This window comes from Parviterribacter multiflagellatus (assembly GCF_056863265.1).
In genome coordinates, this window is the sequence record NZ_JBXPIZ010000001.1 from 168,638 (window position 1) to 283,980 (window position 115,343).

97 protein-coding genes (2 of these 97 running past the window's edge) are annotated in these 115,343 nt (G+C 73.8%); 64 read left to right on the top strand and 33 right to left on the bottom strand.

The window, feature by feature from the left end; translation table 11 throughout:
* The 5 genes from AC1UE5_RS00805 to AC1UE5_RS00825 all read left to right on the top strand — a co-directional run.
* On the top strand, positions 1-169 hold the 3' portion of the coding sequence (locus tag AC1UE5_RS00805; RefSeq protein ID WP_482920155.1) for an ABC-F family ATP-binding cassette domain-containing protein. 1,856 nt of this gene lie to the left of the window's left edge; only the last 169 of its 2,025 coding nucleotides appear in the window; its start codon lies off the left edge, out of view; the stop codon is at positions 167-169.
* Positions 169-861 carry a GDSL-type esterase/lipase family protein gene (locus AC1UE5_RS00810; protein WP_482920156.1) on the top strand — a complete coding sequence of 231 codons (693 nt, stop codon included), beginning with the start codon at positions 169-171 and terminating at the stop codon, positions 859-861. The genes AC1UE5_RS00805 and AC1UE5_RS00810 overlap by 1 nt, the downstream gene beginning before the upstream one ends.
* 56 nt (positions 862-917) lie before the next feature.
* Complete coding sequence (locus AC1UE5_RS00815) at positions 918-1,598, top strand: hypothetical protein (protein ID WP_482920157.1); 681 nt, start codon at positions 918-920, stop codon at positions 1,596-1,598.
* Positions 1,599-1,641: 43 nt separating this feature from the next.
* Positions 1,642-2,556 carry an SDR family oxidoreductase gene (locus AC1UE5_RS00820; protein ID WP_482920158.1) on the top strand — a complete coding sequence of 305 codons (915 nt, stop codon included), beginning with the start codon at positions 1,642-1,644 and terminating at the stop codon, positions 2,554-2,556.
* Positions 2,557-2,639: 83 nt separating this feature from the next.
* Positions 2,640-4,163 (top strand): hypothetical protein, encoded by a 1,524-nt coding sequence (locus AC1UE5_RS00825; protein WP_482920159.1) that lies wholly within the window; start codon positions 2,640-2,642, stop codon positions 4,161-4,163.
* Here the strand turns inward: AC1UE5_RS00825 and AC1UE5_RS00830 are convergent.
* Positions 4,160-5,395 (bottom strand): 4-alpha-glucanotransferase, encoded by a 1,236-nt coding sequence (locus AC1UE5_RS00830; protein WP_482920160.1) that lies wholly within the window; start codon positions 5,393-5,395, stop codon positions 4,160-4,162. The genes AC1UE5_RS00825 and AC1UE5_RS00830 overlap by 4 nt on opposite strands.
* A gap of 106 nt (positions 5,396-5,501) precedes the next feature.
* Here AC1UE5_RS00830 and AC1UE5_RS00835 point away from each other — a divergent pair, with 106 nt between their 5' ends.
* From AC1UE5_RS00835 to glgB, 4 genes are read left to right on the top strand one after another with little or no spacing between them, the layout of a single operon-like run.
* Positions 5,502-7,385: an alpha-1,4-glucan--maltose-1-phosphate maltosyltransferase gene (locus AC1UE5_RS00835; protein WP_482920161.1), complete on the top strand. Its 1,884-nt coding sequence runs from the start codon at positions 5,502-5,504 to the stop codon at positions 7,383-7,385.
* Entirely contained in the window at positions 7,382-9,088 is a 1,707-nt protein-coding gene (treS, locus tag AC1UE5_RS00840) for a maltose alpha-D-glucosyltransferase (protein ID WP_482920162.1), read from the top strand. Before AC1UE5_RS00835 ends, treS begins: the two co-directional genes overlap by 4 nt.
* Positions 9,088-10,491 (top strand): maltokinase N-terminal cap-like domain-containing protein, encoded by a 1,404-nt coding sequence (locus AC1UE5_RS00845; RefSeq protein ID WP_482920163.1) that lies wholly within the window; start codon positions 9,088-9,090, stop codon positions 10,489-10,491. The genes treS and AC1UE5_RS00845 overlap by 1 nt, the downstream gene beginning before the upstream one ends.
* Positions 10,488-12,659, top strand: a complete 2,172-nt coding sequence (glgB, locus tag AC1UE5_RS00850; RefSeq protein WP_482920164.1) for a 1,4-alpha-glucan branching protein GlgB — start codon at positions 10,488-10,490, stop codon at positions 12,657-12,659. The genes AC1UE5_RS00845 and glgB overlap by 4 nt, the downstream gene beginning before the upstream one ends.
* A 137-nt stretch (positions 12,660-12,796) precedes the next feature.
* On the opposite strand, the gene AC1UE5_RS00855 is transcribed toward glgB, so the two are convergent.
* Both AC1UE5_RS00855 and AC1UE5_RS00860 read right to left on the bottom strand, forming a co-directional pair.
* On the bottom strand, positions 12,797-13,627 hold the full coding sequence (locus AC1UE5_RS00855) for a hypothetical protein (RefSeq protein WP_482920165.1): 831 nt from the start codon (positions 13,625-13,627) through the stop codon (positions 12,797-12,799).
* Positions 13,624-14,340, bottom strand: coding sequence for an HNH endonuclease (locus AC1UE5_RS00860; protein ID WP_482920166.1), 717 nt, complete (start codon positions 14,338-14,340; stop codon positions 13,624-13,626). The genes AC1UE5_RS00855 and AC1UE5_RS00860 overlap by 4 nt, the downstream gene beginning before the upstream one ends.
* 126 nt (positions 14,341-14,466) lie before the next feature.
* Here AC1UE5_RS00860 and AC1UE5_RS00865 point away from each other — a divergent pair, with 126 nt between their 5' ends.
* The 8 genes from AC1UE5_RS00865 to AC1UE5_RS00900 all read left to right on the top strand — a co-directional run bounded on the left by AC1UE5_RS00865 (position 14,467) and on the right by AC1UE5_RS00900 (position 25,733).
* On the top strand, positions 14,467-14,814 hold the full coding sequence (locus tag AC1UE5_RS00865) for a helix-turn-helix domain-containing protein (RefSeq protein ID WP_482920167.1): 348 nt from the start codon (positions 14,467-14,469) through the stop codon (positions 14,812-14,814).
* The gene (locus AC1UE5_RS00870; protein ID WP_482920168.1) at positions 14,811-15,392 is read left to right on the top strand and encodes a PIN domain-containing protein; all 582 of its coding nucleotides are present in this window, start codon (positions 14,811-14,813) and stop codon (positions 15,390-15,392) included. The genes AC1UE5_RS00865 and AC1UE5_RS00870 overlap by 4 nt, the downstream gene beginning before the upstream one ends.
* Positions 15,393-15,439: 47 nt before the next feature.
* A complete protein-coding gene (gene treZ / locus AC1UE5_RS00875; RefSeq protein ID WP_482920169.1) occupies positions 15,440-17,161 on the top strand; it encodes a malto-oligosyltrehalose trehalohydrolase in 1,722 nt (573 codons plus the stop codon).
* A complete protein-coding gene (glgX, locus tag AC1UE5_RS00880) occupies positions 17,158-19,299 on the top strand; it encodes a glycogen debranching protein GlgX (RefSeq protein ID WP_482920170.1) in 2,142 nt (713 codons plus the stop codon). Before treZ ends, glgX begins: the two co-directional genes overlap by 4 nt.
* Complete coding sequence (locus AC1UE5_RS00885) at positions 19,296-21,305, top strand: malto-oligosyltrehalose synthase (protein WP_482920171.1); 2,010 nt, start codon at positions 19,296-19,298, stop codon at positions 21,303-21,305. The genes glgX and AC1UE5_RS00885 overlap by 4 nt, the downstream gene beginning before the upstream one ends.
* A gap of 14 nt (positions 21,306-21,319) precedes the next feature.
* Complete coding sequence (locus AC1UE5_RS00890; RefSeq protein ID WP_482920172.1) at positions 21,320-22,525, top strand: glycosyltransferase family 4 protein; 1,206 nt, start codon at positions 21,320-21,322, stop codon at positions 22,523-22,525.
* A gap of 108 nt (positions 22,526-22,633) precedes the next feature.
* Positions 22,634-24,157, top strand: a complete 1,524-nt coding sequence (locus AC1UE5_RS00895) for a S8 family peptidase (protein WP_482920173.1) — start codon at positions 22,634-22,636, stop codon at positions 24,155-24,157.
* A gap of 79 nt (positions 24,158-24,236) precedes the next feature.
* Positions 24,237-25,733 carry an alpha/beta hydrolase gene (locus AC1UE5_RS00900; RefSeq protein ID WP_482920174.1) on the top strand — a complete coding sequence of 499 codons (1,497 nt, stop codon included), beginning with the start codon at positions 24,237-24,239 and terminating at the stop codon, positions 25,731-25,733.
* Between the two features lie 165 nt (positions 25,734-25,898).
* Here the strand turns inward: AC1UE5_RS00900 and AC1UE5_RS00905 are convergent, their stop codons facing one another.
* Entirely contained in the window at positions 25,899-28,139 is a 2,241-nt protein-coding gene (locus AC1UE5_RS00905; RefSeq protein ID WP_482920175.1) for a glycoside hydrolase family 31 protein, read from the bottom strand.
* Positions 28,140-28,253: 114 nt separating this feature from the next.
* Here AC1UE5_RS00905 and AC1UE5_RS00910 point away from each other — a divergent pair, with 114 nt between their 5' ends.
* The 5 genes from AC1UE5_RS00910 to AC1UE5_RS00930 all read left to right on the top strand — a co-directional run bounded on the left by AC1UE5_RS00910 (position 28,254) and on the right by AC1UE5_RS00930 (position 34,236).
* Positions 28,254-30,596, top strand: a complete 2,343-nt coding sequence (locus AC1UE5_RS00910) for a glycosyltransferase (RefSeq protein WP_482920176.1) — start codon at positions 28,254-28,256, stop codon at positions 30,594-30,596.
* Positions 30,586-31,728 (top strand): glycosyltransferase, encoded by a 1,143-nt coding sequence (locus tag AC1UE5_RS00915; RefSeq protein ID WP_482920177.1) that lies wholly within the window; start codon positions 30,586-30,588, stop codon positions 31,726-31,728. The genes AC1UE5_RS00910 and AC1UE5_RS00915 overlap by 11 nt, the downstream gene beginning before the upstream one ends.
* Positions 31,725-32,972: an MGH1-like glycoside hydrolase domain-containing protein gene (locus AC1UE5_RS00920; RefSeq protein ID WP_482920178.1), complete on the top strand. Its 1,248-nt coding sequence runs from the start codon at positions 31,725-31,727 to the stop codon at positions 32,970-32,972. Before AC1UE5_RS00915 ends, AC1UE5_RS00920 begins: the two co-directional genes overlap by 4 nt.
* A gap of 82 nt (positions 32,973-33,054) precedes the next feature.
* On the top strand, positions 33,055-33,477 hold the full coding sequence (locus AC1UE5_RS00925) for a cupredoxin domain-containing protein (protein ID WP_482920179.1): 423 nt from the start codon (positions 33,055-33,057) through the stop codon (positions 33,475-33,477).
* Between the two features lie 18 nt (positions 33,478-33,495).
* On the top strand, positions 33,496-34,236 hold the full coding sequence (locus AC1UE5_RS00930) for an anti-sigma factor (RefSeq protein ID WP_482920180.1): 741 nt from the start codon (positions 33,496-33,498) through the stop codon (positions 34,234-34,236).
* On the opposite strand, the gene AC1UE5_RS00935 is transcribed toward AC1UE5_RS00930, so the two are convergent.
* Positions 34,233-34,709 carry an RNA polymerase sigma factor gene (locus AC1UE5_RS00935; RefSeq protein WP_482920181.1) on the bottom strand — a complete coding sequence of 159 codons (477 nt, stop codon included), beginning with the start codon at positions 34,707-34,709 and terminating at the stop codon, positions 34,233-34,235. The genes AC1UE5_RS00930 and AC1UE5_RS00935 overlap by 4 nt on opposite strands.
* 75 nt (positions 34,710-34,784) lie before the next feature.
* Here AC1UE5_RS00935 and AC1UE5_RS00940 point away from each other — a divergent pair, with 75 nt between their 5' ends.
* A complete protein-coding gene (locus AC1UE5_RS00940) occupies positions 34,785-36,356 on the top strand; it encodes an acetate--CoA ligase (RefSeq protein WP_482920182.1) in 1,572 nt (523 codons plus the stop codon).
* Here AC1UE5_RS00940 and AC1UE5_RS00945 read toward each other — a convergent pair.
* From AC1UE5_RS00945 to AC1UE5_RS00955, 3 genes are all read right to left on the bottom strand, one after another.
* Entirely contained in the window at positions 36,289-38,823 is a 2,535-nt protein-coding gene (locus tag AC1UE5_RS00945) for a lytic murein transglycosylase (RefSeq protein ID WP_482920183.1), read from the bottom strand. The two genes, AC1UE5_RS00940 and AC1UE5_RS00945, sit on opposite strands and share 68 nt — an antisense overlap.
* A 76-nt stretch (positions 38,824-38,899) precedes the next feature.
* Positions 38,900-39,481 (bottom strand): HD domain-containing protein, encoded by a 582-nt coding sequence (locus AC1UE5_RS00950; protein WP_482920184.1) that lies wholly within the window; start codon positions 39,479-39,481, stop codon positions 38,900-38,902.
* Positions 39,482-39,536: 55 nt separating this feature from the next.
* Complete coding sequence (locus AC1UE5_RS00955; RefSeq protein WP_482920185.1) at positions 39,537-40,595, bottom strand: metal ABC transporter substrate-binding protein; 1,059 nt, start codon at positions 40,593-40,595, stop codon at positions 39,537-39,539.
* 76 nt (positions 40,596-40,671) lie between these two features.
* Here AC1UE5_RS00955 and AC1UE5_RS00960 point away from each other — a divergent pair, with 76 nt between their 5' ends.
* Positions 40,672-40,842 (top strand): hypothetical protein, encoded by a 171-nt coding sequence (locus AC1UE5_RS00960; RefSeq protein ID WP_482920186.1) that lies wholly within the window; start codon positions 40,672-40,674, stop codon positions 40,840-40,842.
* A gap of 383 nt (positions 40,843-41,225) precedes the next feature.
* Here the strand turns inward: AC1UE5_RS00960 and AC1UE5_RS00965 are convergent, their stop codons facing one another.
* Entirely contained in the window at positions 41,226-44,657 is a 3,432-nt protein-coding gene (locus AC1UE5_RS00965) for an OmpL47-type beta-barrel domain-containing protein (RefSeq protein ID WP_482920187.1), read from the bottom strand.
* 367 nt (positions 44,658-45,024) lie between these two features.
* Here AC1UE5_RS00965 and AC1UE5_RS00970 point away from each other — a divergent pair, with 367 nt between their 5' ends.
* Positions 45,025-46,815 (top strand): potassium/proton antiporter, encoded by a 1,791-nt coding sequence (locus AC1UE5_RS00970; RefSeq protein WP_482920188.1) that lies wholly within the window; start codon positions 45,025-45,027, stop codon positions 46,813-46,815.
* A gap of 219 nt (positions 46,816-47,034) precedes the next feature.
* Here AC1UE5_RS00970 and AC1UE5_RS00975 read toward each other — a convergent pair whose 3' ends face one another.
* From AC1UE5_RS00975 to AC1UE5_RS01010, 8 genes are all read right to left on the bottom strand, one after another.
* Positions 47,035-49,518, bottom strand: coding sequence for a lytic murein transglycosylase (locus tag AC1UE5_RS00975; protein WP_482920189.1), 2,484 nt, complete (start codon positions 49,516-49,518; stop codon positions 47,035-47,037).
* Positions 49,518-49,859, bottom strand: a complete 342-nt coding sequence (locus AC1UE5_RS00980) for a hypothetical protein (protein ID WP_482920190.1) — start codon at positions 49,857-49,859, stop codon at positions 49,518-49,520. Before AC1UE5_RS00980 ends, AC1UE5_RS00975 begins: the two co-directional genes overlap by 1 nt.
* 47 nt (positions 49,860-49,906) lie before the next feature.
* A complete protein-coding gene (locus AC1UE5_RS00985) occupies positions 49,907-50,806 on the bottom strand; it encodes a hypothetical protein (protein WP_482920191.1) in 900 nt (299 codons plus the stop codon).
* A gap of 11 nt (positions 50,807-50,817) precedes the next feature.
* Positions 50,818-51,540: a hypothetical protein gene (locus AC1UE5_RS00990; RefSeq protein ID WP_482920192.1), complete on the bottom strand. Its 723-nt coding sequence runs from the start codon at positions 51,538-51,540 to the stop codon at positions 50,818-50,820.
* A complete protein-coding gene (locus AC1UE5_RS00995) occupies positions 51,540-52,283 on the bottom strand; it encodes a phosphate ABC transporter ATP-binding protein (protein WP_482920678.1) in 744 nt (247 codons plus the stop codon). Before AC1UE5_RS00995 ends, AC1UE5_RS00990 begins: the two co-directional genes overlap by 1 nt.
* Before the next feature lie 167 nt (positions 52,284-52,450).
* The gene (locus tag AC1UE5_RS01000; RefSeq protein WP_482920193.1) at positions 52,451-53,395 is read right to left on the bottom strand and encodes a PstA family ABC transporter permease; all 945 of its coding nucleotides are present in this window, start codon (positions 53,393-53,395) and stop codon (positions 52,451-52,453) included.
* Positions 53,392-54,420 carry a PstC family ABC transporter permease gene (locus AC1UE5_RS01005; RefSeq protein ID WP_482920194.1) on the bottom strand — a complete coding sequence of 343 codons (1,029 nt, stop codon included), beginning with the start codon at positions 54,418-54,420 and terminating at the stop codon, positions 53,392-53,394. Before AC1UE5_RS01005 ends, AC1UE5_RS01000 begins: the two co-directional genes overlap by 4 nt.
* 4 nt (positions 54,421-54,424) lie before the next feature.
* A complete protein-coding gene (locus tag AC1UE5_RS01010; RefSeq protein ID WP_482920195.1) occupies positions 54,425-55,246 on the bottom strand; it encodes a phosphate ABC transporter substrate-binding protein in 822 nt (273 codons plus the stop codon).
* 213 nt (positions 55,247-55,459) lie between these two features.
* On the opposite strand from AC1UE5_RS01010, the gene AC1UE5_RS01015 reads away from it, so the two are divergent.
* The 8 genes from AC1UE5_RS01015 (at position 55,460) to AC1UE5_RS01050 (ending at position 71,156) form a co-directional block, all read left to right on the top strand.
* Positions 55,460-57,415: a PKD domain-containing protein gene (locus AC1UE5_RS01015; protein ID WP_482920196.1), complete on the top strand. Its 1,956-nt coding sequence runs from the start codon at positions 55,460-55,462 to the stop codon at positions 57,413-57,415.
* Entirely contained in the window at positions 57,412-59,544 is a 2,133-nt protein-coding gene (locus AC1UE5_RS01020) for a TolB-like translocation protein (protein WP_482920197.1), read from the top strand. The genes AC1UE5_RS01015 and AC1UE5_RS01020 overlap by 4 nt, the downstream gene beginning before the upstream one ends.
* A 158-nt stretch (positions 59,545-59,702) precedes the next feature.
* The gene (locus AC1UE5_RS01025) at positions 59,703-61,787 is read left to right on the top strand and encodes a substrate-binding domain-containing protein (RefSeq protein WP_482920198.1); all 2,085 of its coding nucleotides are present in this window, start codon (positions 59,703-59,705) and stop codon (positions 61,785-61,787) included.
* Between the two features lie 138 nt (positions 61,788-61,925).
* Positions 61,926-63,887 carry an ATP-dependent zinc metalloprotease FtsH gene (ftsH, locus tag AC1UE5_RS01030; protein ID WP_482920199.1) on the top strand — a complete coding sequence of 654 codons (1,962 nt, stop codon included), beginning with the start codon at positions 61,926-61,928 and terminating at the stop codon, positions 63,885-63,887.
* Positions 63,859-65,589 carry a hypothetical protein gene (locus AC1UE5_RS01035; RefSeq protein ID WP_482920200.1) on the top strand — a complete coding sequence of 577 codons (1,731 nt, stop codon included), beginning with the start codon at positions 63,859-63,861 and terminating at the stop codon, positions 65,587-65,589. The genes ftsH and AC1UE5_RS01035 overlap by 29 nt, the downstream gene beginning before the upstream one ends.
* A complete protein-coding gene (locus AC1UE5_RS01040; RefSeq protein ID WP_482920201.1) occupies positions 65,586-70,010 on the top strand; it encodes a hypothetical protein in 4,425 nt (1,474 codons plus the stop codon). The genes AC1UE5_RS01035 and AC1UE5_RS01040 overlap by 4 nt, the downstream gene beginning before the upstream one ends.
* Positions 70,007-70,786 carry a hypothetical protein gene (locus AC1UE5_RS01045; protein WP_482920202.1) on the top strand — a complete coding sequence of 260 codons (780 nt, stop codon included), beginning with the start codon at positions 70,007-70,009 and terminating at the stop codon, positions 70,784-70,786. The genes AC1UE5_RS01040 and AC1UE5_RS01045 overlap by 4 nt, the downstream gene beginning before the upstream one ends.
* A 7-nt stretch (positions 70,787-70,793) precedes the next feature.
* Entirely contained in the window at positions 70,794-71,156 is a 363-nt protein-coding gene (locus tag AC1UE5_RS01050) for a winged helix-turn-helix domain-containing protein (protein ID WP_482920203.1), read from the top strand.
* On the opposite strand, the gene AC1UE5_RS01055 is transcribed toward AC1UE5_RS01050, so the two are convergent.
* Positions 71,140-71,754 (bottom strand): DUF47 domain-containing protein, encoded by a 615-nt coding sequence (locus AC1UE5_RS01055; protein WP_482920204.1) that lies wholly within the window; start codon positions 71,752-71,754, stop codon positions 71,140-71,142. The genes AC1UE5_RS01050 and AC1UE5_RS01055 overlap by 17 nt on opposite strands.
* 124 nt (positions 71,755-71,878) lie before the next feature.
* Between AC1UE5_RS01055 and AC1UE5_RS01060 the strand changes: the two genes are divergently transcribed.
* The 9 genes from AC1UE5_RS01060 to AC1UE5_RS01100 all read left to right on the top strand — a co-directional run bounded on the left by AC1UE5_RS01060 (position 71,879) and on the right by AC1UE5_RS01100 (position 81,352).
* Positions 71,879-72,238: a winged helix-turn-helix domain-containing protein gene (locus AC1UE5_RS01060; RefSeq protein ID WP_482920205.1), complete on the top strand. Its 360-nt coding sequence runs from the start codon at positions 71,879-71,881 to the stop codon at positions 72,236-72,238.
* A 25-nt stretch (positions 72,239-72,263) separates the two neighbouring features.
* A complete protein-coding gene (locus tag AC1UE5_RS01065) occupies positions 72,264-73,286 on the top strand; it encodes a PstS family phosphate ABC transporter substrate-binding protein (protein ID WP_482920206.1) in 1,023 nt (340 codons plus the stop codon).
* A gap of 13 nt (positions 73,287-73,299) precedes the next feature.
* Positions 73,300-74,259, top strand: a complete 960-nt coding sequence (pstC, locus tag AC1UE5_RS01070) for a phosphate ABC transporter permease subunit PstC (protein WP_482920207.1) — start codon at positions 73,300-73,302, stop codon at positions 74,257-74,259.
* On the top strand, positions 74,256-75,176 hold the full coding sequence (gene pstA, locus AC1UE5_RS01075; protein WP_482920208.1) for a phosphate ABC transporter permease PstA: 921 nt from the start codon (positions 74,256-74,258) through the stop codon (positions 75,174-75,176). Before pstC ends, pstA begins: the two co-directional genes overlap by 4 nt.
* Positions 75,177-75,313: 137 nt before the next feature.
* Positions 75,314-76,093 (top strand): phosphate ABC transporter ATP-binding protein PstB, encoded by a 780-nt coding sequence (pstB, locus tag AC1UE5_RS01080; RefSeq protein ID WP_482920679.1) that lies wholly within the window; start codon positions 75,314-75,316, stop codon positions 76,091-76,093.
* Between the two features lie 2 nt (positions 76,094-76,095).
* Positions 76,096-76,818 (top strand): phosphate signaling complex protein PhoU, encoded by a 723-nt coding sequence (gene phoU, locus AC1UE5_RS01085; protein WP_482920209.1) that lies wholly within the window; start codon positions 76,096-76,098, stop codon positions 76,816-76,818.
* Positions 76,819-76,927: 109 nt separating this feature from the next.
* Positions 76,928-77,722 (top strand): response regulator transcription factor, encoded by a 795-nt coding sequence (locus AC1UE5_RS01090; protein ID WP_482920210.1) that lies wholly within the window; start codon positions 76,928-76,930, stop codon positions 77,720-77,722.
* 136 nt (positions 77,723-77,858) lie between these two features.
* A complete protein-coding gene (locus tag AC1UE5_RS01095) occupies positions 77,859-80,021 on the top strand; it encodes a putative bifunctional diguanylate cyclase/phosphodiesterase (RefSeq protein ID WP_482920211.1) in 2,163 nt (720 codons plus the stop codon).
* A complete protein-coding gene (locus AC1UE5_RS01100) occupies positions 80,009-81,352 on the top strand; it encodes an ammonium transporter (protein ID WP_482920212.1) in 1,344 nt (447 codons plus the stop codon). Before AC1UE5_RS01095 ends, AC1UE5_RS01100 begins: the two co-directional genes overlap by 13 nt.
* On the opposite strand, the gene AC1UE5_RS01105 is transcribed toward AC1UE5_RS01100, so the two are convergent.
* On the bottom strand, positions 81,311-83,947 hold the full coding sequence (locus AC1UE5_RS01105; protein ID WP_482920213.1) for a phosphoenolpyruvate carboxylase: 2,637 nt from the start codon (positions 83,945-83,947) through the stop codon (positions 81,311-81,313). The two genes, AC1UE5_RS01100 and AC1UE5_RS01105, sit on opposite strands and share 42 nt — an antisense overlap.
* A 24-nt stretch (positions 83,948-83,971) precedes the next feature.
* Positions 83,972-84,826, bottom strand: coding sequence for a DMT family transporter (locus AC1UE5_RS01110; protein WP_482920214.1), 855 nt, complete (start codon positions 84,824-84,826; stop codon positions 83,972-83,974).
* Positions 84,827-84,874: 48 nt separating this feature from the next.
* On the opposite strand from AC1UE5_RS01110, the gene pdxR reads away from it, so the two are divergent.
* The 11 genes from pdxR to tatA all read left to right on the top strand — a co-directional run bounded on the left by pdxR (position 84,875) and on the right by tatA (position 93,400).
* Positions 84,875-86,383 (top strand): MocR-like pyridoxine biosynthesis transcription factor PdxR, encoded by a 1,509-nt coding sequence (pdxR, locus tag AC1UE5_RS01115; RefSeq protein ID WP_482920215.1) that lies wholly within the window; start codon positions 84,875-84,877, stop codon positions 86,381-86,383.
* The gene (locus tag AC1UE5_RS01120; protein WP_482920216.1) at positions 86,380-86,742 is read left to right on the top strand and encodes a hypothetical protein; all 363 of its coding nucleotides are present in this window, start codon (positions 86,380-86,382) and stop codon (positions 86,740-86,742) included. Before pdxR ends, AC1UE5_RS01120 begins: the two co-directional genes overlap by 4 nt.
* Before the next feature lie 68 nt (positions 86,743-86,810).
* Positions 86,811-87,170 (top strand): hypothetical protein, encoded by a 360-nt coding sequence (locus AC1UE5_RS01125; RefSeq protein ID WP_482920217.1) that lies wholly within the window; start codon positions 86,811-86,813, stop codon positions 87,168-87,170.
* 71 nt (positions 87,171-87,241) lie between these two features.
* Entirely contained in the window at positions 87,242-87,529 is a 288-nt protein-coding gene (locus AC1UE5_RS01130) for a hypothetical protein (RefSeq protein ID WP_482920218.1), read from the top strand.
* Positions 87,526-88,134 (top strand): hypothetical protein, encoded by a 609-nt coding sequence (locus AC1UE5_RS01135; protein ID WP_482920219.1) that lies wholly within the window; start codon positions 87,526-87,528, stop codon positions 88,132-88,134. The genes AC1UE5_RS01130 and AC1UE5_RS01135 overlap by 4 nt, the downstream gene beginning before the upstream one ends.
* Positions 88,131-89,552, top strand: a complete 1,422-nt coding sequence (locus AC1UE5_RS01140) for a transglycosylase SLT domain-containing protein (protein WP_482920220.1) — start codon at positions 88,131-88,133, stop codon at positions 89,550-89,552. The genes AC1UE5_RS01135 and AC1UE5_RS01140 overlap by 4 nt, the downstream gene beginning before the upstream one ends.
* Before the next feature lie 25 nt (positions 89,553-89,577).
* On the top strand, positions 89,578-90,147 hold the full coding sequence (locus AC1UE5_RS01145) for a Uma2 family endonuclease (protein ID WP_482920221.1): 570 nt from the start codon (positions 89,578-89,580) through the stop codon (positions 90,145-90,147).
* A 173-nt stretch (positions 90,148-90,320) separates the two neighbouring features.
* Positions 90,321-92,345 (top strand): bifunctional metallophosphatase/5'-nucleotidase, encoded by a 2,025-nt coding sequence (locus tag AC1UE5_RS01150; RefSeq protein WP_482920222.1) that lies wholly within the window; start codon positions 90,321-90,323, stop codon positions 92,343-92,345.
* 125 nt (positions 92,346-92,470) lie between these two features.
* Complete coding sequence (locus AC1UE5_RS01155; RefSeq protein ID WP_482920223.1) at positions 92,471-92,782, top strand: hypothetical protein; 312 nt, start codon at positions 92,471-92,473, stop codon at positions 92,780-92,782.
* A gap of 68 nt (positions 92,783-92,850) precedes the next feature.
* On the top strand, positions 92,851-93,108 hold the full coding sequence (locus AC1UE5_RS01160; RefSeq protein WP_482920224.1) for a hypothetical protein: 258 nt from the start codon (positions 92,851-92,853) through the stop codon (positions 93,106-93,108).
* 106 nt (positions 93,109-93,214) lie between these two features.
* Positions 93,215-93,400 (top strand): twin-arginine translocase TatA/TatE family subunit, encoded by a 186-nt coding sequence (gene tatA / locus AC1UE5_RS01165; RefSeq protein ID WP_482920225.1) that lies wholly within the window; start codon positions 93,215-93,217, stop codon positions 93,398-93,400.
* A 7-nt stretch (positions 93,401-93,407) separates the two neighbouring features.
* Here the strand turns inward: tatA and AC1UE5_RS01170 are convergent, their stop codons facing one another.
* Positions 93,408-93,830 (bottom strand): organic hydroperoxide resistance protein, encoded by a 423-nt coding sequence (locus AC1UE5_RS01170; RefSeq protein WP_482920226.1) that lies wholly within the window; start codon positions 93,828-93,830, stop codon positions 93,408-93,410.
* Positions 93,827-94,816: a glycerate kinase family protein gene (locus AC1UE5_RS01175; protein WP_482920227.1), complete on the bottom strand. Its 990-nt coding sequence runs from the start codon at positions 94,814-94,816 to the stop codon at positions 93,827-93,829. Before AC1UE5_RS01175 ends, AC1UE5_RS01170 begins: the two co-directional genes overlap by 4 nt.
* Positions 94,817-94,911: 95 nt before the next feature.
* Here AC1UE5_RS01175 and AC1UE5_RS01180 point away from each other — a divergent pair, with 95 nt between their 5' ends.
* Positions 94,912-95,361 carry a hypothetical protein gene (locus tag AC1UE5_RS01180; protein ID WP_482920228.1) on the top strand — a complete coding sequence of 150 codons (450 nt, stop codon included), beginning with the start codon at positions 94,912-94,914 and terminating at the stop codon, positions 95,359-95,361.
* On the opposite strand, the gene AC1UE5_RS01185 is transcribed toward AC1UE5_RS01180, so the two are convergent.
* Both AC1UE5_RS01185 and uraD read right to left on the bottom strand, forming a co-directional pair.
* Entirely contained in the window at positions 95,339-96,070 is a 732-nt protein-coding gene (locus AC1UE5_RS01185) for a factor-independent urate hydroxylase (RefSeq protein WP_482920680.1), read from the bottom strand. The two genes, AC1UE5_RS01180 and AC1UE5_RS01185, sit on opposite strands and share 23 nt — an antisense overlap.
* An 83-nt stretch (positions 96,071-96,153) precedes the next feature.
* Positions 96,154-96,666 carry a 2-oxo-4-hydroxy-4-carboxy-5-ureidoimidazoline decarboxylase gene (gene uraD, locus AC1UE5_RS01190; protein ID WP_482920229.1) on the bottom strand — a complete coding sequence of 171 codons (513 nt, stop codon included), beginning with the start codon at positions 96,664-96,666 and terminating at the stop codon, positions 96,154-96,156.
* 51 nt (positions 96,667-96,717) lie between these two features.
* Here uraD and AC1UE5_RS01195 point away from each other — a divergent pair, with 51 nt between their 5' ends.
* The 5 genes from AC1UE5_RS01195 to allE all read left to right on the top strand — a co-directional run bounded on the left by AC1UE5_RS01195 (position 96,718) and on the right by allE (position 102,446).
* Positions 96,718-97,533, top strand: a complete 816-nt coding sequence (locus AC1UE5_RS01195; protein ID WP_482920230.1) for an FAD binding domain-containing protein — start codon at positions 96,718-96,720, stop codon at positions 97,531-97,533.
* Positions 97,530-97,982 (top strand): (2Fe-2S)-binding protein, encoded by a 453-nt coding sequence (locus AC1UE5_RS01200; protein ID WP_482920231.1) that lies wholly within the window; start codon positions 97,530-97,532, stop codon positions 97,980-97,982. The genes AC1UE5_RS01195 and AC1UE5_RS01200 overlap by 4 nt, the downstream gene beginning before the upstream one ends.
* Entirely contained in the window at positions 97,979-99,346 is a 1,368-nt protein-coding gene (locus AC1UE5_RS01205; RefSeq protein WP_482920232.1) for an 8-oxoguanine deaminase, read from the top strand. The genes AC1UE5_RS01200 and AC1UE5_RS01205 overlap by 4 nt, the downstream gene beginning before the upstream one ends.
* Positions 99,347-99,426: 80 nt before the next feature.
* Positions 99,427-101,706, top strand: a complete 2,280-nt coding sequence (locus tag AC1UE5_RS01210; RefSeq protein ID WP_482920681.1) for a molybdopterin cofactor-binding domain-containing protein — start codon at positions 99,427-99,429, stop codon at positions 101,704-101,706.
* Entirely contained in the window at positions 101,703-102,446 is a 744-nt protein-coding gene (gene allE, locus AC1UE5_RS01215) for a (S)-ureidoglycine aminohydrolase (RefSeq protein WP_482920233.1), read from the top strand. The genes AC1UE5_RS01210 and allE overlap by 4 nt, the downstream gene beginning before the upstream one ends.
* A gap of 9 nt (positions 102,447-102,455) precedes the next feature.
* Here the strand turns inward: allE and AC1UE5_RS01220 are convergent, their stop codons facing one another.
* Positions 102,456-103,088 carry an MGMT family protein gene (locus tag AC1UE5_RS01220; RefSeq protein WP_482920234.1) on the bottom strand — a complete coding sequence of 211 codons (633 nt, stop codon included), beginning with the start codon at positions 103,086-103,088 and terminating at the stop codon, positions 102,456-102,458.
* A 27-nt stretch (positions 103,089-103,115) separates the two neighbouring features.
* Here AC1UE5_RS01220 and AC1UE5_RS01225 point away from each other — a divergent pair, with 27 nt between their 5' ends.
* Entirely contained in the window at positions 103,116-103,628 is a 513-nt protein-coding gene (locus AC1UE5_RS01225) for a hypothetical protein (protein WP_482920235.1), read from the top strand.
* Between the two features lie 3 nt (positions 103,629-103,631).
* On the opposite strand, the gene AC1UE5_RS01230 is transcribed toward AC1UE5_RS01225, so the two are convergent.
* The 4 genes from AC1UE5_RS01230 to uraH are packed head-to-tail and all read right to left on the bottom strand — an operon-like array spanning position 103,632 to position 107,825.
* A complete protein-coding gene (locus AC1UE5_RS01230) occupies positions 103,632-104,861 on the bottom strand; it encodes a M20 family metallo-hydrolase (RefSeq protein WP_482920236.1) in 1,230 nt (409 codons plus the stop codon).
* Complete coding sequence (gene allB / locus AC1UE5_RS01235) at positions 104,858-106,228, bottom strand: allantoinase AllB (RefSeq protein ID WP_482920237.1); 1,371 nt, start codon at positions 106,226-106,228, stop codon at positions 104,858-104,860. The genes AC1UE5_RS01230 and allB overlap by 4 nt, the downstream gene beginning before the upstream one ends.
* The gene (locus tag AC1UE5_RS01240) at positions 106,225-107,463 is read right to left on the bottom strand and encodes an allantoate amidohydrolase (protein WP_482920238.1); all 1,239 of its coding nucleotides are present in this window, start codon (positions 107,461-107,463) and stop codon (positions 106,225-106,227) included. The genes allB and AC1UE5_RS01240 overlap by 4 nt, the downstream gene beginning before the upstream one ends.
* 5 nt (positions 107,464-107,468) lie before the next feature.
* On the bottom strand, positions 107,469-107,825 hold the full coding sequence (uraH, locus tag AC1UE5_RS01245) for a hydroxyisourate hydrolase (RefSeq protein ID WP_482920239.1): 357 nt from the start codon (positions 107,823-107,825) through the stop codon (positions 107,469-107,471).
* A gap of 62 nt (positions 107,826-107,887) precedes the next feature.
* Here uraH and AC1UE5_RS01250 point away from each other — a divergent pair, with 62 nt between their 5' ends.
* The gene (locus AC1UE5_RS01250; RefSeq protein ID WP_482920240.1) at positions 107,888-108,469 is read left to right on the top strand and encodes a helix-turn-helix domain-containing protein; all 582 of its coding nucleotides are present in this window, start codon (positions 107,888-107,890) and stop codon (positions 108,467-108,469) included.
* Positions 108,466-109,650 (top strand): benzoate/H(+) symporter BenE family transporter, encoded by a 1,185-nt coding sequence (locus tag AC1UE5_RS01255; protein WP_482920241.1) that lies wholly within the window; start codon positions 108,466-108,468, stop codon positions 109,648-109,650. Before AC1UE5_RS01250 ends, AC1UE5_RS01255 begins: the two co-directional genes overlap by 4 nt.
* Positions 109,651-109,660: 10 nt before the next feature.
* On the opposite strand, the gene AC1UE5_RS01260 is transcribed toward AC1UE5_RS01255, so the two are convergent.
* The 4 genes from AC1UE5_RS01260 to AC1UE5_RS01275 all read right to left on the bottom strand — a co-directional run bounded on the left by AC1UE5_RS01260 (position 109,661) and on the right by AC1UE5_RS01275 (position 113,318).
* Complete coding sequence (locus tag AC1UE5_RS01260; RefSeq protein ID WP_482920242.1) at positions 109,661-110,065, bottom strand: GNAT family N-acetyltransferase; 405 nt, start codon at positions 110,063-110,065, stop codon at positions 109,661-109,663.
* A gap of 123 nt (positions 110,066-110,188) precedes the next feature.
* Positions 110,189-111,826 (bottom strand): glycerol-3-phosphate dehydrogenase/oxidase, encoded by a 1,638-nt coding sequence (locus AC1UE5_RS01265; RefSeq protein WP_482920243.1) that lies wholly within the window; start codon positions 111,824-111,826, stop codon positions 110,189-110,191.
* Positions 111,823-112,656, bottom strand: a complete 834-nt coding sequence (locus AC1UE5_RS01270; protein ID WP_482920244.1) for a phosphotransferase family protein — start codon at positions 112,654-112,656, stop codon at positions 111,823-111,825. The genes AC1UE5_RS01265 and AC1UE5_RS01270 overlap by 4 nt, the downstream gene beginning before the upstream one ends.
* Positions 112,653-113,318 carry a class II aldolase/adducin family protein gene (locus AC1UE5_RS01275; protein ID WP_482920245.1) on the bottom strand — a complete coding sequence of 222 codons (666 nt, stop codon included), beginning with the start codon at positions 113,316-113,318 and terminating at the stop codon, positions 112,653-112,655. The genes AC1UE5_RS01270 and AC1UE5_RS01275 overlap by 4 nt, the downstream gene beginning before the upstream one ends.
* A gap of 50 nt (positions 113,319-113,368) precedes the next feature.
* On the opposite strand from AC1UE5_RS01275, the gene AC1UE5_RS01280 reads away from it, so the two are divergent.
* Both AC1UE5_RS01280 and AC1UE5_RS01285 read left to right on the top strand, forming a co-directional pair.
* Positions 113,369-113,959, top strand: coding sequence for a TetR family transcriptional regulator (locus AC1UE5_RS01280; protein ID WP_482920246.1), 591 nt, complete (start codon positions 113,369-113,371; stop codon positions 113,957-113,959).
* A gap of 95 nt (positions 113,960-114,054) precedes the next feature.
* Positions 114,055-115,343, top strand: the beginning of a protein-coding gene (locus AC1UE5_RS01285; RefSeq protein ID WP_482920247.1) for an NACHT domain-containing protein. It continues 2,302 nt past the right edge of the window; 1,289 of the gene's 3,591 nt are visible here — the first part of the coding sequence; the start codon lies at positions 114,055-114,057; its stop codon lies beyond the right edge, outside the window.

Here is a 115,343-nt window from a genome sequence, read left to right on the forward strand (position 1 = left end):
GCAGGCCGAGGAGGCGCTGGCGAAGGTGGAGGAGGAGCTCGCCGACCCCGCGTGCTGGGCGACGCCGTACGAGACGGCGAAGTCCGAGGCCCGCCACACCGCGGCCAAGCGGGCCGTGGAGGAGGCCATGGCGGCGTGGGAGGAGCACGCCGCGAAGGTCCAGGCCTGATGGCGGCCGCCGCGGGCGCGCCCGCAGACGGCGCGGCGCGGCGCGGGTTGGTCGCCCTCGGCGACTCGATCACCTACGGCCACGGCGGCATGCAGTCCGGCCTCGGGACGCAGTCCTGGGCGATGTGGCTGGCGGAGGCGATGGGGCTCCCGTTCACGCGGCTGGCGGCCAACGGCGCGACGGCCGCGGACGTCGTGCGGGAGCAGCTCCCGCGCCTCGACGGCCCGTACGACGTCGGCTGCCTCTACGTCGGCGTCAACGACGTGCGCGGCGACGCGTGGGACCCGCAGGCGTTCGCGCACGACCTGGCCACGGCGGCCGCGACCCTCGACGTCGCCTGCGACCGGGTGCTGCTCGTCGCGCTCCCGCTCGACCTCGGCCTCCCGCCCGCCGGCGTGAAGGTGCTGCAGGCCAACAGCGCGATCGAGCACGAGGGCGCGCGCCACCGCGCGCCCGTCGTCGACCTGCGCGACTTCGCCGGCGCCCGCTGGGTCTGGGCCGACCGCGTCCACGCGACCGCGCTCGGGCAGGTCGAGATCGCCGACCGCGCCGCCCGCGCGCTCGGCGCCCCGCTCCCGTCGCAGACCGTCGTCGACGTCCCGCGCCCGGACCTGACGTACGCCTGGCACTACGGCCGCCGCGCGCTGCGCGAGCACGCCCGCGCACGGCTCGTCGCCCGCCGCGCCCGCTGAGATCCTCGTCCATGGGGCTCCGGAAAGCGGAGCAACGCCGTCTACCGTCGGCTGCCGTGCTTCGCCCGATCGTCGTCCTCACCGCCCTCGCCGCCGCGCTCCTCGCCGCCGCCGCCCCCGCCCACGCCACTCCGCCGCGCTCGGCTGAGGCGTTCGCTCGCGTGCTCGAGGAGGCCGACGCTCGCGTCACCAAGGCGTCGCGGGGGCTCGCGGCGCGCGTCAAGGTCAGCTTGGACCCGTGCGTCGAGACGCTCGCCAAGGGCGCCAAGGCGCTGCAGGACGAGGAGCAGGCCATCGACGTCATGGCGCTCTTCCTGCACGCCGCGTTCGAGGAGGCGGTGTTCAAGCCCATGCTGCCCGAGTACGCGCGGATCTCGCAGGAGCTCGACCGGATCCCGACGAACGACCCGGTCCTGCGGACCGGCCGGGCGGTGTGGCGCAAGTGGTACGACGCCCTGCTGCGCATCCAGCGCGTGCCGGACGCCTGCGCGCGGCTGGAGCAGTGGCGCCTCGCCGCCTTCGCACCCGCGGCGCGGCCGGACATCCCCAAGCTCGACGCGCTGGACCTCGTCCTGGAGGACACCGCCGGTGACGACGCGAAGGCAGCCCGCGGCGCCCGGCGTCTCCGCGCGCTCGGGATCAGCGCCCGCCGCGCGCGGCGCTTCGACGGCGAGCACATCTTCCTCGCGCTGGAGCGGGAGCTCGACAAGGTCGAGTTCGACGACCCCACGCGGTAACCGGGCAGAAAACGACCGGGTACGCACGTAGCGTCGCCCGCCGATGACGAACGACAGACCACTGGAGGGGCGCGTCGCCCTGGTCGCCGGCGCCACGCGGGGCGCCAGCCGCGGGATCGCGATCGAGCTCGGCGCCGCGGGCGCCACCGTCTACTGCACCGGCCGCACCACGCGCGAGGGCCGCTCGGAGTACGACCGGCCGGAGACGGTCGAGGAGACCGTCGAGCTGGTGAACCGCGCGGGCGGGACCGGCGTCGGCGTGCGCGCCGATCACCTCGACTCCGCGCAGGTCGCGGAGGTCGTCAAGCGGATCGACGGGGAGCACGGGCGGCTCGACGTGCTCGTCAACGGGCTCGGCGGCGAGGCGCTGGCGGACATCGAGTCGCCGCTGCACGAGGTCGACCTCGAGAAGGCGCAGCGCTTCCTGCGGATCGCGATCGACGCGCACCTGATCACCGCGCACCACGCGATCCCGCTGCTCACCCGCGAGCCGGGCGGGCTGCTCGTCGAGCTGACCGACGGCACCGCGGAGTACAACGCGACGAAGAAGCGCGGCTCGATCCCGTTCGACCTCGCGAAGACGGCGCTGACGCGGATGGCGTGGGCCGAGGCCGAGGAGCTGCGCGAGCACGGGGCCACCGCGGTCGCGCTCACGCCCGGCTGGCTGCGCAGCGAGATGATGCTCGAGATCTTCGGCGTCACCGAGGACAACTGGCAGGAGGCCCAGCAGCCGCACTTCGCGGTCATCTCCGAGTCGCCGCGCTACGTCGGACGCGCGGTCGTGGCGCTCGCGGCCGACCCCGAGCGCGGGCGCTGGAACGGCCAGTCGCTGTCGAGCGGCCAGCTCGCGCAGGTCTACGGCTTCACCGACCTCGACGGCTCGCAGCCTGACGCGTGGCGGTACCTCGTCGAGGTGCAGGACCCCGGCAAGCCGGCGGACGCGACCGGCTACCGCTGACGTCCCGGCGAACCTCCCGCGTCTTGCGGTCGGGGTTCGTTGTGTGGTGGGCTCGGGCTCCACCCATCTGAGAGGGGCCGCCCATGCGGGGCGCACGCATCATCGTCACCAATCGCTCGCGGCTGATGGCGAAGTACCGCAGCTCGTACTCCGAGGTCGACGACGCGATCAACGAGCTGGTGACGAAGAGCTCCCCGGCCGTGCCGACCGTCCTCATCCACCTCGACACCACCGAGGTGGTGCAGTGGGGCGGCACGCCGGTGAGCACGTGGAACAGCGAGTCGCAGGTCAAGGCCGCGATCGACGCGGTCTGGAACGGCATCCTCGCCGTCTGGTCGCCGCCGACGATGATGTTCCTGATGATCCTCGGCGGGCCCGACGTGGTGCCGCACCAGTCGCTCAACAACCCCGTCCACGACGATGACCGCAACGTGCCCAGCGATCTCCCGTACGCGTGCGCCGCGCCCTTCAGCGCCGATCCGGGCCAGTTCGTCGCGCCGAACCGCATGGTCGGCCGCCTCCCGGACGTGCCGGGCGACAAGGACGGGAACCGGTTCGCGACGCTGATCGACGCGGTCGCGGACTTCACGGCCGGGACGGCGGACGACTACGCGACGTACTTCGCGCTGGCCGCGCAGGCGTGGCGCGCGGAGGCGACGTGGACGGCCCAGATGGCGTTCGGCGACTCGTCGGCGGTCCACCTGTCCCCGCCCGAGGGGCCACGCTGGGCGCCGCCGACGTTCGCGCCGCTGTGCCACCTGTACCTGCTCCACGGGCCGCCGAACGGCACGACGTGGAAGGGGGAGGACTTCAACGGCAAGCAGCCGGACGCGATCACGACGTCGGCGATCGACGGCCACGTCGACGCCGGGACGATCGTCGCGTCCCAAGCGTGCTTCTCGGGGCAGCTCTGGGCGTCGGGCGACCTCAAGAAGATGAGCTTCGCGAACACGTACCTGCTGTCGGGGGCGGCGATGTACGCGGGCGCGACCAACAACAGCTACGGCCCGCAGGACAACAGCCCGCCGCTGATCCCGCACTACTGCGACGCGCTGGGCTCGGCCATGCTGTTCTGGATCCGCCAGGGCTACCCGCTCGGGCAGGCGTTCGCGTGGTCGCGCTTCTGGTTCCTGCACACCGATCACGTCGACCTGGATCCGATCGCCCTCAAGAGCCTGGCGCAGTACGTGATGTTCGGCGACCCGGCGCTGATCGCGGTCGGGACGCCGATCACCGACGCCGAGCTGGCCGCCGCTCACCGCCGGATGCAGCTCACCGCCGCGTTCGCGGATCGGATCGCGACCACGCCGGAGGAGATCCCCGACGCGGTCCGCCTGCCCGCGGTCGACACGGCGCTGCGCGACGAGGCCCGGCGGCGCGGGCTGCCCGAGCCGTACCGCGTCGTCAGCTACCGCTCGGTGTGGCGGGGCGACGACGACCTCCGGCCCGTCGCCGGCGACCTCCCGCGCTTCCACCTGCTGCACGTCGACCGGTTCCCGGACGCCCCCGACCGCACGCCGGTCGTGCTGGTCGCGCGGGAGGAGCGCGGGGAGATCGTGTCGGTGCGAGCGGTGCAGCAGCGCGGAGGACGGCGCGAGCAGCGCTAGCCCGCCCGGCGTCCCGCGGCCTCGGTCGCGCGTCGCAGCCGCGCGGCGAGGCCGTCGGTCAGCGCGCCGGGCTCCATCTGCCACTCCCACGCGCCCTGGCCCTCGGAGCCGGGGAGGTTCATGCGGCCCTCGGAGCCGAGCCCTAGGACGTCCTGCATCTGCAGCATGGCCAGCGACGCGCGCGACGCGAAGCAGAGGCGGATGAGCGACCACCACGGCTCGTCCTCGCGCACGCCGTGCGCGTCGACGTCCGCGTCGACCGCCGCGCGCTCGGCGTCGCCCAGCCCGTCGTACCAGCCGCGGATCGTGTCGTGGTCGTGCGTGCCGGTGTACGCGACGCTGCGCTCCACGTGCCGCTCGACCTTGTGCGGCGACGACGGGTCGTCGGGGTCGTAGCCGAACTGCAGCACGACCATCCCCGGCAGCCCGAGCGCGTCGCGCAGCCTGGTCACCGGCGGCGTGATGACCCCGAGGTCCTCGGCGATGAAGGGCAGCGCGCCCCCGAGCTGCCGCGCGGCCGCGTCGAACGGCGCCCGCCCCGGCCCGCGTCGCCACGTCCCGCCGCGGGCGTCCTCGTCGCCCTCCGGCACCGCCCAGTACGCGACGAAGCCGCGGAAGTGGTCGATGCGCGCCAGGTCGACCTGCGCGAACACGCGGCGGAACCGCTCGACCCACCAGCGGTAGCCGCGCCGCTGCAGCGCCGGCCAGTCGTAGAGCGGGTTCCCCCACAGCTGGCCGGCCGCCGTGAACTTGTCAGGCGGCGCGCCCGAGACGATCCCCGACACGAACAGCTCGGGGTGCGCGACGTGGTCGGCGCTGCCCGGCGCGACGTAGATCGGGATGTCGCCGATGAGCTTGACGCCCTTCGACGCGGCGTACTCGCGCAGCGCCCGCCACTCGCGGTCGAACCGCACCTGGTCCGCGATCGCGCCCTCGCCGGCGTAAGCCGCCCAGTCGTCGATCCAGAACGCCTCGCGCTCGCGGAACGCGCGCTCCTCGGACGGCTCCACCCGCGCGTCCGGGTCCGCGAGAAGTTCACGCGATGCGGCGAAGGCCGAGTGAGCCTTGTAGGGCGACCGGTGCTCGTCCGGCGGGCCCAGCGGCAGCGTCTGCCACCAGGTCTGGCCGGCCGCGGCTAGCCAGTCGACGAACGCGTGCGCCTCGGGCCCCAGGCGGCCGGAGGGCAGCGAGGTGGGATGGAGCTGTATACCGCTGGATCTGGAGATGTTCACGTGAAGTGCGTTACGACCGAGAGCGAACCGGCAACAGGGAAGCGGAGTGCCCGACACGACCAGTAGCCAACCCCCGGCCCGGATTCGCATCGAGAACCCGTGGCCGATGATCGACTGCGGCCGCTTCCCCGCGAAGCGGATCGTGGGCGACATCGTCGAGGTCTCGGCGGACGTCTGGAGCGACGGCCACGACCTCGTGCGCACCGAGCTCCTCGCGCGCCCGACCGGCGAGACCACGTGGACGCGGACGGAGATGCGTCGCATCGACCAGCACGTGGACGGGGACCGCTGGGCGGGCTCCTTCCCGGTCACGAGCATCGGGAGGTGGCAGTACACGATCGAGGCGTGGGTCGACCCCTTCGCGACGTGGTCCGACGAGCTGGCCCGCAAGGTCGCCGCCGGCCAGGAGGACCTGCAGTCCGAGCTGCTGGAGGGCGCGCAGCACCTGGAGAAGGCGCTCCCGCGCATCACCGACGCGAAGGACAGGCGCATCGTCGAGAACGCGCTCGAGACGCTCCAGAGCGACAGCGCGACGCTCGCACAGAGGGAGGCCGCGGCGCTCGACCCGCAGCTCGGCGGCGCGGTCCGCCGCCACCCGGACCGCACGGGCTCCGCGACGCTGACCGAGCCGCTGGAGCTGATCGTCGACCGCGAGCGCGCGCTGTTCGGCTCCTGGTACGAGCTGTTCCCGCGCTCGTTCGGCGGCCTGAAGGGCGTCACCGAGCAGCTCCCGCGGCTCAAGGAGCTGGGCTTCGACGTCATCTACCTGCCGCCGATCCACCCGATCGGCCACCGCAACCGCAAGGGCAAGAACAACGCCCTGGTGGCCGGTCCCGAGGATCCGGGCTCGCCGTGGGCGATCGGCGCGGAGACCGGCGGCCACGACGCGATCCACCCCGAGCTGGGGACGATCGAGGACTTCGACGCGCTGACGGCGAGGGCCAAGGAGCTCGACCTCGACATCGCGCTCGACTTCGCCGTCCAGTGCTCTGCCGACCACCCGTGGCTGACCGAGCACCCGGAGTGGTTCAACCGCCGCCCCGACGGGACGCTCAAGTACGCCGAGAACCCGCCCAAGCGCTACCAGGACATCTACAACGTCAACTGGGACAGCGAGGACTGGCAGGGCCTCTGGAACGCGCTCTACGACGTGATGCGGTACTGGGTCGACCACGGCGTCAAGGTCTTCCGCGTCGACAACCCGCACACCAAGCCGTGGCCGTTCTGGGAGTGGCTGCTGGCGAAGATCACCAAGGACGACCCGGACGTGATCTTCCTCAGCGAGGCCTTCACCCGGCGGGCCCGGCAGGTCGGGCTCGCGAAGGCCGGCTTCAGCCAGTCCTACACGTACTTCACGTGGAAGAACTCGCGCTGGGAGCTGGAGCAGTTCATGGGCGAGCTGCTCGAGCCGGTCGCGCGCGAGACGATGCGGCCGAACCTCTTCGCCAACACGCCGGACATCCTCCACGAGTACCTCCAGCACGGCGGCCCTAGCGCGTTCGCCGCGCGGCTCGTGCTGGCCGCCACGCTGAGCCCGACGTACGGCATCTACTCCGGCTACGAGAACTTCGAGAACGTGCCCGTGCGGCCCGGCTCGGAGGAGTACCTGGACTCCGAGAAGTACGAGGCCAAGCACCGCACGCTCGACGGGCCGCTGCTGCCGTTCATCCAGACGATCAACGAGATCCGGCGGGCCAACCCGGCGCTGCAGCAGCTCACCGACATCACGTTCCTCGACACCCAGAGCGACGGGCTGATCGCGTACTGCAAGCGCGCCCGCGGCAACACGGTGATCGTCGTCGTCAACCTCGACCCGCACCACGCGCAGGAGGGCTCCGTCCACGTGCCCGACCACCTCGGTCTCCCGGTCGCCTTCATGGCCCACGACCTGATCAGCGACGAGCGCTACGGCTGGCACCTCGGCGGCAACTACGTCCGGCTCGAGCCGCCGTACCGGCAGGCGCACGTGCTGAGGATCGAGGGCCCGTGAGCGCCGACGCCGAGCGCGCGGCCGCGGCCGACCAGCAGCAGCCCGGGCACTGGTTCGAGGCTGCGCCCCAGTGGTTCAAGACCGCGGTCTTCTACGAGATCCACCTGCGGGGCTTCTTCGACGGCAACGGGGACGGGAGCGGCGACTTCCGCGGCCTGACCGAGAAGCTCGACTACCTGCAGTGGCTGGGCGTCGACTGCATCTGGCTGCTGCCGATGTACCGCTCGCCGCTGCGCGACGGCGGCTACGACGTCGCCGACTACGAGAAGGTCCACGAGGACTACGGGACGATCGAGGACGTCCGCGCGTTCATCGACGCCGCCCACCAGCGCGGGCTGCGGGTCATCGCGGACTTCGTCATGAACCACACGTCGTCGGACCACGCGTGGTTCCAGCGCGCCCGCCACGCGCCGAAGGGCTCACCGGAGCGCGACTGGTACGTCTGGTCGGACACGGTGCACCGGTGGGAGGAGGCGCGGATCATCTTCACCGACACCGAGCCCTCCAACTGGACGTGGGACGAGGTCGCCCAGCAGTACTACTGGCACCGGTTCTTCAGCCACCAGCCGGACCTCAACTTCGACAACCCCGAGGTCCAGCAGGCGATGCTGGACGGGCTGCGGTTCTGGCTCGACCTCGGCCTGGACGGGTTCCGCCTCGACGCCGTGCCCTACCTGTACGAGCGGGACGGGACGAACGGCGAGAACCTGCCCGAGACGCACGAGTTCCTCAAGAAGGTCCGCAAGACCGTGGACGAGGAGTACCCCGACCGGGTGCTGCTCGCGGAGGCCAACCAGTGGCCGTCGGACGTCGTCGAGTACTTCGGCGACGGCGACGAGTGCCACATGGCCTTCCACTTCCCGATCATGCCGCGCATGTTCATGTCGGTCCGCCGCGAGGAGGCGACGCCGATGCTGGACATCCTGCGCCAGACGCCGCACATCCCCCCGAACTGCCAGTGGGGCCTGTTCCTGCGCAACCACGACGAGCTGACGCTCGAGATGGTCACCGACGAGGAGCGCGACTACATGTACGCGGAGTACGCCAAGGACCCGCGCATGAAGCTCAACGTCGGCATCCGGCGCCGGCTCGCGCCGCTGCTCGACGACGACCGCGACACGCTCGAGCTGATGCACGCGATGCTCTTCAGCCTCCGCGGTTCGCCGGTCCTCTACTACGGGGACGAGATCGGCATGGGCGACAACGTCTACCTCGGCGACCGCGACGGCGTGCGGACCCCGATGCAGTGGACGGGCGACCGCAACGGCGGGTTCTCGCGCGCGGACTTCGCGCAGCTCTACCTGCCGCCGCTGATGGACCCGGTCTACGGCTACCAGGCCAAGAACGTCGAGGCGCAGCTGCGCACCCCGACGTCGCTGCTGCGCTGGATGCAGCGGCTGATCGCGCTCCGCAAGCAGCACCCGGTCTTCGGCCTCGGCTCGTTTCAGGCGCTGGTGCCGGAGAACCGCAAGATCTTCGCCCACATCCGCGAGTACGGCGACGACATCGCGCTGTGCGTGCACAACCTCGCGGCGTCCGCGCAGGCGGTCGAGCTCGACCTGTCGTGGTACGAGGGCCGGCATCCCGTCGAGATGTTCGGGCGGACGCGGTTCCCCCGGATCGGTCAGCTCCCGTACCTGCTGACGCTCGCGCCGCGCGGCTTCTACTGGTTCCTGCTGGAGAAGGGGGAGGGGGAGGACTGATGGCCGCCGTCGACCTCATCGATCCCGAGGCGCTCCAGGGCTGGCTGGTCCAGCAGCGGTGGTTCGCGTCGAAGTCCCGCGAGGTCGCCGCGCTCCGTGTGCTGGAGGCCGCGCCCCTGGACACCGAGCCCGAGCCGCAGATGGTGCTGGCGATCGTCGAGGTCGCGTTCGGGCCGGGGACGCACGAGCTGTACCACCTGCCGCTCGGCCTGCGCCACGTGGATGAGGGGTGGTCGGAGGGCGTCGTCTGCGTCGCGGGCGACCGGACGGTGTACGACGCGATGGTCGACCCGGTCTGCGCGCGGCGGCTCGTCGCGGCGCTGCGGCAGGAGAAGCGCATCGAGCGGGAGGGGAGCTCGGGCGACGAGGCGTGGGCGTTCCACAGCGTCGCCGGGCTGCCGCCGGACGACGGGCTCGACCCGGTGCGGCCGATGGGCGTCGAGCAGTCCAACTCGTCGACGGTGTTCGCCGAGGAGCTCGTGCTGAAGGTCTACCGGCGCATCGAGCCGGGGCCGAACCCCGAGCTCGAGCTGCTCCAGTTCCTCACCGAGCACGGCTTCGAGCACATCGCGCGGTTGCGGGCGTGGTACGAGCACACCGGCCGGCTGGTCGACGCGACGCTCGGGCTGATGCAGGAGTTCCTGCCCGGCGCGGGCGACGGGTGGGACCTCGTCCTCGACGCGTTCGGGTCCGACGACCGGGGCGAGACGTTCCTCGGCCAGCTCGCGGACCTGGGTCGCGTGACCGCGCAGATGCACTCGACGCTTGGCTCCGACGCGTCCGACCCGGCGTTCGCGCCCGAGGAGCCGTCGATGGAGGCGATCTCGCTGCTCATGGCGACGATCGACGAGGACATCGAGAACATCTTCCGCGACCTGCCCGAGACCGAGGCCACCGCGCCGATCGTCGGCCGCGGGCTGGAGGTCCGCGACCAGCTCAAGGCGCTCGCCCACGCCGGCGCGGGCGGGATGGTCACGCGCACCCACGGCGACTACCACCTCGGCCAGTGCCTGCTGACGCGGCGCGGCTGGGTGATCCTCGACTTCGAGGGCGAGCCGGCGCGGCCGCTCCCCGAGCGGCGCCAGAAGCGCTCGCCGCTGCGCGACGTGGCCGGGATGCTGCGCTCGTTCGCCTACGCGGCGTCGGCGACCGAGCTGCAACGCGGGGTGCAGGCGCCGGAGGACTGGGAAGAACGAGCGCGAGGGGCGTTCCTCGACGCGTACCTGGCCGAGGTCGACACGCGGCTGCTCCCGGCGGGTACGTCGAACACCGAGCGGATGCTCGCGATCTTCGAGCTGGAGAAGGCGGTGTACGAGCTGCGGTACGAGCTGAACAACCGCCCGGACTGGGTCCGCATCCCTGTCGCGGGCATCGTCAGGCTGCTGGAGGCGGAGGTCGGATGAGCGACGTCGAGCGCCTCGTCGCGCGCGACCACCCGTCGCCGCACTCGTACCTCGGCGCGCACCAGAACGGCGACGGCGTCGTCGTGCGCGTGTTCCGCCCGGGCGCCTCGCGCGTGGCCGTCTACGTGGACGGCAGCGAGGCCGCCTCCCTGGAGCGCGTCCACCCCGACGGCGTCTTCGAGGGCACGCTGAGCGGCGCGTCGCTGCCGCTGTCGTACGGGCTGGAGGTCGCGTACCCGGACGGCGGGACCTTCCCCGTCGACGACCCGTACCGCTTCGCGCCGACGATCGGCGAGCTCGACCTCCACCTGGCCGGCGAGGGGCGTCACGAGGAGCTCTGGCAGACGCTCGGCGCGCACGTGCGCGAGATCGACGGGGTGCCGGGGACGTCGTTCTCGGTGTGGGCCCCCAGCGCGCGGTCCGTGAGCGTCGTCGGAGACTTCAACGAGTGGGACGGACGGCTGCACCCGATGCGCTCGATGGGCGCGTCGGGGATCTGGGAGCTGTTCGTGCCCCACGTCGAGGAGGGCCAGCGGTACAAGTTCGAGATCCGCACGCAGGAGGGGCTGCTCCAGCTCCGCGCGGACCCGATGGCGTTCCGCACCGAGGTGCCGCCGGAGACGGCGTCGGTGGTGAACCGCTCGACGTACGAGTGGGGCGACGACGCGTGGCTGGAGCGGCGGCGGACCGAGCCGCCGTGGAACGAGCCGATGAGCGTCTACGAGGTGCACCTGGGCTCATGGCGGCGCGATCCCGCCGATCCGGAGCGGTGGCTGTCGTACGGCGAGTTGGCCGAGCAGCTGGCGGACTACTGCGAGGACCTGGGCTTCACGCACGTCGAGCTGATGCCGGTGATGGCGCACCCGTTCCCGGGCTCCTGGGGCTACCAGGTGACCGGCTACTACGCGCCCACGCCGCGGCACGGCGACCCGGACGACTTCAAGCGGTTCGTCGACGTGCTGCACCAGCGGGGCATCGGCGTGCTGCTGGACTGGGTGCCCGCGCACTTCCCGCGCGACGAGTTCGCGCTGGCGCGGTTCGACGGGACGGCGCTGTACGAGCACGCGGACCCGCGCCAGGGCGCCCATCCCGACTGGGGGACGCTCGTCTTCAACTTCGGCCGCAACGAGGTGCGCAACTTCCTGCTGGCCAACGCGCTGTTCTGGGCGCGGGAGTACCACGCGGACGGCATCCGGGTCGACGCGGTCGCGTCGATGCTCTACCTCGACTACTCCCGCAAGGAGGGCGAGTGGATCCCGAACGTGCACGGCGGGCGGGAGAACCTCGAGGCGGTCGCGTTCCTCAAGGAGATGAACGAGACGCTCCACGCCGCCGAGCCGGGGATCGTGAGCGTCGCGGAGGAGTCCACGGCGTGGCCGGGCGTGTCGAAGCCGACCTACGTGGGCGGCCTCGGGTTCGGGTTCAAGTGGAACATGGGCTGGATGCACGACACGCTGGCGTACTTCCAGAACGACCCGGTCCATCGGAAGTACCACCACCACCAGCTGACGTTCAGCCTCGTCTACGCGTTCACGGAGAACTTCACGCTGCCGCTGTCGCACGACGAGGTGGTGCACGGGAAGGGCTCGCTGCTCGGCAAGATGCCGGGCGACAAGTGGCAGAAGCTGGCGAACCTGCGGGCGCTGTACGGCTTCATGTGGGCGCACCCGGGCAAGAAGCTGCTGTTCCAGGGCGGGGAGTTCGCGCAGGAGCAGGAGTGGAAGTTCGACCAGTCGCTGGACTGGCACCTGCTCGAGGACGACGGCCACCTCGGCGTCCAGAAGCTCATCCGCGACCTCAACCGCGTCTACCGCTCGTCGCCGGCGCTCTACGCGCTGGACTTCGACCCCGAGGGCTTCTACTGGATCGAGCCCAACGACGCCGACCAGAACGTCTTCGCCTTCGCCCGCCAGGGCAAGGACGGCGACCCGGTGACGGTGATCGTGATGAACCTCTCGCCGGTCGCCCGCCACGGCTACCGTCTCGGCCTCCCGCGCCCGGGCCGCTGGGTCGAGCAGCTCAACACCGACGACCTCGCCTACGGGGGCTCCGGCGTCACCAACCCCGCCGGCGTCACCACCGACGACATCGTCTGGCACAACCAGCAGCAGTCCGCCGAGATCACCATCCCGCCGCTCGGCGTCGTCTACCTCACGCCGGCCGGGTAGGCGCCCGGCCCTACCGTCATCCGCCGCGTCCTCCCGTGTGACGCGGCGGAGCGGGCCGCCGCCCACCGACCACACCGTCAACTGCGGCGCACACGACAGCGGTGCGGACGCGCGAGGCACGTCGAGCCCTTCAGCCGCTACTTGCGTCGTTTCTTGGACTTCCCCCGGTTCTTCTTGCGCTGCTTCGCGACCTTGCGTGGTGGCGGCGGAGGCGCCTCGCGCGTGCGAGCGGACGCGGGAAGAAGCACGTCCTCGATCTTCGCGGCCTCGGCGTCGGGCGGCCGCAACCCGATGTCGAAGACCGCAGGATCACCTTCCCGGGGAGTCACAGCGTGTACCACGTACGCCGGAATATCGCGTCGGATTATCCCAAGCGCGACATCGCGTCCGAGGACTTCTGTGGATGCCGAGTGCTCAATCCGCATGACGCCGCCATCGTTGAGCTGCTGCAGCGCTTCCGGGCTGGTAACGGTAAGGCGTGCGTCCCGCCAAGTCACAGACTGCTGGCCGGTGGAAATGAGGCGAGCAACGTATGCAATGTGAGCGATGTCGCTCGCGTTGAGGGTCTCGGGCAAGTCGAAGGCGACGCCGGCTCGTGCCTCGATGGTAACTAGATCCTGCAAGAGGGCGAGGAGCGCTCGGCCTTCCGGGGGCATACAACCAGCAGGCACCGTGACGCGCACCGGCGGACGCTTCGATCTGCCGATGTCCGTGACGACGAGTTCGCCGCCACGGTCGACCATCTCTAGGAACTCCATGGCGCGTAACCGTTCGTTGACCGACGCCTTGGCGGACACGGGCTTGAAGTTGAACCTGATCTCCCCGCCGGAGCCGTCCACCCACCGGGCAAGCGCCGTGACTCTCAGCCCAGCGCGCTCGCCGATAAGAGCACGGTCCCACCCATCCGGCGGTGTCTCTGACGGCTTTAGGCGCACACCGAGAGAGGCGGAGGCGTCTCCGTGCGTCATGCGCATTCGAGCGCGCCACTCCGGCGGCGGCTTCGGCCGTCCCCAGGCTCGATCCGGACGGTCGCGGGCTGCTGCCTCCCGATGTCGGCCGCGAACAGCGGCGGCATCCGACGAGCAGTCTCATTGGCCGGCCCGCCAGTCGGACCCGTGGTGGCGAGATACACGAAATGGTCAACGGACTGGCTCAGGAAGACCGCTGAGTCCGAGATTTGCGACAACGCGGAGTGGAGCCGGGTCGCGTGGCGTCCCGTGGCCCGTTCGAACGACATCTCCAATGTGGAGGCCGCTTCACGTAGGAGCTCGACCGCGCGCGGTCGTCCAGCCGCGGCACCCTCACGGAGAATGGTCGCAGCCCGTTCGACCTGCCGGTCCTCGCCCACCTTCGCGGCGGTGGTTCGGATCTCGGGCGCCCGGTCGCGTGCTCGCTGGAGCAGTTTCGACACGCCGAGAGTGTTCGGGGGTGGTTTCGCGCCTTTGCCACCGTTGCACTGGCGGCAACTGCACGCCATGTTCTCGAGCGCATCGAGGTCGTAGTCGCTGTCCAGGCTGTGCATCCCGAACGTCTCGTTCCGAAGGGTCGCATTGGCCTCGTCCGCCAGTGACTTCGGGATGAGATGGTCGACCTCCATCTCGTTGAAGAACAGGGGTCTCCCGCACCAGACGCATTTCCTGCCCCAGGCTTCAAAGATCGCGAGACGAACGAGGTCGTCCACACGGTCCGGCATGACTGACTGGGAATATCGCGTCTCCCAGCCGGCTGAGACTCAGTGAGGGATCGTCAAGACGACGACCAGCGGTCGATGTGCAGGTAGGGCAGGTTGGTGGTAGCGTAGGGTCCGATGAGGACCCTGCGCATCACCCGTGAGACGCGGCGGGAGGACCTCGCGCGGATCGCGAAGGAGATCGACGAGGTCATCCGGCACGGCGAGATCGCCACGGTGACGATCACGGCGCCGAACGAGCTGCTCTCGCCGGCTGAGGTGGGGCAGCGGCTCGGGTTCTCTCGTCAGCACGTCAGGCGGCTGATCGACGGCGGCGAGTTGGCGGCGCGGAAGCTGGAGGGCTCCTCGTACTGGAAGGTCCCGCTCTCCGAGGTGCTCGCGTTCGAGGAGCGTCGCGGCGGGGCGCGGGAACGTGCGGATGCGCATTCCCGCTCGCTGGACGACCTCGGCGCTCCGGCGGAGTGAGCGGCAAGGCCGCGGGGCTGCCGCGCGCCGTCCTCGACACGAACGTCATCTACTCGCGCGTCCTCCACGAGCTGTTCGGACGCGTCGCGAGTGAAGGCCGGCTCCTGGACCTCGTGTGGAGCGACGAGCTGCTCGTTGAGGCCCAGCGTGTCCTCCAGGAGCGCAAGCCGATGCCCGAAGCGGCGGCGCGGCGGTGGGTCGGCTTGCTCCGCGAGGCGTTCCCGGGCGGACGCGTCGATCCGGCCCGCATGGGTCACGACCTCGCGTCGCTCACGGTCGATCCGGATGACGAGTTCGTGTGCGCGCTGGCCCTCGCGGCCGCACCCGCCTACCTCGTCACCTTCGACCGCGGCTACCTGGCGGAAACGCTCTCGTCCCACGGGGTCGTGGTGGTGCATCCGGACGCGTGGCTCGTCGCGGCGATCGACGGCGAGCCCGAGGTCTTCGAGGAGTTGCTCCCCGCGCAGGCTCGTGCCTGGGCCGGAGGGCGAGGCGTGCACGAGCTGATCGACGCGTTCGAGCGTGCCGGTGCGCGCATCTTCGCCGCGCGAGCGCGTGCGCTCTTCGGGAACCACTAGACCGCAAGGGCGTGTAGCGCGGCGGGCGTGTGGGAAGCTCGCTCGACGTGATCGATGGTGACGAGCTTCCGTGGGAGAAGCCTCTCGGGGTGCGGCCGCTGGCGGACGGGCGGCTGGAGGTGCGGGTGTGGGCGCCGCGGGCCGAGCAGGGCGTGGCGATCCGCGTCAACGGCGAGGACCACCCGCTGCAGCACTGCGGGGAGGGCGTGTACGAGTGCTGGGTCCCCGGGACCGAGGGGGACGACTACGAGCTCGTCGTGGACGGCACAGCGTGGCCCGATCCGCACAGCCGGTGGCAGCCGGAGGGCATCCGGGGACCGTCGCGCGTGTACGACGCGCTCGCGGGCGTGCCGGGGCCGGGGATCGACCTCGAGCACGCCGTGCTGTACGAGCTGCACGTCGGGATGTTCACGCCGGAGGGGACGTTCGACGCCGCGATCCCGCACCTCGCGCACCTGAAGGACCTCGGCGTCACGGCCGTCGAGGTCATGCCGATCGCCGAGTTCCCGGGCCGGCACGGCTGGGGCTACGACGGCGTCTACCTGAGCGCCGCGCACAGCGCGTACGGTGGCCCGCACGCGTTCAAGCGGTTCGTGGACGCCGCGCACGACGTCGGGCTCGGCGTGATCCTCGACGTCGTCTACAACCACGTCGGCGCGTCGGGCGTCAAGGCGCTCACGGCGTTCGGCCCCTACTTCACCGACAAGCACGAGACGTTCTGGGGCAAGGCGATCAACTACGACGACGCCGACTCGGGCGCCGTGCGCGAGTGGGCGATCCAGTCCGCGACGTACTGGATCTCGAAGATGGGCGTGGACGGGCTGCGGCTCGACGCCATCCACGCGATCGAGGACTCGTCCGCGATCCACATCCTCACCGAGCTCGCGGCCCGCGTCCACGTCGCCAACGAGCGCGCGGTCGTCATCGCCGAGTCAGCGCTCAACGACCCGAAGGTCATCCGGCCGACGCAGTACGGCGGCTACGGCTGCGACGGGCAGTGGGCCGACGACTTCCACCACGCGCTGCGGACGCTCCTCACCGGCGAGCACGAGGGCTACTACGAGGAGTACGGCACCGTCGCCCAGCTCGCCAAGGCCTACCGGCGGCCCTTCGTCTTCGACGGCACCTACTCGCCCGCGCGCCGGCGCCGCTACGGCGCCCCGGCCGGCGACCGCCCACCCCGCCAGTTCGTCGTCTTCACGCAGAACCACGACCACGTCGGCAACCGCGCGTTCGGCGATCGCCTGCCGCGCGAGGTCCAGCCGCTCGCCGCGTTCGCCGTCCTCCTGTCACCGTTCACCCCCATGCTGTTCCAGGGAGAGGAGCACGGCGAGCGGGCGCCGTTCCAGTTCTTCAGCGACCACATCGACCCGAAGATCGCGACCGCGACCCGCGAGGGGCGCCGGCGCGAGTTCGCCGCGTTCGCGTCCTTCGCCGGCGAGGAGGTCCCCGACCCGCAGGATCCCGCGACGTTCGAGCGCTCCAAGCTCACGCGCACCGAGGACCCTGAGATCGCCCAGCTCTACCGGCGCCTGCTCGAGGCGCGCCGGCAGCTCGGTCACGCCGAGACCGAGGAGACGCCGTTCGACGAGGAGGCGCGCTGGTTGCGCGTCCGGCGCGGCGGGCACGATCTGGCGATGAACTTCGCCGAGACCGAGCAGCGCGTCCCCGTGACCGGCACCGAGCTCGTCCTCGCCACGCACGACGGCGTCACCGTGCAGGACGGCCACGCGGTGCTCCCGGCGCGCTCCGGCGCGCTCGTCCGATGAGCCGCGAGCGCTGGCCGGGACGCCCGTTCCCCCTCGGACCGCACTGGGACGGCGACGGCACCAACTTCAGCCTCTTCTCCATCAACGCGACGAAGGTCGAGCTGTGCCTGTTCGACGAGGACGGCACCGAGGAGCGCATCGAGGTCACCGAGCAGACCGCCCACAACTGGCACGTCTACCTGCCCGGCGTCGGCCCCGGCACGCGCTACGGCTACCGCGTCCACGGGACGTACGACCCGGCCACCGGTCACCGCTTCAACCCGGCCAAGCTCCTCATCGATCCCTACGCCAAGGCGATCGACGGCGGCATCGACTGGGATGCGGCCAACGTGCTCCCGTACGTCCCGCCGTCTCCGGGGGAGGGCGCGAGCGACGACGCCGACCGCGAGATCGACGACGAGGACAGCGCGCCCGCGATGCCCAAGTCGATCGTCATCGACGAGCGGTTCGACTGGGAGGGCGACACGCCGCCGAACCGCCCGTGGAGCGAGACGGTCATCTACGAGACGCACGTCAAGGGCTTCACGATGCAGCACGAGGGCGTGCGCGAGGACCTGCGCGGCACGTACGCGGGGCTGGCGTCCGACGCCGCGATCGAGCACCTCGTCTCGCTCGGCGTCACCGCGGTCGAGCTGCTGCCCGTCCACCACATCGCCGACGAGCACTTCCTCCACGAGAAGGGCCTGAGCAACTACTGGGGCTACTCGTCGATCGGCTACTTCGCGCCGCACAGCGCCTACAGCGCGAGCGGCACGCGCGGCGAGCAGGTCCGCGAGTTCAAGGGCATGGTCAAGGCCCTGCACCGGGCGGGCATCGAGGTGATCCTCGACGTGGTCTACAACCACACCGCGGAGGGCAACCACCTCGGCCCGATGCTCTCCTTCAAGGGCGTCGACAACCGCACGTACTACCGCCTCGTCCCCGACGACGCGCACCACTACATGGACTACACGGGCACGGGCAACACGCTCGACGCCCGCCAGCCGAGCGTGCTGCGGCTGATCATGGACTCGCTGCGGTACTGGGCGGTCGAGTGCCACGTCGACGGCTTCCGCTTCGACCTCGCGTCCGCGCTCGCCCGCGAGCTGTACGACGTCGACCGGCTCTCCGCCTTCTTCGACACGATCCACCAGGACCCGGTGCTGTCGCAGGTCAAGCTGATCGCCGAGCCGTGGGACGTCGGCCCGGGCGGCTACCAGGTCGGCAACTTCCCGGTGCTGTGGACCGAGTGGAACGGCATGTACCGCGACGTCGTGCGCGACTTCTGGCGCGGCCAGGCGTCGGTGGCGGAGTTCGCGTCGCGCTTCACCGGCTCGTCCGACCTGTACGAGGCCGACGGCCGCACGCCGTTCGCGTCGATCAACTTCGTCACCGCCCATGACGGCTTCACGCTGCGCGACCTCGTCTCGTACAACGAGAAGCACAACGAGGCCAACCAGGAGGACAACCGCGACGGGACCGACGACAACCGGTCGTGGAACTGCGGCGCCGAGGGCGACACGGACGACCACAACATCCTCACGCTCCGCGCCCGCCAGCAGCGCAACTTCCTCGCCACGCTCTTCCTGTCGCTCGGCACTCCGATGCTGCTGGGCGGCGACGAGATGGGCCGCTCGCAGGGCGGCAACAACAACGCGTGGTGCCAGGACACGGAGATCTCCTGGTTCGACTGGGAGGACCGCGAGCGCCACGAGGACATCCTCGGGTTCACCAAGCGGCTGATCGCGCTGCGCCAGCAGCACCCCGCGTTCCGCCGCACGAAGTTCTTCAGCGGCGAGCCCGACGAGGAGTCCGGTCTGCCCGACGTGTGGTGGTTCCGCCCCGACGGGCGCCGCATGACGACGCCGGACTGGACGCGGCCGGACGCGCACGTGCTCGGCGTCTTCCTCAACGGCGACCACTTCGCGGAGACCGACGAGCGCGGCCGCCCGATCACCGACGACTCGTTCCTGCTGCTGCTCAACGCGCACCACGAGGACGTCGAGTTCCAGCTGCCCGGCACGCGGTTCGGCGCCCGCTGGGTGGTCGAGCTGACGACCGCCGACCGGGAGGAGCGGATGCGCGGCAAGGAGCAGGTGGCCGGGGGTCCGGTCGCCGTCATGTCGCGCTCTCTGCTACTCCTGCGCAGGGTCGAATGAGCGAGCTGCGTTGCACGTATCGGCTTCAGCTCGGGCCCGGGCTGGGGTTCGACGAGGCGAGGGCGCTGGTGCCCTACCTGGCGTCCCTGGGCGTCTCGCACCTGTACCTGCCGCCGTCCTTCCAGGCGCGGACGGGCTCGACGCACGGCTACGACGTCGTCGATCCGACGCGCATCTCGGAGGAGCTCGGCGGCGAGGAGGCGTTCCGCGCGCTCGTCGCCGCGGCGCGCGAGGCCGGGCTGGGGATCATCCTCGACATCGTCCCGAACCACATGGCGACGGACGAGCGCAACGCGTACTGGAGCGACCCGGACCGGCGCGCGAAGTTCTTCGACCTCGACCCGGACTGGCGGGAGGGCGACCCGGGCCCGGGCTACCGCCGCTTCTTCGACATCGACCACCTCGCGGGCGTCCGGCAGGAGGACCCCGGGGTCTTCGAGGAGACGCACCGGCTGGCGCTTCAGCTCGTCCGCGAGGGGCTCGTCGACGGACTGCGGATCGACCACCCGGACGGGATGGCGGACCCGGCGGGCTACCTGCGGCGGCTCCACGAAGCGGGCGTCGAGAACGTCTGGGTGGAGAAGATCCTCGACCCCGGCGAGCACCTGCGCGCGGACTGGCCGGTGAGCGGCACCGTCGGCTACGAGTTCCTCAACGACGTGGCGGCGCTGTTCGTCGACCGGCGCGGCGAGGACACGCTCACCGCGCTGCACGCGTCGATGACCGGCGACGGGCGCGAGTTCGGGGAGGTCGCGTTCGAGGCCAAGCTCGAGCAGGCCACGACGACGTTCGCGGCGGAGGTCGCGCGGCTGCGGCGGATCGCCGACCACCCCGGCCTCGAGCGCGCGCTGGCGTCGCTCCCCGTCTACCGGACCTACGACGGCGGGGCGTCGGACGAGGACCGCGAGATCCTCGACGAGGCCGGCCTCGGCGGGCTGTTCGACGGCAAGCCGGCGGAGTGGGTCACCCGCTTCCAGCAGACGACGCCGCCGGTGATGGCCAAGGGCGTCGAGGACACCGCGTTCTACCGCCACGTGCGGCTGCTCGCGCTCAACGACGTGGGCGGCGACCCGGGACGGTTCGGCATCAGCGTCGGGGAGTTCCACGAGGCGAACCTGGAGCGCCAGCGGCGGTTCCCCGAGAACCTGCTCGTCACCCAGACGCACGACACGAAGCGCTCGGGCGACGTGCGGGCGCGGATCGGCGCGCTGGCCGGGATGGCCGACGCGTGGGCGCAGCGCGTGCGGGGCTGGTGCGAGATCACCGACCCGCTGCGGACCGACGGCGCGCCCGACGACCAGGAGCGGCTGCTGATCTTCCAGACGCTGCTCGGCGCCTGGCCGATCTCCGCGGCGCGGCTGGAGGGCTACCTGGAGAAGGCGCTGCGCGAGGCCAAGCGCAACACGACCTGGGTCGAGCAGGACGTCGAGTACGAGGACAGCGTCAAGCGCTTCGCGACCGCGCTGCTCACGCACCCGGACTTCCTGGAGGACTTCGTTCCGTTCGCCGAGCGGGTCGCGGAGCTGGGGCACCGCAGCGCGATGGGCCAGCTGCTGCTCAAGCTCACGGTCCCGGGCGTGCCCGACCTGTATCAGGGCGACGAGCTGGTCTCGCTCTCGCTGGTCGACCCGGACAACCGCCGCGCGGTCGACTGGGGCCGGCGCCAGGCGCTGCTGGAGCGCGTGATGCGCGGCGCCGAGGTGCCGCCGCCCGTCGACATCGACGCCGGCGAGACGTCGACCGAGGCCGAGAAGGACCTCGAGAAGCTGACGCTGGTCGTGCGCGCGCTGCGGCTGCGGCGCGAGCGGCCGGGCTCGTTCGCGGGCGCCTACACGCCGCTGGACGCCGGCCCGTACGTGTGCGCGTTCCTGCGCGGCGAGGACGTCTGCGCGATCGCCGTGATGCGCCGCGAGGGGCTCGACGCCGAGGTCGAGATCCCGTGGCTGGGCCGCGTGCGCGTGGGCGACCTGACGGGTGGGCGCTCGTACGCGCTCCTGGCCCGCTAGGGTCTCTCCCCGCAGTGGGGCCGCGCGTCCTCGTCTTGTCCTGGGAGTTCCCGCCGATCGTGGAAGGGGGACTCGCGCGGCACGTCCGCAAGCTCACCCAAGAGCTCGGGCGCGCCGGCGCCGACGTCCACGTGCTCACGCGCGGCGGCGACCACGCTCCCGCGGAGGAGGAGCGCCACGGGGTGACGGTCCACCGCGTGCGCGAGCCGTCCTTCCCGCGCGACGACCTCGACGCGTTCCTCGCTTGGATCGAGCAGATGAACACGGACATGCTCGCGGCCGCCGACGCGCTGCTGGAGCGCACGCGGTTCGACCTGGTCCACTCGCACGACTGGCTCGTCGCGGGCGCGGCCGAGCGGCTCGCCGAGCGCCTGCGGGTGCCGTGGGTCGTCACCGTCCACGCGACCGAGCACGGGCGCCACCAGGGCTGGGTCGACAAGCACCCGCAGTCGCACATCCACGGCGTCGAGCGGCGGATGGTGCATCGGGCCGACCGCGTCATCGCGTGCTCGGAGTTCATGCGCGGGCACATCACCGAGGCGTTCGGCCTGCCGGGCGAGCGCGTGACGGTGATCCCCAACGGCATCGACCCGCGCGACCTCCACACGCCGCACGACCTGGACGAGCTGCGGGCGCGGTACGCGGCGCCGGGCGAGAAGCTCGTGCTGCTGGCCGGGCGGCTCGTGTACGAGAAGGGCTTCCAGGTCGCGCTCGAGGCGCTGGGGAACCGGCGGTCGGGTGTGCTGCGGCGGGTGCCGAACGTGCGCTACCTCGTGGCCGGCACCGGCACGCACGAGGAGGAGCTGAAGGCGCAGGCGCGCCGGCTGCGGATCGTGCGGCGCGGGACGTTCGCCGGCTGGCTGGGCGACGACACGCTCCACGGGCTGTACCGGATCGCCGACCTGTGCGTGATCCCGTCGCTGTACGAGCCGTTCGGGCTCGTCGCGCTGGAGGCGATGGCGTCCGGCTGCCCCTGCGTGGTCGCGGACACCGGCGGGCTGCGCGAGGTCGTGCCGGGCGACGTCGGGATGCGGTTCCGCTCCCGCGACGCCGCGGCGCTGGCGACGGTGATGGAGCGGGTGCTGACCGACTCCGCGCTGCGCTCCCGGCTCGTCGAGGAGGGGCGCGCGCACGTGCTGCGCTTCGACTGGGCCGACGTGGCCGCGCGCACCGCGAAGCTGTACGGCGAGACGCTCCCGCGCAGCGCGACGCGCGTGTAGCGCCGCCCGCTCCCGGACCGGTCACCGCCGCGAACCTCCCACCGCCGCGGACCTTCCGCGGGTACCGGCGCGCGCTCCGGTGGGCCGTGGTTGGGTACGTCGTCGATCGTGCGGATCGTTGCGACCCTCGTGTTGTCGTGCGCCGTCCTCGCGATGGCCCCGGGGACGGCGGCCGGCGAGGACGTCATCGTGCGCTACAAGCCGGGCGCCTCGCCCGTCGAGCGCGTGGCGGCGTTCGCGGGCGCGGGCGTGCTCCCGCGCGGCGGGCTGATCGACGGGACGTTCCAGGTCGTGTCCGGCGCCGGGCCGGGGCTCGTGCAGCGCCTGCTCCGCCAGCCGGCGGTGCTCTACGCCGAGCCCGACCGGCGCGTGCGGGCGCACACGGTGCCGAACGACGCGCTGTTCGGGCGGCAGTGGGCGCACGGGCGGATCGGGTCGCCTGCAGCGTGGGACGTGACGACCGGCGCGCCGTCCGTGGTCGTGGGGGTGATCGACTCGGGCGCCGACCTCGGGCACTCCGACCTCGCGCCGAACCTGTGGCGCAACCCGCGCGAGGTCCCCGGCAACGGGATCGACGACGATGCCAACGGCTACCTCGACGACGTGCACGGGTTCGACTTCCGCGACATCGACCCGACGCCGCAGGACGCCGATGGGCACGGCTCCCACGTCGCCGGCGTCATCGCCGCGCACGGCAACGACGGCGCGGGCGTGGCCGGGGTCGCGTGGGGCGCGGCGCTCATGCCCCTGCGGGTGCTCGGGGCCGGCGGCGAGGGGCGGCTGAGCGACGCGCTGGCGGCGTACGGGTACGCGATCGCGTCGGGCGCGCGGATCGTCAACGTGTCCTGGGGCGGGCTGGACGGGACGCGGGCCGAGCGCGACCTCATCGCCGCGCACCCCGACGTGCTGTTCGTGGCGTCGTCGGGCAACGAGGGCGTGGACCTCGAGCAGCGGCCGATGTACCCGTGCTCCTACGACCTCCCCAACCTCGTCTGCGTCGGCGCGTCCGACCAGCACGACGCGTGGGCGACCTTCTCGAACCGGGGCGCGCGGACGGTCGACCTCGCGGCGCCGGGCGTCGGCGTCGTGAGCGCGGTGCCAGGCGGGTGGGCCGAGCACGACGGGACCTCGATGGCCGCCCCGCACGTGTCGGGCGCGGCGGCGCTGCTGCTCGCACGGCAGCCGGGGTTGAGCGGTGCGCAGCTGCGGGCCGCGCTGCTGTCGGCGGCGGCGCCGGCGCCCGGCCTGCGCGGCCTGACGGTGAGCGGCGGACGCCTCGACGTCGCGCGGGCGCTGGGCGTGGCGGCGCCGCCTCCGGGGACGGCGCTGGGCGAGGACGGGCTGGACGTGGCGCCGCCGCGGGTGCGGATCGTCGGGCTGTCGCGGCGCGGCGGCGCGGTGCGCGCGCGGGTCCGCTGCTCGGAGGGCTGCCGGCTGGCCGTGTCGCTGGTGGTGCGGCGCGGTGGGCGGCGGGTGACGGTCGTGCGCCGCCGGGCGTCGCGGGCGGGGGCGGGGACCTCGGTGGTGCGGCTGCCGCTGCGCGGGCGGTCGCGCGGGTCGGTGTCGGTGGTGGCGGAGGCGGTCGACCGGGCGGGGAACGTCGGTGACGCCGTCCGGCGGCTGCGGCTCTGACGCGCGCCGCGGGGCGCCATCGCCGGGACGCCCTCGCGCCCCTCGCGCGCGGCCCAGCCGAGGAGTAGGTTGCCGCGCAATGCTGCTGTCCCGCCTGCTGCCGGCGACGCTCGTCGCCGCGCTCCTCGCCGTGCCTGCCGTCGCCGAGGCCCGCGACGTCACGATCCCCTCGTTCGACGGCACGCCGATCGTCGCGCACTGGTTCCCGCAGCCGACGCTCGCCGCCGGCGCGAAGGCCCCGACCGTCCTGATGGGCCCGGGTTGGGGCTCGCCCGGGGAGAGCAACCCCGCGTCGCCGCGCATCAAGCCGCTCCACGACGCGGGCTACAACGTCCTCACGTGGGACCCGCGCGGGTTCGGCCAGTCCGGCGGCGTGGTGAACATCGACAGCGCCGAGTTCGAGGGGCGCGACGCGCAGAAGCTGCTCGACTTCGTGGCGGCGCAGCCGGAGGCGCAGGTCGACGCACCCGGCGATCCGCGGGTCGGGATGTCCGGCGGGTCGTACGGCGGCGGCATCCAGTTCGTGCTCGCCGCGATCGACAAGCGTGTGGACGCGATCGTCCCGAACATCGCGTGGAACTCGCTCCGCACGTCGCTGTACAAGAGCGGCCTCGTCAAGCTCGGCTGGTCGGGCCGGCTCTACCAGGTGGCGGCGTCGCGGCCGCTGGACCCGCACATCAAGGCGGCGTTCGACCAGGGCACCGCGACCGGCTCGCTCACGCCCGAGAGCATCAGCTGGTTCGCCGCGCGCGGGCCGGGGGAGGAGCTGGTCTCGAAGATCACCGTCCCGACGCTGATCCAGCAGGGGACCGTCGACACGCTCTTCACGCTCGACGAGGCGGTCGCGAACTACGGCATCCTGCGCGCGAAGGGCGTGCCGGTGTCGATGCTGTGGTTCTGCGGCGGGCACGGCGTGTGCCTCACCGACCCGGGCGACGAGCGGCGCGTGCTGCGCTCGACGATCGCGTGGCTCGACCGGTACGTGAAGCGCGACACGACGGTGCAGACCGGCGCGCGGTTCGACTGGATCGACCAGAACGGCAAGCGGTTCACCGCCCCCGACTACCCCGTCGCGACGACGAGCGGCGTGCTTGGCGGGAGCGGCCGGGGCCGGCTGCGGCTGGTGAAGTCCGGCGGTGCCGGGCCGGTCGAGGTGCCCAAGGACGCCGACGTGGTGGCGCAGCTGTCGGGCGCGATCACGCCGGGGCGGGCGAAGAACGCGGTGAACGTGAAGGTCCGCGCGCGGCGCACGGTGACCGTCGTGGGCGCGCCGCGGCTGACGCTCACTTACCGCGGCCGGGCGACCGGGGCCAAGCGGCCCGAGCGCGTCTTCGCGCAGCTCGTCGACGACAAGACCGGCCACGTCCTCGGCAACCAGATCACGCCGATCCGCGTGACCCTCGACGGCAAGCGCCGGACGGTCAGCGCGCCGCTCGAGACGGTCGCGCACTCGCTCCCGCGGGGCGGGTCGGTGACGCTGCAGCTCGTCGCGACGACGGTGGCCTACGCCGAGCCGCGTCTGGGCGGCAGCGTGACCTTCGACCGCGTCCGCGTCGCGCTTCCCACGCGGACCTAGCGCACGGTTACGGAGCGTCTCACCCTCTGGTCGAGGGTGAGGCGCTCCACGGCAGGTGATGGTCCCACGGACGTCCGGCGCGGCGACCGCACCATCACCCCGACGCGCGCGCTCGCTGTAACGCCGGTCAACTCCGCGAACGACGTCTTCGACCCGGCATGCGAGTCAAAGTCGTCGTTCGGCGCTGATGTCGCGGCCCTCCGGCAGCTCCCACCCGTGTGCGCGCGACCACGCGAGGCGGGTGCCGTCGGCGAGGCGGGCGAGCGCCCGGCCGGTGGGCGGCTCCCCCCACAGCGTGGCCTCGAGCGGGCGCTCATGCTCGGGCGTGTCGCCGAGGCCGGCGGCGACGTGGCCGGCGGGGTACGTGACGATCAACGCACCGTTGCGGACCCACACGGGGATGCGGTCGAGCGGCGTGTGCACGCTGACCTCGCGGCCGCCCTCCACGCGCTCGCCCGACCACGCCTCGATCCACCGCCCGCGCGGGAGGACGACCTCGCGCTCGGTCGCGTGCTCGTCCAGCACCGGTGCGACCCACAGCGACGGGCCGAAGCCGAACGCATCGCTGACCGTCCACGCGCGCGGGTCGGTGGGGTCGAGCAGGGAGAGCGGGCGGGTGATGGGAACGCCGGTGCGGGCGGCGGTCGCGGCGGCGGCGCGGATGTAGGGGACGAGGCGCTCGTGGAGCAGCACGTACGCGCGGTAGACGTCGAGGACGCGCGAGCCGTAGGTCCACGGCTCCTGCGGCAGCCGGCCGTGCGCCTGCATCAGCGGCGTGAAGCAGCCGAGCTGGGCCCAGCGGATGAGGAGCTCGGGCGGCGCGCGCTCGACCAGCCGGTGCCCGAGGTAGCCGCCCACGTCGTGCGACCAGTTCGAGAAGCCCGACGACGCGGCGGAGAGCGTCGCGGCCACAAGTGTTCGCAACGACCAGAAGTCCGACGCCTGGTCGCCGGCCCACACGACGCCCGTCGCCTGCTGGCCCGCCCACCCGCTGCGCCCGAACAGCACGCCCGCGCCGGGGTGGACCTCGTCGAGCGCCCGCTGCATCGAGCGCCGGTACATCCCGCCGTACGCCCACGCCGCCGTCGCACCCGTGCGCCCGTCCGCGAACCGCACGTCCTCCGGCAGGTAGTACCCCTCGCCGTCGTCGGCCTTGATCCCCTCGACGCCCAGCCCCAGCACCGCCTTCGCCTGCTCTCGCCACCACTGCTCCGCGGCCGGCGACGTGAAGTCGACGGGCGAGCCGGTGCCCATCCACCACCGCCCGACCCACGGCTCCGCCGCCGCGCCGCCCGCGTCGGCCGCGCCCGCTGCCGCCCGCACGAAGTGCCCCTCCGCCGCCCCCTCCGCGTACGTCGAGGCCGGCGCAGCGTGCAGGCGACGCGAGGCGGGGTCGGGTGGGACCTGCGTGTCGTTGTCGGTCTGGAGGTTCACCCACGGCGTGATCCACACGACCGTCCGCACGCCGCCCGCGCGCAGCTCCCGCACCATCCCGGCGAAGTCGGGGAACTGGTGCGGGTTTGGGATCCACGTGTTGTACTGCGTCTCCCAGGGGGAGTCGAGAACGAGCGCGTCGAGCGGGATGCCGTGCCAGCGGCAGCCGTGCAGGTCCTCCAGCACGTCCTCCTGGTGCGGGTAGACGTCACGCGACTTCCAGAACCCGTAGCCCCACTCCGGCAGCACCGTCGGCATCCCGCTCTCGCGCAGAAACGCGCGCAGCCGCGTCGCGGGCGTGGGGGCGCACAGCACGTCGAGCCGCAGCGGGCCCGCGACCGCGCGGGTGGACACGGTGGTCATCCGGTCGTCGAGGTCGAAGCGCGTCCCGTTGCCGTCGCCGCGCAGCCACACCGCGTAACCCCGGCTCGATTGCAACCAGGGGGACGGCGCGTAGTCGCCCTGCGGGGCCCCGCCGAGCTCGAGCAGGTCCGGCGGGCAGTCGGGTCCGGTGTAGCGCCGGTCCGCCCCCAGCTGCACCGCGCGGCCCGCGTGGTCGACCCGCGCGTCGTGCCGCGCCCCGAGCCCCGCGAACTGCTCCCCCGTCCGCGCGCTCCACTCCACGGCGAGCCGCAGCGGCCGGCCCTCCGCGGTGAGCGTGATCGCAAGGCGCTCGTGGGAGAGCGCGAGGGTGAGCGTCGCCGCCCGCCCGCCCCGCAGCCGCACCGCGAAGGTGGCCGCGCTGTCGAGGTCGCGCGCGTCGGTCGTGGCGGTGGCGGCGCGCTCCGGGAAGCCCCGCCGCTCGTCCGCGACGACGCCCTCGGTCAGCGAGACGAACCGGTCGCGCACCTCGCCCTCGCAAACCCAGACGGACGCGTCGCGCAGCAGCCGCCGGCCCCCGCGGCGCAGCGTGAAGCGGAACGGGCGGTCGTCGACCTCGACGGTCAGCAGGCCATGGTGGAGGAGGAGCACCAGGTCCACCTTTCGCGATCCGCAGTCGACAAGTACGGAAGTTCACATGCGTGTCACACCATCTTCCCGAGCGGGTCACAAAAGGCCGCAGGATGCAGGCGAAAGTCCCGCGTGATGCTGATGGGAGAGAACACGACACCGTCGGCCTCCCGGGCCGACCTGCACTGCCACTCGACGGCGTCGCAGATCTCGAAGCTCGGGGTCCAGCGGTCTGTCGGTCTCCCGGAGTGCGCCACGCCTCCGGAGGAGGTCTACGCCCTCGCCAAGCGGCGCGGGATGGACTTCGTGACGATCACCGACCACGACACGATCGACGGCGCGCTCGAGCTGACCGAGCGCTACGACGACGCCTTCGTGTCCGAGGAGGCGACGCTCTGGTTCAAGGGCGAGCCGCAGGCGGTGCACGTCCTCGTCTACGGCATCACCCCCGACGACCACGCGTTCATCCAGGCCAACAACAAGGACGTCGAGCGCGTCGCCGAGCACCTCCACGAGCACGGGATCACCTGCGCGCTCGCGCACCCGTTCTACGCGGTCGAGGCGCCGCTCACCCCGCGCCACCGCCGCCGGCTCGCCGAACTCTTCCCGATCTGGGAGGTGCGCAACGGCTCCCGCGCCCGCGAGCTCAACGCGCCCGCCGCGGTCTACATCGAGACCCATGGCGGCACGGGCATCGCCGGCACGGACGACCACGCCGGCGTCGACATCGGCCGCACCTACACGCAGACCCCGCACGCTGAGACGTGGCAGGACTACCTCGCGCACATCCGCGCCGGGGACGCGCTGGCGTGCGGCGAGCAGGGCTCCGCCGCGAAGTGGGCGCACGCCGCAATGGCGCTGGCGATCCGAGTATTCGACCCCACCCACCCAGCCGCCGACGCCGGCGCCAAGCCCGACCCGCTCGCGGTCATGCGGATGGTCGAGCGCGTGATGGTCGAGGGCAACCAGCGCCGCGGGGCGGAGGGAAACGACCTCGGCCCGCAGGACGCCCAGGCGCTGCTGCGGGCCTGGCTCGACGCCGTCGAGCTGGATCTGACGGGAGCCGAGCTGCTCGCGTGGATGCAGTCCGACGACTTCTCGCACGCTGACCTCTTCCGTCGCGCCCGTCGCAAGCACGAGCGCAAGCTCGGCAAGGCGGTCGACGACGTCATCGCGCTGGCCACCGCCGGCCAGAACCCCGTGCTCGCCGCGTTCGGGCTCTTCGACGCCTGCCTCGCAGCCATCCCGTACGCACCCGCCGCGGCGTTCCTCGGGCGGGAGAAGTCGAAGCTGGCGCAGCGCGAGGGCGAGCCGCTGCGGGTCGCGCTCGTCGCCGACGGCGTCGGCGGCATGCACGGCGTCACGCACACGCTCGACGAGCTGCAGGCGCGCGGCGTCCCCGGCTTCGAGGTCGAGGTCGTCGGCACCGACCCGAACGTCGACCGCCGCCTGCCCGCCGTCCGCGAGGTCGACATCCCGTTCTACGCGGGCCTCCAGGTCGGCGTCCCGTCGCTCCCCGCGATCGTCGAGGCGCTCGCCGAGGGGCGCTACGACGTCGTCCACCTCTGCTCGCCCGGCCCGTGCGGCGTCGCGGCGGCCGCGATCGCCCGCGTGATGGAGCTGCCGGTGCTCGGCAGCTACCACACCGAGCTGGCCGCCTACACCGGCCTGCGCACCGGCGACCAGGCGCTGGAGGCGCTCGCCACGCAGGCGATCGCCGCGTTCTACAAGGGCTGCCACCACGTCCTCACGCCGTCGCCGGCGTCGGACGCGGTGCTGCGCGGGCTCGGCATCCCGGACGACCGGCTCGGCCGGTGGGACCGCGGCGTCGACCTCGCGCGCTTCGACCCGGCCAAGCGCGACCGCACGCTGCTCGCCGGCCCGGACGCCCCCGAGGTGCCGGGCGACGGCGACCGCGTCAACGTCCTCTACGTCGGCCGCCAGACCAAGGAGAAGGGCTCCGAGCTGCTGGCCGACGCGTTCCTCAAGGCGCGCGAGCGCGACCCGCGGCTCCACCTCTGCCTCGCCGGCGGCGGCCCCGAGCAGGACTGGCTGCGCGACACGCTCGGCGAGCACGCGACGTTCCTCGGCTGGCAGGAGGGCGAGGAGCTGGCCCGCACCTACGCGAGCGCCGACCTCTTCCTCTTCGCCTCGCGGACCGACACGTTCGGTCAGGTGCTGCTGGAGGCGCAGGCGAGCGGGCTCCCGATCGTCGCGGTGGCCGAGGGCGGCCCGTGCTCGATCGTCGAGGACGGCCGGACCGGCCTGCTGCGCCGGGCGAACGCGACCGAGCTGGCCCACGCGGTGTGCGAGCTGGCGGGCGCCCCGCTGCTGCGCCAGGCGCTGGCGGCCAACGCGCTGTCCGCGGTCCGCGGGCGGACGTGGGACGCGGCGATCGGGCGGCTGGCCGACGGCTACCGCGCGGCGATCGCGACGGCCGAGGCGCGGCGGGTCGAGGCGGCGCGCCGTGCCGCCTGACACGGCCACGGTCGAGCGGGTCGCGGCCCGCGCGGCGGGGCGCGTCCGGCACCTGCGGCTCGTCCCGCCCCGGCGGCTGACCGTCGTTGACGTGGCGCTCTTCTACGGCGAGCGCAGCGGCGGCATCCGCACGTACCTCGACGCCAAGCGCGCGTGGGCGGCCGAGAGCGACGCGTACGACCACCACGTCATCACGCCGCACGACGTGCCGTCGCTGCGGTTCGCGACCCCCAACGGCTACCGCCTGCCGATCGGGGTGGAGGCGCTCAAGCAGCGGCTGCGCGCGCTGGCTCCCGACGTCGTGCTGCTCCACGACCCGTTCTGGGGTCCGCTCGGCGTCACCCGCACCGCGCACGAGCTGGCCGCGCACGTGGTCGCCGTCCACCACGGGTCGGTCGACCTCGACGCGGCGGGCATCCCGCTCCCCGGCGCGATCACCAAGCCGGCGTTCCGGGCCTGGTTCCACCACGCCTACCGCGACGTCGACGCGATCATGTCGGCCGTCCCGACGCTCCGCGACACCGGCCGCACCGCCGACCTGCCGCTGCGGTTCGGGCTGGAGCCCGCGTTCCGCCCGCGCCCCGACGAGGTCCCGCGCGGCGACCACGTGCTCTACGTCGGCCGGCTGGCGCGGGAGAAGGGCGTGATCGAGCTCGTCGACGCGGCGGCGCGGTCGCGCGAGCCGTGGGAGCTGCGGCTCGTCGGCTCCGGCCCGCTGCGCGACTGGCTGCAGCAGCGCGCGGCGCAGCTCGGCATCGCGCACCGCGTCACGTTCCACCCGTTCGTGACCGACCGCGAGGAGCTGTCGCGCACCTACGCGGCGGCGCGCGTCGTGGTCATGCCGGGCGCGCACGAGACCTTCGGGCTGGTGGGGTACGAGGCCGCGGCGAGCGGGGCGCGGGTCGTGTGCTGCACGACCGCGCCGTCGCTCCGCGAGATCGGCGACCTCGCCCACGCGTACCGCCCCGGCGACGTCCGCGGGCTGCTGGGCGCGATCGAGCGGGCCCGCGCGGCCGAGCCCGACCACGCCGCGGCCCGCCGGATGGTCGCGCGGAGCACGTGGCCCGCGGCGCTGGAAGCCGAGCACGCGGCGCTGGCCCGGCTCGTGGCGCCGAGCCGCCGCGCGGCGTGAACCAGCTCGCGGCGCTGGAGACAATGGCCGAGCGCACGCTCCGCTCCAACTGGCGCGAGGGCGTGCGCGGCGACGGGCTGCCGTACGCGTACACGTGCCCCGCCCCGCCGCGGTACCGCCACATGTGGCACTGGGACTCGTGCTTCCACGCGGTCGCGTGGCGGCGGATCGACCCGCACCACGCGCGGGAGGAGCTGCGGACCGTCCTGCGCTCCGGCCACGGCGACGGCTTCCTCCCGCACACGGTCTTCTGGGACTGGCCCGCGGGCTGGCGGCGCGCGCCGTTCTACGCGACGCTCGGCTTCCGGGGCGACCGCCACACGCACTCGATCGGGCCGCCGCTGCTGGCCTGGGCGTGGGAGATCGTGGCCGAGGCGTCGGCAGACGACGACCCGGGCTTCGCGACCGAGGCGCTAGAGGATCTCTCTAGACACCTTCTCTGGTTGGCCGAGCACCGCGACCCCGACGGCGACGGGCTGCTGACGATCGTGCTCCCCGACGAGTCCGGCCTCGACGACTCGCCGAAGTACGACCCGGTGTACGGCCACATGGCCCACTACCGGCTCGGCTACGCGCGCCTGCTGCACCGCTGCCGCCGCCTGGGGTGGGACTCGCGGGCGATCATCGCGTCCAGCGACCACCACGTCGAGGACGTGCTCGTCAACGTCGCCTACCACCTGTCGCTGCGCGCGATGTGGCGGCTCAGCGGCGAGGAGGGCTGGCGCGAGCGCGCGGACCGGACGCTGCGCGCGCTGCTGGACAAGTGCTGGGACGACGAGCGCGGGCTCTTCTTCGATCTCGCGGGCGCCGCGGAGCTGCCGGTGCGCGTCTCGACCTGGGCGTCGCTCGCGCCGCTCGCGCTGCCCGAGCTGCCCGAGCCGTACGCGCGCCGCCTCGTCGACGAGCACCTGCTCGACCCGCGCCGCTACCGGGCGGCGTACGGCATCCCGTCGGTCAGCATGGAGGAGCCGAGCTTCCACCCGCGCTTCCATCTGTGGCGCTGCTGGCGCGGCCCGAGCTGGTCGAACACCGCGTACCTGCTCGTGCCCGGGCTGCGGCGGCTGGGGGAGCACGAGGAGGCCGACCGGATCGTCCACGCGCTGGGGGCGGCTGCGGTGCGCGGCGGGCTGCGGGAGTACTACGACCCGCTCACGGGCGACGGCCTGGCGGCGAACGGCTTCGGGTGGAGCGCGCTCCTCGCCGAGCTCGCGGCCGACGCGGCCGCCCGCGCCGCGAACGTCTGAGCGCGGCGCGGGAAGGATCCGCGCCCGCGCGGCGTCGTGGTGGGGGAGAGATGTGCTCCCCGACCCACAGGAGGCTCACGACATGCAGCGGCTGGTGACGATCGGCGCCGCGTGCGTCGCGCTCGCGGCGTTCGGCGCGGGGTGCGGCGACGACGACGAGGACGGCGGCGACGGCGGCCAGGCGGCGGCCCCGGCGGAGACCCAGGCGGCGGAGGCGCCGGCCGCGGAGACGCAGGCGTCCTCGTCCGGCGAGACCATCACCGTGACGATGAAGGACTTCGCCTTCTCACCCGCCGAGGTGAACGCCAAGGTCGGCGACACGATCGAGTGGGTCAACGAGGACGCGGCCCCGCACAACGCCGTCGAGGAGGGCGGCGACCTGAAGACCGAGACGTTCGAGAAGGGCGGGTCGGACACCTACACGCTCGACGAGGCTGGCACCATCGACTACATCTGCACCGTGCACCCGCAGATGAAGGGCACGATCGTCGTGGCGGCCGAGTAACGAGACGGCAGGAGGCCGATGGCGGAGCCGCCCCTCGACGACAGCGACCGCGCCGACCTCGCCGCGCTGGCCGACGGCACCCTGCCGCCGTCCCGCCGCGCGGCGGTGGAGGAGCGCGTGGCCGCCTCCCCGGCGCTGCGCACGGAGCTGGAGGCTCAGCGTGCGGCGCTGGCCGCCGTCCACGCGGCGGCCCAGGAGGACGGGGCGTCGGAGGGCCTCCGCCGCTGGCTTGCCGCGCAGCCGGCCGCACCGCCGTCGCGGGTGCCACGCCGCCGCCTGGGGGTGGGGGCAGCAGCGCTCGCGGCGGCGGCCGCGGTCGTCCTCGCGCTCGTGCTCGTCGGCGGCGGCGGCGAGTCGGCGCTGTCGTTGGAGGACGTCGCGTCCGCGGCCGCGCAGGCGCCCGTCACCGGGCCCCCGGCCCGCGGCACCGGCAACACGCTGGCGGTCAGCAGCGACGGGATCGCGTTCCCCGACTGGGAGAAGCGGCTGGGCTGGCGCGCGATCGGCGTGCGGGAGGACCGCGTCGACGGCCGCGCCGCCACGACCGTCACGTACGAGCGCGGCGAGGACCGCTTCCACTACGCGATCGTCCCGCGCCCCGCGGCCGACGGCGTCCCGGAGACCGGCTACGCGCGCACGACGTTCGAGGGCAAGCCCGCGGTGGCGTGGCAGCGCGAGGGGCGCACGTGCCTGCTCATCTCGATGCGCGTGCCCGCCGACGAGCTGCTCGCGCTCGCCCGCTCCACCCGCTTCTACTAGCTCGCGCGCAGCGCCTCCGCGACCCGCTTGCGCCCGCGGAACAGCCGCGTCGCGACCGTCTTCTCGCGGGTCCCCAGCAGCGCGGCGGCCTCGCCGTAGGAGAGCCCCACGACGTCCACGGCGACGACCGCGTCGCGCTGGTCCTCCGGCAATGCGGCGATCGCGGCCCACACCGCGCGGAGCTCCGCCACGGCGGCCGGGTCGTCGCGCGCGCCGCGCGAGGCCGTCTCGGAGACCAGCTCCACCGTCACCGGCCGCCGCGACCGCGCGCGGTGCTGGTCGCGCACGACGTTGCGCAGCCCCTCGAGCAGGTACGGCAGCTCCGCGTCGGCCGACCGCAACCGCCGCGGCCGGGCGAGAACGCGCGCGCACAGCTCCTGCACGGCGTCCTCGGCCTCCTCGCGCGAGCCGCACAGCGCCAGCGCCGCCCGCAGCAGCCGGTCGAGATGACGCTCCAGCGCCGCGGCGTCCACGCGCCCAGGCTGTCAGACGCGGGCAACCTCCGCGCAGCCCTTGCGTCATCGCGGGCGCCCCGCGAGCATGCCGGCATGGGTCGATACGAGGAGCTGCGGGAGGCTCACACGTGGGACGTCCCCGAGCGGTACAACATCGCCGCCGACGTCTGCGACAAGCACCCGCGCGACAAGCTGGCGATGGTCCACGAGCGGTACGACGGCGCGCAGCGCGAGGTGCTGTGGGGCGAGCTGCAGGACCTGGCCAACCAGGCCGCGCACGTGCTGCGCGAGGCGGGGGTGGAGCGCGGTGACCGCGTCGCCGTCGTCCTCCCGCCGACGCCCGAGACGGCCGCGATCTTCTTCGGCACGTGGAAGCTCGGCGCGCTCCTGCTGTCGATGTCGGTCCTGTACGGCGACGACGGCATCCGCCACCGGCTCACCGACTCCGACCCGACGGTGCTCGTCACCGACGAGGCCAACGCGCCCCGGTTCGCGGACGCCGGGGTGAAGCTGCTCGTGCTCGACGAGGGCGACGGGCTGCTGAGCGGCGCTCCCACCGACCCGATCGTCACCGACACCGCGGCCGACGACCCGGCCCAGCTCTACTACACGTCTGGCACCACCGGACTGGCGAAGGGGATCGTCCACGCCCACCGGTACATCCTCGCCCACGAGGAGTTCGTCTACTGCCACGAGGTGGAGGAGGGCGAGCGCTTCCACGGCATGGGCGAGTGGGCGTGGGCCGCGGGCATCGCGCCGCTGCTCGGCCCGTGGCGCCTGGGCGCGGTGCAGTGCGTGTTCCAGCGCAAGGGCGGGTTCGACCCGCACCAGCAGCTCGACTTCCTCAGCCGCCACCAGGTCACGAACGTCTTCACGACCCCGACCGCGATGCGGGCCATGATGACGATCGGCGACGCGGGCACGCGGTACCCGCAGCAGTTCCGCCGCGTGTGCTCCGCCGGGGAGCCGCTCAACCCCGAGGCGATCCGCTGGTTCCGCGAGCAGTACGGCCTCACCGTGCTCGACTACTACGGCCTCACCGAGTCGTATCCGCTCGTCGCCAACTACCCGTGGATGGACGTCCGCGAGGGCTCGATGGGCCGCCCGGTCCCCGGCTGGGACGTGCGCATCCTCGACGAGGACGAGAACGAGGTGCCGCAGGGCGAGCGCGGGGAGATCTGCCTGCGGGCGCGCTCGAACCCGCACTGGCCGCTCGGCTACTGGCGCAACCCCGAGGCGTCGCAGGAGACGTTCGGCGGCGACTGGTTCCACACCAAGGACGCCGCGGTGCAGGACGAGGACGGGTACATCTGGTACGCCGGGCGCGCGGACGACGTGATCATCGCGGCGGGCTACCGGATCGGGCCGTTCGAGGTCGAGTCCGCCTGCCTGGAGCACCCGGCGGTGCGCGAGGCGGCGGCGGTCGCGTCGCCCGACGAGGTGAAGGGGAACGTCGTGAAGGCGTTCATCGTCCTCGCCGAGGGCCACGCGCCGTCCGACGAGCTCGCGGACGAGATCCGGAAGTTCGTGCGCGGCAGGTTGAGCGCGTACGCCTACCCGCGGAAGGTCGAGTTCGTCGACGACCTGCCGAAGACGCTCACCGGGAAGATCCGCCGCGTCGAGCTTCGCGAGCGCGAGCGGTCGGCTTCACCGACGTCACCTTGATGGCGGCCTTCGACGGCTTCGTGCGGACGACCGGGTTCTTGATGTCGTTGAGGCGGTCGATCACGCGGAACCACTGACCGGGCTTGAGGGTGGCGTTGATGACGCTGCCCTCCTGGCTCGACACCGCGACCGGGCGGAAGCCGACGTGGATGTGGTCGGCGTGGTCGCCCATCGCGAGCGTGTTGTCGGCCGCCTCGTAGTCCATGAGGCTGATGATCTGATCCGGCTTCATCGCGCCCTGGAGCGTGAGCAGGCGCCGGATCGTGATGTCGGTGATCGAGCCCTTGCCCTGGTGGCCCATGACCGGGACGCCGTTGACCGCGGCGATGTCGATCGCGGTGCCCGACGCGTGGTGCGAGACGTTGCCGCTGACCGTGATCGAGCCCTCGCGGAAGAGGCTGGACACCGTCGGCTTGAGGCCGTTCGCGGCGAGGAACTCGAGCGTCGCGAGCACGCGGCGGTCGATGATGCCGGTGCGGATCTGGTCGCGTCCGACGCCGTAGATCTGGATGTTCGGGTTCTTGAGCACGCGCTGCTCGAGCGCGTCCTTGCTCATGAGCAGGATCTGGCCGATCGTCGGCGCCTTCGCGTCCTTGCCGAAGAACGGGTTCTTCCTCTTGGCGCGGTAGACGGCCGTGGACTCGAGCAGCTTCCAGCCGTCGAGGATCGGCTTCGGGTCGATCCGCGGGGCGCCGCGGCCGGCGGGACGGATCTCGAAGAGGGTGTGGGGCGCGCGGGTCGAGCTCGTCCGGCCGAGCCGGCCGAGGATCGTGCCGGCCTGGACGCGGGCGCCCGGCTTGAGGGCCTTCCAGGTGACCTGCTTGGGGGTGAGGCCGAGGAGCTCCTCGACGTAGGCGTCACGGCCGGTCGGCGCGGTGATGCCGACCTGCTGCGCGCCGCCCGCCTGGTACGCCTTCGGGCGCGCGGGGTGGGCGAACAGGCGCTCCTTCGCGTCCTTGCCCTCCGCGACCTCGGCGACCTTCGGCTCGACCGCGGTCGCAACCTCGTCCGCCGTGAACGTCGTCTTCTGCGGCTTGGCACGCTTCTTCGGCACCGGGTACGACGCCTCGAGCTTCTTCAGCCGCGCGTACGTGTAGGTGTTGCCGTAGGTGTCGCGGACCTGGACGTAGTTGCCGAGCCGGGCGGTCTTGCCGCGCTTGACGATGACGCCGTCGTGCGTGGCGACGGCGGGAGAGCCGGCGGCGGCGTAGATCAGGATGCCCTTGCGGGTCGAGGACGACTCGACGGGGACGGCCGCGTTGCCGGACTTGATCTTGCGCGTGAGCGTCCGCTCCTCCGCGTACCGCGCCTTCGCGCCGACGGGGAAGCGGCCCTGCGTGAGGCCGGTGAGCGAGCCGACGAGGTCGGTCGGCAGGCCGCCGACGAGGCGGGCGCGCATGAGGACCGAGTCGACGTACCAGTCGGCGTGGTTGTAGGCGAAGATCGCGCGGCGCAGGTCGTCCTGGCCGCCGGCCGCCTTGAGGTAGCGCGCGGCGGCGAAGATCGCGTCGACCGGGTTGTACGGGTCCTTCTTGCCGTCGCCGTTGGCGTCGACGCCGTACGCCTTCCAGGTCGCGGGCATGAACTGCATCCAGCCCAGCGCGCCGGCGCTGCTGACGTTGAGGTTGCGGCCGTAGTCGGTCTCGATCTCGTTGATCGCGGCGAGGATCTCCCAGCGGATGCCGTACTCCATGCCGGCGGCCTGGTAGATCGACAGCAGGAACGGCGGGATCCGGAACTTGTCGATGAAGAAGTTCGGCACGCCGATCGTCGCGGCGCCGGGCGTGGCGATGGAGAGCGTGGGGTCGGCGACGGTCGGGACGCCCTCGCTGTTGCGCGTCGGCGGCTGCTCGGGTGTCGTGTCGACGACCGCGGCCTTCTCGCGCTTCTTCGCCTTCTTCTTGGCGGACGTCTTCTTCGTCTTGTCCGCGTCGCGCTGCTGCTCGTCGCCGGCGGGCGTCGGCTCGTCGGGCTGCTGCTCCTCGGCCGGCGGGGTGGCGGCGGGCGTGGTGGCCGTCGGGGCGGGGGCGGCCGTGGGGCTCTCCGGCGCGGCCGCGGGCGCGGCGGGCGTCTCGGGCGCGGCGGGCGCGGGCGTCTCCACCGGCGTGGTGGTGGTCTCGGCCGGCGTGGTCGTCGCCGGGGCGGCCGGCTCCGGAAGCGTCTGGGTGTCGGTCGCCGCGGGCGGGGCGTCAGCCGCGGGCGGGTCGAGCGGGGTGGAGGAGGAGCTCGACGAGACGGCCTCGTCGGGCGCGGGCTCGCTCGTCTGCGACGACGCGGTCGTCGTGTCGGACAGCGCGCGGCCCAGTGCCTGCTCGCTGGGGGTCTGCACGTCGCCGGGGTCGGCCTCGGCCTGCAGCATCGAGCCGCCGAAGCCGGCGGCGAGGACGCCTGCGCCGCCGAGGGCAGCAGCCAGGCGCAGCTTCCCGGACGGGCGCGCGGGATCGGTCGGGGGAGTACCGGGGGCCATCGCTCCCCCGGGTTACTCGGCACCGGAACGCCGCCCTTGACACGTGTGCCAGGACGGTGGACGCGGGCTTGCAGCGTCAGCCGGCAGGCGGCAGCTCGCGCAGGGCCCAGAGCTCGAACCGCAGCTGTCCGACGAGTGGGAGGTCCGGCAGTGCCTCCTCGAGCAGGGCGAGGCTCGCCTCGTAGTGCTCCACGCGGAGCTGGATCGCGGGGTCGGCGAACGCGTGCGGGTCGCGCGTGAGCGTCGCGCGCAGCTCGCGCGCCTTGGCGACCTTGTCGGCGGCGAAGATCGCCTGGGCGTCGGGCTCGGCCCGGGCGACCTGCTCCCGCAGCGCGGCCTTGCGGGCGCGCTTCTCGGCGATCGACGGGTCGTCGCTGAGCGACGTGACCAGGCGCGCCACGCGCGGGCCGAACCGCTGCTCGAGGTCCTCCGCGGTCGCGTCGGTGTCCTCGATCGCGTCGTGCAGCAGGCCGGCGGCGACGACCTCGTCGTCGAAGCCGCGTCCGTGCAGGAGCTGCGCGACCTCGACGGGGTGGAGCACGAACGGCGCGAGATCGGACTCACGCTGCTGACCGGCGTGGAGAGCGACCGCGTACGCGAACGCCGCGCGCGTCACCGGCAGGTGCTCGACGAAGGCGGGTGGGGTGAGCGTCTGCAACAGGGCCGAGACTAGTCCTGTCGCCGGTCGCACATGCGGTCCGGGCGTGAACCGCTTAGGGCAATGCGTCACACGAGCCGCCGAAGCCCTCGGCCATGGCGGCGGCGTCGTGCTTCAGGGCGCCCAGGTACGTCGCGCCCTCCGAGCCCTCTGGCCCGAGCGCGTCGGCGTACAGCGTGGGCCCGACCTTCGCGCCCGCGTCACGCGCGACCGCGTCCTCGAGCCGCTGGTTGATCGCGCTCTCGGGGAAGATGGTGGTCACCTTCTCGCGCTTGATGTCGGCGACCAGCTCGCGCACGTCGCCCGCGGACGGTTGCGCGCTGGTGGAGAGCGCGGGGATGATCGAGCCGAGCACCGTGATGTCGTAGCGGTGCGCGAAGTAGCCGAACGCGTCGTGGTTGGTGACGAGCTTGCGGCGGTCGGCGGGGATCGCGCTCATGCACTGCTGCACGGCGCGGTCGAGGTCGGTGACCTTCGCGGCGTAGGCCTTGGCCGCCTGCTCGTACTGGGCCGCGCCGTCCGCGTCCGCCTCGGCGAAGGCCGCACGGATGACCTCGGTCGCCATCACGACGTTGCGGGCGTCCTGCCACCAGTGGGGGTCGAGCCCTTCGGCCTCGTGGCCGTGCTCGTCCTCCGCCGCGTGGTCCTCGTCAGCCGCGTGCTCGTCCTCCGCCGCGTGCTCGTCCTCTGCGGCGTGCTCGTCCTCCGCGGCGTGCTCGTCCTCGTCGTGGTGGTGCCCGCCCTCGAGCGTGTTGACCTTGTCGAGCAGCGTCACCTCCGTCGCGTCCCCGCCGGCGCCCTTGATGACGTCGTCGAGCCACGCGTCGAGGTCGCCGCCCGAGCGCAGCACGACGTCCGCCTCCGCCACCGCGCGGGCGTCGCTCGGCTTCGGCTCGTAGTCGTGCGGGTCGGCGTTGCGTGCGAGCAGCGCGGTGACCGACACACGGTCCCCGCCGACGTTGCGCGCGAAGTCGGCGACCTGCTGCGTCGTGGCGACGACGTGGATGGCGGCGTCGGGGTTCTCGTCCTCGGTCTTGCCGCACCCGGCGGCGAGCGCGGCGACGGCGAGGGCGGCGGTGGGAAGGGCGATCAGGCGGGAGGGGCGGCGGGACATCGACGCCCCAGCCTAGCAAGAGACCGAGAATCGATCTCATTATCTTCCGGCGTGCTTGCGGTGTACGCTGCGGCACATGTGCTCGCAGTGCGTCGCCACCGGCGCGGTCGCCGCAACCACTGCCGCCACGGGCGCGCGCGTCTGGATCGCCGCGCACGCGCCCCGTTGGCTCACCCCGCGCGTCAAGCGCATCGCGTCCGCGGTGATCGTGGTCGCCGGTGTCATCGCCGCCGGCGCGCTCGCCTGACGCGCGCGCGTGGAGAAAGGCCGGCGGCGGCCAAGGGGTCCGTCCCTGGCCGCCGCCGAGGTGCTGCAAGGCGTGCCCGTCACCGGCGATCCCGTCCGGCATGGGGATGAGCTGCCGCCCTCCCGAAGGTGAACTGCGGGGTACGTCCATTGGACCTTGAGCGGCGGTCCGCGACAATCCGACATCCGTTGAGCCGGACCTGGGGCCTGCGCGGCAACGCGCCTTAACGCGCCGGCGGCGGCCAGGTTCCCTCCTGGCCGCCGCCGATGGTGCTGCTCGCACGCCCGGCCGGGATCCCGTCCGGCCTGGTGGGCGTGCTGCTCTCGGGACCCGGCGGGACGGGCGGTCCGTGCCCGTCTCGCCGGTCCGTTCCCGGAGAGTCTCTAGGCGCCGCTGGCGACCCGGAACACCGCCGAGGCGGGAGCCGAGCGCTGGCCGTCGGCGCCGATGGCGACGACGACGACGCGGTAGGTGCCGGCCTCGAGCTGCTTGCCGCTGGCAAGCTTCGCGAGCGTCACGCTGTTCTTGCCGGCGACCGCGGCGTGGCGGGCGACGATCTTGCGGACCGTCTTGGCCTTCTTGGCGCTCGCCGCGCGGGCGGTCGCCGTCTCGTCGTACGAGCCGACGTCGTTCGACGCGGCGCCGTCCTTGCCGGCCACCTTCTGCTGGTCGACCGTCTCGTACTTGGCGCCCGGCTTGCGCACGTTCTTCGTCGTCGCGCAGGTCTTGCGCGCCGCCGACGGGTTGCGCTTCTGGATCGTGATCTCGACCTGCTGGGCGCCGCCGCCGAGGACGTAGCTCAGCTTGACCGCCTTGCGGCCGGCCGTGGGAGACTCGAGCGCGAGCCCGACCATGCACGCCGGCGAGATCGCCAGGTTCGTGACCGTCGGGGCCGCCGAGCGGGACGAGGAGGTCGCGGAGACGCCCTGCGCGTCCTTGTTCGTGTCCGTGCCGGTGACCGGGGCCTTGACCTTCAGGGCCGCGGACTGCTTGACCGTCTCGGCGTTGCCGGCAACGTCGGTCGCGCGGTACTCGAGGCGCTCACCGCCGGCGAGGACCGGCTTGGCCGCCGCGTCGTACGTCGTCCAGGTCGACCCGCCGGCCTTGCGCCACTCGATCTTCGCGAGCCCGGACGGGCCGGCGTCGGTCGCGTTCAGCGTGACGGCGGTCGGGCCGTCGACCTCGGCGGCCGGGACGTTGTCCGTCGTCGCCGGAGCCTGGCCGTCGACCTGGGCCGGCGCGGTGACCTTGGTGGTCTCCGTGTTGCCGACCTTGTCGGTGGCGCGGAACTCGAGCGACTGGCCGTGCGTCAGCGCGGGGCGCGCCGCGTCGTCGTACGTCGCCCAGGTGGCGGCGCCGGCGATGCGGACCTCGATCTTGTCCACGCCCGACTTGGCATCGGTCGCGACGAGCTGGACCGAGACGGCCGCCTTCTGCCAGCCGCTCGCCAGCGTCGCGGTCGTCGTCGGCGGCTCGGTGTCGACCTTCGCGTTGGCCGTGCTCTGCTCGGCCTCCTCGTTGCCCGCGACGTCGGTCGCGCGGAAGAGGAGCGCCTCACCGTCGGCGAGCGTGGGCTTGGCCGCCGCGTCGTACGTCGTCCAGCTGGACGCGCCCGGCTTCTTGTACTCGATGCGCTCCACGCCCGAGCCGCCGTCGGTCGCTTCGAGGGTGACCGGGACCGGGCCCTTGGACCAGTCGGTGGAGAACGTCGCGGTGGTGACCGGGGCGGTCCCGTCGACCTTCGCCTTCGGGGAGGTCTTGACGTCCTCCGCGTTGCCGGCCGCGTCGACCGACGCGTACTCGAGCTGCTCGCCGTCGTTCAGCTTCGGCTTCGCGCCGGCGGAGTAGTTCTGCCAGTCGGTCTCGCCCGCCTTGCGCCACTTGGTCGCGCCGGGGGCCGCGGGGCCGTGCTCGGTGACGGTGAGGGTGACCTCGACCGCCGTCCTGCTCCACGTGGCCGGGACGTCGTCCGCCGTCGTCGGGGCCTCGCCGTCGATGCGGGCGTAGGCGGTGGCGTTCGGCTCCTCCTCGTTGCCGGCGGCGTCGACGCCGCGGAACTCGAGCCGCTCACCGTGCTCGAGGACTGGCTTGCTCGCGGCGTCGTACGTCGTCCAGGCGTCGGTGTCGGCCTTGCGCCACTGGATCTCGGTCGGCGCCGGGCCGTTGTCGCCGGCGGTCAGCGTGACCTCGACGTCGGCCTTGTGCCACTCGTCCTTGAAGTCGGACGTGGTGCGCGGCGGCTGGCCGTCGACCTGCGCGGGACCGATCTCCTGCACGGCCTCCTCGTTGCCGGCGACGTCGGTCGCGCGGAACTGCAGCGACTCGCCGTTCGCGAGGACCGGCTTGGCGGCGGCATCGTAGGTCGTCCAGCCGTCGGTGGCGAGCTTGCGCCACTCGACCTTCGCCACGCCGGACGGGCCCGCGTCGGTCGCGGTCAGCGTGATCGTCTGCGCGGCCTTCTGCCAGCCGGCGCCCAGGCCGGTCGCGGTGGTCGTCGGCGCGTCGCCGTCGACCTTGGCCGGATCGGTCATGCCGACCGCGCTCATGTTGCCGGCGTTGTCGACCGAGCGGTAGTACAGCCGCTCACCGTGGTTCAGCGTCGGCTTGCTCGCGTCCGAGTAGACGACGAACGGACCGGCCGGCGCCTTCGCGTACTCGAGCCGCGCGATGCCGGAGTTGGCGACCGCCGAGTCGGTGTCCTCGCCGCTGAGCGTGACCGCGACCGGGGCGTTCTGCCAGGTCTTCGAGTACGACGCGAAGGCACGCGGGGCGGTCGCGTCGACCTTGAACGCTGGCAGCGTCACGAACGTGGTCGTCGCGTCGAAGAACGAGAGGCCGTCGCCGTCCGGGTTCTTCTCCTCACCGACGACCTTCACCTTCCACTGGCCCTCGTCGCTGGGCGTGGGGGTGGCGCACTTGCCGCTCTCGTGCTCGGGCCAGCGCCAGTACGCGGAGAGCTTGTTGTACTCCGCGGCGCTGCCGGAGGTGAACGGCGCGTACGCGAGGGCGTCGAGGACACCGGTGTTGCCCGAGTTGGGCAGCCCGTCGCCGACCGTCCCGTGGCTGTTCTTGCAGGTGGTCGTGCCGTTCGGCCTGATCCACTCGACGGTCCACTTGTCGTAGTTCGGGGTCAGACCAGCCAGCGAGACCCACGCGCGCGAGCTGGTGTTGAACCAGGTCTTCTGCTGCGTGCGGGCCTCGTCGGCGTACGAGCTCGAGCCCGCCACGCGGAAGCGCAGGTACCGCGTCGCGCCGTTCGTGTTGTTCTGGCACCGCGACGCGTTGCCGTACTGCGTCAGCTGGAAGCGCCAACCGTCGGCGCCGGTCACCGGCGTGTTGGCCGGGATCTGGAAGGTGGCGGTGTCCGTCTCCCCGAAGAAGCCCGAGTCGCCCTCGCAGGCGCCGAGCCAGGTGCTCGTGCCGTCCGGCTTGCGGATGCTCCAGCGCCAGTGCTTGTAGAGGCCGTCGAGGCTGCCCTTGGCGTGGACGGTCTCGCCCGGCAGGTACGTGAAGTTCGACTTGTTGTCGCCGTTGTGCAGCTTGGAGACGTCGAAGCCGTCGAGGAACTGCTTCGTCGCGAGGACCTCACCGGAAGCGGCGTCGATCACGCGGATCGTGTAGGTGCCGTCGACGTCGGCGAGGACGTACTCGTAGGCGAACGCGCCGGAGGCGTCGGTCGTGGCCGTGCCCTCGTGGACGAGCGAGTTCGGGTCCTCGACCTCGATCTTCAGCGCGCAGTCGGCGGTGTAGCCGGCGCCGTCGATCTTGACGGTCTCGAAGTTGCCGTAGAGGGGCTTGTCGGTCGTGACCGACACCGACTCCGTCTTGCAAGCGGACGGAACGGGGGTGGGCTCAGGGGTCTCCTGAGCGAGAGCGGCTGCAGGCTGCGCGAGGGCAGCCGTGAGCAGGCCGACGAGCACGGGCACGCGAACGCGCCCGTGACGCAGGGGATGCGACACGAGGACTTCTCCGGGATCTTGAGGCGGGAGCGTCGGGCCAGGCAGTGGCCGCGACTTGGCGCACATCCAATCTTGAACACCGTTAGCCCACAATCAGACATCCGTCGAGTGCGTCCAGGGGATCTGGACGCGGTGTCGGTCGAACGTCGTACGGACGTCCGGTTCCGCCCGAGCGGGGCGCATGGCGCGACGCCGGTGGCCATGACATCGTTTGCGACCTTCGATGGCCCCTGGCGAGATGATCCTGATCGGCTCGGCCCTGCTCGCAGCCGGCCTCCTCGCCTCGCTGGTCGCGGTCCGCGTGCGCGTTCCCGGCCTCCTGCTGTTCCTCGGCGTCGGGATGGCGCTAGGCTCGGACGCGCTCGGGTTCATCCACTTCGACGACTACGAGCTCGCGCGCACGATCGGGATCGTCGCGCTCGCGCTGATCCTGTTCGAGGGCGGCCTGACGGCGGGGTGGAGCCAGATCCGCCCGGTGCTGTTCCCCGCGATCAGCCTCGCGATCCCCGGCACGCTCGTCACCGCGCTGATCGCCGGGTTCGCCGCCGCCTGGCTGTTCGACCTGAGCCTGCTCGAGGGCCTGCTGCTCGGCGCGATCCTGAGCTCCACCGACGGCGCCGCGATCTTCGCCATCCTCCGCGGCTCGACGCTCCGCCGCCGCCTCGCGCACACGCTCGAAGGGGAGTCGGGCTTCAACGACCCGATCGCCGTCCTGCTCGTCCTCGGGTTCATCGAGTGGATCGAGCACCCGGAGTTCGGCTTCACCGACATGCTGCTCGACTTCGTCATCGAGCTCGGCATCGGCCTCGCGTCCGGCGTGGTCGTCGGATGGCTGGCGGTGAAGGGCTTCCAGCGCGCGCGGCTGGCGAGCAGCGGCCTGTACCCGGTGGCGACGCTCGCGACCGCCGGCCTGGCGTTCGGCGTCGCCGACGTCCTCCACGGCTCGGGCTTCCTCGCGGTCTACCTCGCCGGCCTCGCGCTGGGGAGCGCGTCGATCCCCGCCAAGCGCACGATCACCGCGTTCCACGACGGGCTCGGGTGGGTCGCGCAGCTCGGCATGTTCCTCACGCTCGGCCTGCTCGTCTTCCCGAGCGAGCTGGGGGAGGTCGCGGTCGAGGGGACCGTGCTCGCGTTCGTCGTCGTGCTCGTCGCGCGGCCGCTCGGCGCGATGCTCGCGGCGCTGCCGTTCGGGTTCAGCCGCGCCGAGCTCGTCGTCCTCTCGTGGGCGGGCCTGCGCGGCGCGGTGCCGGTCGTGCTCGCGACGTTCCCGGTGATCGAGGGCGTCGAGGGCTCGCAGGAGTTCTTCAACATCGTCTTCTTCGCCGTCCTGCTGTCGACGCTGCTGCAGGGCACGACGTTCGAGGGCCTCGCGCGCAGGCTGGGGGTGACCACGAACCAGCCCGCGCTCCCGCAGCCGCTCGCGGAGGCGGGGACGACCCGGCGGCTGGGCGCGGAGATCCTCGAGTACCCGATCGCCGCCGACGACGCGATCGTCAACGCGCGCGTGCGCGACCTCGGCCTGCCGCGCGAGGCGGTCGTCAACGTGATCGTCCGCGGCGACGAGGCCATCCCGCCGCGCGGCTCGACCCGCCTGCGCGAGGGGGACCAGATCCACGTCCTGCTGCGCCAGTCCGAGGCCAAGCGCGTCAACGAGTGGGTCGAGCGGTGGCGGAACGGACCCATCGGCCAGCCCCGCCGCCCGCCGCGCCGCGCGAAGGGCCGCACGCCGGTCTTCTCGACGTGGCGGTGGAGCGCGTCGGAGGGGGACCCGGCGCACATCGAGCGAGTCCGCGGCCTCGAGGTCGTCGCCCAGCTGCGCCTGCGCCGCGACGAGCCCGGCGGGCTGTGGGTCCTGGAGGACGGCCGCTACGCGGTCACCGGCCCGGTCGCCGCGATCGGCTCCCGCACCGTCCTGTCCGACTGGGCCCGGCGGCGCTTCCCGCGCGCGACGATGGACGAACGCGCGTGGCTGCAGACGGTGATCGCGGCGCTCGCCTCCGACCGCCCGGAGTAGGCCGGACCGGGCGGCCGGAGGCTCGCGAAAGCGGACGTTGGCGCCGGTCCGCGCTGTCCCGTCGCGGACCGGCGCCGCAGGCGCGGGAGGGTCAGGCCCGCGCGGCGTCCTGCGAGCAGTTCACCACGCCGCCCCGGCCCTCTCGTGACGAACCTGAGAACGACGAAGGGCGGCGCCGCAGCGCCGCCCCTCGTGACGAAACGCGGTGTGGCCGCAGCCTTATTCGCCCTTGTGGGCGTCGGAGCCGCGGACCTTGTGCTTGCCCGGCAGGACGGTGATGGCGTCCTTGGAGGGCTGCGTGAGGACCGTGGGGTTCTCGATGTCCGCGAGGCGGTTCATCAGCTTCGTCCACTGGCTCGGCTTGAGGAGCGTGGTGAGGCCACGGTTCTTCTGCGAGTTCGTGTCCGAGTAGGGCGTGAAGCCGACGTGGATGTGGTCGTCGTGGTCGGCCATCGCCATCGTGTTGTCCGCGCTCTCGTACTTCATGAGCGAGATGATCTGGGCCGGCTTCATCGTCGCCTGGAGCGTGAGCAGGCGCTGGATCGTCACGTCGGTGATCGAGTCCTTGCCCTGGTGGCCCATGATCGGGATGCCGTTGACGGCCGAGATGTCGACCGCGTTGCCCGACGCGTGGTGCGAGACGTTGCCGGACGCCGTGTACGTCGAGTGGCCCGAGTCGAGCGACGACACCGTCGGGCGCAGGCCCGAGGCGGCGAGGTACTCGAGCGTCGCGAGCACGCGACGGTCGATCTTGCCCGTCTGGATGTCCGTGCGGCCCGCGCCGTAGATCTCGATCCGCGGGTTGGCGAGCACGCGCTCCTGCAGATCCGTCTTGCCCATCAGCAGGATCTGGCCGATCGACGGCGCCTGGGCCTCGCGCCCGAAGAACGGGTTGCGGCCCTTCGCGCGGTAGATCGCCGTGGACTCGAGCAGCTTCCAGCCGTCGAGGATCGGCTTCGGGTCGATGCGCGGCGCGCCGCGGCCCGACGGGCGGATCTCGAACAGCAGGTGCGGCGCCTTGCCCTCGACGGTGTGGCCGAGGCGGCCGAGGATCGTCCCGCCGATGACGCGCGAGCCGACCTTCAGCTGCTTCATCTCGATCTCGTCGGCGTCGACGCCGAGCAGCTGGACGGCGGACTTCGTGACCTCGGACTCGAGCTGCACGCGGCCGCCGGCCTTGAAGCTCTGCGGGCGCGTGGGGGCGGCGAACAGGCGCTCCTTGCCGACCGCGGCGCTCGGGTCGGCGACGTCCACCTCGGAGGCCGCCGGCTGCTTGGCCGACAGCACCTCCTTCGACGTCTCCTTGCCCTTGGCGCCGGCCGTGGCGGCCTGCGTCGGGGCCGGGTCCTTGGCGGGCTCCTGCGCGGCGGCCTTGGCGGCGGAGGCCTTGCGGGCCTTCGCGTCGTCCTCGGTCTCCTTCACGACCGGGTGGGTCGCGGCGATCTTCTTCAGGTGCGCGTACGTGTAGGTGTTGCCGTACGCGTCCTGGACCTGGACGAACTTGCCGAGCCGCTCGGTCTCGCCGATCTTGACGACCTTGCCGTCCTGGACGGCGACGGCCGCGGCGCCCGCGCGGGAGTAGATGTTGATCCCGCGGCGGTCCTCCTCGGACTCGACCGGCACGGCGGCGTTCTTGCCGTCCTCGACCTTCTTCTCGGCGTCCTTGGCGGACACCTCGTCCGCGTAGGTCGCCTTGGCCGCGACGGGGAACTTGCCCTGCGTCAGGCCGGTGAGGGAGCCGACGAGGTTGCTCGGCAGGCCGCCCAGCAGGCGGGCGCGCATGAGCACCGAGTCGACGTACCAGTCGGCGTGGTTGTACGCGAAGATCGCCTTGCGCAGATCGGTGTCGGCGCCCGCGGCCTTCAGGTAGCGCGCCGCGGCGAAGATCGCGTCGACCGGGTTGTACGGGTCCTTCTTGTCGTCGCCGTTGGCGTCGACGCCGTACGCCTTCCACGTCGCCGGCATGAACTGCATCCAGCCGACGGCGCCGGCGGAGGACACGTTCAGGTTGCGGCCGTAGTCGGTCTCGATCTCGTTGATCGCCGCGAGGATCTCCCACCGCACGCCGTACTCCATGCCGGCGGCCTGGTAGATCGACAGCAGGAACGGCGGGACCTTGAACTTGTCGATGAAGAAGTTCGGGACGCCGATGGCCGCGGCGCCGGGCGTCGCGATCGAGGTCGTCGGATCGAGCGCGCTGGGGATGCTCTCGTCCGCCTGCGCCTCCTCGCCCGCGTCCTCCTCGGCGGTGTCCTGCTCCTCGTCGGCCTCGGCGTCGTCGCGCTCGGCCTTGCCCGTCGTCTTCTGCTGCTTGCCCTTGCCCTTCGCCTTGGGCTGCTCGGACTCGGCGGCCTCCGGCTCCTCGGGCGTGGTGCTCGTCGAGGGCGTGGTCGACGTCGTCGTGCCCGGCGTCGTGGTCGTCGGCGTGGTCGACGTCGACTGCGGGGTCGTCGGCGTCGTCTGCACGGCGGCCGGGGTCGGCAGCTCCGCGATGGCGGTGATCTGGTCCTTGGCGACGCCGGGGAACTGGATGTCCCACAGCTCGGTGCCGGGGGCCACGTCGACGCTGACGGTGACGACCTTGCCGTTGTCGAGCGTCAGCTCGAAGGTGCGGACGGCCGCGGCGGCGTCGCCGGCGGTGATGCCCAGGCCTGCGGTCGCGATCCCGGCGAGGCCGAGTGCGAGGGCGGTACGTGGGCGCATCAGGCGGCGTGCTCCGCGCGGGAGAGGGACATCAGCTGGATTCCGCACTGCCAGCAGTAAACGGCACCGCGACTGTGGGTTGCCTGACAACCCGGGCAGTGGCCCGCCGCGCCCTGCTCCTCCAGCGCGAGGAGCCGGTCGGCCTCGGCGAGCTGGGAGTCGACGTCCTGCATGCGGGCGGCGGCGCGCAGCAGCACGTCCAGCCGGAAGTGGTCCCGCGTGGCCATCTCGTAGGCGAGCCCGCCTAGGTCGAACTGGCGCTCGGCGACTTCGCGAGCGAGGGCGTCTCGGCGCAGCTTGAGCTCCGTCTCAGGAATCGCAGGGACAGGGATGTGGGGCACAGGCAGGGGAGCAGCTTCCCGCTTGGGAAGCAGACGATCGCGGAACATCATTCCAGCACCGTCCCGTCGCCGCTACCTCCGCCAGGGGCCTTGCCGTCCTTCGCGGGCGGCTTGCCCTCCGGGGCGATCTCGTCGGGGAGCTTCTTGGACTTCTCCACGTAGTCGTCACCGCTCGCGTTGTTCAGGTCCTCGAGCTCCTTCGAGGACAGCTTCTCGGCGTCCTTCGAGCCCTTCGAGCCAGACCCTGCGGCGTCCGCGGAGACCTTGACGACCTTCGCGTCCGGGAAGTCCTTCTTGAGGTCCTTCAGGGCGCTCGTCGCGGCCTTCTTCGTCTCGAAAACGCCGCTGTACACGACGAATTCGCCGCTGTCGAGCGACGGGTACTCGTCGCTGTCGAGCGCGCCGACGTCGGGCGCGCCCTTGCCCTGCGCGGCGGCCTTCGCGGCCGCGACGGCGGTCGGGTCGGTGCCGTCCTTGGGGAGGGTCTGGAGGGCGATGGTCCACCCCTCTTCCCCGCTCCAATCGCTCGTGAACGTGGCCGGCGCGGCGGCCGCGCCGGCGGCCGGGACGGTCACGTTAACGTTCGGTTGAGGAGCGGCCGCGACCCGGATCTGGGGCGCCGCCGGGGGCTCCTGGCCGGCGAGCTGCGCGCCCGCGACACCCGCGAGCAGCAGCAGGCCGACCCCGACCGCGGCGCCGAGCGCGGACACGTTGCGGCCGCCCGGCTGCGGCGTGGCCCCGGTCGGTGCGAGCTCCGCGTACGGCGGCGCCGGTGGAGGCGGCGGTGGGGGAGGAGCGAGCGCGGCGAGCAGGTCGGCGCGGCGGTGGAGCGGCCGCCCGCAGTTCAGGCAGTACCGCTGCCCGACGGCGAGCGGCGCACCGCAGGAGCGGCAGAGGTCGGCGACCTCCATCGTCTCCGGGTCGTTCGTGGTGTCGCGGGTGGCCATCCTTGGGGTTCCTAGAAGGAGGTCGGGGGAACGCTGATCGTGAGGTCGGCACCCTTCGGGTCGCCGATGAAGTACATGCGGAACGAGGCGCGGGCGCCGGGCTTGACGCGGCGCACCTGGGCGCGGCCGGCGGCGACGACCTTGTCGCCCTTCCGTGCCACGCCGTAGAGGACGAGGTCGCGCTGGTCGACCTTCGAGGCGTTGCGGACCTTGCCGCGCGCCGCGATGCCGGCCGCCTCCTCGGCGAGCTCGACGCCGCTGACCGTGAGCTTCGGGACGCGCTTGGGCGCCTTGCCCTTCGGCACGCCGACGCGCGCGGAGACCTTCGCGGGCTTGCCGGTGGCGACGACCTGGTCGTTCACCCACGCGACGGTCTCGCCGGGCTCGGCGACCGTCAGCGACGTGAGCGACGGCTCCAGGCCGGGCGCGTCGTTGCGGAAGACGCTCTTGCCGTCGGCGCCCTGCACGTCGATCGCGACCGGCAGGTTCGCGCCGGCCGCCTTGGCCGACGAGCGCAGGACGACCACCGCGGCCGAGCCGTTCGCGTCGGTCACGACGGCGGTGTCGAGCACCTCGACGTCCGGGTTGGCCTTGGCGACCTGCACGCCCTTCTCGGTGAACGCGTCGGAGCCGCCCGCCGCCAGCTGCCGCGCCTTCTCCTGCGTGGAGGTGCACCCCGCCGCGGCCGTCGCGGCGACGGCGAACGCGGCGAGGGTGGCGGCGCGGCGGTGCATCAGCCGAAGGCCCCGGAGACGTAGTCGGCGGTGCGCTGCGACTCGGGCGCGCCGAAGATCTGCTCGACCGGCCCGTACTCCTCCAGCTCGCCGAGCCACATGAACGCGACGTGGTCGGCGATGCGGTACGCCTGCTGGAGGTTGTGCGTGACGATCACGACGGCCACCTCGTCGCGGAGCTGCAGGATCAGCTCCTCGATCACCGCGGTGGACTTGGGATCGAGCGCCGAGCACGGCTCGTCCATCAGCAGCACCTCGGGCCGCGCGGCCAGCGCGCGGGCGATGCACAGCCGCTGCTGCTGGCCGCCGGACAGGCGCAGCGCGGGATGGTCGAGGGTCGTGCCGACCTCGTCCCACAGGCCCGCGCGGCGCAGCGCGTCCTCGACCGGCTCGGCGAGCTCCTGCTTGCGCGGGCGCTTGGAGCCCTGCTCGCGCAGCGCGTACGCGACGTTGTCGAAGATCGACATCGGGAACGGGTTGGGCTGCTGGAAGACCATCGACACGCGGCGGCGCAGGTCGGTGACCTCGAGCTCGTCGACGTCCTGGCCATCGAGCGTGATCTGGCCCGTGCGCGAGGCGGTCGAGGTCAGCTCCGTGAGCCGGTTGAGCGAGCGCAGCAGCGTCGTCTTGCCGCAGCCCGACGGGCCGATGAGCGCGAGGACCTCGCCCTGGCGGACCGGCAGGTCGACGCTCTTGACCGCAGGCTTGTCGCCGTAGGCGATCGACAGCGCGTGCGTGCGCATGCGCTCGACGCCGTTGGCCGCGGCCCGCTCGGTGCGCAGGAACGACGTGCCGGCCTGCGGGCCCGTGAAGCCGGCGGCGGGGGCCGGGACGACCGTCGGCGGGTCGTCGATCACGATCCGCTTGACGGGCGGGGGGACGAGCGGCTGCTGCTCCTGCTCGGTGGACATCAGCGACCTCCCTGCCGCGTGCCCGCGCCGGCGATCCGCGCGACGACGAGGTTGAGCACCACGACGATGAGGAGCAGCACGAACGCGGCCGCGTAGGCCTTCTCGAACGCGCCGCCCTCGCCCGCGGGGCTGTTGTTGTAGACGAAGCTGGTGAGCGTGGAGCCCGTGCCGCGCAGCGGGCCGGACGGGCCGAACACGTCCTCGAGCGGCTGCAGGCGCGCGGTCGCCCCGAGCAGGATCACGATGATCGCGGTGTCGCCGATGATGCGGCCCATCCCGAGCGCCGTGCCGGCCGCGATGTTCGGCCGCACGGTGGGCAGGAGTACGCGGCGGATCGTCGCGGCGCGCGTCTTGCCCAGCGCGTACGACGCCTCGCGCACGTGGCCGGGGATCGCGTTGAGGCCCTCGCGGGTCGCTCCGACGATCAGCGGCATCGCGATCAGCGACATCATCGCGCCGGCGATGAGGAACGAGCGGCCGAACGCGGTGTCCGCGCCCTCGGGCTTGAAGCTCAGCGCGCTCAGGAACGACTCGGAGAACACGATCAGGCCGAAGACCGCGAGGACGATCGACGGCGTGCCGGCGATGACCTCGACGCCCGACTCGACCAGGCGCGCGAGCCAGAACGGCCGCCCGTACTCGACGAGCCACAGCGCCACGCCGACGCCGAGCGGGAGCGCGATCGCGATGCCGATCGTCGTGACGAGCAGCGAGCCGGCGATCGGGTCGAGCAGGCCGCCCGCGCCGCGCTGGTCGACGCCGTCGCTCGGGCGCTCGAAGATCATCGCCGGGCGCAGCTCCGACAGCCCCTTGACGAGCATGTAGAGGACGACCGCGGCGGCGATCGCGCACAGCGCGATGCCCGCGGTCCAGCAGGCGTAGAAGCCGAGCTTGTCGCGGAGGGGCCACGAGGCGCGCGACTCGATGGCGCGGCGCGTGCTCACGCGCGGATCCCGTACTTGCGCATCGGCTGCTTGGCGGCCCAGCCGATCAGCGACAGCGCCATCGCGGAGAGCAGCAGGAGCGCGGCGAACGCGTAGATCGTCTGCGCGAACGGCTTGACCGACAGGCCCTCGGAGTAGGCGACGATGGTCGCGGCGAGCGGGCGGGTCGGCTCGAAGAAGAACGTGATGCCGTCGATCGGCTGCGGCGCGAACGCGACCGAGCCGGTGACCATCGCGAGCATGATCGCCTCGCCGAGCGCGCGGGCGGTGGCGAGGACGGCGGCGGCGACGATCGCGGGGCGCGCGGTGCGGACCATGATCGTGCGCGCCATCCGGAAGCGGTTGACGCCGCAGGCGACGGCGCCCTCCTTCCATGCGTTCGGCACCTGGCGGAGGGCCTCGGCGATGATCGCGACCATGATCGGCACGATCATCAGCGTCAGGATCATCACGCCGACGAGCCAGCCCTCGCCGGTCAGCGAGATGATCCCGGCGACCGACTCCTTGCGCTCCTCGGAGATGAGCTTGGCGACCTGCGGGGCGACGGCGAGGATGCCGATCAGGCCGTAGACGACGGAGGGGACGCCGGCGAGCAGCGTGACGACGGGGGCGAGCACCTTGCGCACGCGCGGCGGCGCGAACTCGACGAGGAAGAGCGCGGCGAAGGTCGCGAAGATCGTGCCGATGACGACGGCGCCGGCGGTGGTGAGCAGCGTGCCCCACAGCAGCGGCCAGGCGTTCAGCTCGTAGCGCCACTTCTCCTCGTCGGCGGGCGACTGGAGGATGTCGCTGAGCTGCGAGTCGGTCGTCGCGCCCGCGGGCGGCGCGCCGAACCAGCCGAGGCCGTTCTCCTGGAAGGACGGCCAGGCGTTCGAGAAGACGAACAGGACCATCCCGGCGACGAAGGCCAGGACGGTGCAGGCCACCGCGCCGAGCAGGAGCTCGGCGCGGCGGTCCGACCAGGGCCGGCGCAGGAGCCCGAAGGGACCCTGCGCCGGGGAGGATGCGGGAGCGGCGGCGGCCACCGCGCTAGCTGAGCGGCACCCAGTTGGTGGCGACGATCTTCTGACCGGCCGAGCCGCGCGCCCAGTTGATGAACGAGGCGGTCGCGCCGGACGGGGCGCCGCGCGTCACCATCCAGAAGTTGCGCACGCCGCCGTAGGTGCCGGCCTGGGCGTTGCGCAGGTTGCACGCGACGCCCTTGAACGAGACCGGGTTCGTGCCGCTCGTGAAGCGGAAGTCGACGTAGCCGATCGCGTTCTCGTTCGAGCGGACCGCGCTCTGGACGAGGCCGTTGGACGAGCGGGTCGACGCCGACGAGGCGACGCGCGGGCCGCTCGCGCCGCCCATGAAGATGTTCTGGAACGCGTCCTGCGTACCGGAGGAGGCGGTGCGGACGACGAGGTCGATCGCGCCCGTCGCCTTCGCGCCCGGGACGTCCGACCAGTTGCGGACGCGGCCCGAGAAGATCGCCTGGATCTGCTCGGCCGAGAGGTTGGCGATCGGGTTGCCCGGGTTCGTCACCACGCAGACGCCGTCGCGGGCGATGCGCGTGAACTGCAGGCCCGGCGGGTCGTTCGGCAGCTTGTCGCGGGACGCGTTGCCGATGGTGACGCGCCCGCGGGAGACGTCGTTGATGCCGATGTCAGAGCCGCCCTGCAGGATGCGGAAGCGGACGGAGTTCGGCTTGGCCTTCAGGTAGCCCTTGGCGAGCTGGGTGGCGAGCGGGTAGATCGAGGTCGAGCCGCTCATCGTGATCGTGGGCTTCTGGGCGCTCGCGGCGGCGGGCAGCGCAGCGGCGCACGCCACGCACACGGCCAGCCCGGCGCCGATCATTCGGGGTGCGCGCACGGGAGTCCTTTCTCGGGTCGAGGTGCCGCGGCAGTGTCGATCCGGCCCGGTCGGTGACGGTGAAGGTCGCGTGACCGAATGGAGAAGAACTGGTGAAAACGGAGGAGTCCTCCCCAGAACTGGGTAGGACGCCGCCCCGGCAGCGGCGCTTTCACCAGAACTTCCCCACCCGTTCACAAGCCTGAGGCGGTGCCGGAGGACAGTTGCGCCGCCTTGCGACGGATCGCTGCCTCGGCCGCGCTCGCCTGCCTGTCCGCCGGCGTGCTCGCGCTCCCCACCCCTGCCTTCGCCACGCTCTCCGCGGCGACGACGCTCGACGGACCGAGCGCCGACGTCGTCGGCGTGGACGGCGTCGCCATGTCCGAGGACGGCACGGGCGGCGTGGTCTACCGCAAGCGCGTCGACGGACGTGTGCACGTGTTCGCCGCCCAGTTCGTGGGCGGCGCGTGGCGCCCGCCCCAGCGCGTCGACGCCGGCCAGCGCTTCGACTCCTCGTGGCCGCAGATCGGCGCCGCGGACGGCGGCCGGCTGGTCGTCACGTGGGTGCACGAGAACGGCGTCGAGTCCGACCGCCTCTTCGCGGCGACGCTCGACGCGGGCGCGCGCCGGTTCGGCGCGCCGGTGCCGGTCGACATGAACGTGGGGGAGGCGACCGACACGTGGCCGGACCTCGCGATGTCGCGCGGCGGCCAGGCGTACCTGACCTACCGCGTCTGCAAGGACCCGGCGAAGAACCCGACGCTCCCACCCGGCAGCGTCGAGTGCGAGCTGCGCCTCGCGCGCTCCACCGGCCAGCTGTGGTCGGCGCTCGGGTACCCGATCAACCGCAACAGCGCGTCGCCGGTGACGAAGCCGACGGCCGACAACCGCCCGAAGGTCGCGGTCGACCCGGCGGGCAACGCGGTCGTCGCGTGGCAGGAGCCCGACGACGAGTTCGTGGACCGCATCTGGGCGCGTCGCGTGTTCGGCGCGAACGTCGGCGTCGCCGTCCTCGTCAGCCCGCAGAAGATCGGCGACCAGGCGCTGCGCGCGCCGGCCGACCAGCTGGACATCGACGTCGCGGGCTTCGGGCAGGCGACCGTCGCCTTCCGCCAGCGCGGCACGCGCTCCGGGCCGCAGAAGCAGACGCGCGTGTGGGCGGCGACGATGGCCGAGAGCTTCGTCGAGAAGGCCTCCACGTTCGCCGCCGCGCGCGTGGCCGACGGCCTCGGCGCCGCCGACCCGCCCGCCGCGCCCGGCCCGGTCGCCGTCGCCGGCGCGCCCGGCGGCGCGTTCGTCACCGCGTTCGGGATGGGCGTCGAGTCGCTGCTGGCCGCCGGGGACGACAAGCAGGTCGCCAAGCCCGAGCGGCTCGACGAGGGCGGCTCGAGCGAGGCGGGCGACCCGCAGGTCGACCTCGCGCCGAGCGGCGCGCTCGCGGCCGCGTACAAGCTCAAGAGCGGCGGCCGCTCGCAGATCGGCCTGCTCGAGCGGCGCGCGGACGGCGTGCCGGACCGCCGCACGGTCGCGTCGGCGGCGGGCGGCACGATCTCCGCGTTCACGTTCGCCGGCTCCGGCCTTGGCGACGCGCTCGTCGCGTGGCGCCAGGGCGGCGACAACGCCGCGCAGGTCGTCGCCGCGACGATCGACGCGCCGCCGTCCGAGTTCGCCGTCCAGACCCCGGCGGACTTCGTCGACGACAAGGGCCGCTACGTCCTGCGCTGGGATCCTGCGCAGAACGCGGTAAGCGGCGTCAGGTACTCGGTCCTGATCGACGACGAGGAGATCGCGGACGGGCTGCGCGCCACCCGCCGCGAGCTCGACCTGGGCAAGATCGCCGACGGCGCGCACGCCGTGAGCGTCGTCGCCCGTGACGGCGCGGGGCAGGAGACCACGAGCGCCGCCGCGACGCTGAAGCTCGACCGCCGCGCCCCGCGGGTGACGGTGCAGCGTCGCAAGGGCCGCCGGGTGCGCGTCGTCGTCCGCGACGGCCAGAAGGGCGAGGTGTCGGGCGCCGACCACGCCGCCACCGGCGTGCGCTGGGGCGACGGGCGTGGCGCGGAGGGCCGTGAGGGCGCGTTCGCGATCACCCACACGTATCGGCGCGCGGGCCGCTACCGCGTGACGATCAGCGTCAAGGACCAGGCCGGCAACGCCGCGCGCGTGCAGCGGACGGTGACGGTCCGATGAGGATCCCGCGCGCCGCGATCGTCGCCGCGGCGGCCTCGGCCTCGCTCGCGGCGTTCGCCACGGCGCCCGCCGCCCACGCGCTCTACTACGGCCAGGGCGCGACGGTCGTGTCCGCGTCGCTGGCCCGGCAGGAGCTCGCCGACGACCGCTCGCTGTCGGCCGACGTCTCGCGCGACGGGCGCTACGTCGTCTTCGACACGCGCGCGACGAACTTCTTCGCCGCCGACGACCCCGACCCGCCGCACACCGGGGCCGACGGCAAGGAGGTCGCGACCGACCGCCTCGGCGGCATCTTCCGCCGCGACCTGGAGACCGGCGCGCTCGAGCTGGTCGCTGACGGCGACCTCGTGCGCGAGGACGACGCGAGCACGCTCGTCACCGGCGCGCGCAACCCGTCGGTGAGCGCCGACGGCCGCTACGTCGCGTTCTCCACCGCGCAGTCGCTCGTCCCGGCCGACACCGACAGCCCGCGCCACGTCGACGTCTACGTGCGCGACATGAACGTGCCGGTCTGCCGCCCGCTCCCGACCTGCGGGCCGAACCCGTACACGCTCGTCTCGGCGCTGGACGGCACGGACACGCCGCTCACCTACGGACCGCCGGCGACGGCGATGCCCGCCGGGGCGAGCGGGGCGGACGTGTGGCCGCTGACGTCGATCTCCGACGACGGCCGGCGCGTGCTCTTCCGGACGGCGGAGCGGTCGGACGCCTTCGGGCCCACACCGGGCGACCCGACCGTCGAGGCCGGCCAGCTGCTGGTGCGCGACCTCGACGCCGGCCGCACGTGGCTCATGTCCTCGCGGCTGACCGACGGAAGCCCGGCGGGCGGTGCGACCGGCGCCGCCACGCTGTCGGGCGACGGCACGACCGCGGCCTGGGCCGGGCGGAACGCCGCGGAGCAGACGCGCTTCCAGCCCGGCGAGGCCACGGACTTCCGCGTCTCGTACTACCTCTGGCGCAGGGTCGGCGGTCCGGTCCGGCGCGTGACCGGCATGGTCGACGTCGACGACTCGGCGTGCGGGCCCGAGGACGTCGTCGACTTCACCGACCAGGCGTCGCTGCGCCCCTGCTACGGGCCGCTGGCCTCGTACGAGGAGGAGCGCGGCGCGATCACGACGACGCCGCCGGCGCTCAGCCTCGACGGCCGCGAGGTCCTGTTCCTCACGGCCTCCGGCCCGCGGCCGGGGCCGACGCTGTCCGCCGCGAACGACATCTGGGTCACGCGGATGGACGAGGGCGTGACCCGCAAGGCATCGACCCGCGAGCTGACCCGCGACGGCCTCGGCGATCCGGCGGCAGCCGCCGGCATCGAGGCGCTCGCCACGTCGCCCGACGGGCGCTACGTCGCGTTCGCGACCAAGCGGCTGCGCTTCCTGCTGCCGGGCACGACGCTGCTCGGCGCGGTTCGCGGCCAGCCGAACGTCCGCGACCTGTACGTGCTGGACCGCGAGGACGGCACCATCCGCCGCGCGGTGACCGGCGTCGGGGGCGGCGACGCGTCCGAGGACGTCGGGCTCGCGCTCTCGGTGTCCGACGGCGGGCGCCGCATCGCGTTCGTCTCCGGCGCGTCGAACCTCTTCCGGGGCGACGCGAACGACCGGCCCGACGCGTTCGTCGTCAGCGACCAGCCCGTCCCGGTGGAGGCCGAGCCCGTGCCTGAGCCGCCGCCGGTGGAGACGCCGCAGGCCGTCGGGGAGGTGATCCCGCAGCCGCCCTCGCTGAGCGTCCGGGTGGTCAAGGGCAAGAAGACGGGCCAGATGGTGCTCGAGGCACGGCCGCCCGCCGCGGGCTCGCTCGACGTCGCGGTGAGCGCACGGCTCCCCGGCCGGGACGGCAAGCGGAGCGCGTCGACGCCCATCACCAACCTCACCCGCGCGCGTGCGCGCGCGAAGAGGCCAGAGCGCGTCCGCATCACGGTCAAGCTCACCAAGTCGTCGCACCTGAGCCTCCTGAAGCGGCTCAAGGCGCTCACGAGCACCGCGCGCGTGACGTGGACGCCGCAGGACGGCGCGCAGAAGCCGCTGACGCGCCGGGCGACCGTCCGGTTCGTCGTCGTCAAGGCCACGAAGAAGGCCGGCAAGACGAAGAAGCCGGCGGCCAGAAAGCCCGCGAAGACGCGGCGCGGGTGAACGACCCGTGAAGCGCTGGAGACCGACTGGTGATCGACCCGTGATCGACCGGTAGCCGTCCTGTGAACCCCCTTCCCCCAACCACCCCACCGGCAGATCCTGCCGCCGCTCGCCATCTCGGCGAGGCCCCCGCAAAGAGGAAAGGACCTCCTTCCCGCATGTCCTTCGCAGTCCCACGCGTCGGGCGCACGCTCGCGGCCGTTGCCGCGGGCGGCGTGCTGTCCGCGCTCGCCCTGGCGCCCTCGGCCGAGGCCGCCTTCTCCATCCAGCGCTGCACCGGCTCGAACATCGAGGGCGTCGGCGCGACCTTCCAGAACAACGCGCACCAGCGTGCGACCGGCTGGGCCAGCCTCTTCCAGACGACGACGAGCGCCGCCAGCTGCCCGGGCGGCCCGCTCGTGCAGTACAACGCGCCGGGCGTCACCCCGACGGGCTCCGGCGCCGGTCGCGCGGCCCTCGGCGCAGGCGGCCAGCGCAACGTCCAGTTCCGGTTCGCGGGCTCCGACGAGGGCCCGGACCTCGCTACCCAGCAGAACATCAACGCCGGCGTCCTCGGCAACAGCGCCGACGACGGCGTGGTCCACGTCATCCCCGCGGCGTCCAGCGCCGTCGCGGTGATCGTCAACTACCCGACGTGGGACCACGACAACAGCAACGCCACGGCGGCCATCTCGTGCCCGCTGCCCAATGGCTTCCGCCAGGACGGCACCGGCAGCCAGATCGCCGGGGGCGGCGGCTTCGACCGTCTGCGCCTCCCGAACAACCGGCTCGAGAAGCTGTGGGCCGGCGACTACTCGACCTGGGGCCAGCTCCTGCCGGAGCTCGTCGGGCACGCCGAGAGCAGCGGCAACCCGGGCGCGTACACCGCCAGCTGCGTCGACAAGAAGATCATCCGCGTCGTTCGCAACGACAACTCGGGCACGACCTTCGCGTTCAAGGACTTCCTCAACGAGGCCGCCGCCAGGCTCGGCGCCGCGGCGTCCGGCACCGCGTGGCGCGCGGACTGGACCGCGGGCGACAAGAACCGCCAGTGGCCGGAGACCGACCCGGACAACGACCCCCGCGGCTCCGGCGAGCTCGCCAACAGCTACGGCGACATCGCCAACAGCACGACGTTCAAGTGCGAGGACGACTACGTCAACGATCCCGCCAACCTGCACCCGGTCTGCCGCGCGGCGGCTACCGGCGCAGGCGGCGTGCGCGATGTCGTGAACGCCAACCCGGGGTCGATCGGCTATGTCGACCTGGCGACCGCGGTCGCCGGCGGAGCGATCTACAAGAAGACCGACAGCCGCAGCGACACGACGTACTTCCTCCCGCTGGCGGTGCGTGAGTCCCAGACGTCCTTCGTCGAGCCGACCTTCAACGCCGAGGGCTACAAGCCGTCCGTCGCGACCGGTGGCGCCAACTGCCGCGACGTGCCGGTGCGCAAGCTGCCGGTGGCCAGCGATCCGACCGTCGCGTTCGGCTGGGACACGACCACGATGGTGTGGCCGGACGCCGGGTACAGCGACTGCTCGCTGACCTACCTGCTCGCCTTCGACGACAACGCGCCGGTCTACCTGAGCCTGCCCGGCACGAACTACGCCGAGGAGGAGCGCCGCGCGCGGACGCTCAAGGACTACCTCTCCTACGTCGTGTCGGACGCGGGCCAGGCGGCCCTGATCGGCAACGACTACGCGCCGCTGCCCACGACCGTCGCCGCGGGCGAGGCAGCCGGCACCAAGTCGGCGCTCGAGGCCGCGCGCAACGGCGTCGCCGCGATCGACTGGGACAAGCAGGGCCTCGGCAACCAGGGCGGCGGGAACCCGCCCCCGACCGACGGCGGGAACAAGCCGCCGGCCGGCACCCCGACCCCGACCCCGACCGCGCCGGTGGTCACGCCGCCGACCCAGCAGGCCCCGGTGAACCTGTTCACCATCGGGAGCGCGCGCAAGAAGGCGAACGACCTCATCTCGACGTTCCGCTTCCCCGGCGCCGGCCGCGTGCAGGTGACGGCGGCGGGCACGTACACCGAGAAGGCGAAGAAGGGCAAGAAGGCCAAGAAGCGCACCGTCAGCGTCGGCAAGGCGACCGTCACGGTCAGCCGCGCGGGCGACGTCTCGGTGAAGCTGCCGATGTCGGCCAAGTCCCGCAGCGTCCTCAAGAAGGTCAAGCGGATCACGGTGAAGATCACCGCGGTCTACACGCCGACGGGCGGGACCGCGCGCACGGTCACCCGCCAGCTCACGCTGCGCGGCTAGCGCCGGCAGCGAGCACCGCACCACCGCGCGGCGGGCAGGGACCAGCGCCTGCCCGCCCGTGACGCGGGGCGCCCGGCCAGGGACCGGCCGGGCGCCCCCACGCGTCAGCACCACCCCATCCAGACAGGACCGTCCGCCGTGAACCGCAGCAACGCCACCAAGAAGCAGTCCTCCGCCAGCCGCGTCGCAGACGCCCTCCGCGGCGGCGTCACGCGCGTGCTCCGGCCGCTGCTGCGCGATCCGCTCTCCACCTTCCTGCTCGTCGCGTCGATCGCGGCGGCCATCACGTTCTTCTCGCTCCTCGACGCGCTGGGCCCGAGCTCGCGCGGCCAGGAGACCTCGCTGTCGACGATCACGCGGCTGGCCGACGACCAGCGGATCGTCGAGGCGACGCTGCTCGACCAGGACTCGCGCGTCGTCGTCCGCACGGAGGCCGGCCTCGACCTGTGGGCCGCGTACCCCGCGTCCGACTCGCAGACGCAGGCGCTCTTCCGCACGCTCGACGAGAGCGGCGCGCGCGTCGCGATCGACCAGCAGGCCGGCAAGCCCGCGCAGCAGATCCTCGTCCAGTTCCTCCTGCCGATCCTGCTGCTCGTCTGCCTGTTCGCGCTCTTCACCCGCCTGGGCCAGGACGGTGGAGCGGGCGGCATCGCGTCCTTCTCGAACATCGGCAACCGCAAGAAGAAGAAGGGGTCGAGCGGCGTGACGTTCGACCAGGTCGCGGGCGCGGGCGAGGCCGTCGCCGAGCTGCGCGAGATCCGCGACTACCTCGCCGACCCCGAGAAGTACATCGCCATGGGCGCCGGCGCGCCGAAGGGCGTGCTGCTCGTCGGGCCTCCCGGCACCGGCAAGACGCTGCTGGCCCGCGCGACCGCCGGCGAGGCCGCCGCGTCGTTCTTCTCGATGTCCGGCTCGGACTTCGTCGAGTCGCTGGTCGGCGTCGGCGCCGCCCGCGTCCGTGACCTCTTCGCCAAGGCGCGCAAGGCCGCGCCGGCGATCATCTTCATCGACGAGCTCGACGCGGCCGGCCGCAAGCGCGGCGCGGGCGTCGGACAGGGCAACGACGAGCGCGAGCAGACGCTCAACCAGCTCCTCGTCGAGATGGACGGCTTCGGCGGCGACGCGGGCGTGGTCGTCCTCGGCGCGACGAACCGCCCCGACATCCTCGACCCCGCGCTCCTGCGCCCGGGCCGCTTCGACCGCCAGGTCACCGTCGACAACCCCGACGTCCACGGGCGGATCGAGATCCTCACGCTCCACGCGCGCGGCAAGCCGCTGGCGCCCGAGGTCGACCTCCACGAGATCGCCCGCCTGACGCCGGGCTTCTCCGGCGCGGAGCTGTCGAACGTCGTCAACGAGGCTGCGCTGCTGACCGTCCGCGAGGGCCGCGCCGACATCGACCAGCACACGCTGGAGGAGGCGATCGACCGCGTCGTCTCCGGCCCGGCCAAGCGCCACGTGCTGACCGAGGACGAGCAGTGGCTCATCGCGGTCCACGAGGCCGCGCACGCCGTCGTCACCCGCGCCATCGGCCAGGTGGTGTCGGCGCAGAAGCTGTCGATCGTCGCCCGCGGCCGCAAGCTCGGCACCGCCGCGTCGCAGCTCGCCGACAAGGACGCGGTCGTGCGGCAGGAGCCCGACCTGCGCCGCCAGCTCGTCGCGATCGTCGCCGGTGCGGCGGGGGAGCGGCTGGAGTTCGGCTGCCTGTCGACCGGCGTCCACGACGACCTCCACGCCGCGACGCAGCTCGCGCGCTCGATGGTCACGCAGTTCGGCATGTCGCCCGAGCTCGGCCCGGTCACGATCGGCGAGGCGGCCGGCGAGGTCTTCCTCGGCGCGGCGCTCCAGGAGCTGGGGCAGATCGGCCCGGCGACGCTCGACCTGATCGACAAGGAGACCGAGCGGCTCGTCGTCGAGGCCGAGCAGCGCGCGACGGCGATCCTCGAGCGCAACTGGGCGGCGGTGCACGAGACGGCCGAGGCGCTGCTCGAGCACGAGACGCTGTCCGGCGTCGCGCTCGACGCGGTGCTGTCGACGGTCGTCGCGATGCCGATCGAGGTGGAGGGCCCCGGTGGCCGCACGGCGCGCAGCGGCGATTAGCGCGCTGGCGGCCGCAGCGCTCGCGGCGGCACCTGCCGTCGCCGCGCCCGTCTGGTCGCTCGGCGAGCACCCGGCGCCGCCCGCAGGCGCGGACTTCAAGGTGCCGCTCGGCGCGCCCGGCGACCTGCAGTTCTGGGCGCCCAACCGCGGGCTGCTCGCGATCGAGGGCAACGCGGCGGTCGCCCGCGGGCTCTTCTTCTGGAACGGCCGCTCGTGGCGCCAGCTCTCCACGGTCTGCGGCGGCCCGGCCGAGACGACGCGCATCGCGTGGGCCGGGCCGACCGAGTTCTGGACGATCTCGGTCCCGAGCCTGCCACGCCAGGGCTCCGGCCTGGGCCTCTGCCGCTTCAAGGACGGCGAGGTCGTCGCGTCCTACTCCACGCAGGAGCAGGCCGCCGACCCGTACCGCCGGATGAACGCCGCCGCGTGCGCGAGCCCGACGTCGTGCTGGTTCGCCGGCATCGACAGCGCCGACCCGACCAACGAGCGCGAGGGCGCGTTCCACCTGCGCTGGGAGGGCGCCGGCCTGCGGTCCATCTACTTCCCGCAGGGCCGCGGCGTGTCTGACGTCGAGGCGTTCGGCGACCGCTTCTACGAGACGACCTACGTCGGTCCGCGCGCCGAGGGCCGCACCACGTCCGCCCGGCTCCGCGCGCCCGAGGAGCGCCCCCGCCTGCTGCGCCGCCTGCTGGGCTCCACGATCGCCACCGAGCCGTTCTCCGCCTTCGACGTCCCCGATCCCGACCCGGCCGACGGCCTCGCCGCGCCGGTCGACGCGACCGACCTGCTCGCGCTCGACGGCGCGGGCGACCACCTGTGGGCGGTGGGCGGCGGCACGGCGTCCGGCGCGAAGGCGCCGGGCGGCAGCGACACCGACGTCTACCCGCGTGGGCCGATCGTCGCCAAGCTCGCCGGCGGCGCGTGGCGGGAGCTGCCGCTGCGCGGCACGACGTTCGCCCCCGACGAGCGGTTCGTCGACGTCGCCGCGGTGCCCGGCAGCGACCGCGCCTGGGTCGCGGTGCAGCGCTTCGCCGACCGCCGCTCGTCGACCGCGCGCGGCAAGGTCGCGCGCATCGCGCCGGACGGGACGGTCGAGCAGGTCCTCACCCTGCCGACCAGCGGCGCGGGCCGCGGCTCGATCGCGAAGATCGCGTTCACGGGGCCGAACGAGGGCTGGGCGGTCACCACCGCGGGCTGGGTCTTCCACTACGACGACGGCGCGTGGCGCCAGCAGCCGGCCGACGACGCGGACGCGTTCTCGCAGCTGATCGACTTCCGCCCGAACGAGGCTGCGGCGCAGTTCGTCCCGGACAGCCCGCCGGTCGACGACTCGCGGCTCCTCGCGCCGCCGCCGCTGGAGATCGAGCAGACCGCGCCCCCGGCGACGACCGAGGGCGGCGAGGTCCAGGAGCTGCCGGCGCTGCTCAAGCGCGTCCGCTCCAAGCTCCGCGGCCGCACGCGCCTGGTGATCTCGTTCACGCTCGTCCGCAACGCGCGCATCGGCATCACCGGCCGCCGTGGCGGCAAGGTCGTCGCGCGCCTGAGGACCAAGACCTACAAGCCGGGCAAGCGGACGCTGGTCGTCAAGCTGAACCCGAAGCGCTACCCGACGAAGCTGAGCTTCCAGATCCGCGAGCTCGACGTCGAGACGGCGCCCGCGGACACCGGCAGCGGCGCCGGCGACGTGGTCACGACCCGATGAGCGCCGCCCGTCCGACCGCGGCGACGTACCGCCGCCGGCGCGCGGTCGCCCTGCTCGCCGTCCTCGGCCTCGCCGGCCTGGTCGCGCTCGTGCTCGCCCCGCGCGGGCGCACCCAGGCCGGCGGGGTCGTGCAGCCGGTGCCGGTGCTCGGCACTGCTGACGCGCAGACCGAGCTGATGGGCGCCGCCACCGAGAGCGGCGAGGCGTGGGGGTACCGGCGCCTCGCGCCTGACGTCCCGCCCGCCACGGTCGGCGGGCGGACGCTGGAGCAGGGACCGCTCCCACCGGGCACGGACCGGCCGCAGCTGACCTTCCTCCGCCACACCGACGCGTCCGGCTGGCAGCTCTTCGAGACGCCGGTCGACCGCGACGGCAAGCCGTACCGCGGCCCCGAGCCCAACCCGCTGTCGGCGCGCATCACCCCGCACGGGGGCGGCGCGCTCGTCGGCCGCGACGAGACCCGCGAGGCCGGCAAGCGGCTCGTGCTGCTCGTGCGCGACCCGGGCGGCCGGTGGAGCGAGCGCGAGGCGCCCGCGATCGCCGCCGAGGAGGGCGCCGGCCGGCTCGCGCTCACCGCGTTCGAGCAGGACGGCCGGACGCACCTGTTCACCGGCGCGGTCGGACCGGAGCTGGAGGACACGATCCTGCGCTACGACGGCGAGCGGTGGACCGAGGAGCCGATCGTGCTGCCGCCGTCGGCCACCAAGGCGCGCGTCGTCGCGCTCGAGGCGACGCGGCAGGAGCACGCGTTCGCGCTCCTGGAGACCGACGCGTCCACCGACGCCGGCATCGAGCTCTACCGCCGGGTCGGCGCGGGGGCGGAGGCCCAGTGGGTCCGCGTGCGGCTGGAGGCGCCCGTCTTCACGGCCGCGGCGACGCCCGACCGCGGCATCAGCGACGTGGCCGTGCTCGGCGGCAACGCCGATCCGCTGACCGTCACGACGCGCGGCGTGTGGATCGACGGGTCGTTGAAGGACGGCGGCGCGGAGCGGACGTTCACGCTCTTCTTCGACGTCGATCGCGCGCGCGTCACCGGCTCGTGGTGCGACAGCGCCGTCTGCGACCGGCCGCTCGGCGTCACGCTCTCGCCGGACGCCGGCTACCGCTCGTTCGCGTTCCCGGGCGACGGCTTCGGCACGCGCGTCGTCACGAACCCGCTCGACGTGGGCGGGAGCGAGGACTCCAACCGCGGGACGTACCTGCGCTTCGCCGGCGAGACGTTCGAGCGCCGCCGCGGCGCGACCGCGCTGCGCCGCATCACCGGCGCGTTCCGCAGCGTCGACGACGGCTGGCTGCAGGGCCCGATCCGCATCTCGCCCCAGGCCCGGCCCGCGCGGACGAAGCGCTGGCCGGTCGCGCTGCGCTCGGTCCTCACCGCCGCGGTCCCGGCGCCGAACGCCGCGCCCGGCGGGCTCGACCAGCGGGCGCTGGCCGTCGGCGGTGACGGCGGCGTCGCGCGCTACCTGCCCGGGCAGGGCTGGGTGCGCGAGTTCCTGCTGTCGTCGAGCGGCGCGGTGTCCCGCCCGCGGCTGCGCGGCGTCGCGTGGCCCGAGGCCGGTCGCGCGCACGCCGTCGGCGACGGCGGCGCGATGTGGATGTGGCGGGCGGACACGGGCCTGTGGGAGCGCGATCCCGCCGCGCCCATCGGCTTCGAGGGTCAGCTCATGGACGTCGCGTTCCAGCCGGGCCGTCCCGAGCGCGGCTACGCGGTCGGCCGCGCCGGCACGCTGCTGCGCTACGACAAGACGTGGCTGCAGGAGGCGCTCCCCGCGGGCTTCGAGACCACCGACCTGACGTCGGTCACGTTCGCCGGCGCCCAGGCGCTCGCCGCGGCGGGCGGCGACCTGCTCGTCAACGACGGCGCCGGCTGGCGCGTCGACGAGGGGCTGCGCGCGCTGCTCGCCTCTGTGCCGGGCAGCCGCACGCTGCGCGTCGTGCGGGGCCTGCCCGACGGCGGCGTCGTGGCCGGCGGCACCGACGTGGTCGTCGAGCGCGACGGGCCGGGCGCGCCGTGGCGCTTCTCCGACCAGCCGCTGATCGACCAGACCGTCGTCGCCGCCGCGCCGATGCGCGACGGCGGCCGCGTCCGCGCGCTGGTGGCCGTCGTCCCGCGCGTCACGTACCCCGTGCTGAACGACCCGCTGCACCTCGACCCGAGCGTCCCGGCCCCGCTGCTGCCGCCGCAGCCGCTGCCGCCCGACGGCTACCTGCTGCGCGAGACGGCCGACGGCTGGCGCGACGAGCAGGGCACCGCGTTCGAGTCGACCTCCACCGACCGGCCGGTCAAGAGCGACCCGGTCCTCGCGCTCGTCACCGACGCGGGCGGGAGCGGCTGGGCGATCGGCGGCTGGGGTGGGGACCAGGACTCCGCGGGCCGCGGCACGCCGGTCGCCACCGACCGCGCGCGCGTGCAGACCGCCGGCGTCTTCCGCTACCAGCCCGACGGCGACCCGCCCGGCCCTGCCGCGCGCACGAGCGCGCCCGTGGCGCAGGACGCCGGCCCGATCCGGTTCGCCGTCGGCGGCCACGCGCAGTGCGAGACCGCCTGCGCCGACCGCGCCGACCTCGACCTCGCGCCGGACAGGCTCCTGACCGCCGCGCTCGACCAGGCCGCCGGGATGGCCGCGCAGCCGCACGGGCCGCGCTTCTTCGTCAACACGGGCGGGCGGATCGCGGCGAAGGACGGCCAGCGGCTGACCGAGCGCGAGGGCGCGCGGTACGCGCAGCTGCTCGCCGACCGGCCGAAGCTCCCCGTCTACACGGCGGCGTCAGCGGCGGACACGGCCGAGGGCAACGCCGTCCCGTACACCGCGTCGCTCGCCGGGGCCGCCGCGCCGTTCGGCCAGGGCGCGCTCCCCGCCGGCACCACGCCGGCGCCGGGCATCGGCGCGTCGGCCGGCGCGCGGACGCACTACGCGTTCGACACCGCGGGCGCGGGCGGGACGCTGCGGACGATCGTGATCGACAACTCCGCCGGCTCGCTGGCGGCCAGCGACCCGCACCAGAACCCCGCCGAGCCCCAGCTCCCGTGGCTCATCGCGCAGCTCGACGACGCCCGCACGCGCGGCATCCCGGCGATCGTCGTCGGCAGCCGCGACCTCAGCCGCTTCGCCCCGCGCCTCAACGCGGCCAGCGACGGCGACGAGGTCGCGCAGGCGCTCGTCGACCACGGCGCCAGCGCCTACTTCTTCGAGCGCCCGGAGGAGAACCGCGCGGTCCGCATCCCGTCGGGCGCCGACACGACGATCCCGGCGTTCGGGACCGGCACGCTCGGCTACCGCTCGCCGGTCCGCGAGGCCGCCGGCCAGGACGTGCCGCTGTCGGCGTTCGGCGACCGGCTGTTCCTCCTCGCCGAGGTGTGGGCCGACCAGCGCGACCCGCAGACCAACCGCGCGCCGGTGTCGGTGCGCGGCATCCCGGTCGTGGACGACCTGTCGCTGCAGGCGATCGACGGCACGCTGCTGCGCCGCTCGCGCCCGTCGCTCTTCCAGGGCCTCGCGCGCAAGCCCGACTCGGGTGACCGCTGGGGCGAGGCGGCCGGCGACGCGGGCCCGAGCCCGGCGGGCGGCGACCCGTACACGACGCTGCCGGCCGAGCAGTGCGTGAGCGTGGGCTGCTCGACGCGGATCGAGCCCGAGTTCACCTTCACCTCGTCGAACCCCGACATCGGCGACTTCGTCCGCCAGGACCCGGCGTCGACGAACCTGCGCAAGCCGTACATCGACCCGGGCACCGACAAGGTCGTCACCGACAACCGCTCCGGGCTCTTCTGCCCGTTCAACGCGGGGACGACGACGGTGACGATCGCGGCCGGCGGCGTGCTCTTCACGCAGCAGGTGACGGTGCTCGCCGGAACGGCCGCGCGGCCGTGCGGCACGCGCGTGCTCGCCAACCCCGAGGTCGAGCGCGTGGCGCCGGCCGCGCCCGCGGTGTCGCCGCCGTCGCTGCCGCAGGTCGCGCCGACCATCCCGCCGACGCCGGACATCCCGCTCCCGCCGGCGCCCGTCCCGGTGCCGGTCGCGGCGAAGGTGAGCAAGCCGGCGCCGCCCAAGCCGCGCGTGCCGACGCAGCCGACGGTCTTCCAGGCCGCGCTGCCGCCGCTGCCGGCGCTCACCACGACGCTGCCGCCGGCCGTCCCGCCTCCGCCGGTGGGCGGGTTCACCAGCACGATCCCGCCCGGCGGCGTGACCGTCCGCGTGCTGGAGGAGAAGCGCGAGGAGGAGGTCGCGCCCGAGCAGTCGCAGGCGTTCAGCCGCTACGACGCGGACGCGAAGGCGCCCGTCGGCCCGCTCACCCTCGGCGCCGTGCTGCTGCTCGCCGCCGCCGGCGCGACCGTCCGCAATCGGCACGGCCATGGGAAGCGCGACCGCCGCGCCCCGGCCTACGCCCAGATCCACACCCCGAGGAGAAGGACCCGATGAGATCCGCGCTCAGGCGCCACAAGAGCTCGGCCGCGCTGGTGCTGTCGCTGCTCGCCGTCGTGCTCACGTTCACGGGCGCGGCCGACGCCGCCCGGCAGAAGTTCGCCGAGGTCGTGTCCAAGCCCAAGAAGGGCGCGGTCCTCAAGCTCGGCGCCAACGCGAAGTTCCCGAGCAAGGCGATCCCGAAGGTGTCAGCGGCCAGGAACGCCGACGCCGTGGGCGGCAAGCGCGCCGAGGAGCTCACCGCGGCCTGCAGCGCCGAGGCGGTCGACCTGGGCACGTGGTGCCTGATGGCGTCGCCGTACCCGGTCCCCAACGAGGAGATCGGCAAGAACGACTTCTTCTACGCGACGCAGAAGTGCGCCGACGAGGGCGGCTACCTGCCGACCGCCGCGCAGCTGATCGGCGCGGCGAAGCAGGTCAAGCTCGCGTCGACGCTCGACGACGACCGCCTCACCGCGTCGATCGACGAGGACGCCAGCGACGGGCGCAAGGACCGGCGCGAGATGAGCGCGACGCTCGTCACGACGCAGGCCGGCTCCAGCGCGGCGGGCTCGCAGGGCGTGAGCGACGGCTCGCGCGGCGACCCGAAGACCGGAGAGCCCGACCCGGCGCCCGCGCCGCCGAGCCCCTCGCCGGAGTCGCTCCAGTACGTGACGGTGTACGACAACCGCGACCGCGGCGGCTTCGCGGGCTCCAAGCCGGTCACCTCACCGGAGACCTTCCGGTGCGCGTTCGACAAGGCCCAGGGAGCCGGAGCGGCGGAGGAAGGGTGAGGCTGGGATGGGGGCGCAGGTGCTGCAGGACCCCGACGAGGTGCTGCGCTTCGGGGACATGGAGGTCCGGCCGGCCGAGTACGAGGTGCTCGTCGCCGGCCGGCGCGTCGGGCTGACCGTGCGCGAGTTCCAGACGTTCTGGTGCCTCGTGCAGCGGCCCGACCGCGTCGTGACGCGGCCGCAGATCTACGAGCTGGTGTGGGGCGGCGCGATGGGCCATCGCGACCGCTCCGTCGACGTGTTCGTGCGGAAGGTGCGGCGCAAGCTCGCGACGGCGTCGCCGGACATGGTCTACGTCCACACGCACTTCGGCGTCGGCTACCGGTTCTGCCCGGAGCCGGGCGACCCGGAGCTCAGCTCCCGCGCTTGAGCGAGATCCCGTCGAGCACGTGCGCGACCTTCTCGCACGCGTCGACGGCGCCCTCGAGGGCGGCGAAGATGTCCTTCCAGCGGATCACGACCATCGGGTCGATCCCGCCGGCGAACAGCGCCGCGACGGCTTCGCGGTACAGGCGGTCGCCCTCGTCCTCGATCCGGTTCAGCGCGGTCAGGTGCGGGGCGAGGTCGGCGCCGGAGCGCAGCGTGCACAGCGCCGCCACGACCTCCTCGGTCGCGTCGACGAGCGTGTCGACCAGGCGCATCGCCTGCTCCATCGGCGCCTCGACGGCGTAGAGCATCATCCAGTCCGCGGTCTGCTCGGCGAGGTCGACGATGTCGTCGAGCGCGCTCGCCAGCGCGTGGCCGTCCTGGACGTCGAACGGCGGCGGCGTCGCGGCCCCGCGGAGGCGGTGGATGATGTCGTGGGTCAGGCGGTCGCCCTCGTGCTCGAGGTCCTTCAGGTCCGCCGCCCGGCCCGTGCCGTCGGGGAAGTCGCGGACGAGCTCGCGCAGCACCACCGCGGCGGCCTGCGCGTTGCGCCCCGCCGCCTCGAAGAGGTCCAGCACGTCCACGTCCGTCTCCCGCCTCATGATCGCCACGATGGCGAACGTAGCCCGGTGATCGCAAGTCGCCTGGGGCGTTCACGGCTCTTTCACAGGCGGTTCACGGCTCGGTCACAGCGAGCCTGAGCTGCGGCGACAGAGTGCTGGCTCGATGGAGGCAGCACGTGAGAACGAGGTCCTGCACGTCGGGGACCTGGAGATCAGGCCCGACGAGGGTCTGGCCATGGCAGGGGACCGGGTGCTGGTGCTCTCGGTCCGCGAGTTCGGCCTCCTCGTCGCGCTGGCACGCCGTGCCGGTCGGATCGTCCGTCGCGAGGACCTCTACGCGCTGGTGTGGGGATCGTCGCTGCGGCAGGGCGACCGGTCGATCGACGTCTACGTCCACAAGCTGCGGACGAAGCTCGAGGAGGCCATGCCGGAGTGGACGTTCATCCACACCCACGTCGGGTTCGGCTACCGACTCACGCCTGAGCTTTCACAGGCCTTTCACACGCGGACGACGAGTCCGTAACACGATGACGCACCAAGGAGCAGTGTTGAGGTCCCACCGATTCATCACGGCCGCCGCGATCTGCGGCGCCCTCACCTTCGGCGTCGCCGCCTGCGGCGATGACGAGGAGGAGCCCGCCTCGGGCGGCTCCACGGGCTCGGAGCAGAGCGCCGACACCGGCGAGGATCGCTCGAGCCTGTCCGGCTCGATCCGCATCGACGGCTCGTCGACCGTCCAGCCCGTCACCGAGGCCGCTTCCGAGCTCTTCGGCGAGGAGGCCCCGAACGTCAAGATCACCGTCGGCGGCGCCGGCACCGGTGACGGCTTCGAGCGCTTCTGCCGCGGTGAGATCGTGATCGCCGACGCGTCGCGCGGCATCGAGGCCGACGAGTACGAGGCCTGCAAGGCCAAGGGCATCGACCCGGTCGAGGTCCAGGTCGGCATCGACGGCCTGACCGTCGTCGCGAACAAGGACCTCGCGGTCCCGAACGACTGCATCACGACCGAGCAGCTCAAGAAGCTCCTCGACCCGAAGTCGAAGGTCTCCAACTACAAGGAGCTCGGCGCGGGCTGGCCCGACCAGGAGGTCTCCTTCTTCACGCCGGGCACCGAGTCGGGCACGTACGACTACTTCACCGAGACGGTCCTGGAGACCGACGCCGAGCAGCGCACCGACAAGGTGCAGACGTCGGCTGACGACAACCAGATCGTCACCGGCATCGAGGGCACCGCGGGCGCCCTGGGCTACGTCGGCTTCGCGTTCGCCGAGGAGCAGGGCGACAAGCTCAAGGAGCTCCAGGTCGACGGCGGCGACGGCTGCGTCGCCCCGTCGGTCGAGACGATCGCGGACGGCTCCTACAAGCCGCTCTCGCGCCCGCTGTTCGTGTACCCGTCCACCAAGACGGTCGCGCAGCCCGAGGTGAAGTCCTTCATCAGCTTCATCCTCGAGAACAACAAGGAGATCGTCGAGGCCGCCGGCTACGTGCCGCTGACCGACGAGCTCCTGACCACGGCCAAGTCGAACCTGGAGAGCGCGACCCCGGTCGCCGCTCCGACGGAAGAGGGCTAGGACCCCCAAGGTCATGGAAGGCAGCCACTTCGCTGTCTCGCGCCCGGGCGCGCAGGGGCCTCGGCTCCAGCGCGCCCGGACGCGCCGCTCCACGGGTGAGCAGGTCATCAAGGGCCTGCTTGCCCTCGCGGCGCTCCTGTCGGTCCTCACGACGACGGGCATCGTGGTCACCCTCATCAAGGAGACCATCACGTTCTTCGGGGACGTCCCGTTCGGCGACTTCTTCTTCAAGACCGACTGGGCGCCCCTGGCGGGCGGCGAGCAGCAGGCCTTCGGCGTCCTTCCGCTGATCTGGAGCACGCTGTACCTCACGGCGGTCGGCCTCGTCGTGGCCATCCCCGCCGGCCTGGGCGTCGGCATCTACCTCGCCGAGTACGCCTCGCCCCGCGTGCGCAAGGTCCTCAAGCCGATCGTCGAGGTGCTCGCGGGCATCCCGACCGTCGTCTTCGGCTACTTCGCGCTCACGTTCTTCACGCCGAACGTGATCCAGGACTGGATCGGCGTCGGCGTCGACGTCTTCAACGGCCTCTCGGCCGGCGTCATCCTCGGCATCCTCGTGCTCCCGACCATCGCGTCGGTCTCCGAGGACGCCATGTCCGCCGTCCCGCAGTCGCTCCGCGAGGGCGCCTTCGGCCTCGGCGCCGCCAAGTGGCAGGTCGTCCTGCGGGTCGTCTTCCCGGCCGCGCTGTCGGGCATCGTCGCCGCGCTCGTGCTCGGCGCCTCGCGCGCCATCGGCGAGACGGTCGTGATCCTGATCGCCGCCGGCAACAACCCGAACCTCACGTTCGACCTCACGACGGCCCACCAGAACATGGCCGCCTTCATCGCGAACACCGCGCGCGCGGACGTCTCGGCGGGCTCGATCGCCTACGAGACGATCTTCGCCGTCGGCACGACGCTCTTCGTCATGACGCTCGTGCTCAACCTGATCGCGATCCGCTTCGTCCGCAAGTACCGGCAGGTGTACGAATGAGCGCCACCGCGGCCGAGGCGCACATCGCCCGGCGCACCGTCGAGCGGGCCGCGTCGGGGGAGCGCTGGCGCGACGTCGGCTTCCGCTTCGCGCTGCTGCTCTGCCTGTTCGTGGCCGTCCTCTTCCTGGGCGCGCTGCTCGTCGACACGTTCGTGGACGGCGTCGGGATCCTCTCGTGGGACTTCATCACGTCGTTCCCGTCGCGCCTGCGGCCGGAGGAGTCCGGCATCCAGTCGGCGCTCATCGGCACGCTCTGGCTGATGCTCCTGTGCGCGATCTTCATCGTGCCGGTGGGCGTCGCCAGCGCGGTCTACCTCGAGGAGTACGCGGACCGCGACCGCTGGTGGAACCGCCTGATCGAGGTCAACATCCAGAACCTCGCGTCGGTCCCGTCGGTCGTCTACGGCATCCTCGGCCTCGCGTTCATCGTCCGCGGCCCGGTCGACATCTTCGGGCTGGGCAAGGGGCAGCCGACGCTGCTCGCGGGCGCGCTGACGCTCGGCCTGCTCGTGCTGCCCGTCGTGATCATCGTCTCGCGCGAGGCGATCCGCGCCGTGCCGCCGTCGATCCGCGAGGGCTCGCTGGCGCTGGGCGCGACGCAGTGGCAGACCATCTGGAAGCAGGTCCTCCCGGGGGCCCTGCCCGGCATCGCCACCGGCGTGATCCTCGCGCTCTCGCGGGCGATCGGCGAGACCGCGCCGCTGATCCTCGTGGGCGCCGCCGCGTTCCAGCGGTTCAACCCCGAGCTGGACGGCCCGTTCTCCGCGCTGCCGATCCAGATCTTCAACAACGTGGGGGAGCCCGAGGCGATCTTCCGCGACCTCGCGGCGGCGACGATCATCGTCCTGCTCGCGATCCTGCTGCTGATGAACTCGGTGGCGATCTACCTGCGCAACCGCTACGAGAGCAAGTGGTGATCTGAGTGAGCACCCCCGACCGACCCACCGAGGCCAAGACCCGTGAAGACGACGACGCGTTCGCCCGCAAGGCGGGGATCGATCTGAGCGCCGAAGCGACGCACCACACCAAGCCCGCCGGCGGCGCCGCTGCCGCCATGGCCTCGCCGATCTTCAAGCTCGAGGACGTCGGGGTGCAGTACGGCGGCGTCCCCGCCGTCGAGAAGGTCTCGTTCGAGCTGATCGAGCGCGAGATCACCGCGTTCATCGGGCCGTCGGGCTGCGGCAAGTCGACGCTCATCCGGTGCCTGAACCGGATGAACGACCTCGTGCCGTCCGCGACCGTGACCGGCAAGGTCATGTACGGCGACCAGGACCTGTACGCGGACGACATCGACCCCGTCCAGGTCCGCAAGGTCATCGGGATGGTCTTCCAGAAGCCCAACCCGTTCCCCAAGTCGATCTACGAGAACATCGCCTTCGGGCCGCGCGTCCTCGGGATCAAGGGCAACATGGACGAGATCGTCGAGACGGCGCTGCGCAAGGCCGCGCTGTGGGACGAGGTCAAGGACCGCCTGAAGACCAACGCGTTCGGCATGTCCGGCGGCCAGCAGCAGCGCCTGTGCATCGCGCGCTGCCTGGCGATCGAGCCCTCCGTGATCCTGATGGACGAGCCGTGCTCGGCGCTGGACCCGATCTCCACCGCGGCGATCGAGGACCTGATGATCGACCTCAAGGAGCGGTACTCGATCGTCATCGTCACGCACAACATGCAGCAGGCCGCGCGCGTGTCGGACAAGACCGCCTTCTTCAACGTCTCGAAGGTCGAGGAGGGCAAGCGCGTCGGGCAGCTCGTGGAGTTCGCGCCGACGGAGAAGATCTTCACCAACCCGGCTGACGAGCGCACCAAGGAGTACGTCACCGGCAAGTTCGGCTAGGGGTGGCTGTGGCGACGCCTGGCGGATCGGACGAGGTCCCCCAGATCCCGGGTCCGCACCGCATCAGGTACCAGCAGGAGCTCCGCACGCTCGAGGCCAGCGTCCTCGGCGGGCTGGACCTCGTGCTGGAGCAGCTCGACCGCGTGACGGAGGCGCTCCAGCACCAGGACGTCGAGCTGGCGGAGTTCGTGATCGCCGACGACGACCGGATCGACGGGCGCTTCCTCGAGGTGCACCAGGGGATCCTGTCGATGCTCGCGCGCGAGGCGCCGGTGGCGGGTGACCTGCGGCTGGTGGCCGCGTTCCTGCACGTCATCAAGCACATCGAGCGGATGGGCGACCAGTGCGTGAACATCGCCAAGCTCATCCCGCTCAGCGGCCACGAGCCGCCGCGCCGGGACGAGATCCTCGAGCGGCTCATCCAGATGGGGCAGTACGCGCGCTCCGAGGTCGTGCAGTCCCAGAAGGCGTTCGCGGCGCGCGACGTGGGGCTGGCGGAGTCGCTGGTGTCGCAGGATCGCGACATCAACCGGCTCAACCGCGAGATCTTCCAGCTGGCGCTCGACGCCGGCGAGGACTACGACGTGCGCGAGTGGGCGATGCACATGACGCTCGTCGCGCGCGCGTACGAGCGCATCGGCGACAACGCCGTCGACATCGGCGAGCAGGTCGCGTTCGTGGTCACCGGGCTGTTCCGCGAGTTCTCGGACTCGTCGTCGACGTGATGCCTGTCACGTACGGCGAAACACCCGCAAAGAGCGTGTGAACAACCTGTGACCAACGGCATGTGATGGCGGGTTCGCGTCGGTGATCACCGATAGAGTTCCCGCCGTCATGAACGACCGGACCTCCGCGCCCGAGACTCCGCTGCGTGTCGCCGTTCTGGACCGCGACTCGGGCTTCCTCCAGGTGCTGACCAAGCGCCTGGACCGGCTCAGCTGGGAGCACCGCGTCATCGCGTCGCCCGTTCCCGTCGAGCACGTCGTGGCCATGCGTCTCAACGCGCTGGTGATCGACCTGGCGACGCTCGGGCCCCAGGCCTGGGAGTACCTGGAGAAGCTGTGCGCCGAGCTGCCCGGCCTGGGCATCGTCGTGTGCACCGGCCGCTCCACCGTCGCCCAGCGCGTCCGCGGCCTCCGCATGGGCGCCGACGACTGGGTCACGAAGCCGTGCCACCCGGAGGAGGTCATCGCCCGCGTCGAGGCCGTGGTGCGCCGCCGTCGCGCCGCCGAGGCTCCGGCGGGCGCCGCGCCGCTCGTCGCCGGCGAGGTCGAGATCCGCGCCGACCAGTACCAGGCGTACGTCGGCGGCAAGTCGGTCGACCTCACCCGTCGCGAGTTCGAGCTGATCCAGCTCCTGAGCGCAGCGGAGGGCCGCGTGCTCGAGCGCGAGGAGATCTACCAGCGCGTCTGGGGCTACGCGATGGCCCGCGGCGACCGCTCGGTCGACGTCTTCGTGCGCAAGCTGCGCTCGAAGCTGGAGAAGGCGTCGCCCGACTGGCGCTACATCCACACGCACTTCGGCGTCGGCTACCGCTTCGCCGCCGAGCTCCGCGAGGACGCGCAGGTCGCCGTCCCCGACGCCCCGCCGGCGGACCTCACGCCGGCACCCGCCTCCGCGCGCTCCTAGCGCACGCACCGCGCCGCGCTCCCGCGCGGCGCGGCCGACCGCCGGTCGAGCGCGTCTCGACACGGTGTCGCAAGTGCGCCTGCGATCGGGGGAGTTCGCTCAACCTGGACGAACTCGTACCGATGTTCGGGACGAGATGGCACGTAGCCGTTCCTTGAGCGCGCCGTTCGGCGAGCGCCCACGCGACCAGGTCAAGAAGGAGCGCCTGGTGAGCCGCGGGCTGGTCGTCGACCCGGGCCCCCAGCATCGCGCGAACCAGGCCCTGAGGGCGCTGGAGCGCCTGTCGCGCGCGGTCGTCGACGGGCTCCAGGAGGGCGTCGTCGTGCTGGACCGCGACCGCAGCCCGATCACGTGGAACGCCGCCGCGCTGGACATCCTGGGCATCACGGCCGACCAGCTCGCGGACGCGGTCAAGCTGTTCCCGCTCGACCGCGCGCTGGAGGAGGGCGACCGCGTGCGGGAGCTGACCGAGCGCGTGCGGCCCGACGGCGCGAGCCGCTCGGTCCAGGTCACGACGCGGCCGCTGCTCAGCGCGACCGGCGGCGTCGACGGGGTCATCTGCACGTTCTCGGACGTCACCCCGTTCGTCGACGCGGAGCGGCGCCTGACCGCCGAGCGCGACCGCGCGCAGGGCTACCTCGACGTCGCCTCCACGATCATCGTCGCGCTCGACGCCCGCGGGCGGATCGAGCTCATCAACCGCTCCGGCTGCGAGCTGCTCGGCTACGAGGAGCACGAGCTGTTCGGCGCGGACTGGTTCGACAAGGTCATCCCGCCGGCCGACCGGCTGGACGCCCGCCAGGCCTTCGCGCGGCTGGTGAGCGGCGTCGACGCCGACGCCGGCTCGCTCGAGACCGCGGTCGCGACCAAGGACGGCGAGCACCGCAAGATCGCCTGGCGCAACGCGCTCGTGCGCGACGCCGACGGCGCGGTCACCGGCGTCCTGCGCAGCGGCGAGGACATCACCGAGCGCCGCCGGGCCGAGGCGCAGGTCACGTTCCTGGCCTACCACGATCGCCTCACCGGCCTGCCCAACCGCACGCTGCTGGAGGAGCAGCTCCGGCGCGAGGTCGCGCGGGCGCGGCGCAGCGAGGGCGCCGTCGCGCTCCTGTACTTCGACCTCGACAACTTCAAGCTCGTCAACGACAGCCTCGGCCACTCCGCCGGCGACGCCGTCCTCCGCGAGACCGCCGAGCGGCTCAGCGACGTCACCCGCGCGGGCGACCTCCTGACCCGTCAGGGCGGCGACGAGTTCCTGCTCCTGCTCGACGCCGCCGGCGCCGAGGACCCGCGCGACGCCGCGATCGCCGCCGCCGCCCGCGTCGCGGCCGCGCTGGAGAAGCCGTTCGCGGTCAACGAGGCCCAGTTCCACCTCGGCGCGTCGATCGGCGTCGCGCTCTACCCCGAGCACGCGACCGACGCCGACACGCTCCTGCGCCGGGCCGACGCCGCGATGTACCAGGCCAAGCGCGCCGGCGGCTCGCAGCTCGCGTTCTTCGAGGACGACGACGATCACGACTCGCGTCGCCGCCTCTCGTTCACCTCGCGGCTCCGGCGGGCGCTCGGCGACGGGGAGCTGGAGCTGCACTTCCAGCCGATCCGCCGCGTCGCCACCCGCGAGCTCGCCGCGCTGGAGGCGCTGCTGCGCTGGAACGACCCCGAGCACGGGCTCGTCTCGCCCGCCGAGTTCATCCCGGTGGCCGAGGAGACCGGCCTGATCGACCCGATCGGCGACTGGGTCGTCGAGGAGCTGTGCCGCCAGATCGCCGCGTGGGAGGGCGAGGGCTTCACGCCGCGGGTGAGCTTCAACCTCAGCCCGCGCCAGCTCGGCCGCCGCAACCTCGTCGAGTCGATCACCAGCCGCATCGACGCGCACGGCGTCGACCGCGGCCGGCTCGTCGCCGAGCTCACCGAGTCGTCGGTGATGAGCGACCGCACGCGCAACCGCAGCCTCCTGCAGGAGCTGCACGACGCGGGCCTGCGGCTGGCGATCGACGACTTCGGCACCGGCCACTCGTCGCTCACCCGCCTGCGCGACCTGCCGGTCGACATCCTCAAGATCGACCGCTCGTTCCTGCGCCGCGTCACCGACGACGAGCAGTCCGCGGCGGTCGTCGCCGCGATCCTCGGGCTCGCGACCGCACTCGACATGCAGACGGTCGCGGAGGGCGTCGAGACGGTCGGCCAGCTCCAGTTCCTCCAGGCCCACCGCTGCCCGTTCGCGCAGGGCTTCCTGCTCGGGCGGCCCGCGAACGCGGTCGCCGTCCGGACGGCCGAGGAGCTGGCATGGAGGCGCTGACGCGGGACCTCGACACGACGTGGGTGATCATCGCCGGCGCGCTCGTGATGTTCATGCAGGCCGGGTTCGCGTGCCTGGAGCTCGGGTTCTCGCGCGGCAAGAACGTCGGCGCGGTCGTCGCGAAGGTCGTCATCAACTTCGCCACGGTCAGCGTCGTGTGGTGGATCTGCGGGTTCGCGATGGCGTTCGGCGGCGCGGGATGGTTCGCGGGGGAGAGCGGCTTCTTCCTCACGTTCGGGCACCAGATCTCCGAGGGCAGCGCGATCGCCGGGGAGATCGACGGCCACGGCATCGCGTTCGCGTTCTTCCAGCTCGTCTTCTGCGCCGTCTCGCTCGCGATCGTCTGGGGGACGACGCTCGAGCGGATGCGCTTCGTCGCGTACCCGATCTACTCCGTCGTCTTCGCGGCGGTCATCTACCCGCTCGTCGCGCACTGGATCTTCGGCGGCGGCTGGCTGAGCGACATCGGCGAGGGCGTGCAGGACTTCGCGGGCTCCACCGTCGTGCACCTGACGGGCGCGACCGGCGCGCTCGCGGCGGTGCTGCTGCTCGGCCCGCGCCGCGGCAAGTACGGCCCGGACGGGCGCCCGCGCGCGATCCCCGGGCACTCGATGCCGCTGTTCGGGCTCGGCGTGCTGATCCTCTGGCTCGGCTGGTTCGGCTTCAACGCGGGCTCGACGCTGAGCGCCGCGGACGGGCGGATCGGAGAGATCGTCTTCGTCACGAACCTCGCGGCCGCGGCCGGCGCGCTGACGGCGGCGGCGACGATCGCGCTGCGCACCGGCAGCGTCGACGTGGGCATGACGGGGAACGGCGCGATCGCCGCGCTCGTGGCCGTCACCGCGCCGTCAGGCTTCGTCGAGCTGTGGGCGGCACCGCTGATCGGCGGCGTCGCGGGCGTGCTGGTGGTGGTCAGCGTCCTGGCCATCGACAAGCGCCTGGACGACCCGGTCGGCGCGCTCAGCGCACACGGCATCGCCGGCGTCTGGGGGACGCTCTCGTGCGGGCTGTTCGCGTCGCCGCGGCTGGTCGGCTCGCCCGACGTCGTCGGCGACCCGGGCTTCTTCTACACCGGCTCGCTCGACCAGCTGCTCGTGCAGGCGGTCGGCGTCGCTGCGGCGTTCGTGGTCGTCTTCGTCCTCTCCTACGTGACGTTCGGCGTGATCAAGGCGACCCTCGGCCTCCGCGTCAGCGCCGACGAGGAGGACGAGGGCCTCGACCTCGCCGAGCACGGCATGTACGGCTACCCCGAGCAGTTCATCCCGGCCACCGGCGGGGACCTGCTCGCGTCAGCCGGTGTTGCGCATGCCGGCGGCCACGGCGGTGACTGACTCGAGCAGCGCCGGCCGCGCCCGCTGATCGCCGCCCCGCGCGCGGCGCAGCAGCTCGACCTGGACGTGCGAGATCGGGTCGATCCACGGGTTGCGGTGACGCAGCCGCTCGCGCAGCGCGGGCGACGAGGAGAGCAGCTCGTCCTGGCCGGTGATGTCGAGCACCCGCGCGACGACCTTGCCGTGCTCCTCGGTCACCTGCGGCCACAGCCGCTCGGCCAGCGGCGCGTCGACGAGCGACAGGTACCGCTCCGCGACGCCGAGGTCGACCTTCAGCAGCGCCATCTCGAGGTTCGCGATCACCGTGCGGAAGAACGCCCACTCCTCGTACATGCGGCGGTGCAGGTCGTGGTCGCCCTCGCACAGCGCCGTCCCCGCGCCGTACCACGACGGCAGCACGAGCCGGTTCTGCGTCCACGCGAACACCCACGGGATCGCGCGCAGCGCGTCGACGCTCGTCGGCTTGCCGCGCGCGGACGGGCGGGAGCCGATGTTGAGCTGCGCGAGCTCGTCGATCGGCGTCGCCTGGCGGAAGAACGGCATGAAGTCCGGGTCGTCGTGGACGAACCCGCGGAACCGCTCGCGCGAGATGCGCGCCAGGTCGGTCATCGCCGCGCAGAACTCCGGCGCGGGCGGCGCCGGCGGGTCGGCATCGGCGAGCGCCACGGCGGCCAGGGTCTGCTCGAACGAGCGCAGCGCGAGCTGCCGGTGCGCGTACCGCATCGCGATGATCTCGCCCTGCTCGGTGATGCGCATGCGCCCGCGCACGGTGCCGGGCGGCTGGCCCAGGATCGACAGGTGCGCGTGCCCGCCGCCGCGCGACGGCGAGCCGCCGCGGCCGTGGAAGAAGCGCAGCCGCACGCCCTCCGCGTCGGCCTGCGCCATCAGGCGCTCCTGCGCGCGGTAGAGCCACCACTGGCTGGCGAAGTAGCCGGAGTCCTTGCCGGAGTCCGAGTAGCCGAGCATGACCTCCTGCTCGTGGCCGATGGCCTCCAGGTGCAGCCGGTAGGCCGAGTTCGCGTAGAGCGCGGCCAGCGTCTGCTCGGCCTCCTCCAGCGCCGGGATCGTCTCGAACAGCGGGACGATGTTGACGTCGGCGCCCGTCGCGCGCGCGAGGAGCAGCGCCGCGAGCACGTCGCTGGGCTGCTGGACCATCGAGATGATGAGCGTGTCGAGCGCCTCGCGCCCGTACCGCGCCTGCGCCTCGGCGACCGCCTTCAGCGCCTGCACCGCGGCCGGCGCGTCGCCGCCTGAGAGCTTCGGCGCGTGGTCGTCCTCGTAGTGCAGCGCGTCGGTGAGCACGCTCACGCGCTGCTCCTCCGTCGTCGCGCCGCGCAGCTCCGGCACGAGGTACGCGGCGGCCTCCTGCAGGACGTCGGCGGACTGGCGGACGTCGAGCTTGGCCAGGTGGAACCCGAAGGTGCGGATCTGGATGAGGAGCCGGTGGATCTCGCCGTACGCGACCGCGCCGGCGCCGAGGCTGGAGCGGATCAGCTCCAGGTCGGCGTCGAGCTGGCGCGGGCTCGCGTACGCGCCCTCCGCGTCGCGCATCGTCCGCGCCAGGCGGGCGGAGATGAAGCTGAGCTTGCGGCGCAGCGGCTCGTGCTCGTTGCGCGGGCCCATCTGGTCGGCGATCTCCGGCAGCTCCTCCTCGTCCTTGCGCAGCGAGCGCTTCAGGGCGGGGGAGAGCGGCACGCGCTCGGCGGCCTGCGCGTAGGCGGCCGCCAGGCGGTCGACGCGGTCGCGGATGAGCTGCAGCGCGAGCGAGCGGTGCAGCTCGAGCGTCTCGGTGACCGTGCGCGCGCCGACCGAGGGGTTGCCGTCCATGTCGCCGCCGGCCCACGAGCCGAAGCGGATCGGCGGACGGCGCTGCGCGGCGGGCTGGGGGAAGACGTTCGCGAGCTCCTCGGCCAGGTCGGCCGCCGACTCGAACAGGACGTCCTCGAAGAAGAACAGCGTGCGGCGGACCTCGTCGATGACCTGCGGGCGCACGCGCCGGACCGCGTCGGTCTGCCACCACAGCGCGAGCCGCTCGCGCAGCCGCCCCTCCGCGACCCGCCGCTCGTGCGCGCCCAGCCGCTGGTCCCCCAGCTCGTCGAGCGCACGCCAGACGGCCTGCTGGTGGTCGAGGATCGAGCGTCGCGTGGCCTCCGTCGGGTGGGACGTGAGCACGAACGCGACGTCGAGCCGGTTGAGCCGCTGCGCGTTCGCCTTGCCGCGCTCGCGCAGCAGCTGCGCGGCCTCGGCGAGCGACTCGCGCTGGGGCGGCGCGTCGGGCGTGTCGGCGGCGCGGCGGCGACGGACGCGCTCGCGCTCCTCGGCGATGTTCGCGAGCGCGAGCTGCATCCCGCACGCGCGCACGATCGGCTCGAGCGCGTCGGTGGGCGTGTCGCGGAGCGTGGCGAGGAGGGCGTCGGCCTGGTCGGACTCGCCGCCGCGCAGGGCTGCGGCGGCGGCGTGGAGGCGGCGGAGCGTGCGGACGAACGCGGTGCCGGCCTGCTCGGAGAGGACGCCGAACAGGGCGTCCGACAGCAGCTCGGTCTCGGCGCGGAGGTCGTCGGCGGCCGCGTCGGGGCGTACGGCGGCAGTGGCCATGGTTCGACGGTAGCCGAGGAGGTCTCAAGCCGCATCGACCGCGGGGCGGACGTTCACAGGACCTGTGGTCGGTTGGCGCTGCCCCGCTACGACGCCGGCGACGACGAGCGCGACGCCGACGGCCTCGGTGGCGCTGACCATCTGCGCCTCGACCGCGACGGCGGCGACCGGCATGAGGCCAACGAGCAGGCCCGCGCGCGCCGCCCCGAGCGTCCCCACGGCACGGAACCAGCAGACGAACGCGACGGCGGTCGTGAGCACGGCCAGGTACGCGATCGCCGCGGCCTCCTCGCCCGTCGGCGCTCTGAGCTGCTCGCCCGTCGCCACGCTCACCACCACCAGCTGCGCCGTCGCGAGGTAGGCCGCCCACGTGGCGACGCTGAGCGGGCCGAGCCGCGGCAGCAGCGGCGCGGCCAGCACCGTGAAGAGCACCTCGCCCGCGAGCGCGCCGACGGCCAGCGCGAGCCCGAGCGCCGCGAAGCTCCCGCCCGTCCCCGTCACCAGCCCCGCCCCGGCGGCCACCACGAGAGCGCACACGACCGCGCGCCGGTCGCGCGTCAGCAACGCGAGCACGACGGGCGACGCGCCGACGACGACGCCGGTGTTCGCGCCGCCGAACTCCGCGACGGCGGCGACGACGAAGAGGTTGAACCCGGCCATGCCCGCGGCCGCCACGGCCGCCAGCACGAGCAGCTCCCTGGGGCTTGGGCGGACGAGGCGCCCACGCGCGACCGCCGTGAGGATCAACGCGCCCGCGAGGTAGCGGATCGCCTGCCCGGCCGACGCGGGGAAGTGCTCCAGCGCCGCCGTGATCGGGAACGAGGCGCCGACGACGATGGTCGCCGTGGCGCCGCTGATCCACCCTGCCCGTTCGGTCATCGCGGGAGAACGTACGCCGGCTCTGGCCTGCCGGTAAGGTCCAGATCGATGGCAATCGACCAGGCCAGATCGCGCGCGGCGCCCGTCGGGGCGGGCGACGCGGGGCGCGAGGTCCTCCTCGCGGTCCGGCGCGGCGCGGGGCCGCTGCAGGCGCAGGTCGAGGACGGGTTGCGGGAGGCGATCCGCTCCGGCCGCCTGGCCGCGGGCGAGCGCCTGCCCTCGTCGCGCGCGCTCGCCGCCGACCTCGCGGTGTCGCGTGGGGTGGTGACCGGCGCGTACGAGCAGCTCGCGGCCGAGGGGTGGCTCGTCGTGCGGTCGCGCTCGGCGCCGCGGGTGGCGGCCGGTCCGTCCGCCGCGCCGGCGTCCTCGTCCGCGCGTTCCGCCGCCGTCGAAGCGCCCGCGGCGTACGACCTGCGGCCGGGCCGCCCCGACCTCGCCGCGTTCCCCCGCCGTGCGTGGTCGCGCTGCCACGCCGAGGTGCTGCGCGACGCCCCGGACGCCGCGCTCGACTACCCCGACGCCGCCGGCGCGCCCGCGCTCCGCACCGCGCTCGCCGCCTACCGCGGGCGCGTGCGCGGGGTGGTCTGCGGCTCCGACGACGTCGTCGTGACCGCGGGCGCGGGCCAGGCGCTGATGGCGTGCGTCGACGCGCTGGCCGCCCGCGTGGCGCCGCGGCCGCCGCGCGTGGTCGTGGAGGACCCGGGCCACGGCGACGTGCGCGCGCTGCTGGAGCGGCGGGGCGCCGAGGTCGTGGCGGGACCGGTGGACGGTGATGGGCTGGTCACGGACGCGCTGCCTGCGGCCGCCGACGCGGTGCTCGTCACGCCGGCGCACCAGTTCCCGCTCGGGGTCGTGCTGGCGCCCGCCCGGCGGGCGGCGCTCCTCGCGTGGGCCGAAGCGTGCGGCGCGGTGGTGCTGGAGGACGACTACGACGCCGAGTACCGCTACGACCGCGCGCCGGTCGGCGCCCTGCAGGGCCTGCGCCCGGACCTCGTGCTGCACCTGGGGACGACCTCCAAGACGCTCGCGCCGGCGCTGCGCATCGGGTGGGTGATCGCCCCGCCGGCCTGGCGCGACGAGGTGCTGCGCGCGAAGGCCGAGCTCGACCACGGCCTCCCGGCGCTCGAGCAGCTCGCGCTCGCGACCTTCGTCGAGCGCGGCGACTACGACCGCCACCTGCGCCGCATGGCCCGCCGCTACCGCGAGCGCCGTGACGGGCTCGTCGCCGCCCTGGCCGACGCGCTCCCCGACGCCACCGTCGCGGGCGCGGCGGCGGGCCTGCATCTCGCGCTCGCCGTCCCCGCGCCGTCCGCCGCCGCGCCCGCCCCCGCCGCGACGCCCGCCGGCCCCACCCCGCGCGCCTTCGAGGAGGCGCTGGTGGGGGCGTGCCGGGACCGTGGCGTGGTCGTCGACCACCTCACGCGTCACGCGGTCGCGCCGCCGCCCGCCGCCACGCTGCTGCTCTCGTTCGCGCGCATCCCACCGCCCGCGGCGCCGCACGTGGCGCGCCTGCTCGCCGCGGCACGGGCCTCCGCAGCTACGCTTCCAGGGTCGTGAGCATCAGCCCCACCGTCCGCAACGTCGGCATCGTCCTGCTCCTCGCCATCGCGGTCTTCGCGCTGCCGGGCGGCGGCACGGGCGCGTCGGTGGTCGAGAACCTGATCCAGATCCTGTTCGCGGTCGGCATCGGGCTCTTCCTGATGCGGATGTACCGCGAGCACCGCCTCACGATCCACGGCCTCGGCGACCAGTACCGCCTCATCTTCTACGCGTCGCTCGCCGGCCTCCTCTTCGCCGCGACCGCCGCGGGGGAGTGGTGGGACGACCAGGCCCTGACGATCGCCTGGTTCGCCGTCTTCGGGCTCGCGATCTACGGCCTCGTCGCCACCTGGCGTCACTGGCGGGCTTACGCGTAACACCGGCTGCGCACTTCTGGTGCAGTCCGTGACAGCCGTGTAGCACCTCTCCCGCAAGTCTCGGGCGCATGCCCGGAGAACCTCATGCACCGCCGCGCCGCCCGGCCGACGCGCGCGGTCAGGCGACCGTCGAGCTCGTCGCGCTGCTTCCCCTCGTCGCGGTCCTCGCGCTCGCCGCGTGGCAGGTCGCCGTGTCGGTCCACACGATGTGGCGGGCCACGGTCGCGACCCGCGCCGCGGCGCGCGCGTACGCCCTGGGCGAGGATCCGCAGAAGACCGTCGACCGGCTACTGCCCCAGGGCTTCGACGACGCCGCGCGCGTGCGCACGACCGACGACGGCGAGGTCGAGGTGCAGGTGCCGCTCGACGCGGTCACCGGAGGGCGCCTCACGACGTTCACCACGACCGCCCGGTTCGAGCCGCAATGAGCCGGCCGTCCCGAGCTCTCCGCGCGCCATGGCGCAGCGCGTCCGGTCAGGCAGCCGTCGAGCTCGTCGGGATGCTGCCCGTCTACGGCGCGGTCGTGCTCGCAATCGCGCACGTCCTCGTCGCCGCGGTCACGCGCGAGCTGGCCGGCCACGCCGCCGAGGCCGCCGCCATCGCGCAGCTGCGCGGGGAGGATCCGAAGGCGGCAGCTCGCGCGGCGCTGCCCGGCTGGTCGCGGAAGGAGCTGACGGTGAAGGTCTCCGGCCGCCGCGTCAGCGTGCGGGTCGCGCCGCCGGCGCTCGTCCCCGGCGCCGGCGACGCGCTCGCCAGCACCGTGACCGCCGACGCGGGGCCGTCGTGAGCGGCGTGCTCGGGCGGCTCGCCTCGGCCTTCGTGGCGCCGCGGCCGGGGGAGCCCCGCGCCGAGGCCGCAGAGCCGCACGTCGCGGCGGGCACCCACGTGGCGGTGGTCGCGCGCGCCGCCGATGCGGCAGCGGCCGGTGGCGCCGTCGGCCTGGCGCTCGCGCGGCCCGCCGCCGTCCTGCTGCTGTGGGGCGCGCCGCCGGCCAAGGTGCATGCGCCGGCCGCCCGGCGCGCCCGCAAGGCGGCGTCGCGGCTGGCCGCGCGCGGTCACGCCGTGCGCGCGAGCGGCCGTCTCGCCGTGGTGGCGCTCGGCGACGACCTGGAGGAGGCCGGGCGGGCGGCGGCCGCGGCCGGCGACCTGCCGGTCGTGCTGGTCGTCGCGGGCCCCCGGGACGACCGTGCAGACGCGCTCGTCCGGGCCTGCGACCGGGCGATCGTCGTCGGCGATGACGCAGTCGCGGAGCTCGCGGCCGGCAGCGTCGCGGCGCTCGACGTCCCGTGCCGCACGCTCGTCCTCCCCGAGATGCCTGCCCGCGGCCTGGCCGCCGCCGGCGTGACGCTCGCCGGCGCGCTGCGCCGCCCGGTCGAGGAAGCCCTCCGATGACCCCGCGTCCCGTCCCCGGCCGTCGCGCCTCCAAGCGGCGCACCAGCGCCCGCCGTGTCCGCCTCGGCCGTGCGGTCGCGCCGTACCGCGCGTACGTCGTTCGTCGCCACGTCGCGCAGCGTCGCCCCTTCCTGCGGCTCGTCGCCCGGTATCGCGCCGCGGCGGACGAGCACGGGCAGGCGGGCATCCTGCTGCTCGCGGTCCTGCTGGTGATCGTGATCGGCGCGTTCGTGTTCGGGGCCGTCGCGCGCGGCGTCAGCGTCCAGGCCGACATGCAGCGCGCCGCCGACCTCGGCGCACTCGCCGGGGCGAAGGCGATGCACGAGGCGTACCCGCGCCTGTTCCAGCCGGTCGGCGGGATGAGCGTCGCGGAGTACACGGCGCTCGGGCGGCGGACGGCGGAGGACGTCGCGCGGCGCAACGGCGCCGACCGCGTCGAGATCCTGCTGCCGGCCGACGACCTGGCCCCCACGCGCATCGCGGTCATCGCCGCGACGACGCTGCAGGTCGATCGGCGCGAGACGCCGGTGGCGGTCACCGCGGAGGCCGAGCTGGCGCCGGTCTCCGCGCCGATCCACGCCCGCTCCGGCGACGAGTACGCCGGCCCGCTCGCCTACCGCGACGGCAAGCCGATGCGCCCCGACGTCGCGCTGGCGTACGACCGGATGGAGGCTGCGGCGGCGAAGGACGGCGTCGCGCTCACGGTCAACAGCGGCTTCCGCTCGAACGCCGAGCAGGCGGCGCTGTTCGCGGCGAACCCGGATCCCAAGTGGGTCGCACGGCCCGGCACGTCGCTCCACCGCCTGGGGACGGAGCTGGATCTCGGGCCGGAGGGCGCTTACGGGTGGCTCGCGGCGAATGCGAAGCACTTCGGATTTATACAAAGGTACTCTTGGGAACCTTGGCATTTCGGGTACGTCCGGAGCGCGGGCACGCGCTCTGTCGGCTACGGCCCCTCGAGGTCGAGTGGCGCCAGCGCGGTGCCGAACTACGTCCCGTCGCAGTACCGCGAGATGATCCGGCGGGCGGCGCAGAAGTGGAGCGTCGGCGCGGCGCTGCTGGCGGCGCAGATCCAGGCGGAGTCGTCGTTCAACCCGGAGGCGAAGTCCAGGGCTGGGGCGGTGGGGATCGCGCAGTTCATGCCTGGGACGGCGCGTGACTACGGCATCGACCCGTGGGACCCGGCGCAGGCGATCGACGCGCAGGGCGAGTACATGCACAACATGCTGCGGCAGTTCGGGTCGGTGCCGCTGGCGCTCGCGGCCTACAACGCGGGACCGGGCGCCGTCGATCGGTGCGGCTGCACGAACCCGTGGCCCGAGACCGCCACGTACGTCGCGAAGATCATGGCCATCCTCGACGGCCGCTACGACCCCGGCGCGGCCGGAGGCGGCCTCGCGGTGCGACTGGTCCGGTGACGTGGCGGTCTCTACGATCCAGGCGATGGCCTTAACGGTCGGCGACCGCGAGGTCCGCCCGCTCACGGCGGACGACGTGCTCCGCATGGTGGAGGTCGGCATCTTGGCCGAGACGGAGCCGGTCGAGCTGCTCCACGGGGTGCTCACGCGGATGAGCCCGCAGAGCCCCGAGCACGCCAGACTGGTGCTCCGGCTGAACCGCTGGCTCGCGCCAGGCTTCGCGGACGCTCGGTACGACGTGCACGTCCAGGCCCCGTTGTCGGTCCCGGACCCGACCTCGCTGCCCGAGCCCGACCTCGTGGTGGCCGAGCACACGGACGACCTCACCACCCACCGGCGCGACGCGTGGCTGGTGATCGAGGTCGCGGTGAGCTCGCAGCGCACCGACACGCGCGTCAAGCCCGCGCTGTACGCCGCCGGCGGCACGCCCGAGTACTGGGTGATCGACGTGCCCCGCAAGCAGGTCCACGTCCACGCGGACCCGACCGCCGACGGCTTCGCCTCCGAGCGCACCGCCGGCGCGGCCGAGACGCTCCAGCCCGTCGCGGTCGACATCGCTCCGCTCGACCTCGCCGACCTCTTCGCCGGGCTGTAGCCGCGCGCGGACGCCCCAGCCGCGCCCGGGGCCCGGCGCGCAGGTGGCGCGTGACCGCGCGGTGAAGGGGTGGCGCGGCGCGAGACGGGGCGGTAGGTTCACGCGGCTCGCGCCGGGACTGGGAGGTCGGGTGCGGGGAGCCAGACCAACTCGCACACCAGGGGAGTGCACAGATGCGACGTGCAGTTGCGGCCGCGGCCGCCCTCGTCCTCGTCCTGATCGCCGGGGCCCTAGCGCCCGGCGCGCCGGCGGCGGGCACCTCGGATGACCGCGCCACGAGCGCCGCGACGACGAGCTCGTCGGGCACCAAGGCGGCGAAGAAGCGCACCACCGCCGCGAGCCGCCGGGCGGCGGCCAGGCGCGCCGCCGCGGCGAAGAAGCGCGCCGCGGCCAAGAAGAAGGCGGCCGCCAAGAAGAAGGCCGCCGCGAAGAAGCAGAAGGGCAAGAAGAAGGCCAAGAGCAAGCGCGGCTCGCGCGGCAAGACCGGCAAGCGCGGCCCGAAGGGCTCGAAGGGCAAGACCGGCCCGCGCGGCCCGCAGGGCCCGCCCGGCCCCGCCGGCCCGCAGGGTCCGCAAGGGCCGCAGGGCCCGCCGGCGCCCCCGCCCGCCGACCAGACGCTCCGCGTCCTGGCCATCAACGACTTCCACGGCCATCTCGAGCCGCCGACCGGCTCCTCCGGCCGCATCCCGACCGGGCCCAGCACGACCGTCGATGCAGGCGGCTCGGTCTACCTGGCGACCCACGTCAAGACCCTCGCGGCGCAGAAGGCCAACAGCGTCTTCGTCGGTTCCGGCGACCTGATCGGCGGCAGCCCGCTGATCTCCGGGCTCTTCCACGACGAGCCCACCGTGGAGGTCATGAACGAGATCGGGATGGACTACGCCGGCGTCGGCAACCACGAGTTCGACGAGGGCGCGGCCGAGCTGCTCCGCGTCCAGTTCGGCGGCTGCCATCCGATCGACGGCTGCCAGGACGGCGACGGCTTCCTCGGCGCGGCGTACGACTACCTCGCCGCGAACGTCCGCCACACCGGGACGGACGACACGCTCCTGCCGCCCTACAAGATCAAGCGCGTCGGCGACATCCCGGTCGCGTACATCGGGCTCACGCTCGAGGGCACGCCGAGCATCGTCACGCCGTCGGGCGTCGCGGGCCTCACGTTCGACGACGAGGCGCGCACGGTCAACCGGCTCGTCCGCGATCTCAGCGACAGCCTGGGTGTCGAGACGTTCGTGATCCTCCTCCACGAGGGCGGCCAGCAGAACCCGCCGTACGCCGCCGGCTTCCAGGACGTCGACCGGTGCGAGAACCCGACCGGCGACGTCTTCGCGATCGCCGACGCGCTGTCCGCCAAGGTCGACGCGGTCCTCTCGGCCCACACGCATCAGCCGTACATCTGCCAGCGCGGCGGGAAGGTCGTCACGAGCGCCGCGTCGTTCGGGCGCCTGGTCACCACCCTCGACCTGACGCTGTCGGGGACGACGCGGGACGTCACGGCGATCGCCGCCGACAACCACATCGTGACCCGGGACGTCACGCCGGACGACGACGTCAAGGCGATCGTCGACAAGTACAAGCCGCTCTCGGAGGTGGTCTCCAGCCGCGTCGTCGGCCAGACCACCGCGCCGATCGACCGGACCGCGACGGCGGCCGGCGAGACGCCGCTCGGCGACGTGATCGCCGACGCCCAGCTCGCCGCGACGAGCCCGGCCGGCAAGGGCGGCGCGCAGATCGCGTTCATGAACCCCGGCGGCATCCGCCAGGACATCACGACGACGGGCGACGTCACGTATGGCCAGCTGTACGACGTGCAGCCGTTCGGCAACACGCTCGTGGTGAAGACGTTGACGGGCGCCCAGCTCGACGCGCTGCTCGAGCAGCAGTTCGACAACCCCTCGGTGGGCCAGAACCGGATCCTCCAGGTGTCCGAGGGCTTCACGTACACGTGGAGCCTGTCCGCGCCGAAGGGCAGCAAGGTGAGCAACCTGCAGCTCAACGGCAACCCGATCGACCCCGCGGCGACGTACCGGGTGACCATGAACTCGTTCCTCGCGACCGGCGGCGACGGGTTCACCGTGTTCAACCTCGGCACCGACCAGCTCGGCGGCGACGTCGACCTCGACGCGCTGGAGGCGTACTTCGACGCCGGCTCGCCGGTCGCGCCCGGGCCGACCGACCGCATCACGCGGGTCCCGTAGCGCCGTGCGACAGCCCGCGGCGGCCGCAGCCCGGCCGCCGCGGTCTTCGCCGCCCTTCATCGGCGGTTGAGGTCGACCTGGGCGGACTGGGGGAGCACGAGGAACCCCCGACCGAGAGGAGCTCCATGGAGCCCGAGATCCCGCAGATCGATCGCACCCCGTACGCCGCTCGCCGCCGCCGCGTCTTCGCCGGCGTGCTGGCCAGCGCCGTGCTCGCCACCGGCGGCGCCGCCGTCGCGATGGCCGACGACGGCGCGACCGCGTCCGGCAGCCAGGGCGGCGCCGCCCCCGCCGCCACGACGATCCAGGACGAGCAGCGCCCGCAGGACGGCAGCCGCGACGACTGCCCGGAGAAGGACGGCGCGGGCGGCAGCTCCGCGGAGTCCGGTGACGCCGGCGCCGCGCAGTCGTACGCCGCGCCGTCCGGCGAGGTCTGACCCACCCGACCCCCGGCCCGCCCCGCCGCACGGCGGGGCGGCTCGGGCGACGCTGTCACGATGGGTCCATGCCGATCTCGACCCGCCTGATGCCCGCCGCCTTCGCCGTCTCCGCTGCCCTCGCCGCCGGGTGCGGAGAGGAGGTGAGCGAGCTCAACGAGCAGATCGACTCGGCCCAGCAGCAGGTCCAGGAGGCCGAGCAGCGCGTGCAGGACGCGCGCGACGCGCTGGAGGACCCGGGCGCCGCGGCCGAGGAGGAGGCGCGCCGGCAGCTCGACGAGGCCGAGCAGGCGCTCGATCAGGCCGTGCAGGAAGCGGCCGAGTAGCCCCGGACTCGACACCTGGGCCGAGCCGGTTCCGACTTCCGGGCTGGACGAACCGGGGGTGGACGCGCTTCACTGTCCGGTGCCCAACCCCGGCTAGGAGATCGCCATGCCCATCGGAGCCCCGGAGCTCATCATCATCCTCATCGTCGCGCTGATCGTGCTCGGCCCGAAGCGGCTCCCGTCCGCCGGCCGCTCGCTCGGCGCCTCGATCCGCGAGTTCAAGGACGGCATCCGCGACGCCGACCCGCGCACGGAGCTGAACGCCGACCGTTCCGAGCGGCCCGCCGCCTAGCGCGGCCCTAGCTCGCGCCGACCTCGAGCGCCACGTCGACGTTCCCGCGCGTCGCGTTCGAGTACGGGCACACCTGGTGCGCGGCCTCGGTGAGCTGCCGCGCGGTCTCGTCGTCCAGGTCCGGGATGTCCACCCGGAGCGCGACGGCGAGGCCGAAGCCACGGTTCTCGGTCGGCCCGATGCCGACCGTCGCGGTGACCGTCGACGCGCCGAGCTCGACCTTCTGGCGCCGCGCGACCGCGTGCAGCGCGCTGTGGAAGCAGGCCGCGTAGCCCGCGGCGAAGAGCTGCTCGGGGTTCGTCCCGCCGTCCTCGCCGCCCATCGCGACGGGGATCGCCAGGTCGACGTCGAGGACGCCGTCTGAGCTGCGCGCGTGGCCGTTGCGGCCTTCGCCGGCGGCGGTGGCCTGGGCCTCGTAGAGGATCTTCATCGCGCCACATGCTCACCGATCGCGCGTCCGGCGTCCTCCATCGCCGCGGCGTCGGTCGCGACGTGGACGCCGCCCAGCCCCAGCTCGGCCTGCGCGGCGGCGTCGAGGGTGGTGGAGCCGACGACCGCGTGGAGCGGCACGCCCGCCGCCCGGCAGCGCGCCGCGACGGCCCCGACGATCTTCCCCTGGAGCGTCTGCGAGTCCAGGCGGCCCTCGCCGCTCACGCAGGCCGCCGCGCGCGCCAGCCGGTCGTCGAACCGCAGGGCGTCGAGGACGAACCCCGCGCCGTCGACGAGCTCGGCGCCGTACTGCGCCCACAGCCCGCCCGACAGCCCGCCTGCTCCGCCGCTCCGCGGCACGCCGCGTGGATCGCGCGGCAGGGATTCCGCGAACGCGTGCAGGCGGGCGGTCAGGCGGGCGACGCACGCCGGGTCCGCCCCCTTCTGCGGCCCGAAGACCTCCGCCGCGCGCTCGAAGGGCACGGTCACGTCGCACAGGCAGACGACCGTCACGCCGGACGGGAGGTCGCCGATCGCCTCGATCGCGCCGCGGCCGCCGTCGGTCGTCGCGCTCCCACCCACCGTCACGACCACCCGCCGCGCGCCGTGCTCGCGCACCGCCGCCGCGATCAGCATCCCGGTCCCGCGCGTGGTCGCCGCCTCGGCGTCGCGCTCGTCCTCCGCGACCAGCCCGAGCCCCGACGCGGCGGCCATCTCCACGATCGCGGTCGCGCCGTCGTCGACCAGCCCGAAGGGCGCGCGCAGCGGCCGGCCGAGCGGGTCCACGGCGTCGGCGTGGACGATCGTTCCCCCGAGCGCCGCGACGAGGATGCCCATCGTGCCCTCGCCGCCGTCGGCGACCGGGCAGACGTCGGCGATGGCGCCGGACGCCTCGATGCCGCGGGCGATCGCGGCCGCGACCTCGTCGGCGGCGTACGTGCCCTTGAAGGAATCCGGTGCGACGAGGACGCGAGGAGCGGGGGTCAAAGCGCGCCGAGTACAGCACACCGAACGTGACACCGGGGTCACGATGGGCGTAGCATGCGGCCATGGGTCTGCGCCGGAGGAGGGCGGCAGAGTCCGTGCCGCACGGCACGGAGCCGGTGCTGCGCGCCGTCGTCCCCGTCGACGACGAGTGCGACCTCGCCCTCGTGGGCGCGGCGTGCGACCTCGCCCGGCGCGAGCGGGCGCGGCTGGAGATCGTCGTCGGGATCGCGCGGCCGACCATGACGTGCTGGTTCGGCCCGAGCCCCGTCGTCCTCACCGAGAGCCTCGAGGAGCTGAGCGCGTCGCTGCTCGAGCGGTCGCTCGCCGCCGTCTGCCCCGACGTGTGCCTGACCTACCGGCAGGTTCGCGGCAGCGCGCGCCGGCACGTGCTGGAGAACGCCGGCGAGGAGATCGGGACGGTGATCGTCCTTCACGGCGGCACGCGGCTCCCGATGCGCGCCGCACGGCGCTGCCAGGAGTCGTCGCTGGTGTTCGTGCCCGCGCCGGCGCCGGCCGGCCGCCTCAGCGGCGCAGCTCCAGCGTGATCAGCCCCCACGCGGGGAACGGCGACGTGTAGGTCTTGGCCAGCGGCTCGGCGTCCTCGGCGCCGGGGACCGGGTCGTACGTGTGGTTCTCGCCGCGGAAGCTCACCGCGCTCAGCTGCGGGAAGCGGTCGAGGATGCGCACGCCCATCTCGTGGACGAGCTGCTGGATCGACTCGGACACGAAGTCGTCGAACGTCGACAGGACGAGCGGCAGCACCGCGGGCGGGTCGAGCGCGGCGTCCGGCGCGCCGAACCGCCAGTGCACGTCGAGGTGGACGTACAGCGGGCGGTCGGTGCGCTCGGGCAGCGTCGTCACGTCGTCGCGGGCGAACTTCGTGAACGCGCTCCCGGTCGTCTTCAGCAGGCGCAGCCCGACGTGGCCCGACCGCGCCGCGACGAGCGACACGGCGCCGTCGGCCGCGCGCGTCAGCTCCAGCTCCGCCACCGCGTGGTCGCCGTCCACGCGCCGGAAGAGCTTCCCGGACTCCGCCACGAACGGCTGCGCGGCGGCCGACATCCGCAGCCCCTCCATGTCCGGGTACGTCCCGAGGAAGTGGCGGCCGAGGTGGTCGAGCAGCCCTTCGAGCGTCGCGCCGTCGTACGCGTGCGCCTGGCGCAAGATCACGTTCTTCATCGTGTCCGTCGCGACCACGGCGGAGTTGTCGCCCTCGGTGTACGCGGGGAGGAACCCCTGCCCGAGCACCTCCATCGACACGTCCGCCGCCAGCAGCCGCTCGCCGCGGACGAGGTGGACGGGGACCTGGAGCTTGCCGTAGCTGATGTGCGCGTCGGTCAGGGCGCCGTTCCTTCCGTGCGGAGGTCGTCGGGGGCGAGGTCGGCGAGGCGCAGCCGGGCGATCTTCGCGATCTCCGCGAGCGCCGTCCGCTCCTCGGTCTGCGGGTCGTGCGTGAGGCGCTCGGCGGCCGCGGCGATGATCGTGTCCGGCCCGGCGTGCTCGCGGACGCAGACGACGAAGGGGAACCCGAACCGCTCCCGGTACGCGTCGTTCAGCGCGGTCAGACGCTCGAACTGCGTGGGCGTGAGGCGGTCGAGCCCGGCACCGGCCTGCTCGCGCGCGGACTCGGCGGTGAGGTCGCCGGCGATCGCGGCGCGCCCGGCGAGGTCGGGGTGGGCGCGGATCAGCGCGAGCCGGGCGTCCCGCGGCGCGGCGTCCACGGCCCGGACCATCGCGGCGTGCAGCGCGTCCACCGAGGCGTGCGGCCCCGCGTCGTAGGCCGCCGCGGCGATCCACGGCGAGCCCTCGAACACGCCGCCGAAGCGTGCGACGAACGTCTCCCGCTCCATGGGGCGGGCACCCTAGCGCCGGGCCGGAAGAGCCGCAACGATTCGAGGATCGTGCTGTACCGTGCCCGGACGCTCCTCCGACCCCGCACCCTCGACGCGGCCCTGCAGGCGCGGGCCGACCATCCGGACGCCGTCGTCGTCGCCGGCGGGACCGGGGTGCTGCCCCGGCTCAACCAGGGGTGGGAGCCCGCGGCGCTGCTCGACCTGTCCGCAGTCGACGAGCTGCGCGCGGCACGCAGGGACGGCGCGGTCGTGCGGCTCGGCGCGCTGACGACGTACACGCAGGTGCTGGAGCGGTGGAACGCGGAGCTGCCCGGCCTCGCCGCCGCGGCGCGCACCGTGGCGTCGCGGCAGGTCCGCAACCGCGCGACGGTCGCGGGCGCGCTGGCGCTGGGCGACCCGACCGGCGACGCGCTCGCCGCGCTCGGAGCCGGCGGCGCGGCGGTCGAGATCGTGTCCGCGGCGCACGGCGTGCGGCACGTGGCCGCGGCCGACTTCGTCACCGGCGAGGGCGCGTGCGAGCTGCAGGACGGGGAGCTGGTGACCGCGCTGGAGGTCCCGGTCGACGACGGGCCGACGGCGTACGCGAAGGTCGGCGCGCGCAACGCGATGGCGCGGGCCGTGTGCGGGGTCGCGGTCGCGCTCGACCCGAGCGGCGGCGGCCGGGCGTGCGCGGTCGGCGTCGGTGAGCGGGCGGTCGTCGTGGAGGGCGCGGCGGGGGAGCTGGGGGCGCTCGTGCGCGCGGCGGTCCCGGCAGACGCGCCCGGCGACGCGCGGGCGAGCGGCGCGTACCGGCGCCACGCGGCGGGCGTCCTGGCGGCGCGGGCGGTGGCGCGCGCCACCGGCGGCGGGGCGGTGGCGGCATGAGGCTCACGGTCGACGGCGTCGCGCACGAGGTCCCGGACGACGTGGCCGCCCAGTCGCTCCTGCGGGTGCTGCGCGAGGAGCTGGGCCTGCCCGCGGCCAAGAACGCGTGCGAGCAGGGCGAGTGCGGCTCGTGCACGGTGCTGCTCGACGGCGAGCTGGCGTGCGCGTGCCTGGTGCTCGCCGCGCAGGCCGACGGGGCGGTCGTCGAGACGGCGGCGGCCGGCGACGGCGCGCTCGACGCGGTGCAGGAGGCGTTCCTCCGCGCCGGGGCGGTCCAGTGCGGCTTCTGCACACCGGGCCTCGTCGTCGCCGCGCGCGACCTGCTGCGGCGCGTGCCCGCCCCGAGCGACGCGGACATCCGCGAGGGCCTGAACGGCAACCTGTGCCGCTGCACGGGCTACACGAAGATCGTCGAGGCGGTCCGGCTGGCCGCGGAGGAGGCGCCGTGACGGTCACGGTCATCGAAGGGCTCGCCATCGCGACGGTCGACGACGCGCGGCGCGAGATCGCCGACGGGCACCTCGTGCTCGACGGCGCGCGCATCGCCGCGGTGGGGGAGGGCGCGGCGCCGCCGGCGTGGTCGACGCGGGCGGACGCCTGGGTCGACGGGAGCGGGAAGCTCGCGACGCCCGGCCTGGTCAACTGCCACCACCACCTCTACCAGCACGCGACGCGGGGCTACGCGCAGGAGGCGACGCTCTTCGAGTGGCTGACCGCGCTGTACCCGGTGTGGCAGCACCTCGATGGCGAGACCGTGCGGGCGGCGGCGCGGGCGGGGCTGGCGGCGCTAGCGCGCAGCGGCTGCACGACGACCACCGACCACCACTACATCTTCCCGGCGGCCGCGGGCGACCTGCTCGGGGTCGAGATCGAGGCGGCGCGCGCGATCGGGCTGCGGTTCCACCCCTGCCGCGGGGCGATGGACCTCGGCGCGAGCGACGGCGGGCTCCCGCCGGACGGCATCGTCGAGGACCGCGACGCGATCCTGCAGGCGTCGGCCGACGCGATCGACCGCTACCACGACCCCGCGCCCGGCGCGCACGTGCGCATCGCGCTCGCTCCGACGTCGCCGTTCTCCGTGACCGGCGAGCTGATGGCCGAGACCGCGGAGCTCGCGCGGCGGCGTGGCGTCCGGCTCCACACGCACCTGGCCGAGACCGACGACGAGGAGGCGTTCTGCCTCGAGCGGTTCGGCGTGCGGCCGCTGGAGTACCTGGAACGGCTCGGGTGGGTCGGCGAGGACGTGTGGCTCGCGCACTGCGTCCACCTCGACGAGGCCGAGTGCGGGCGGATGGGCGCGACGGGCACGGGCGTGGCGCACTGCCCGACGTCGAACGGGCGGCTGGGCGCGGGCATCGCGCCGGTGCCGGCGCTGCTGGCGGCCGGCGCGCCGGTCGGGCTCGGCGTGGACGGCGCGGCCTCGAACGAGTCGGGCGAGCTGGCCGACGAGCTGCGGGCCGCGCTCGTGGTCGGGCGAGCGGCGCGCGGGCCGCGGGCGCTGACGGCGCGGACGGTGCTGGAGATGGCGACGCGGCACGGCGCGCGCTGCCTGGGGCGCGACGACGAGCTGGGCCACCTGTCGACCGGCGCGCTGGCCGACGTCGCGCTGTGGGACCTGCGCGCGGCGGCGCACGCCGGCATCGAGGACCCGGTCTTCGCGCTGGCGTTCGGGCCGCTGCGGGCGGTCGACACGCTCTTCGTGGGCGGTGAGGTCGTGGTGGCGGACGGTGAGCTGCGGACCGCCGACCCGGTGACGCTCGCGGCGGACCTGCGGCGCGAGAGCGCGCGGATGCGGAGCCGGGTGGCGGCGTGAGCCCGCAGCAGGGACACACCTGGCGGACGCAGGACCCGCGGGCGCGGTGCCACACCGGCGCGGGGCCGCACGCGCGGACGCTGGTGGACGAGCCGGTCGTCGAGGGCGACCGGCGCGGGGGCGTCGGGGAGCGGCTGCGGCGGACCGACGGGCGGGCGAAGGTGCGCGGCGCGTTCGCGTACTCGAGCGACCTGCACGTCGACGGGATGCTCTTCGGCGCGACCGTCCGCTCCCCGCATCCGAGCGCCGCGATCCTCGGCATCGACACCGCCGCCGCGTGCGCGGTCCCGGGTGTCCGGGCGGTGCTGACGGCGGCCGACGTCCCGGGCGCGAAGCGGGTCGGCGCCGAGCGGCCGGACCAGCCGGTGCTCGCCGAGGAGGTCGTGCGCCACCACGGTGAGCCGGTCGCGCTCGTCGCCGCGGACACCCCGGCGGCGGCGCGGCGGGCGGCGGCGCTGGTCGACGTCGCGTACGCGGTGCTCCCGCCGCTGACGTCCGCCGCCGCGGCGCTCGCGCCCGGGGCGCCCGCGCTCCACCCGGGTGGGAACGCGCTGCGCAGCGTCCGCATCGCGCGCGGCGACGTGGACGCGCCGGGCGCGGTCGTCGTGCGCGGGACGTACGAGGTGGGCACGCAGGACCAGGCGTTCCTCGGCCCCGAGTCCGGCCTGGCGATCCCCGACGGCGAGGGCGGGGTGGAGCTCCACGTCGCGACGCAGTGGCTCCACGTCGACCGCGACCAGATCGCGGCCGGGCTGGGCCTGGCCCCGGATCGCGTGCGCCTGGTGCTGGCGGGCGTCGGCGGGGCGTTCGGCGCGCGCGAGGACCTGTCGATGCAGCTCCACGCGTGCCTGCTCGCGCTGGCGTGCGACCGGCCCGTGAAGATGTCCTACCTGCGCGAGGAGTCGTTCGTCGGGCACGTGCACCGGCACCCGGCGGTGATGGAGTACGAGCACCGCGCGACGGCCGACGGCGTGCTCACGTTCGTGGGCGCGCGGCTGCTGCTCGACGGGGGCGCGTACGCGTCGTCGTCGACCGCGGTGATCGCCAACGCGACGACGTGCGCGGCGGGGCCGTACGCGGTCCCGAACGCGCTGCTGGAGGGGACCGTCGCCTACACGAACAACCCGCCGAACGGGGCGATGCGCGGGTTCGGGGCGGTGCAGGTCGCGATCGGCTACGAGGCGCAGATGGACCGGCTGGCGGCGGCGTGCGGGCTGTCGCCGCTGGAGGTGCGGCGGCGCAACGCGCTCGGTCCGGGCGGCGTGCTGCCGTACGGGCAGGCGGTGCGCGGGCCGGTGCCGGTGCGGGAGCTGGTCGACGAGCTGGAGGCGCTGCCGCTGCCTGCCGCATCGTCGGCGGACGAGCGCGATCCCCGCGCATGGCCGGGCTCCCAGTTCGGGACCGCGGCGCGCGGCGAGGGCGTGCGGCGCGGCGTCGGGTGGGCGGTCGGCTTCAAGAACATCGCGTTCAGCGAGGGCTTCGACGACCCGGCGACCGCACGCGTCGCGCTGCACGTCGGCGCGGACGGGCGGCCGGTCGTGGAGATCCACACCGCGGCGGCGGAGGTCGGCCAGGGCGTCGTCGGCGTCCAGGAGCAGATCGCGCGCACCGAGCTGGGCGTCGCCGACGTGCGGCTGCTGCCCGCGGACACCGCGATCGACTCGGCCGGCTCGGCGAGCGCGTCGCGGCTGTCATGGATGGTCGGCGGGGCGGTGCAGGGCGCGTGCCGGGAGATCCGCGAGACCGTCGCGACGCTCGCCGCCGCGGCCGGGCTCCCCGACCCCTTCGCCGCTGCCCCGCTCTCCGGCGAAGGGCTGGCGGAGGTGCTGGCGGGCGAGGCGGTCGAGGCGACGTACACCTACCGCCACCGGCCGACGGTTCCGCTGGGCGACCCGTCGGGCGAGACGGACGTGCACGCGGGGTTCGCGTTCGTGGCGCACCGCGCGGTGGTCGACGTGGACGTGGAGCTCGGGGTCGCGCGGGTGGTCGAGCTGGCGTGCGCGCAGGACGTCGGCCGCGCGATCAACCCGCTCGCGCTGGAGGGGCAGCTGGAGGGCGGCTCGATCCAGGGGCTCGGGCTCGCGCTGAGCGAGGAGCTGCTGATCGACGGCGGCGTCGTGCGGTCGCGCTCGTTCGGCTCCTACCGCATCCCGACGATCGTGGACGCCGCGCCGGTCCGCTCGCTCATCCTCGAGCTGGGCGACGACGACACGCCGTACGGGCTGAAGGGCGCGGGGGAGCTGCCGTCGATCACGTCGACGCCCGCGATCCTCGCGGCGCTGCGCGACGCGACCGGCCGGCCGGTGACCCGCGCGCCCGCGCGGCTCGAGGACCTCGTCAGCGAAAGGATCGATGGGTGAAGGGCTCCCGCGGCGTGCGCCGCGCCTCGTACACGCTGCTCACGCCGGCGAACCACTACCCGAGCCGGCTCCCCGAGCTCGGCCCCGACGCGACCGTCGTCAAGCTCGTCACGCCCCGGTTCGCGCCGGCGCGCATCGGCGAGCACCTGATCTCGCTGCCCGCAGGGGGCGGGTCGGTGCGGCCGTTCGCCCCGGGCTTCGAGACGTTCCTCTACGTCCTCGACGGCGCGGTGACGCTGCGGGTCGAGGGCGGCGAGGGGACGACGAGCGCCGGCGGGTACGCGTACCTGCCGGAGACGCTCGGGTGGGAGGTGCACGCGGACGGCGGCGCGCCGGCGCGGCTGCTCGTGGTCAAGCGGCGCTACGAGCCGGCGGCCGGCCACGACGCGCCCGGCCCGCTCTCCGGCCATCGCGACGACGTCCCGTTCGCCGCGACCGCCGTCCCCGGCTTCACCCGCCGCGAGCTGCTGCCGGTCGACGATCCCGCGTTCGACTTCGCGATGTCGCTGCTGCGCTTCGAGCCCGGCGTCGGCCTCGACAACATCGAGATCCACGACGAGGAGCACGGCCTCTACATGACCGCCGGCCAGGGCCATTACCACCTCGACGGCGACACGCACGAGGTCTTCGCCCACGACTTCGTCTACATGGCGCCCTACTGCCCGCAGGGCTTCACGGCCACCGGCAGCGAGCCGGCCGAGTACCTGCTCTACAAGGACGCCTGGCGCGACGGGTTCTGACCCGCGACCTCAACCTGGAGCGAGGTAGAGGTCGTCGCCGCGCCACGGGTCGGGGTGGTCGCGGACGACGCGGTCGGCGGCGCCGAAGCGACGCGCGTAGCCGGGGAGCGCGCGAGCGTAGGCGCGCGGCGCGCCGATCGCGGCGCGCATCGTCGCGTAGGTCATGACGCGGCCGGGCGGGATCTGCGCGGCGACCCACCCGAAGCGGTCGGCCACCGCGTCGGGGACCGCCGGGTACGGGCGGCCGGGGAGGAGCCGCGCGGCGTCGCCGGGACGCGCGGTCCCGCCGCGCACCGCGACGCCCAGCCACCCGCGTGCGCCCGCCGCGGCGAGCGCGCGGAGGGTCGCGGCGTCGGCCGCGTCGCGGAGCGTCGCGCACGTCTCGCAGCGGTGCGTCAGGCGGAGGTGCACCTCGTCGCCCAGCGCGAGGATCATGCCCGACGCCGCGCGCCCCGTGAGGTCGAGGCCGCGCACCGCGACGGTCCACCGCAGGCCCTCCGCGCGGACCCCGAACCGCGCGAGCGTCTCCTCGTCCCCGACGAGGACTTGCCGCGGCCCCGGCACGCCGGCCGGCAGCGCGAGCGCGGCGACCGGCTCCGCCCACGCGCCGGCGGACGGCTTCGCGAAGGTCGTGGTGACCATGAGTCGGCGCAGGGTAGAACCGCGTGCATGGCGGGCCCGACGCGGATCCCGACGCGGCTCGACTCCGAGCGCGAGCAGCGTGTCCCGTGGCGCGGGCCGTGGCTGGTGCGGTGCCCGCGCTGTGGCGACTGCGCGCACGCCGAGCCCGAGCGCGCGCGGATCGTCTGCCGCGAGTGCACGCTCGTGCGGGCGGGGCGGATCGCGCTCGCCGACGACGGCCAGGTGCGCCAGACGACCGGCAGCGACGGGCGCTGGCGGCGCGACCGCGCGCCCGGCCATGGCCCGCAGCCACGCGAGGTACTCCACGACCTGTGGCTGCGCGAGGCGTGCTGCGAGGGGCAGACGCTGTGGGCGGTCAACGCGACGCACCTCGCGTACCTCGAGCGGTTCGTCGCGGCGGTCCTCCGCGGCGGCACCCCGCAGCCGATGTGGCGCCCGCAGCACCGCCTCCCGGTGTGGATGACGCGCCGCGAGCACCGCGTCGAGGTGCTCGCCGCGATCGCCCGTCTGCGCGAGCGCCTCGCCGCGGCCGAGACCTGACGCCTAGGACGCGAGCCGCGCGAGGGTCCCCGCCAGCACCGCGACGCCGGCGTCGAGCTCGTCCGGCTCGGTGTGCTCGTCCGGGTGGTGCGAGACGCCGCCGCGCGAGGGGACGAAGATCATCCCGACCGGCACGCGCGTGCCGAGGATCATCGCGTCGTGGTACGCGCCGCTGATCATCCGCCGCGCGCGGAGGCCGAGCACGTCCGCGGCCTCGCCCACGGCGCGGATGATCGCCAGGTCGCACGGGACCGGGACGTCCTCGACGATCGGCGTGACCTCCAGCTCCAGCCCGCGGCGCTCCGCGATCTCCTCGGCGGTGCGCACGACCTCGGCGACCACGGCGTCCCGCGCCGAGAGGTCCGAGTCGCGCACGTCGACGTCGAGCTCCACGCTCCCCGGCACGACGTTGATCGCGCCCGGCGCGACGCGGATGACACCGACGGTCCCGACCGTCGTGCCGCTCGGCGACTCGCGCGCGATCCGCTCGAGCTCCACCATCGCCTCCGCCGCGCCCGCGAGCGCGTCGCGGCGCAGCTCCATCGGCGTCGCGCCCGAGTGCGTCGCCGCGCCGCGGAAGGCGAGCGTGAAGTCGTGCGGCGCCGCGATGGCGGTGACGATGCCGATCTGCTCGCGGTGCCTCTCGAGGACGATGCCCTGCTCGATGTGGAGCTCGACCAGCGCGTGGACGGTCGCGGGGTCGATCACCGCGTCCGCGCACCGGTCGGGGTCGAACCCGGCCTGTCGCAGCGCGGCCGCCATCGAGACGCCGTCGCGGTCGACGAGCGCGTCGAGGCCGTCCCGGTCGAGCCGTCCCGCGGCCACGCGCGACCCCACGCAGCCGGTGCCGAACCGCGGCTCCTCGCCCGCCCACGCGACGACCTCGACCGTCCGCCGCGGCACGAACCCGTCGGCGTGCAGCAGCCGCACCGCCTCGAGCGCCCCGAGCACCCCGACGACGCCGTCGTAGCGGCCCGCGTTGAGCGTCGTGTCGACGTGCGAGCCGGTCAGCACGCGGGCCGCGTCCGGCTCGCTCCCCGGCCACCGCCCGTAGAGCGTCCCGACCGCGTCGAACCTGACCTCCAGCCCGACGTCGCGCATCCACGCGGCCACGAGGTCGACCGCCCGCGCGTACGTCGGCGTGTAGACCTCGCGGGTGATGCCGCCCGCATCAGGGTCGTCGTTGTAGGTCGCCAGCTCGGCGATCTGCTCGTGGAGGCGGGAGGCGGTCATGACATGGGCGTTCCGTCGCGGTGGAGGACGCGGCCGCGGGGCGGGGCGCCGGGGTCGACCACCGCACCGTGCAGGAGCGTCCGGACGACCCGGCCGCGGAGCGTGCGGCCGGCGAGCGGGCTGAGCCGGTGGCGGTCGCGCAGGTCGTCGCGGTCGACGGTCCACGTGCCCGCCGGGTCGACGAGCGCGATGTCCGCGTCCGCGCCGACGGCGAGCGCGCCCTTGCGCGCGGTGCCGCCGAGGAAGCGCGCGGCGGGCGCGGCGGCGAGCAGCGCCGCGAGGCGCGCGAGCGGGAGGCCGCGCGCGACGTGCGCCGCGTCGTACACCGACGCCAGCAGCGTCTGCGCCCCGCTGATGCCGCCCCACCACGCCAGCGCGTCGTCGCCCCGCTTCAGGTCGGGCGGGGAGGGGGAGTGGTCGGTCGCGACGAGGTCGACGTCGCCGGCGAGCAGCCGCTCCCACAGCGCCTCCTGGTCGACGGCGGGACGCAGCGGCGGCGTGCACTTGGCCACCGCACCGAGCCGCTCGGCGTCCTCCTCGTCGAGCACGAGGTAGTGCGGGCACGTCTCGCAGGTGACGTCGACCCCGCGCGCCCGCGCCTCGGCGATCAGCGCGACGCCGCGGCCGGTCGAGATGTGGACGACGTGGAGCGGGCAGCCGGTCTCGGCGGCGATGGCGAGGGCGCGCGCGATCGCGTCCAGCTCGGCCTCGACCGGCCGGGACGCCAGGAAGTCCCGCATCGTGGTGCGGCCCTCGGCCACCGCGCGGGCGTGCAGCGCGCGCGTGAGCGCGTCGCTCTCGGCGTGGACGGCGACCGGGAGCCCGAGCCGCGCCGCGCGCTCCATCCCCGTGTGGAGCGTCACGTCGTCGGCGGCGGGGAAGTCGTCGATGCCGGACGCGGCCATGAAGGCCTTGAACCCCACGACCCCGCGCGCGGCCAGCTCGTCGAGCCGCTCGAGGTGGGTGGGCGGGCCCGGCACGAGCCCGCCCCACAGCGCGACGTCGCACCACAGCCCGGAACTTCGAGCTGCATGGAGCTTGAGGTCCAGTGCCGCGGCGTCGACCGTCGGCGGGTGGGCGTTGAGCGGCATGTCGATGCCCGTCGTCGTGCCGCCCGCGGCGAGCGCGCGGGTCCCGCTCGCGAAGCCCTCCCACGCGGTCCGGCCCGGCTCGTTCAGGTGCACGTGGGCATCGACGGCGCCGGGGAGCGCGAGCAGCCCGCGCGCGTCGTGCTCGACCGCGCCGCCGCCCTCCAGCTCGGGCGCGATGGCGGCGATCCGCTCGTCCGCGATGCCGATGTCGGCCACGGCCGGCGCCGCGCCCGCGACCACGGTCGCCCCGCGTACGATCACGTCGAACGCGCTCACGTCCCGCCCGCCGCCAGCCGCCGCACGAACCCGGTGAGCACCTCGAGCGCGACCGCGACGTCGTCCACCGCCACCGTCTCGCCGGGGTGGTGCGACAGGCCGCCGGGACAGCGCACGAAGAGCATCGCGACTGGGCACCGCTCGGCCAGCGCGACCGCGTCGTGGCCGGCGCCGCTGGGGATCCGCACGTCCGCCAGCCCCGCGTCCACCGCCGCCCGCGCGAGCGCCGCCGTGAGCGCCTCGTCCATCGCCACGGCCGGCGCCTCGTGCGTCGTCCGCGTCGCCAGCTCGACCCCGCGCCGGTCGCCCGCCACGCGCGCCGCTTCGAGGAGCTGCGCGACCGCCTCCGTCCGCACCGAGTCCTCGGCGTGGCGGACGTCGAGCGTCGCCGTGACCGTGCCGGGTATGACGTTCGGCGCGCCCGGCTGGACGTCGAGCGCCCCGACCGTCGCCACCAGGCCCGGCACCTCGCGGCCCGCCGCCTCGACCGCGCCGACCCACTCGGCGGCGGCCGCGAGCGCGTCGTGGCGGCTGCGCATCGGCACGGTCCCCGCGTGGCCCGACCGCCCGCGGAAGCGCAGGGCGAGCCGCGTGGCGCCCGCGATGCCGGTGACGATCCCGACCGGCGCGCCCAGCTCCTCCAGCACCGGCCCCTGCTCGATGTGCAGCTCGCAGTAGCCGACGAGCCGCTCGTCCCGCCGCGCCGCGCCGTCGATCGCGTCGGGCGCGCCGCCGAACTCCCGCAGCGCGCGCCGTACCGACACGCCGTCCGCATCGCGCAGGTCGAGCAGCGCGGGGTCGAACGTCCCCGCGATCGCCCGGCTCCCTAGGTACGCGGTGCCGAACCGCAGGCCCTCCTCGTCGGAGAACCCGAGCACGTCGACCGCGAACGGCAACGTCACGCCGTCCGCGCGGAGCTGCTCGAGCACCGCGATGGCGCCGATCACCCCGAGCGGCCCGTCGAACGCGCCCGCGTCGCGGACCGTGTCGAGGTGCGAGCCGAGCAGGAGCGTCCCCGCCGCGGGATCGGCGCCCGCGTGGTGGCCGATCAGGTTGCCCGCCGCGTCCACCCGCACCTGCAGCCCCGCGTCGCGCATCCATCCGCCGACGCGCGCGTTGGCCTGCGCCATCGCGGGGGTCGCGAAGCGGCGCGTCAGCCGGTCGCGCTCCTCGCTCACCGTCGCCAGCTCGCGGCACCTGCGGACGACCTGCTGGGCGCGGGCGTGGGCGTCCACGGTCGCTAGCTGCCGCGGTACGTCGAGTAGGACCAGGGCGAGACGAGCAGCGGCACGTGGTAGTGGGCGGCGGGGTCGGCGACGGCGAAGCGGATCGGGATCACGTCGAGGAACGGCGGCTCGGCCGCGGCGCCGCTCGCCGTCGCCGCGAAGTACGCGCCGACGGCGAAGCGCAGCTCGTACTCGCTCGCCTGCAGCTCGCCGGCGGCCAGCAGCGGCGCGTCGGTGCGGCCGTCCGCGTTGGTCACCGCCGTCGCGATCGTCACGCCGTGGCTCTCGGGCGGGCGGCGCAGGAGCGTGATCTGCACCCCGGCCGCCGGGACCCCGCGGGCCGTGTCGAGGACGTGCGTGGTCAGGGGCACGTGCGGATTCAACCACCGGGGCGCTTGCCTGCGCGAGAGGTGGAAACTAGAGTTGCCGACTGGTGACTGAGGTTGACAGCGCAGCGGGGGAGCTGAGCGCGCGGATCGGCCGCGTCGTGCGGGCGTACCGGACGGCGCAGGACCTGTCGATCGGCGACCTCGCGCGCGCCTCCGGGCTGTCCAAGACGATCATCGGCAAGATCGAGCGCGGCGAGGGCAACCCATCGATCGAGACGCTGCAGCGCGTCGCGCGCGGCCTCTCGGTGCCGCTCGGGGCGCTCCTGGCCGAGGACCAGGCGCCGCGCGTGCGGAAGATCCCCGCGCGGTCGGGCGACGAGCTGGGCGCGGCGTCGTCCGGGATGCGCGCGTGGCTTGTGCACGCGGAGGGGCGCGACCACCGCTCCGAGCTGTTCGAGCTCCACCTCCCCGCGGGCGCCATGCAGGAGGCGACCGGCCACCTGCCGGGAGCCGAGGAGGTCGTCGTGTGCGTGAGCGGGCGGCTGCGCGTCGGGCCGGTGGGCGGCGAGGTGGAGCTGGAGCCGGGCGACGCGGTGTGGTTCGCGGCCGACGGCGCGCACCGCTACGAGGCGCTCGCGGAGGCGCGGGCGCTCAACCTCGTCGTCTACGCGGGGGCGCGGGCGTGACCCGCGGGCGCGGCGCCGGCGCGGATCCGTTCCTCGGGCAGGCGGTCGCGGCCGGCGCGGTGACCGCGATCGTCGGGTTCGCGGGCGCGTTCACGGTTGTGCTCGCGGGCCTGCGCGCCGTGGGCGCGAGCGCCGACCAGGCCGCGTCGGGGCTGCTCGCCGTGACGGTCGCGTCGGCGGCGCTCGGGATCGTCCTGTCGCTGCGCACGCGGATGCCGATCGCGATCGCGTGGACGACGCCCGGCGCGGCGCTGCTCGTCTCGACGGGCGCGGTGGAGGGCGGCTGGCCCGCCGCGGTGGGCGCGTTCGTCGTGGCGGCGGCGCTGACGGTGGTCGCCGGGCTGTGGCGGCCGGTCGCGCGGTGGATCGCGGCGGTGCCCGGAGGGCTCGCGAGCGCGCTGCTCGCGGGCGTGCTCCTCCCGGTCTGCCTCGCGCCCGCCCGGGCGGCGGTCGAGCTGCCGGAGCTGGCGCTGCCGGTCATCGCGACGTGGGCGGTGCTGATCGTGGTCGCGCGGCGGTGGGCGGTGCCGGGCGCGCTCGTGGCGGCCGTGATCGGGCTGGCGATCAACGGGGACCTGGGCGGCGGCGTCTTCTCGTCGCCGTGGCCGGTCGTCGAGGTGACGACGCCCGCGTTCGACCTCGGCGCCATGATCGGCGTCGGCGTCCCGCTCTTCCTCGTGACGATGGCGTCGCAGAACCTGACGGGGCTGAGCGTGATGCGGCTCTACGGCTACAAGCCCGACCTCGCGCCCGTGCTCGTCGCGACCGGTGGCGTGTCGGCGGCGATCGCGCCGCTGGGCGGCCAGGGGATCAACCTCGCGGCGATCACCGCGGCGATGACCGCGGGCCCCGACGCGCACCCGGACGCCGACCGCCGCTGGATCGCGACCGTCGCTGCCGGCGGGATGTACCTCCTGCTCGGGCTGACCGTGGGCGCCGCGACGGCGCTGGTGGCGGCTGCCCCGCCGCTCCTCATCCAGGCGGTCGCGGGCCTCGCGCTCCTCGGCGCGCTGACGTCGGCGCTCGCCGCGGCGTTCGCGGACGAGCTGTCCCGCGACGCGGCGACGGTGACGCTCGTCGTGACCGCCTCGGCGATCACCGTCGCGGGGATCAGCGCGCCGTTCTGGGGCCTGCTCGCGGGCCTGGCGTTCCTCGGGCTGCAGCGCCTGCGTCGCGCCTGACGCGGGTCCCTCAGGGCAGGTCGCGGCGCATGATGATGTCGGCGACCCACCGGCCGTCGAGCTCGAACCCGCGCTCCGTCCGCCCGACCTCCACGAACCCGCACTTGCGGTAGGCCGCGATGCCGCGCGCGTTGTACTCGGCGACGCGCAGGTGCAGGGAGGCGAAGGAGAGCGGCGGGTCGGCGGCCCGGCCGACGAGGGCGCGCAGCGCCGCGCTGCCCAGCCCGCGGCCGAGGAGGTCGCTGCGCAGGAGGCCCATCGAGACGAACCCCGTGCGCCGCTCGGGGTCGAGCCGGTCGACGGCGATGTGCCCGACCACCTCGCCGCCGGCCTCGATCACCCAGCCCCACGGCCGCGCCTGCAGGCGACGCAGCTGCGCGAGCGCCTCGTCCGGGGTGTACGGGCCGCGTTCCACCCGCGCCGTGCCCGAGCCAGACCTCCGGGTCGCGGCCGGCGCGCATCCACGCCTCGACGTCCTTCTCGCGCGGCGGGCGGAGGGACACGGTCGGGCCGTCGATGCGCGGCGCGGCGGGCATCGTCAGGGGAGCGTAAGCGCCGCCCGGACGTCGTCCAGCTCGGCGTCGCGGCGGGCGGCGGACCAGCCCAGCTCGCGGCCGGCGACGTCCGCGACCTGCTCGAGGACGTCGTCGCCCGGGTTGCCGAGCGTGCCGATGCCGGTGCGGCGCAGCACGACGTCGCGCAGCGTGCGGGCGGACTCCCACCGCGTCGCCGCCACGACCTGGGCGAGGATCTCGCCGTCGGCGTCGAGCGTCGTCGCGAGGCGGGGGTCGGCGTCCGCGAGCGCGAGGACCGCGTCGTGGTCGGTGCCGTGGTCGAGGGCAAGCCAGCGGACGGTCTCGGGGGCGTGCGCCGCGTGGCGCGTGGTGGCGGCGGCGAGGTAGGGGGCGAGCGGGCCGGTGGCGCAGGCGTGCAGCGGCGTGCGGGCGGTCGGGCTGCGGCGGCGGCCGACGGGGCGGCCGAGCTTGCGCGCGACCGTGCGGAACGTCTGCTCGGCGAACGCGCGGCTCGTCGTGTACTTGCCGCCGGTCGCCGTGATGAGGCCTTCGAGCCCGTCGCGCGCGTGGTCGACGTGGTCGGACGCGCGGGAGGCGTTGTACGTGTCGCCGTCCTCGCCGGTCGCCTCCGACAGCGGCCGCAGCCCGCCGTAGGCGAACAGCACGTCGTCGTACGTCAGGCGGTCGCGGAGCAGGCCGGCGGCGTTGATCGCGGTCAGGAAGTCCTCGATGCTCGCCCGCGTCAGGCGCCAGTCGGAGACGTCGCCGCGGTACGCCTTCTCGGTCGGCCCGATGAGGCTGTGGCCCCGCCACGGCGCGGCGCTGAAGTGCCCGTGCGGCGTCACGTGGAGGGTCATGACGTCGGTGACCTTGCGCGTGACGAGGTAGATGCCCTCCGACCGCACCGGCGGCCGCGGGCCGGCCGCGGCTTCGGCGCCCGCGCTCTGCGCCAGCACGTCGTGCGCCCACGGGCCGGTCGCGTTGACGACCACCCGCGCGCGCACCTCGAGCCGGCTCGAGGTGAGGACGTCGGTGACCTGCGCGCCGACCACGCGGCCGTCGCGGACGAGCAGCCGGTCGGCGCGCGCGTGGTTGGCGACGGCGGCCCCGTGCGCGGCGGCCGAGCGGACGAACGCGAGCGTCAGCCGCTCCGGGCTCGGCATCGTGCAGTCGTGGTAGAGCAGCGCGCCGGCGCCGCGCTCGCCCAGGCCCCAGGCCTCCGCCTCCTCCGGGCGGACGCGGCGGTGGCGCGGGATGCGCTTGCCGGGGTCGCGGACGCGGTTGCGGTCGCGCGAGAGGAGGTCGTACGCGGTCAGCCCGGCGCGCGCGACCAGGTCGGCGTCCGGCAGCACGATCGGGTACGGGTGGACGAGGTTCGGCGCGATGTCGCAGAGGATCCGGCGCTCGCGCAGGGACTCCCGGACGAGGCCGACCTCGAGCTGCTTGAGGTACCTCAAGCCGCCATGGACCAGCTTGCCGGTCGCCGCCGACGTGGCCGCGCCGTAGTCGTCCGCCTCGACCAGGGCGACCGAGCAGCCGCGGCTGGCCGCCTCGTACGCGAGCGCCGCGCCCGTGATGCCGCCGCCGACGACGAGCAGGTCGAACGCGTGACCGCCCGCGGGCTCGGGTGTCTCGACGAAGCGCGTGAGCGCGAGCGTCATCGCAGCGCCGCCCGGACGCCGGCGCGCAGGGCCTCGCGCTCGCTCGCGATGTCCCACCCGAGCCGCAGGACGAGCGCCGCCATGCGCCACCGCGCGATCTCCGCGTCGCTGATGCCGGTGCGGCGGCGGTACTCGTCGAGGTACGCGGAGAAGTACGTGCGGCGGATGACGCCGAACACCGCGCGCTTGACCGCCGGCGTCCCGGGCCACAGCTCGGCGTCCTTGAGGAGGAACACGCTCGCCGCGACGTCGGCCGCGGGCGCGCCGCGCAGCGCGGTCTGCCAGTCGATGATCGCGTAGGGCGGGTCGCCGCCGGTCGTGAAGACGTTCTCGGGGTGGAAGTCGAGGTGGAGCAGCCGGTCGCCCGCCGGCAGCGCGTCGAGGAGCGCGCCGGCGGCGGCCCGCTCGCGCGCGTCGAGGAAGGCCAGCGGTGGCGTGTCGAGGAGCCCGCGCACGACGTCGCGCACGTCGGGCAGCGACGGCGCGGCGACGGCGTGCATCTCGGCCTGGAGCTGCGCGAGCGTGCGGGCGGTCGCGCGGATCTTCAGCGGGTTGCGCTCGCCCACGCGCGTGAGCGAGATGCCGTCGAGGCGGTCGAGGACGAGCCCGGCGCGCCCGTCGACCTCCGTCGTGCCGTGGCACCGGACGCTCGTCAGGCCCGCGGCGGCGGCGACCGCCGTGCGCTCGCACTCGGCGGCGGCCTCGGTCGCGGCGACGGTCGGCAGGAAGAGCTTGAGCACGCGCCCGGGCTGGTCGGGCAGCGCGAAGATCTCGGAGGTGCGGCCGGTCGCGAGCCGCTCACCGCGGCGCGGAGCGTCGAGCGCGCTCACGACGCCTCGCGCGGGGCGCCGTACTTCGTGCGCACGGCGTGCTCGATGACCGCCTGCTGGTCCTCGGGCGTCAGCTCCCGCGGCGTGCCGATCGCGCGCGCCTGCCAGTAGAGCGTCGCGACCCACTCGAGCAGCTGCGCGTTCTCCACCGCCGTCGCGAGGTCGTGGCCGACCGTCACCGTGCCGTGGTTGGCGAGCAGTGCGGCGTTCTTGCCCTGCAGCGCGGCGTCGACCGACGCCGCCAGCGCGGTCGTGCCGAACACCGCGAACGGGACGACCGGGACCGCGCCGCCGAGCAGCAGCTGCTGGTAGTGCACGCAGGGGAGCTCGTCGAGCACGAGCGAGACGGCCGTCGCGACCGGCGAGTGCGTGTGGACGACCGCGGTCGCGTCGGGGCGTGAACGCAGCACCGCGAGGTGCAGCTCGGCCTCCGACGTGGGGGCGAGGTCGCCGTCCACGACCGTCCCGTCGCGGTCGACGATCGTGACGTCGCTCGCCTGCGCCTCGGCCAGCACGACGCCGGTGGCGGTGACCGCGACGAGCCCTTCGTCGGCGCCGTCGAGCGCGACCGCGAGGTTGCCGGCCGTGCCGATCAGCAGGCCCGCCTCGGCGAGCCGGCGCGCGGCGGCGGCGACTGCCGTCCGTGCCTCGTCCCTCTCCATGGCCGCGAGTCTAACCAAACCCGACTCCACTCTGGTTTAAACTCGGACGGGTGATCGACGAGGACGTCTTCGGAGGCGCCGTGCTCCACCGCATGCCGCGCCAGGCGCGGTCGCGCGAGAAGGTCGAGCAGGCGCTGGCGGCGGCCGAGCGGCTGCTCGCGGAGCACGGCCCGGCCGCGCTCACGCTCACGCGCGTGGCGCGCGAGGCCGGCGTCTCGGTCGGCACGCTCCACCAGTACCTGCCCGACCGCGACGCGATCGTCCGCGCGCTCCTCACCCGCTACCACGCGCGGTTCGAGCGGCTGATGGCGGAGATCCTCACGCGCCCCGCCCGGCGCCCCGGCCAGGACGCCGTCGCGGTGCTCGTGGCCGACTTCGCCGAGCTGTACCGCGGCAGCGCCGGCATCCGCGCCCTCGGCCCGCGCGCCGACGCGCGCGACCACAAGGCGCGCATGGTCGCGCTCGTCGAACGCCTCCTCGACGACCGGGGTGTCCCGCGCGCGCAGGCCGTCGCCCGCACCGCCTTCACGGCGGCCGACGCGATCCTCCACGACGCCTTCCGCGACGACCCGGACGGCGATCCGCGGCTCCTCGCCGAGCTCGAGCATCTCCTCCGCGCCTACCTCGGCCTCGTGGGCTGACCGCCGGTCGGGAACTCGGCGGACCGTACGAACTGCGCAAGGTCATGCGGGGAAGTTCGCATGCGCAGCACGGCGTGCGGGCGTAGCGTCCCGTCATGGCAACCGGACAGCGGCACGACGCCCTCCCTCCCGAGACCGTCCCGGCCCTGACGCGCGACCAGGCGATCGCGCTCGCGGACACGCATCTCGCGGACCTGGCGGAGACGCAGCGCCCGCACGTCGCGAGGCTCGAGCGACAGGGCTCGCTGGAGGCCCGGACGACGTGGACGTGGTGGTGGCTGCGGCGCCAGTCGGCGTGGCTGGGCATCGCGCTCGAGGCGACGCGGCGCGCCTATCGCAGCCCGCGGCGCCGACTCGGGCGGTGGTACGCCCACGCGCACGTCATCAGCTGGCGGGCGTCGCTCAACGTCGGCGTGATCGCGGCGCTGCTGATGACGCTGCTGTTCGCCGTCAACGTCGTGTGGGTGCAGATCGGGATCGACCTGTTCGGCGATGCGGAGGGCGCGTTCGGCGCTGAGTCGGGCCCTGGGACGGCCGCCGGCGAGGACGAGAGCGCCGCCAAGAACCGGCTCGAGACGATCTCCGCCGTCGCTGCCGCCGTCACCGGGCTCTCCACCGCCGCCGCGATCGCCCTGCTGTGGAACGACTTCGCCCGCTGGCCGCACGAGGCGCGGAAGATCCGCCGCCGCATCCGCAAGCGCCCGGTCTCGATCCTGCCATCCGCGCCACCGCTCACCCGCCACAGCAAGCGCCTCGAGTCCGACGATCCGCTCGAAGGGCAGCTCATCCCGCGTGACGACCTGTTCGACGAGATCCTGCCGGGGCTGCTGCACCGCACGACCCGACGTGACGTCCAGGTCATCATCGGCGACCCGGGCGCCGGCAAGACGACCGCGCTGATCGGAGCGGCCCGCTTCCTGGCCCGCGTCGGCATGGTGCCGGTCTTCGTCCCCCTCCGCGGCGAGCCCGTCGGGGACGTGCTCGAGCGGGCCGCGGACGCCTTCGACCAGCAGTTCCGCACGCACTCGGCCACGACCGCCGACTCCAAGCCGCTCTGGCGCTGGCTGTGCGCGCGCCGTCGCATCGTCGTGCTGATCGACAACCTCGACCAGGTCGGTGCGGACGGCGAGCGCGGGTACGTGCTGCGGCAGACGCTCGACCGCCTGGCCACGCGGGACTTCGCCGTGATCGCGACCGCCCGGCCCGCCGGCATCCCCGCCGGTGTGGCGGCGTCATCGGTCGACCTCGGCGGGCTCGACCGCAAGTCGGTCGTCACGTACGTGATCGGAGAAGCCGACAAGCTGCCGGAGGCTGAGACCTCGGCGATCTCCGAGCGCGAGCTGTGCCGCTGGATCGACGAGGGGCAGCTCGCCGAGATCCCCTT

Bases quoted from the DNA above. Each gene is read 5' to 3' on its own strand.
- AC1UE5_RS00810 (WP_482920156.1), top strand. From the start codon at position 169: ATGGCGGCCGCCGCGGGCGCGCCCGCAGACGGCGCGGCGCGGCGCGGG.
- AC1UE5_RS00820 (WP_482920158.1), top strand. From the start codon at position 1,642: ATGACGAACGACAGACCACTGGAGGGGCGCGTCGCCCTGGTCGCCGGC.
- AC1UE5_RS00825 (WP_482920159.1), top strand. From the start codon at position 2,640: ATGCGGGGCGCACGCATCATCGTCACCAATCGCTCGCGGCTGATGGCG.
- AC1UE5_RS00835 (WP_482920161.1), top strand. From the start codon at position 5,502: ATGATCGACTGCGGCCGCTTCCCCGCGAAGCGGATCGTGGGCGACATC.
- AC1UE5_RS00845 (WP_482920163.1), top strand. From the start codon at position 9,088: ATGGCCGCCGTCGACCTCATCGATCCCGAGGCGCTCCAGGGCTGGCTG.
- glgB (WP_482920164.1), top strand. From the start codon at position 10,488: ATGAGCGACGTCGAGCGCCTCGTCGCGCGCGACCACCCGTCGCCGCAC.
- AC1UE5_RS00855 (WP_482920165.1), bottom strand. From the start codon at position 13,627: ATGACGCACGGAGACGCCTCCGCCTCTCTCGGTGTGCGCCTAAAGCCG.
- AC1UE5_RS00865 (WP_482920167.1), top strand. From the start codon at position 14,467: ATGAGGACCCTGCGCATCACCCGTGAGACGCGGCGGGAGGACCTCGCG.
- glgX (WP_482920170.1), top strand. From the start codon at position 17,158: ATGAGCCGCGAGCGCTGGCCGGGACGCCCGTTCCCCCTCGGACCGCAC.
- AC1UE5_RS00885 (WP_482920171.1), top strand. From the start codon at position 19,296: ATGAGCGAGCTGCGTTGCACGTATCGGCTTCAGCTCGGGCCCGGGCTG.
- AC1UE5_RS00900 (WP_482920174.1), top strand. From the start codon at position 24,237: ATGCTGCTGTCCCGCCTGCTGCCGGCGACGCTCGTCGCCGCGCTCCTC.
- AC1UE5_RS00910 (WP_482920176.1), top strand. From the start codon at position 28,254: ATGCTGATGGGAGAGAACACGACACCGTCGGCCTCCCGGGCCGACCTG.
- AC1UE5_RS00925 (WP_482920179.1), top strand. From the start codon at position 33,055: ATGCAGCGGCTGGTGACGATCGGCGCCGCGTGCGTCGCGCTCGCGGCG.
- AC1UE5_RS00930 (WP_482920180.1), top strand. From the start codon at position 33,496: ATGGCGGAGCCGCCCCTCGACGACAGCGACCGCGCCGACCTCGCCGCG.
- AC1UE5_RS00940 (WP_482920182.1), top strand. From the start codon at position 34,785: ATGGGTCGATACGAGGAGCTGCGGGAGGCTCACACGTGGGACGTCCCC.
- AC1UE5_RS00945 (WP_482920183.1), bottom strand. From the start codon at position 38,823: ATGGCCCCCGGTACTCCCCCGACCGATCCCGCGCGCCCGTCCGGGAAG.
- AC1UE5_RS00955 (WP_482920185.1), bottom strand. From the start codon at position 40,595: ATGTCCCGCCGCCCCTCCCGCCTGATCGCCCTTCCCACCGCCGCCCTC.
- AC1UE5_RS00960 (WP_482920186.1), top strand. From the start codon at position 40,672: ATGTGCTCGCAGTGCGTCGCCACCGGCGCGGTCGCCGCAACCACTGCC.
- AC1UE5_RS00970 (WP_482920188.1), top strand. From the start codon at position 45,025: ATGGCCCCTGGCGAGATGATCCTGATCGGCTCGGCCCTGCTCGCAGCC.
- AC1UE5_RS00975 (WP_482920189.1), bottom strand. From the start codon at position 49,518: ATGCGCCCACGTACCGCCCTCGCACTCGGCCTCGCCGGGATCGCGACC.
- AC1UE5_RS00985 (WP_482920191.1), bottom strand. From the start codon at position 50,806: ATGGCCACCCGCGACACCACGAACGACCCGGAGACGATGGAGGTCGCC.
- AC1UE5_RS00990 (WP_482920192.1), bottom strand. From the start codon at position 51,540: ATGCACCGCCGCGCCGCCACCCTCGCCGCGTTCGCCGTCGCCGCGACG.
- AC1UE5_RS00995 (WP_482920678.1), bottom strand. From the start codon at position 52,283: ATGCGCACGCACGCGCTGTCGATCGCCTACGGCGACAAGCCTGCGGTC.
- AC1UE5_RS01020 (WP_482920197.1), top strand. From the start codon at position 57,412: ATGAGGATCCCGCGCGCCGCGATCGTCGCCGCGGCGGCCTCGGCCTCG.
- AC1UE5_RS01025 (WP_482920198.1), top strand. From the start codon at position 59,703: ATGTCCTTCGCAGTCCCACGCGTCGGGCGCACGCTCGCGGCCGTTGCC.
- AC1UE5_RS01040 (WP_482920201.1), top strand. From the start codon at position 65,586: ATGAGCGCCGCCCGTCCGACCGCGGCGACGTACCGCCGCCGGCGCGCG.
- AC1UE5_RS01045 (WP_482920202.1), top strand. From the start codon at position 70,007: ATGAGATCCGCGCTCAGGCGCCACAAGAGCTCGGCCGCGCTGGTGCTG.
- AC1UE5_RS01050 (WP_482920203.1), top strand. From the start codon at position 70,794: ATGGGGGCGCAGGTGCTGCAGGACCCCGACGAGGTGCTGCGCTTCGGG.
- AC1UE5_RS01055 (WP_482920204.1), bottom strand. From the start codon at position 71,754: ATGAGGCGGGAGACGGACGTGGACGTGCTGGACCTCTTCGAGGCGGCG.
- AC1UE5_RS01060 (WP_482920205.1), top strand. From the start codon at position 71,879: ATGGAGGCAGCACGTGAGAACGAGGTCCTGCACGTCGGGGACCTGGAG.
- pstC (WP_482920207.1), top strand. From the start codon at position 73,300: ATGGAAGGCAGCCACTTCGCTGTCTCGCGCCCGGGCGCGCAGGGGCCT.
- pstA (WP_482920208.1), top strand. From the start codon at position 74,256: ATGAGCGCCACCGCGGCCGAGGCGCACATCGCCCGGCGCACCGTCGAG.
- pstB (WP_482920679.1), top strand. From the start codon at position 75,314: ATGGCCTCGCCGATCTTCAAGCTCGAGGACGTCGGGGTGCAGTACGGC.
- AC1UE5_RS01090 (WP_482920210.1), top strand. From the start codon at position 76,928: ATGAACGACCGGACCTCCGCGCCCGAGACTCCGCTGCGTGTCGCCGTT.
- AC1UE5_RS01095 (WP_482920211.1), top strand. From the start codon at position 77,859: ATGGCACGTAGCCGTTCCTTGAGCGCGCCGTTCGGCGAGCGCCCACGC.
- AC1UE5_RS01100 (WP_482920212.1), top strand. From the start codon at position 80,009: ATGGAGGCGCTGACGCGGGACCTCGACACGACGTGGGTGATCATCGCC.
- AC1UE5_RS01105 (WP_482920213.1), bottom strand. From the start codon at position 83,947: ATGGCCACTGCCGCCGTACGCCCCGACGCGGCCGCCGACGACCTCCGC.
- AC1UE5_RS01110 (WP_482920214.1), bottom strand. From the start codon at position 84,826: ATGACCGAACGGGCAGGGTGGATCAGCGGCGCCACGGCGACCATCGTC.
- pdxR (WP_482920215.1), top strand. From the start codon at position 84,875: ATGGCAATCGACCAGGCCAGATCGCGCGCGGCGCCCGTCGGGGCGGGC.
- AC1UE5_RS01125 (WP_482920217.1), top strand. From the start codon at position 86,811: ATGCCCGGAGAACCTCATGCACCGCCGCGCCGCCCGGCCGACGCGCGC.
- AC1UE5_RS01130 (WP_482920218.1), top strand. From the start codon at position 87,242: ATGCTGCCCGTCTACGGCGCGGTCGTGCTCGCAATCGCGCACGTCCTC.
- AC1UE5_RS01140 (WP_482920220.1), top strand. From the start codon at position 88,131: ATGACCCCGCGTCCCGTCCCCGGCCGTCGCGCCTCCAAGCGGCGCACC.
- AC1UE5_RS01145 (WP_482920221.1), top strand. From the start codon at position 89,578: ATGGCCTTAACGGTCGGCGACCGCGAGGTCCGCCCGCTCACGGCGGAC.
- AC1UE5_RS01150 (WP_482920222.1), top strand. From the start codon at position 90,321: ATGCGACGTGCAGTTGCGGCCGCGGCCGCCCTCGTCCTCGTCCTGATC.
- AC1UE5_RS01155 (WP_482920223.1), top strand. From the start codon at position 92,471: ATGGAGCCCGAGATCCCGCAGATCGATCGCACCCCGTACGCCGCTCGC.
- AC1UE5_RS01160 (WP_482920224.1), top strand. From the start codon at position 92,851: ATGCCGATCTCGACCCGCCTGATGCCCGCCGCCTTCGCCGTCTCCGCT.
- tatA (WP_482920225.1), top strand. From the start codon at position 93,215: ATGCCCATCGGAGCCCCGGAGCTCATCATCATCCTCATCGTCGCGCTG.
- AC1UE5_RS01170 (WP_482920226.1), bottom strand. From the start codon at position 93,830: ATGAAGATCCTCTACGAGGCCCAGGCCACCGCCGCCGGCGAAGGCCGC.
- AC1UE5_RS01185 (WP_482920680.1), bottom strand. From the start codon at position 96,070: ATGGAGGTGCTCGGGCAGGGGTTCCTCCCCGCGTACACCGAGGGCGAC.
- uraD (WP_482920229.1), bottom strand. From the start codon at position 96,666: ATGGAGCGGGAGACGTTCGTCGCACGCTTCGGCGGCGTGTTCGAGGGC.
- AC1UE5_RS01200 (WP_482920231.1), top strand. From the start codon at position 97,530: ATGAGGCTCACGGTCGACGGCGTCGCGCACGAGGTCCCGGACGACGTG.
- AC1UE5_RS01220 (WP_482920234.1), bottom strand. From the start codon at position 103,088: ATGGTCACCACGACCTTCGCGAAGCCGTCCGCCGGCGCGTGGGCGGAG.
- AC1UE5_RS01225 (WP_482920235.1), top strand. From the start codon at position 103,116: ATGGCGGGCCCGACGCGGATCCCGACGCGGCTCGACTCCGAGCGCGAG.
- AC1UE5_RS01230 (WP_482920236.1), bottom strand. From the start codon at position 104,861: ATGACCGCCTCCCGCCTCCACGAGCAGATCGCCGAGCTGGCGACCTAC.
- AC1UE5_RS01265 (WP_482920243.1), bottom strand. From the start codon at position 111,826: ATGACGCTCGCGCTCACGCGCTTCGTCGAGACACCCGAGCCCGCGGGC.
- AC1UE5_RS01275 (WP_482920245.1), bottom strand. From the start codon at position 113,318: ATGGAGAGGGACGAGGCACGGACGGCAGTCGCCGCCGCCGCGCGCCGG.